Here is a 115,343-nt window from a genome sequence, read left to right on the forward strand (position 1 = left end):
GAAGGAGTAACGGTCGACTTTCGTTAAGTCAGCCACATAGCGGCTGCCGGGAGTACAAATGCGGGCCAGATCGTTACGCGCCAGGTCAACCAGCATCAGGTGCTCGGAGAGCTCTTTGTGGTCGGTGCGCATTTCCAGTTCGATACGGCTGTCGAGATCGCGATCCAGAGAGCCATCGGCGCGACGCCCGCGCGGACGTGTACCGGCAATCGGGTAGATCTCGATCTGGCGGCTGGTGGCGTCGTATTTCAGGGAGCTTTCCGGTGACGCACCAAACAGGGTGAACTCGTTATCCTGCATAAAGAACATATACGGGCTTGGGTTGCTCTTTTTCAGCACGTCATAGGCCGCCAGCGGCGACGGGCAGGGCAGTGAGAAACGACGGGACGGGACGACCTGGAAAATTTCCCCGGCGCGAATCGCCTTTTGCATCTGACGCACCACGGCACCGTACTGATCGTCGGTCTGGTTAACCTCACAGGTCATCTTCTCTACATGCTGAACCGGCAGAGCGGGTGGCGCTTCGTTCATTTGCTGTTGCAGCTGAGCAATGCGCTGCTCAAGACGTGTTTTCTCGGTCACGGATGGCGTGAACAGGCTCGCCTGAATACGGGTGTATTTTTTCTGATGGTCGATCACCAGCAGGGTCTCGGCCAGGTAGAAGCAGTAGTCAGGGCAGCGGTTGCCCTGTTCGGTTTCCGGCAGATCTTCGAAACCGGCGACCAGATCGTAAGCAAACAGCCCGCCAAAGAACATTGCTTCGCGTTCATCTTCTGGTACCGAGACCAGGTTTTGCAGCAGGCGGAAGGCATCGAAGACTGACAAAGAACAGAGGCGTGCATCTTCGTCAAGCAGTTGGCTGACCGGCGGGAAATGCAGTACCCGCACTTCCGGGTGACGTTCATTCTCGATGCCCGCTGGCAGGGAAGCGTCCAGCAGTGGCAGCAGCGCGGCACCGTTCTCAGAGAGCGCCTTAATCGTGACAGTGTCACCCAGCGCGGTAATGCGCAATGCGCTGTCGACCAGCAGCAGGCTTTTAAGATCGTCTTTACTGTCAATATCTGCGGATTCCAGCAGCAACGTTGCCGGACGCGCACCGCAGACCTGATGAAACAGCGCGGTTGGGTTGTGGCGATAGACCGCCTCGCAGGTCAGCAATTCGAGGTGTGGTTTGGCTGTTTGCATTATGTTGTTCTCATTTATTCTGTTCAAAAAAAAGCCCGCTTAGTCGCGGGCTGGGTATCTGTTTGCATTTTGCAGACGTGTGACACTGCCCGATAATCAGGATGTGCGCCACCAACCGTGCAGAGTGAAATGTGCTGTCATTTTCAGATACCTTTCTCGTGTGAACTTGCGTACTAGTTAACTAGTTCGATGGCAAGTTGTCAACCCTTGATTTCAGAATTTCGCGCCAAGCCGTTATCATAGGGGTTTCGGATGTCTTTAACCTGCTATGGGAAGTGCTTTGAGCGATACCACCTACGCCGTAATTTATGATTTACACAGCCATACTCAGGCCTCTGATGGCCTGCTGACACCCGAAGCCCTGGTTCATCGCGCCGTTGAAATGCGTGTCGGCACGCTGGCGATAACCGATCACGATACGACAGATGCTATTCCCGCGGCGCGCGCCGAAATTGCCCGCAGCGGACTGGCGCTGAATCTGGTGCCCGGCGTCGAAATTTCGACCGTCTGGGAAAATCACGAAATTCACATTGTTGGCCTCAATATTGATATTGAACATCCGGCAATGCGTGCGTTTTTGCAAGAACAAAAATCGCGCCGCAACGAACGCGCCGAAATGATTGGTGAGCGACTGGAAAAAGCGCATATTCCCGGAGCGCTGGAAGGTGCACAGAAACTGGCAAAGGGTGGGGCGGTGACGCGCGGCCATTTTGCCCGTTTTCTGGTTGAGGCGGGCAAAGCCACGACGATGGCGGACGTGTTTAAAAAATATCTGGCACGCGGGAAAACCGGTTACGTTCCGCCACAGTGGTGTACAATAAAACAAGCTATTGATGTCATTCATCATTCTGGCGGTAAGGCCGTGCTCGCCCATCCGGGGCGGTATAATCTTTCTGCTAAGTGGCTGAAAAGACTGCTGGCACACTTTGCCGAATGTGGCGGTGAGGCGATGGAAGTCGCCCAGTGTCAGCAGGCGCCCAATGAGCGTGCACAGCTCGCAACCTACGCGCGTCAGTTCGGTCTGCTGGGTTCGCAAGGGTCGGATTTCCATCAGCCCTGTGCGTGGATCGAGCTGGGACGCAAGCTCTGGTTGCCCGCAGGCGTTGAGCCCGTCTGGCAGCTCTGGGAACAGCCGCAGAAAATTGAAGAGAGGGAAGTATGAGTCAGTTTTTCTATATTCATCCGGATAACCCGCAGCCACGCTTAATTAATCAGGCCGTGGAGATCGTTCGCAAAGGCGGCGTGATTGTCTACCCGACCGATTCTGGCTATGCGCTGGGCTGTAAAATTGAAGACAAAGGGGCGATGGAGCGCATTTGCCGCATTCGTCAGCTGCCGGACGGCCATAACTTTACCCTGATGTGCCGCGATCTTTCTGAACTGTCGACCTACGCGTATGTCGATAACGTGGCGTTTCGTCTGATCAAAAATAACACGCCGGGCAACTACACCTTTATTCTTAAAGGAACCAAGGAAGTGCCGCGCCGACTGTTACAGGAAAAGCGTAAAACCATCGGGATGCGCGTACCGTCCAACCCGATTGCGCAGGCGCTGCTGGAAACCCTCGGCGAGCCGATGCTTTCGACTTCTTTAATGTTGCCTGGCAGCGAGTTCACCGAATCCGATCCCGAAGAGATTAAAGACCGTCTGGAAAAGGTGGTCGAGTTAATTATTCATGGTGGCTACCTTGGTCAGCAGCCAACCACCGTTGTTGACTTAACCGAAGATGCGCCAGAAGTGATTCGTGAAGGCGTGGGTGATGTTAAGCCTTTCTTGTAAGGGTGTAAGCAGATATACTACGCGGCCATCAAAGCAGGGCTGAGCCCTCTTTTGACCTGATTCGACGCCTGTGAAGGCGACACCTGAGGAAGCTCAATGAGCGAGAAGTTACAGAAAGTGCTGGCGCGTGCCGGCCACGGTTCACGCCGTGAAATCGAAGCCATTATTGAAGCGGGTCGCGTGAGTGTGGACGGTAAAATCGCCACGCTGGGTGACCGCGTAGAAATCGTACCGGGATTGAAGATCCGCATCGACGGTCATCTTATCTCCGTGAAAGAGTCCGCTGAGCAGATTTGCCGCGTGCTGGCGTATTACAAGCCAGAAGGCGAGCTGTGTACGCGCAACGACCCTGAAGGTCGCCCGACGGTGTTTGACCGTCTGCCTAAACTGCGCGGCGCTCGCTGGATTGCCGTGGGTCGTCTGGACGTGAATACCTGCGGCCTGCTGCTGTTTACCACTGATGGTGAACTGGCAAACCGTCTGATGCACCCTAGCCGTGAAGTGGAACGCGAATACGCCGTGCGTGTCTTCGGCCAGGTTGATGAGAATAAACTGCGCGATCTGTCACGCGGCGTTCAGCTGGAAGACGGTCCTGCGGCATTTAAAACCATCAAATTTACCGGTGGCGAAGGCATTAACCAGTGGTACAACGTTACCCTGACTGAAGGCCGTAACCGCGAAGTACGTCGTCTTTGGGAAGCGGTAGGTGTGCAGGTGAGCCGTCTGATCCGTGTCCGTTATGGCGACATCCTGCTGCCAAAAGGTCTGCCACGGGGTGGTTATACCGAGCTGGATCTGACACAGACTAACTACCTACGTGAACTGGTCGGCCTGACGCCAGAAACCACCTCTAAAGTGGCGGTGGAAAAAGATCGTCGTCGTATGAAGGCGAATCAGATCCGTCGTGCGGTGAAACGCCATAGCCAGGTGAGCAGCAACCGCCGCTCTGGCAGCCGTAACAACAACGGTTAACATAAAAGCCCGGTGATGATCACCGGGCTTTTTTCTTAGTAATCAATACCGATTTGCGCTTTGATTCCCGCGTCAAACGCGTGTTTGACCGGACGCAGTTCGCTGACGGTATCAGCAAGCTCCAGTATTTCCCGATGACAGCCACGCCCCGTGACGATAACCGTCTGGTGCGCCGGGCGTTGTTGTAACGCCTCCAGTACCGCATCCAGCGGGAGATAGTCGTAGGCCACCATATAGGTTATCTCATCCAGCAGAACCATATTCAGGGCGGGGTCTGCCAGCATTCTTTTGGCGTGCTCCCAGACTGCAAGACAAGCTGCAGTATCGGTTTCCCGGTTCTGCGTATCCCATGTAAAACCTGTCGCCATCACCTGAAATTCAACGCCATGCGGTTCAAGCAGATTACGTTCGCCGTTCGGCCATTCGCCTTTGATGAACTGAATGACGCCCACTTTCTGCCCGTGACCGACAGCACGCGTGGCGGTGCCAAATGCCGCGGTAGTTTTACCTTTGCCGTTACCGGTAAAGACGATAATTATCCCGCGCTCGTCCTGTGCGGCCGCAACGCGCGCATCGACCTGTTCCTTCAGACGCTGCTGGCGTTGTTGATGGCGTTCTTCACTCATTGCGAAATCCCTGGTTTACGGCCCGGCTGGGCATCGAAGGTCATCCCCGTTTTACGACGGCTGTCGTCGCCCATCAGCCAGAGATAGAGCGGCATAATGTCTGCGGGTGTTTTCAGTTTCTGCGGGTCTTCCGACGGGAAGGCGCTGGCGCGCATTTTGGTGCGCGTTCCTCCTGGGTTAATGCAATTTACGCGCAGATGGCGGCTTTGATACTCTTCCGCCAGCACCTGCATCATCCCTTCAGTCGCGAATTTCGAGACGGCATATGCCCCCCAGTTGGCTCGACCTTCGCGGCCTACGCTTGAGGAGGTAAAGACCAGCGAGCCGGACTCGGATTTAAGTAATAAAGGAAGCAATGCCTGCGTCAGGAAAAACGTGCCGTTGACGTTGACCTGCATCACCTGCTGCCAGATATCGGGATCCTGTTCATCCATAGGACGGACTTCTCCCAGCAACCCCGCATTGTGCAGGACACCGTCCAGCCGCGGATAGTGGGCGCTAATACGGTGAGCAAGCTCCTGGCACACCGCTGGCGTGCAGGTGAGTAAATCGAGGGTATACCACGGGGCCGGAATGCCGCCTGCCGCCTCTATTTCCTGCGCGACGCTTTTCAGTTTCTCTTCGTTACGACCAATAAGAATAACGCTCGCGCCATAGTCAGCGTAGGTCAGGGCCGCCTCGCGACCAATTCCGTCGCTGGCACCGGTGACCAGAATGATGCGATTTTGCAGCAGATTTTTTTGCGGTTGATAATGCACGGGGACTCCTCTGGCGCGCAGTGACGCAATGACGCCTTCTTTATGACTTTTCGGCTTTATGCCCGAATTAGCATGAGAATTCAATCAGTCTACAGGAGGCATTACTGTAAAATTAACAATTTGCAAATATTTAAACCCCCATGAGGGGATTCCTGAAGCAGGCTCGCAGAGGTAATGTCACGAGCGAGACGCATGGGCAGGGCTGTTGTACACTGCCGTGAAAGAATCGTGGTTAAACAAGGTGGAACGCGTGGAATTACTTTCTCAGTATGGGTTGTTTTTGGCCAAAATCGCAACGGTGGTGATTGCCATTGCGGTGATTGCCGTTCTGATTGTAAACCTGACGCAGCGTAAGCGTCAGCGTGGGGAGTTACGCATTACCCGCCTGAGTGAGCAGTATAAAGAGATGCAGGAAGATATGTCTCTGTCGCTGCTCGATAGCCATCAACAGAAGCAGTGGCTTAAAGCGCAGAAGAAAAAGCATAAACAGGAAGCCAAAGCGGCAAAAGCGAAAGCAAAGCTCAATGCACCGCAGGATGAGGCAAAGCCTCGTGTCTATGTGCTCGACTTTAAAGGCAGTATGGATGCGCATGAAGTTTCTTCTTTGCGCGAAGAGGTCACTGCCGTTCTTGCCGTGGCAAAACCGCAGGATCAGGTGGTGGTGCGTCTTGAAAGCCCGGGCGGTGTGGTACACGGTTACGGACTGGCTGCGTCACAGCTGCAGCGCCTGCGTGAAAAACAGATCCCGCTGACCGTCGCGGTGGATAAAGTCGCGGCGAGCGGTGGCTACATGATGGCCTGCGTCGCGGATAAAATTGTGGCGGCACCGTTTTCTATTATTGGTTCAATCGGTGTGGTTGCGCAAATCCCTAACTTTAACCGCTTCCTCAAAAACAAAGAGATCGACATTGAACTGCACACGGCCGGGCAGTACAAACGCACTCTGACGCTGCTGGGGGAAAACACGGAAGAAGGGCGTCAGAAATTCCGTGAAGATCTCAATGAAACGCATCACCTCTTTAAAGACTTTGTGCACCGTATGCGCCCATCGCTCGATATTGAGCAGGTCGCGACGGGGGAGCACTGGTACGGGATCCAGGCCCAGGAGAAAGGACTGGTAGATGAAGTGGGCACCAGCGATGACCTGCTGCTGAACCTGATGGACGGCCGTGAGCTGGTGGGCGTGCGCTTTACGCAGCGCAAGCGTCTGCTCGATCGCTTTACCAACAGTGCGGCAGAAAGTGCCGATCGGCTGTTGCTCCGCTGGCTACAGCGCGGACAAAAACCGTTGCTGTAAACAAAAACGCGAGGCTCAGGCCTCGCGTTTTGCATTAATCAACCAGGTGATATTTCTCTGAAAGCGTATGCGCCAGGTATTTAAACATGTTAAACACGGCGGTGCTTTTCGGGGTAGGTAGCCCCTGTTCGTCAAGGAAGTATTCGCCGCTGAAAACCAGCACGCCATTACGCTGTTCTACGCCGGTGGCTTCAATGCCCGCCAGAGTATCTTCATGATCACGGATAAGCTTGTTTGCTTCGATAAGCAGAGAGACTCGGTCAATTGGTTGGGTCGTATTGTGCATAATCCACTCCTTAAACAGTGACAATAGTCTACGCCGAGGGCGCTTTGGGGGCAAATTTTCCCTGTAATCTGAGGGGATAAGGCGCAGGAGCCTGGCTGGCGTGATTTGCTTTTGCATGCTAATAAAGTTGCGTAACGGATTTTATCAGGTAGAGTGTGCGCTTTCGTCATTCTGGCAACAGAATTGCTTGACATTCGACCGGTAATTCGTCACGAATCATACGAGGCGTGAGAAAAATACCCGAAAACTCAATCACCTGGGCGTCATTTCTCTGACGTTCGGTAAGACAAAGGGGTTGATATCCCCTGACGCAGTCGCAATATCAATGACGCGTCGTCAGTGGAAGGGAAATCAACGTGCGGCGTATTCCTGGAAGAATTAAATTAGGTAAAGGTGAATATGGGTAAAGCTCTCGTCATCGTTGAGTCCCCGGCAAAAGCCAAAACGATCAATAAGTATCTGGGTAATGACTACGTGGTTAAGTCCAGCGTGGGTCATATCCGCGATTTGCCGACCAGTGGCTCAGCCAGCAAAAAGAGCGCAGACTCTACCTCCACCAAAGGGGCTAAAAAGCCTAAAAAGGATGAACGTAGCGCGCTTGTCAACCGCATGGGTGTTAACCCATGGCACAACTGGGATGCACAATACGAAGTGCTGCCCGGGAAAGAAAAAGTCGTTAATGAGCTGAAACAGCTTGCTGAAAAAGCAGACCACATCTATCTCGCAACCGACCTTGACCGCGAAGGGGAAGCCATTGCGTGGCACCTGCGGGAAGTGATCGGTGGTGATGACAAACGCTACAGCCGTGTAGTGTTTAACGAAATTACGAAGAATGCGATTCGTCAGGCGTTTGAAAAGCCGGGCGAACTGAACATTGACCGTGTAAACGCGCAGCAGGCACGTCGCTTTATGGACCGTGTTGTGGGCTACATGGTGTCTCCACTGCTGTGGAAAAAGATTGCCCGTGGTCTGTCCGCAGGCCGTGTGCAATCCGTTGCCGTGCGTCTCGTTGTTGAGCGTGAACGCGAAATTAAAGCGTTTGTGCCAGAAGAGTTCTGGGAAGTCGACGCGAATGTCACCACGCCGGGCGGGGATGCTCTGCCGCTGCAGGTGAGCCATCAGAACGACAAGCCTTTCCGTCCTGAAAACCGTGACCAGACCATGGCCGCGGTGGCGCTGCTGGAAAAAGCACGCTATCAGGTTCTGGAGCGTGAAGACAAACCGACCAGCAGTAAGCCTGGCGCACCGTTTATTACCTCTACGCTGCAACAGGCCGCAAGCACGCGTCTGGGTTATGGCGTGAAGAAAACCATGATGATGGCCCAGCGTTTGTATGAAGCGGGTTACATCACCTACATGCGTACTGACTCGACTAACCTCAGTCAGGATGCGGTTAACATGGTGCGCGGCTATATCGGTGACAATTTCGGTAAGAAATACCTGCCGGAAAGCGCTAACCAGTACGCCAGCAAAGAGAACTCACAGGAAGCGCACGAAGCCATTCGTCCTTCTGACGTCTCTGTGTTAGCGGAATCGCTGAAGGATATGGAAGCCGACGCCCAGAAGCTGTACCAGCTTATCTGGCGCCAGTTCGTCGCGTGTCAAATGACACCCGCGCAGTACGATTCCACTACGCTTACCGTTGGTGCGGGTGATTTCCGTCTGAAAGCGCGTGGCCGTATCCTGCGTTTCGACGGCTGGACGAAAGTCATGCCTGCACTGCGTAAAGGCGACGAAGACCGAACGCTGCCGGCGGTGAACAAAGGGGATGAACTCTCTCTGGTTGACCTCGTGCCAGCTCAGCACTTTACCAAGCCGCCTGCGCGCTTTAGCGAAGCATCGCTGGTAAAAGAGCTGGAAAAACGCGGTATTGGTCGTCCGTCAACCTATGCGTCAATCATTTCGACCATTCAGGATCGTGGTTATGTGCGTGTTGAAAACCGCCGTTTCTACGCTGAAAAAATGGGTGAGATCGTAACCGACCGTCTGGAAGCCAACTTCCGCGAGTTGATGAACTACGACTTTACCGCACAGATGGAAGACAGCCTTGACCAGGTTGCCAGTCATCAGGCGGAATGGAAGAAAGTGCTCGACAGCTTCTTCAGCGACTTTACCAACCAGCTTGAAAAAGCGGAGAAAGATCCTGAAGAGGGCGGCATGCTGCCTAACCAGATGGTACTGACCAGCATCGATTGCCCAACCTGTGGCCGTAAGATGGGGATCCGTACTGCGACAACAGGCGTCTTCCTCGGTTGCTCTGGCTATGCGTTATCGCCGAAAGAGCGCTGCAAAACCACCATCAACCTGGTACCTGAGAACGAAGTTCTTAACGTGCTGGAAGGTGACGATGCAGAAACCAATGCCCTGCGTGCCAAACGTCGTTGTAAGAAATGTGGCACGGCGATGGACAGCTACCTGATCGATCCGAAACGTAAATTGCACGTCTGCGGGAATAACCCAACGTGTGATGGTTATGAGATCGAAGAGGGTGAGTTCCGCATCAAAGGCTATGACGGCCCTATCGTTGAGTGCGAGAAGTGTGGCTCGGAAATGCACCTGAAAATGGGGCGTTTCGGGAAATACATGGCGTGCACCAACGACGAGTGTAAGAACACCCGTAAGATTCTGCGTAACGGTGAAGTCGCGCCGCCGAAGGAAGATCCGGTTCCGCTGCCAGAATTGCCGTGTGAGAAGTCTGACGCCTATTTCGTGCTGCGTGACGGTGCTGCCGGGGTCTTCCTCGCGGCCAACACCTTCCCGAAATCGCGTGAAACCCGCGCGCCGCTGGTGGAAGAGCTGCATCGCTTCCGCGACCGTCTGCCTGAGAAACTGCGTTATCTGGCCGATGCGCCACAGCAGGATCCTGAAGGGAATAAAACGGTGGTACGTTTTAGCCGTAAAACAAAACAGCAGTACGTTGCGGCTGAGAAAGAGGGTAAAGCGACCGGCTGGTCCGCCTTCTTTGTCGACGGAAAATGGGTTGAAGGCAAGAAATAATCTTCCCTTACCGTAACTTACCTGTAAAAGGGCCGGACTTCCGGCCCTTTTTTATTACCTTGTTATTATTTTTTGTTCCGTACTATACAGTCAGGCTATAAATGATATAGTGGTTATAGTTAACCCTTTTCTTATTATCAAATCGTCTTAAGCGATTGACCGCGTGCGCTAAATCGGATGGTCTGGCATGAAATTACAGCAGCTTCGTTATATCGTTGAGGTGGTGAATCACAACCTCAACGTCTCTTCTACCGCTGAGGGGTTATATACCTCGCAACCGGGCATCAGCAAACAGGTTCGTATGCTGGAGGACGAATTAGGTATCCAGATTTTCGCTCGCAGCGGTAAGCACCTCACACAGGTGACACCCGCCGGGCAGGAAATCATTCGTATTGCCCGGGAAGTCCTCTCCAAAGTTGACGCTATTAAGTCCGTGGCGGGTGAACATACCTGGCCGGATAAAGGCTCGCTTTATATTGCCACAACGCATACTCAGGCGCGTTATGCGCTGCCAGGCGTTATTAAGGGCTTTATAGAACGTTATCCGCGCGTCTCTTTGCATATGCATCAGGGCTCGCCCACGCAAATCGCTGAAGCGGTTTCAAAGGGCAACGCGGACTTTGCCATCGCGACAGAAGCGCTTCACCTGTATGACGATCTGGTTATGCTACCGTGCTACCACTGGAACCGTTCTATCGTAGTGACCCCGGATCATCCGCTGGCGGGGAAAGGGGCGGTGACTATTGAAGAGCTGGCGCAATATCCTTTAGTGACATACACCTTCGGCTTCACCGGACGTTCTGAGCTTGATACGGCCTTTAACCGGGCGGGATTAACGCCGCGCATTGTCTTTACCGCCACGGATGCTGATGTCATTAAAACCTATGTGCGGCTTGGCCTGGGCGTTGGGGTGATTGCCAGCATGGCCGTCGACCCGGTTTCAGACCCGGATTTGGTTCGTCTTGATGCGCACGATATTTTCAGCCACAGCACGACCAAAATTGGTTTCCGTCGCAGCACCTTCCTGCGCAGCTATATGTATGATTTTATTCAACGCTTTGCCCCGCATTTAACGCGTGACGTGGTCGATACGGCGGTTGCATTACGCTCAAATGAAGATATTGAAGAGATGTTTAAAGACATCAAACTTCCGGCAAAATAATCACTCCCGGTATCTTTCCCTCACGGAAAGATACCGAATTAACTCCTCAAAGCTAAATCATAATTATCATCATCTACATTTTCCCTGCCATATAATGTCATTACCCATTTAATCTGTATGGTTTTAATGTCGTGAATTGGCGACAAAAGTAGAAAGTAATTTACGGCTACGCAAATATTTCTTTTCAATTATTTATTTCTGGTCAAAAGATTGAATATTTCCCACCAATTGATGCGTAAATTCACTGGCTTTTCGGCTAAAGTTTCTTTAGGATTTATCTCAACAGATGATTAATTGTACCAATTGTTTGGTCCTAAATGATAAGCGATATCGATTGTATGAGGTTAGCAATGCCTTCAGGAAGTGAAGAACCGCAAAGGGATCCTGCGCTCAAGCGTAAAGCCTGGCTGGCGGTCTTTCTCGTCTCCGCCCTGTTTTGGGTAGTGGTTGCTCTCCTTGCCTGGAAATATTGGGGTTGAATATGGCAGTGACGGTACGTACAGAAACGGTAAAACAGATGTGTCAGCATCGTGACAGTGGTCACAAAGGACGCAAAGCACCTGCGACCGTTGTCCCCGCGTCCTGGAAACTGACGCCACAGCAGCAAGCCTTTATTGATGTGTTCGCAGAAGACGAACCCAAAAAACAATAATTTAGTTAATTGCGTAATGATGCAAATAGTCTGAATAAAGACTCTGCACCTTTGTACTCTTTAATAAATACACATCAGCAATATAGAACTGAGGGCAAACCTCGGAGCCTTTTTAAAAATAATGCCTGGTGTACCCTATGATGAATAACATGATGTCTCACAAATACTGGTCATGGCTCGGCGTTTTTTCTGTGTCGATCCTGTTCTGGTCTCAGCTCATCTGGCTGGCCTTCCTGTAAATCCAAAACCTCGCTGCGGCGGGGTTTTTTGTTTTCGCACTTCACTGGACCATTCCTAAATTTATCAATTCGGGTTGTTATCAAAACGTTACGACATCTTTGTGTTATCTTTAATTACAGCCCTGATGATTGTCAGGACATCTCTGTAATTAAGGAGGAGCTTATGTCGTTAACCCTACGCGAAGCCAGTAAGGACACATTACAGGCAGAAAACAAAACCTGGCATTACTATAGCCTGCCACTGGCTGCCAGAACGCTTGGGGACATTTCGCGTTTACCCAAGTCCTTGAAAGTTTTGCTGGAAAACCTCTTACGCTGGCAGGATGGCGATTCCGTCACCCTCGAGGATATCCAGGCGCTGGCGGGGTGGCTGAAGAGTGCCCATGCCGACAGAGAAATAGCCTATCGCCCGGCGAGGGTCCTGATGCAGGACTTTACCGGTGTTCCCGCCGTGGTTGATTTAGCCGCCATGCGCGAAGCCGTTAAGCGCCTCGGTGGCGATACGGCAAAAGTGAATCCGCTTTCTCCCGTTGACCTCGTGATTGACCACTCCGTGACCGTTGACCACTTCGGTGATGATGATGCTTTTGGCGAAAACGTACGTCTGGAGATGGAACGTAACCACGAGCGCTATGTCTTCCTGAAATGGGGGCAACAGGCGTTCAGCCGCTTTAGCGTGGTTCCGCCTGGAACCGGTATTTGCCATCAGGTTAACCTCGAATATCTGGGCAAAGCCGTCTGGAGTGAATTGCAGGATAAAGAGTGGGTGGCTTATCCGGATACGCTGGTCGGGACGGATTCACATACCACCATGATTAACGGCCTCGGTGTGCTGGGGTGGGGCGTCGGGGGTATTGAAGCGGAAGCGGCTATGCTTGGTCAGCCGGTGTCGATGCTCATTCCTGATGTGGTGGGCTTCAAACTCACCGGTAAGCTGTCGGAAGGCATTACCGCCACCGACCTGGTGTTGACCGTCACCCAGATGCTGCGTAAGCATGGCGTGGTGGGTAAATTTGTTGAATTCTACGGTGACGGGCTGGATTCGCTGCCGCTGGCCGATCGCGCCACGATCGCCAATATGGCGCCGGAATATGGCGCGACCTGTGGCTTCTTCCCCATCGATGACGTCACGCTGGAATATATGCGCCTGAGTGGTCGCAGTGAAGAGCAGGTCGCGCTGGTCGAGGCCTACACTAAAGCGCAGGGGATGTGGCGAAACCCGGGTGATGAGCCGGTATTTACCAGCACGCTTGAGCTGGATATGGGAAGCGTCGAGGCGAGCCTTGCCGGGCCAAAACGCCCGCAGGATCGGGTCGCGTTACCGGACGTGCCGAAAGCTTTTGCCGCCAGCAATGAACTGGAAGTCAATGTCGCGAAAAAAGATCACCGTCCAATAGACTATGTCCTGAACGGACATCAGTATCAACTTCCGGATGGCGCGGTGGTTATTGCCGCTATCACCTCCTGTACCAACACCTCGAACCCAAGCGTTTTGATGGCCGCGGGACTGTTGGCCAAAAAAGCCGTTGAGCTTGGCCTGAAACCGCAGCCGTGGGTTAAGGCTTCGTTGGCCCCGGGCTCTAAAGTGGTTTCAGATTACCTGGCGCAGGCAAAACTCACCCCGTACCTTGACGAGCTGGGCTTTAACCTCGTGGGTTACGGATGTACTACCTGTATCGGTAACTCCGGTCCGCTGCCTGAGCCGATTGAAACGGCGATCAAGCAGGGCGATCTTACCGTGGGTGCGGTTCTTTCCGGTAACCGCAACTTTGAAGGGCGTATTCATCCGCTGGTGAAAACCAACTGGCTGGCCTCGCCGCCGCTGGTTGTGGCTTACGCGCTGGCGGGAAACATGAATATCAATCTCACGACAGACCCGATTGGTCACGATCGCAAGAACGAGCCTGTTTACCTGAAAGATATCTGGCCGTCTTCACGCGACATCGCGCGAGCCGTTGAAAAGGTCTCAACCGAAATGTTCCGCAAAGAATATGCGGAAGTGTTTGAAGGCACGCCGGAATGGAAAACAATTAACGTCGTGGGCTCGGATACCTATGGCTGGCAGGATGATTCGACCTATATTCGTCTGTCACCGTTCTTTGATGACATGCTGGCTGAACCTTCTCCGCTTAAAGATATCCACGGGGCGCGTATTCTGGCGATGCTGGGCGATTCCGTTACCACGGACCACATCTCGCCGGCGGGCAGTATCAAAGCCGACAGCCCGGCAGGCCGCTATCTGCAAAGCCGTGGGGTGGAACGCCGGGACTTCAACTCCTACGGATCGCGTCGTGGTAACCACGAAGTGATGATGCGCGGGACGTTTGCCAACATCCGCATCCGCAACGAAATGGTTCCGGGCGTGGAAGGGGGCATGACGCGTCATTTACCTGGCACGGAAGTGGTTTCGATTTATGATGCCGCCGTTAAATACCAGCAGGAAGGCACGCCGCTGGCGGTGATTGCCGGTAAAGAGTACGGCTCCGGCTCCAGTCGAGACTGGGCAGCGAAAGGTCCGCGCCTGCTTGGGGTTCGCGTGGTCATTGCCGAATCTTTCGAGCGTATTCACCGTTCGAATCTTATCGGGATGGGGATCCTGCCGCTAGAGTTCCCGCAGGGCGTCACCCGTAAAACGCTGGGGCTGACCGGGGAAGAGCAGATTGATATTAGTGGTCTGCAAAACCTGCAGCCGGGTAAAACGGTTCCGGTGACGTTAACGCGAGCAGACGGTAAAACGGAAGTGCTTGAATGCCGGTGTCGCATTGATACGGCAACCGAGCTGACCTACTACCAGAACGACGGCATATTACATTACGTGATTCGTAAAATGCTGGATTGACGCAGCCAGCCCGGCTCGCGATGGCGATGCCGGGCATCTCGCGATCACTCGCTCAGGAGGTGACCCATTTTGGCGGCTTTGGTATCAAGATAGTGGGCATTTTTCGGGTTACGGCCGACAATCAGCGGAACACGTTCGACGATATTGATCCCCGCTTCGGTCAGGATTTCCACCTTTTTCGGGTTATTGGTCAGCAGACGGACTTCATCTACCCCAAGAAGCTTGAACATATCGGCGCACAGGGTAAAGTCGCGCTCATCGGCGGCGAACCCGAGCTGGTGGTTCGCTTCAACCGTATCGTATCCCTGATCCTGCAGCGCGTAGGCGCGGATTTTATTCAGCAGGCCAATATTACGACCTTCCTGACGGTGATAAAGCAGCACCCCACGACCTTCTTCAGCGATGTGAGAAAGGGCTGCTTCAAGCTGGAAACCGCAATCACAGCGCAGGCTGAACAAGGCATCGCCAGTCAGACACTCCGAATGTACGCGAGAGAGTACCGGCGTCTGTCCTGAAATGTCACCGAACACCAGCGCGACATGATCCTGTCCGGTTGCCAGTTCTTCAAATCCCACCATCAGGAAATCGCCCCATGGGGTTGGCAGTTTGGCTTCTGCCACACGTTTAAGCTGCATGTGATTCTCCAGAGTAGGCTGACACGTTTCGTGCCTTTCGCCTGTTTGGCTTTCTGTATCTGTTCATTTTGCCACAAGCTCAGCACGTTCACCTAATGGGCGCCATGCTATATGGACGTTAAACGCACGATCCGACATATCCACCCAACAGATGAATTTCAGTTATGATTGTGGTGCTTAGCGAAAAAGGAGAAGACATGCTTTCAATCGCCAGACGTACGGCAGCAGGTGCGGCCATTCTACTTATTATGCCGCTGGCCGTATGGGTTTCAGGCTGGATGTGGCAGCCGGGTCAGAACGCCACATGGCTGAAAACATTATACTGGATAACGGAGACGGTCACCCAGCCGTGGGGAATTATCACGCATGTGATCCTTTGCGCCTGGTTTCTGTGGTGTTTGCGCTTTCGTCTGCGTGCGGCGCTGATGCTCTTTGCGATACTGGGTGGGGCGATCCTCATCGGTCAGGGCGTGAAGTCCTGGGTTAAAGATCATGTCCAGGAGCCGCGTCCTTTTGTCGTCTGGCTGGAAAAAGCGCACCATGTTCCGGTGGATGAGTTCTACAATTTAAAACGTAAAGATCGTGGTGCGCTGGTCAAAGAACAGCTTGCGGAACAGCAGGATATCCCGAAGTTCTTACGTAAACACTGGCAAAAAGAGACCGGGTTTGCTTTTCCTTCCGGCCATACCATGTTTGCCGCCAGCTGGGCGTTACTGGGAGTAGGGCTGCTTTGGCCACGGCGACGTACGGTCACGATCGCGATTTTACTGGTCTGGGCCACAGGGGTGATGGGCAGTCGTTTGCTGCTGGGGATGCACTGGCCGCGGGATTTGGTGGTGGCTACGCTGATCTCATGGCTGCTTGTGACGCTGGCAACATGGCTTGCTGAACGCATCTGCGGTCCGTTAACGCCACCGCCTGTCGAGGAAGAAGAGATCGCCGAAAGGGACCAAAGCGACGCCTGACGGTTGATATTCCGTGTTTTGCCCATAAATCCATGACTGGCGCGTCACTTTTTCCGTTTCGCGCCCGTCACTAAAATGGTAGTTTATAAGGCTGATTGCGGTGAGTTGAACACACTTTATTCGCTTGAACCACATAACGGGAAGTAATGTGAAATATTTACTCATTTTCTTACTGGTATTGGCGATTTTTGTCATTTCAGTCACATTGGGTGCACAAAACGATCAACAGGTGACGTTTAACTATCTGCTGGCGCAGGGCGAGTATCGTGTATCGAGCCTTCTGGCGGTTTTATTCGCCGCGGGCTTTGCGATTGGCTGGCTGGTATGCGGTCTTTTCTGGTTGAAAGTTCGTGTTTCACTTGCGCGCGCTGAACGTAAAATTAAACGACTCGAACATCAAATTGCGCCTGCGTCCGACATTCCGGAAAGCTCTGGTGTGCCGGTCGTCAAGGAATAATCGACTATGCTGGAGTTGTTGTTTCTGCTTTTGCCTGTAGCCGCAGCCTATGGCTGGTATATGGGCCGCAGAAGTGCGCAACAAACAAAACAGGATGAGGCTAACCGACTCTCCCGCGACTACGTTGCTGGGGTGAACTTCCTCCTGAGCAATCAACAGGACAAAGCAGTAGACCTGTTCCTCGATATGCTCAAAGAGGATACGGGCACCGTTGAAGCGCATCTCACCCTGGGAAACCTGTTCCGCTCGCGCGGCGAGGTTGACCGCGCCATTCGTATTCACCAGACCCTTATGGAAAGCGCCTCGTTGACCTACGATCAACGCCTGCTGGCGGTACAACAGCTGGGCCGTGATTACATGGCGGCGGGGCTGTACGACCGTGCAGAAGACATGTTCTCGCAGCTGGTGGATGAAACGGATTTCCGCGTCAGTGCCTTGCAGCAGCTGCTGCAGATTTATCAGGCCACCAGTGACTGGCAGAAAGCCATTGATACGGCCGAGCGTCTGGTGAAGCTGGGCAAAGATAAGCAGCGAGTTGAGATAGCCCACTTCTACTGTGAACTGGCCCTTCAGCAAATGGGCAACGACGACATGGACAAAGCCATGGCGTTGCTTAAAAAGGGTGCAGCCGCTGACCGTAACAGCGCGCGTATCTCCATCATGATGGGGCGCGTCTTTATGGCGAACGGCGACTATGCCAAAGCTGTAGAGAGCCTGTTGCGGGTTATTGACCAGGATAAAGAGCTGGTCAGTGAAACCCTCGACATGCTGCAAACCTGCTATCAACAACTGGATAAGCAGGATGAATGGGTGGCGTTCCTGCGTCGTTGCGTGGAAGAGAACACCGGCGCGACTGCCGAACTGATGCTCTCGGACGTGGTTGAGCAGTATGAGGGCAGTGATACCGCGCAGGTCTATATTACGCGTCAGCTGCAGCGTCATCCGACCATGCGGGTTTTCCATAAGCTGATGGACTACCACCTCAACGATGCAGAGGAAGGGCGCGCCAAAGAGAGCCTGATGGTACTGCGCGACATGGTAGGCGAGCAGGTACGAAGCAAACCGCGCTATCGTTGCCAGAAGTGTGGGTTTACGGCGTATACGCTGTACTGGCACTGTCCTTCATGCCGGGCATGGTCGACCATCAAGCCAATCCGAGGCCTTGATGGGCAGTAATTTTTAAAAACGATCTATTTTAGTTACAACATACTGATGGTTTTTCAGAACCCATCGAGTCCGTGCGGTTTGCCGGCCAGGCAGGAGAGTAAATCGATCCTGTCAATTTGCAGCGCTGGCAGGTAGAATGCTCGCCGTTTATCTGTTCCGCGCCGCTGCGCGCCCATAGACGAAAAGGGCTGGTCATGACGTCTGTTACTTCCTCCGCTTCCCGCGTAATTACTGATTCTCCTGTTGTTGTTGCGCTTGATTACAATAAACGTGACGCGGCACTGGCCTTTGTCGACGGTATAGACCCTCGCGACTGCCGTCTGAAAGTTGGCAAAGAGATGTTCACGCTGTTTGGACCGCAAATCGTACGCGACCTGCAACAGCGCGGTTTTGACGTTTTCCTCGACCTTAAATTCCACGATATTCCGAATACCACCGCGCACGCCGTGGCTGCTGCTGCAGAACTGGGGGTGTGGATGGTCAATGTGCATGCATCGGGTGGGGCAAGAATGATGACCGCAGCCCGTGAAGCGCTCCTGCCGTTCGGCAGCGACGCACCGTTGCTGATTGCGGTTACCGTGCTGACCAGTATGGATGAGAGTGATTTACGCGATCTCGGCGTGACGTTGTCACCTGCCGAGCATGCAGAGCGTCTCGCGCGCCTGACGCAAAATTGCGGGCTTGATGGTGTCGTCTGTTCCGCGCAGGAAGCCGTGCGTTTCAAATCAGAACTGGGCCAGGCTTTCAAACTTGTTACCCCAGGTATTCGCCCGGCCGGCAGCGAGGCCGGCGATCAGCGTCGCATTATGACGCCTGAACAGGCGCTGGCGGCAGGGGTAGACTATATGGTCATTGGGCGTCCTGTGACGCAGTCTGCTAACCCGTCAGAGACGCTCAAAGCGATTAATGCATCACTGAAAAAGGGGGCATAATGACTGATTCAAACAGTCGTCTGGTCTATTCAACAGAAAGTGGGCGCATAGACGAACCAAAAGCAAAAGCCGAGCGCCCGAAGGGGGACGGTATTGTTCGTATCCAGCGTCAAACCAGTGGACGCAAAGGTAAGGGCGTATGCCTTATCTCCGGCATTGATCTTGACGACGCGGAACTGGTTAAGCTGGCCGCCGATCTGAAAAAGAAATGTGGTTGCGGTGGTGCCGTGAAAGACGGCATTATCGAAATCCAGGGCGATAAACGTGATTTAATTAAATCCCTGCTCGAAGCCAAAGGCATGAAAGTGAAACTGGCGGGCGGCTAAAATAGATGAGCCACGGCATTTGCTGTGGCTCTTTTTTTTACGTGCGTAAGTCAGACCTGAAATGCGTTCTAATATCGCAGTACCGGTGGAGGCTTATTTAATAATTATTTGCCGACCTGGTGACCGATAATACCACCGACAGCAGCGCCACCTAATGTACCCAGCGTACTACCATCTGTTAATACCGCACCGCCCAGAGCACCAGCACCGGCACCAATTGCGGTGTTGCGGTCACGTTTAGACCAGTTAGAGCAAGCGCTCAGGGACATTGCTACAGTGATTGCCAGAACAGCGGCGGCTAATTTTTTGCTGGTTAAGGTCATAATACTTTCTCCTGAATTATCGATTCACGGAAAGAGCTACGCTTTAAGTATAGACGAATTGAATACTTAAAAACTGTTTTCCGTGAAAGCTGGTCGCGCAGGCGTTACGTAATCACGCAGGTGATAGTCACTTCCTGTTATATCGCTAACATTAATTTTACGACTTTAAGGCGGGTTAAACAGGTAAAAACTCTTAAAGGAGGGTTAGGAATCATCTCAGACAGTAGGGACATAGGCGCCCGACATTCGGGCGCTTAAAGGACTCAGGACGACTTTTTAATAATATTGACGATAAGACCGTCATCTTCCAGTTTAATACGATGCTCATCGCTCAAACGTTCGTCGGTAATTACGCGGCTAAAGCGAGAGACTGGCCCCATGGTATAAGGGTGAACGGCGCCAAATTTTGAGCTATCAGTCAGCACAATGGCCTCACACTCTTTTTCCAGCACCGCATTCACCACGTCCGAACGCATCATATCGCGGCCGGTGAAGCCCGTTTCTGGCTGCCAGCCATCAATACCAATAAAGGCCTTACTGAAATGGACCTGCTGAACATACTGGCGGGTCAGGGGGCCAACCATGCTTTCGCTTTTTTTCTGGTAAATGCCGCCCAGCAGGATCACCTCGCAGCGGGTCTCTTTGAGCAGGTGCGCGATATAGCTACTGACCGTGATGATAGTAACGTCTTTCTGTTCGGCAAGCGTGCGCGCCAGTAAGGCATTGCTACTGCCGTTTTCGATAAACACCGTCTCGCCATTGTTGACTAAAGACGCGGCAAACTCCGCCAGTTCACGCTTCAGGGCGTAGTTGTTCATCATGCGCGTCTCAACATCCTCGCTATCGAGCGGGACCGCATACCCATGCGCACGACGCAGGTAGCTCTGTTTCTCCAGCAGGTTAAGATCCTGGCGGATGGTGACTTCTGAAACGCCGGTGGTTTTAGCGAGATCGACTACGCTGACGCGTCCCTGGTCAATGACCATCTGCAAAATGATTTGTTGTCGGGAATTCATAGCATCCAATTAATAAAGCGAAACAGGTTCGGAAACAGCAGGATCAAACTTCCCACGGCGCTTTTGGCTGTCCGTTCTCAGGCGCGTTTTCAGCACCCTTCTGAGCAAGAAGTTCAGACTTCAGGATCTCCAGATTACGGATCGCCGAGTGATAATCGCCTGCCACCAGGATATCCAGCACGGTATCAATACGTTGTGCTACAGCTTGTGCATCAATAGTAGACATAATCTCACCCCAGGTGCGAAAAGGTAATATTTTCAATGATGCAGAAAATGGGATCAAAAGAGAAGGGAAAAAATGCAATAACTAAATCACATAAATGAAAGTGATAAATTTATTCCCCCACATGCTGCGGGCTTAATGAGTGGATTAGTCTAAAACTGCGCGCAAGGCGCTTTTTCTGTGAGGAATTAGACTATGACAGTTATCAACCAGCCTACCTGCACCCTGTTTACCGATACTGAACGTTTCACACAGTTGTCAGCCTACTACGAGGAAGAGCGGCACACCATCTGGATGATGCTGCGGGCGCAACCTCGTCCTTGTTTTAATCATGCGTTAATTGAGGAGATCATGAACCTCTCCTGGCTGGTTCGCCAGTCCGGGTATCTGGTCGATTTTTGGGTAACCGGGTCACTGGTTCCTGAAATGTATAATGCGGGAGGCGATTTACAGTTCTTCGTAGAGTGCATTCAAAATGGACGGCGTGAAGCGTTACGCGCGTATGCACGTGCCTGCGTCGACTGTGTCCACGCAGCGTCGCGGGGGTTTGATACGGGCGCGGTCTCTCTGGCGATGGTTGAAGGCAGTGCGCTAGGCGGTGGGTTTGAGGCTGCGCTGGCACACCATTTTGTTCTCTCTCAGCGCGATGCCCGTCTGGGCTTCCCGGAAATTGCCTTCAACCTGTTCCCGGGCATGGGGGCATATTCGCTGGTCGCACGTCGGGCAGGGATGAAACTGGCGGAAGAACTCATCTACAAGGGGGAGTCGCATACGGCAGAATGGTACGAACAACATGGATTGGTCGATGTGCTGTTTGAGCCCGGGCAGAGCTACGTCTCCGTCAGAACCTTCATCGACACGCTGCGGCCGAAGCTGAACGGGGTAAGGGCGATGTTGCGCGCCCGAACCCGGGTACTGCAACTGCCGCGCAGTGAACTGATGGATATCACGGAAGACTGGGTTGATGCGGCGTTTTGCCTCGAGCCAAAAGATATCGCTTATATGGAGCGTCTGGTGATGCTGCAAAACCGCCATCATGGGGCGTTACGCAAAGCCAGTTAACGTTGTTTTCGCGACTGATATCGCTTTAGCCATCGCTCGAATGCGGCAGCGGGCATCGGCTTAGCGAAGAGAAAGCCCTGCCGTTCGTTGACGCCGTTCTTGGTCAGAAAGGCGTCTTCTTTCGCGCTCTCGACCCCTTCAGCAATGACCTGCAGGTTTAATGCCTGTGCCACCGCGACGATGGCCCGCACCAGAGACTGGGAGATCGATTGTTTATGAATATCCCTGACGAAGGATTGATCGAGTTTAATGGCGTCGATAGGGAACCGCGCCAGCTGCGACAGAGACGAGTAGCCGGTGCCGAAATCATCAAGATGAATTTGCGCGCCAAGTTTGCTGAACTGCTGGATCACAGAGAGCGCCAGCTCTTCGTTTTCGATAAGGCAGCTTTCCGTGAGTTCAACGTCGATAGGGCAGTATTCAAAATCCAGATCCTTCAGCGCCTGCTTTAAATCGCTGAAAATGGTCTGGTCGGCCAGCTGACGTGCAGAGACGTTGACCGCCACGCGCAGGTTAATCCCCTTGTCGCGCCATTTAGCCACCTGGCGCACCACATCAAGCATCACCCAGCGGCCCAGCGGGACAATCAATCCCGACTCCTCGGCATAAGAGATAAACTCCAGTGGCGGGATCAAGCCGCGCTCCGGCGACTGCCAGCGCACCAGCGCTTCCAGACTTCGGATTTCACCCCGCCAGGTAATTTTAGGCTGGTAGTGAATCAGAAGCTGATCGTTATCCAGCGCTTTACGCAGGTTGGTATCCAGCCAGAGATATTCAAATACGCGCTGGTTCATCTCGGGTGAGAAGACGCAGAACTTGCCCCGGCCATTCTCTTTCGCCGTGTACATGGCGGTATCGGCATTACGGATGACGCTTTCCCTGTCGTTACCGTGCTGCGGGGCGAGGGCGATACCGAGCGAGCAACCGGTGTAAATTTCTATCAGGCCGATTCTGAACGGCTGGCGCAGACGGGTTAAGATCCGCGACGCCATGGCTTCCAGAGCGCCCTGAGAGGTATCTGTGGCCATGACAATAAACTCATCACCGCCGAGTCGCGCCAGCACCTGACCGTCATCCAGACAGCTCAGAATGGCCAGAGCGACAGCCTGCAACAGCTGGTCGCCAAACATATGCCCGTAGGCATCGTTGACCTTTTTAAAGTTATCCAGGTCGAGATACACCACGCCTACCTGCGTTTCACCGCGGCTGGAGATGGCATCTGAAATCAGTTCGTGGATCGCGTTACGGTTTGGCAAACCGGTAATGGTGTCGGTATTGGCCAGCACGCGCAGACGCTCCTGGGCGCGGCGCTCCTCGGTAATGTCGGTGCCGGAACAGATAAGGAAAATTTCATTTTTGCCGCTGCCGCTATGAACAAACTTGTTTCTGAACAAAAACAGCCGTTGCCCTTTACGCGTTTTGATCCAGCGTTCGACCTCGTAGGAGCTGCCGTTGCGAAAAAAACCGGTGATATTGCGCTTTGAAGCTGCCGCTTCGCTGCGGCTCATAAACAGCTTGAACACGTTCTGACCAATAACTTCTTGTTCTTTCAGACCGGTATATTCTTCACTCAGCCGGTTAAAACGCTGAATATTGCCGTTATGATCGAGAATAACGATGACGGAGTTGGCTTCAGAGACAACCTGTTCAGCAAAAGAGAGGCCCTGAGCCAGGTCACGAGCCACGGAGGGCGTATCGTTCCACGCTGACGCGGTGCCGGCCCATTCATTTCGGGTTATTTTGCGCCCCACAAGATGAACCGGGACATCTTCGCCGTACAACGAGAGCGTCATGGAGATGCTGGAGGTAATGACGGTTAACTGGCGGATAAGTTCGGCTTGTTCATCATCCAGCGCCACCACCTCAGTCACATCGGCATTTTCGCTGGCGGCAAGGTGCAGAGCATTGCTGTCAGCTGTCATTCGCCACCAGGGGCTATGCGTACCCATGTAACGAAACAGCAAATTCTGCTCCAGATCGTCCATCATGTTTTCTCCCGCAGCTGCTCATTAGCGCACGAATTATTCATTTGCCGTCGACTTTTCCGTTGTGAAACAGCGGCAATCCCAAAATGAACGTCGTGTTTTTTCCCGGTTTTCTTATAAAAAACGCGTCTGGCGAAAAAGGCTATTTATTGTATAAAAATTCACGTAACCGAATATAACGGCACTCTTTTACTGTAGATAATTATGGCGATTTTGGGCGGGAAGACGCTGAAAATAGTACGAAAAAATAATGATTTTGCGGCGGGGGTTCAAAAGAAAAATTGTCGGCGCTTTCCGAAGGGAAACGGCCGACAATTTAAGCGGTTATCAGGCGACCGGGCGCGCGATAACGCTGCGGGTTTCCATGCGAACTTCAGCGATGTTTACGTCAATCACGTCTGTGACTTTGTAAACTGTTTCACCTTTGATTTGCACAGTACCATTCTCCTGACTGCAGACCAGTTCGTCACGGACGGCATGCAGGAACGGGGCAGGGATAAAGGCGACGGCGCCGTTATCCACCAGGCGAACGCGCATACCGCCCCGGCTGATATCAATGATTTCTGCGGCGAAGCGAGTATCTGTACCCGCTTTATCCTGCAGGTAGCGTGCGTACAGCCAGTCTCCCACGTCACGTTCCGCCATACGGTTCAGGCGACGTCGTTCGGCCATCTGCAGGGTGGTGTCATTTTGCGGACGCGCAATGGACTCACCCTTAATGATCGCCTTCAGCAGACGGTGGTTGACCATGTCGCCATACTTACGAATAGGTGACGTCCAAGTCGCGTAGGCTTCCAGGCCGAGGCCAAAGTGTGGACCCGGCTCGGTGCTGATTTCAGCAAAGGACTGGAAACGACGGATGCGGCTGTCGAGGAAACCGGATGGCTGTGCATCCAGCTCGCGGCGCAGCTTACAGAAGCCCTGCAGCGTCAGCACTTCTTCAGGGTCAACGTGCACATCGTGGTTCTTCAGCAGGGCCGCCAGCGCTTCGGTATTGGCCGGATCAAAACCGGTGTGGACGTTGTAAATACCAAAGCCCAGCTTGTCACGCAGGACGCGAGCGGCACAAATGTTGGCAGAAATCATCGCTTCTTCAACAATGCGGTTCGCAATGCGACGCGGTTCGGCCACGATATTCAGCACTTCACCTTTTTCACCCAAGACAAAGCGATAGTCCGGACGATCCTTAAAGACCAGCGCATGGGTTTTACGCCACTCGCCGCGGTTCAGACAAATGCGGTGCAGCAGGCGGATCTGTGCGGCAATCGCGTCTGATTCCGGTTTCCAGGTGCCGGTATTCTCAAGCCAGTCGGAAACATTGTCGTAGGCCAGCTTGGCTTTCGATTCGATGGTTGCGGCAAAAAATTCAATATCGTCTTCGATCGCGCCATCGGCGGCGATGGTCATGCGGCAGGCAAGGACCGGACGCACTTCATTTGGACGCAGTGAGCAGAGGTCATCTGACAGTTCGCGCGGCAACATGGGGATGTTGAAGCCCGGCAGGTAGTTAGTGAACGATCGGACTTTTGCCATATCGTCCAGCTTGCTGCCTTCAACGATCCAGGCGGTGGGATCGGCAATGGCGACGGTCAAATGCAATTTGCCATCAGCGCTCTCTTCCGCATACAGCGCATCATCCATATCTTCTGTGCTGGCGCTGTCGATAGTGACAAACTCCAGGGCAGTGAGGTCGCGACGCGTCAGGCCTTCGTCCTGCATTTCAGTCGCTACGCCGTCTGGCGCTTCTTTCTCAAGATTATGGCGTGCAAGCGTCACCCACCATGGCACGAAATGGTCGTCGCCAAAGGTGATGAACTGGGTCAGTTCTGCATAAAAGCCACGATCGCCTTTCAGAGGATGACGGCGCATTTCTGCTACGGCCCAGTCACCTTCTTTGAAATCATGCTCAACACCACGGGCGGCGCGGCAAGGAATGGCATCTTTCAGCAGGGGATGATCCGGCACGATAGAAAGACGATCGTCTTTTCGCTGGACCTTGCCCACGAAGCGGGTTAGGAACGGTTCGATCAGTTCTTCCGGCTCGGCGGACTCACGTTCCTTTTCGGTATGAATGACGGCCGTAATGCGGTCGCCATGCATCACTTTCTTCATCTGCGGTGGCGGAATGAAGTAGCTTTTCTGCGCATCAACTTCAAGGAAGCCAAAGCCCTTTTCCGTGGCTTTTACGACCCCTTCTGCACGCGGCGTCTGGGAATGCAGTTGCTGTTTAAGCTGCGCTAGCAGCGGGTTGTCCTGAAACATAATGTTCTATTTTCGTAGCCATTGAGCGGCTGACAGTTTTACGCGATTCTCACTGTCACAGCAAGCGGTCTTTGGGTAATTAGTATGGTTATTCCCCTTTGCCAAACGCGACTTTCAGGCGTTCAAGCCAGCCATCCATCGCGCTCCGGGTGAGCAGTTTTATCGCCCGTACCGCAGGCAGTCCTTGTTCAGTGAGCGGGGTGAACTGTGCGGCACTGAAGCGGTCCGGAGAACGCGTCAACAAGTCGATTGCCGCCGAAAGCGCCGGCGAATCAAGAGAAATATCATCATGGCTGTTTACCAGGATCTCACCCGTCAGGTCGAGCAGGATGGGCTCATGGCTGAGTACCGGCGTCAGCGCTTCAAGGGCGGGTTCGGCCTGCCAGCGGGAAAGCGATTCAAGCTGATGCGCGCTGGCATAACGCAGTTCAACGACAGGTAAAAGCGCCACCCAGGACTCAGGAGCAGCTGGCAGCGTGTGCGGCTGAATATGATGGCCGGGCAGCCAGCGTACAGGATGCCCCAGCAGGGCCTGAAAGACGGCCACCACGCGTGCCTGAAAACCGATAAAGCCGATAATCTGATTAATAAGCACCATGTCGTAGGTTGTCAGGCCCACCTCATCAAGCTGCTGCTGTGCTTTATCATCGATGACATCAGGTGAGCTGGCGAGCTGACGGGCGTACTGGGTGATTTGTGCCAGGCGGCGGTTACTTTCGCGTGAGGAGTCAGGGCCGGGAAGCGGGGCGAGGAGGGCGGCATAGTGGTTACACAACCGTTGGACGCCACAGGCCTGCGCGACCGTTAATGCAGTACTCAATCTGTCGTAGGCGCTGAGCGTATGCAGCCGGTTAACGGAGATTGAGAGCGGAAACAACAGGTGGCATAAGGTTCTGGCAGGGGTGAGCCAGCCAGTACAGGCGGCGACAATCTCGTCAGGCAGGGCTAAATCGAGCAAAAAACGATCGTCGACGTTAGCGGCTTCGGGCACCAGAGGCAGAACATCCGTCTGCGCGTGGTTTGACTGGGTTTCGTGGTACCAGTGGCCTTTGCCGGAAAAACGGCGTTGTTCCATGGGCGTTCCTTGATCTCAAAATGGCGATCAATATCCTGGCGTAAGGCAGATGTGGGGAAAAATATTGTTAGGTGATAACAAATAGCTGAACGGAATAACGAAGGGGTCGGGCGGAGGAAGGAAAACTCTCTTCCCGTGAGGGAAGAGAGTCACAGCTTATTTAATTTCCAGCTCGTTCATTGCAGCGATGTTGAAGCCGCCGTCAACGTGAACCACTTCGCCGGAGATACCCGCGGAAAGGTCAGAGCACAGGAACGCTGCAGAGTTACCCACATCTTCAATGGTAACGGTACGACGAATCGGCGTAACCGCTTCGCAGTGCGCCAGCATTTTACGGAAATCTTTGATACCGGAAGCTGCCAGGGTACGGATTGGACCCGCAGAGATAGCGTTCACACGCACACCTTCTGGACCCATCGCGTTCGCCATGTAGCGGACGTTTGCTTCCAGAGACGCTTTAGCCAGACCCATAACGTTGTAGTTAGGGATAGCACGTTCTGCGCCCAGATAGGACAGGGTCAGCAGAGCTGCGCCTGGGTTCAGCATCGCACGGCAAGATTTAGCCATTGCCACGAAGCTGTAGGAGCTGATGTCGTGAGCGATTTTGAAGCCATCACGGGTTACCGCGTTCACGTAGTCGCCGTCCAGCTGATCGCCAGGAGCGAAGCCGATGGAGTGAACGAAACCGTCGAATTTCGGCCATGCTTTTGCCAGTTCAGCAAACATGCCATCGATGCTTTCGTCTTGTGCAACGTCGCATTCCAGAACAAGGCTGGAACCCAGCTGCGCGGCAAACTCTTCTACACGGCCTTTCAGCTTGTCGTTCTGGTAGGTGAACGCCAGCTCAGCGCCTTCGCGATGCATAGCCTGTGCGATGCCGTATGCGATGGACAGTTTGCTGGCAACGCCAGTTACCAGAATGCGCTTACCGGAAAGAAAACCCATAGATTTAATCCTTATATTCATTGCTTATTTTTTGCCTTGTAAATCATAGCATTACAGGCAACATTTCAAAGTCATTCGAAATTAGCTCGAAATTATATCCCACTCAGTGCCCCTTGTGTCACGCTATTTCTCGCTCAAAGCCCGTGACGTATGTCATGGAAGGGGGTGAGCGAACGCGTTATCACGCTGTTTCACAGGCATCCGTCCATTATATCACTGAGCGACCGGTTCGCCTCATCCAACCAGAGGCGGGCGTTTTTGCGCAAAATGATCCGTTCAGTGGATTTTACGTATTACAATCCAGTTAGAGTCAAAACATGAAAGAAATCATTAACAAACACGTTATAGACTGGGTTGAAGATAATATTTTATCTCTGGAGCATATCGATCGGCTGGTCGTAAAAACGGGTTACAGCAGAAGGACGCTCGAAATCTGGTTTAAACACCAATTCCACCAGTCGCTGGCTGAGTATATGCTCAGGAGACGAATGAGCTATGCCGCGTCTTTATTAAGGATGACGTCGCTGCCGATCACCGAAATCGCTCACATTTTTCAGTATCATAGTGGACAGGGTTTTGCCCGCGCGTTTAAGAAATTGACCGGGAAAACACCGTCTCAATATCGAAGCGATGAAATATGGGACTTCCAGCGTTACCATCCTTCACTGTTATTAGAAGGGCTCCGTAAACCTGACGTGAAGATTTGTCGGCTGGCGCGGACGTTTTCCTATAACGATACCCTGACGGAATATGATCATATTTTTAATCCTGCGATACAGGATGTGACCAAAAGACTGAGAAAACTTTTGCTTGATCATCGTGGGGAGGTAAAAGAAATCGCCATCAGGGGACGGCGTCCAGAAGGCCTGGATAAAAGCCGGGAAAACATGGCTGAAATCATAATTGATTATCTGTCACCGGATAATACGTCGCACCAAAAACAGGAATATCATTTTTCCGGTAAATATGCCGTTATGCGGTATGACGGTAGCTGGTGCGCCTACGGTAAGCTCAGCAAAAAGAACTATTTTTATAACCGCTATAGACACCAGAATCTCGCCGTTCCTGCCTCTCATGTGGCAGGCCAGACGGAGCTGGCAACGAGCCTTGCGCTTTCGGAATCGGTTTATCAGACGTTTCAGAACAATAAGCGGCTGTATGTAGACTTCAATAGCCACGGCGATGTGGTGAATGTCAGCACATGGCGCTAGCGTTGCCTCTGGCCTTGCCGGTAAGGGTGATCTCACTGGTGAGTAAAGCGCAGTAGGGAATATCCCGGTTCGGTACGACATCGACCGGGATAATCCACTTCAACAGACTGAGGTCGGTTAACTGAAGCATCTGAAAAGAGGGTGGCAAGCCTGCCCGGTTTGCCCCTCGATGTTAAGCAGAGAATGGTGTAAATCGCTCTGCCGTTTCACGTCTTTTATTTATGCGGTATTAATGAACATGAATAACATTACGTTGGCTGAGAAAATGATCGTGCTGTCCGGTGCGCTGCTGTTTGCACTGATGATCGCGGTGAACTCCTTTTTTGTTAATGATATTCCAGGTTTCAGGGTACCCATGACAACCTATTTGATCGTCATGATTGCGCTATTTTTTCTGGATACCATTATCTCTATTTTTATCCAGATGCAGTATGCGTCTGACCGATCTCATTTATCCCTGTTAATCCTGAGCATGGCGTTTCTGAGCGGTCTCATCTATTTCATAGAAACGATTATCGTCATTCAGCTTCCTGAAGACGCAGGGTTAACCCATACGCTAAAAACTAACGATACGGCGGTATTTTATTTTTTCCGCCAGTTAAGTTTTATTTTTTTGCTGGGGCTTGCTGTATGGGTGGAGAAACACACGGCACGGCGACGGTTCACATTACGGAATAAGGTCTGGCTGGCGCTAATATCGTTAATCCCCCTGGTTATGTTCCCGGTGCTGGCCCATGCGTTGAGCAGCTACAATCCAACCTGGACATTAACGATAGCCGCGTATCGCCCCGATCAGTATCATCCTGTCTGGGATGTCCGCTACGTTAACGCTCTGATAGTGCTCTGGTCGGCCCTGGCCTGCTACATGACTTACGTGACACGCTTTTCATCTGGCGTCTGGAACAGCATCATCGTGGTGTGCCTTTCTGCGATCACCTATAACTTTTTCTTGCTTTTACTCGATACGTATAACCTGTCGCTCTGGTATATCAGCCGGGCGGTAGAAGTGTTCAGTAAACTATTTGTTATCTGTACCTTACTGTTACATGTCTTCAGCTTGCTGAGATTTTTTGGCGATCGGGTTAACCGCGATCCCCTGACACAGATCTTCAACCGCAAGTACTTTTTTGAGGCACTTCAGCGGCTCCGCATGCTCAGAACAGAAAAGGGCACCAGCATTATGATGCTGGATATCGATAACTTTAAGACCATTAATGACACCTGGGGACATCCTGTGGGGGACCGCGTCATTCTGGCGGTCGTGGATATTATTAAAGACAGTATTCGTGATAATGACGTTTTTGCCAGACTGGGAGGTGAAGAGTTTGGCCTGCTGTTGCCCGACACGGACAGGAGTATGGCCGTAGCCGTCGCAGAACGTATTCGCAAGAATGTTGAGCAACGCACCGGACAGGGTAACCTGTACGCGGTGCCCCTGACGGTAACGTTAAGTATTGGCGTGTGCTCAGCCATTCAGGAAAACGTCAACAGTAGCGATATCATTCGTGATGTGGATGAAGCACTGTATGAGGCCAAGCACGGTGGTAAAAACAGAACCGTGTGCAGACAGGCCGCAGGGTCGGTATGATCCGGCGTTGCGCGCCTCCCGCGGTGTGATTTACGCGCAAGAAAAAACGGGGTTATAACACAGGGATGTAAATATCAAAGTTAACGCGCTCATCGCTGCAGGCGTTAAAACGCATTAAATGAATGCCATCGCGCAACGTCAGGCGGTTCGTCACCATTGCCTTAACAAACGCAATTTTGTTATAGGCGCTATAACACTCCCAGCTGCCTTCAAAGGACATTTTTGCATATTTTCCGGTAAGTAAAAGTGTGTCTTTCTTTGTTGTTTTAGTGCTGTCTAAACAATATGAAATTAAGACTTCTACCAGATAGGAACGGCTTTTACCCAGACGTTCTGGTCGGCGCGGCACTATGGCAAGCTGTTGGATCCGATCGCGATTCTCAAGCAGGAGTTTTTTGATTTTTTTAGTGACATCGTGCACCGCAGTATCAAAAAGATGATCGTGCTCTATAATCTCATGGGTATACGGAAAAATCTCATTGAGTTCACAGAGTGTTATTTCGGGTGTTTTAAGATCGTCTAATAAAAATGAGGGCTGAAGGATATCAAAATCCCACTCTTTTGCATTTCTGTATTCAGAAGGGGTGAGTCCCGACATCTTTTTAAAGGCTCTTGAAAACCCCTGGCTGCTTTGGTAGTGAAATAAATAAGCAATGTCCGTAACGGGAAGCGACGTCATTCTGAGCATGATGGCCGCAAGGCTCAGCCTTCTCCTTAGGATGTACTCACCTAAAGAGAGGTGATATTTCTCTTTAAACCATGTTTCAATGGTTCTTCTGCTATACCCGGTATCTTTAACCAGTTGATCAATATGTAAAATAGAAAAGTTATTTTCCTCTACCCAGGTGAGAATATATTTACTAATACTTTCTTTCATTCGATATCTACAGCGTGTGGCGTCATGACGTAATTAATAAATTGCCGGTGGGACCTATGCCGAATACTTGCTTTATTGCGGTGGGATTCTGGCAATGACCTTAATTTCAAAATCAAAGCCCGCAAGCCAGTTTACCCCCACGGCCGTCCAGTTCGGATAAGGGGGGCGGGGGAACGCTAATTTTTTGGCTTCCATGATGGTTGAAAATTGATTTTCAGGATCGGTATGAAACGTCGTCACGTCGATCACATCATCAAACGTACATCCCGCGGCAGAAAGCGTAGCCTGGAGATTATCAAAAGCTAATTGTACCTGAGCGCCGAAATCCGTTTCAGGTGTGCCGTCGCTGCGGCTTCCAACCTGGCCTGAGACAAATAACAGATCGCCAGAGCGAATGGCAGCAGAATAGCCATGTTCTTCATAGAGGGCATGACGATTAGCGGGAAATACAGGTTCACGTGGGTGCATGGCATTTCCTTTTCGATTGGGGGTATTGTTGAGATCACGCGGTCGTATTAACATACGCTGCGTATGTTAAAATCTAAACCACATACGCCACGTATGTCAAACGGAAAAACACAACGTAACCAAGGACGTCTTATGGCTGCAAAAAGCCGTGCCGAAACGGCCCAGGAAAATCGCGAAAAAATGATTCAGGCAGGGCGCAAAGCTTTTGCCGAGAAAGGCTATGCCGCAGCCTCCATGGATGAGTTGACCGCAAGCGTGGGGTTAACACGTGGAGCGCTATACCATAATTTCACTGACAAGAAAGGCTTGCTGGCTGCGGTGGTCGCCCAGATAGACAGCGAAATGGCACGAAAGGCGAAGGCAATTGCCGCCAGCGCCGAGAATGACTGGGAGCGACTGCTGGCCGAAGGCGTCGCTTACATCAAAATGGCGCTCGATCCGGAAGTGCAGCGTATTGTACTGCGTGATGGTCCGGCTGTTCTGGGGGACCCGGCCCACTGGCCCAGCCAGAATAGCTGCCTGGAATCTACCCGTCAGACCATAGAAAAAATGATTGAACGCAAGGTCCTGAAAGACATGGATGCAAACGTCGCTGCACAGCTGTTAAATGGCGCTGCACTCAATGCTGCACTGTTGATAGCCGCCAGTGAGGATCCGCAGAAGACGTTGCCACATGCGATTGAGGTGTTTGTCCTGCTTGCAAGCGGGTTACGCCATCAGTGAAAGGAAAGGGTTAACGCGCGCGAGCTGCTATTTAACCCTTAAAGGAACGGGTGTGCCGGGGGCATTTTTTGTCGGATAAGGGGCGCTAGAACGCCGCGAGGATTTCGCGCGTGGTGAGCGTTGTTAATCCGCCCCTTGCACCAACGCGCTAGCGGTCTTTTCTCCACGCGTCCGCGGTTAATGCTTCACCGAAATGGCCGGCAATCAATCGCTTAGTCAGTTCATGAAGCGGAGAGGCCATAACATCCGCGGTACTGCCTCGTTCAACAACCTCACCCTGATGCATGACCATCACCTGGTCGCTGATGTGTTTCATCATCCCCAGATGTTGGGTCACGTAGATATACGAGATACCCTGTTTTTCCTGTAATTCGAGCATCAGGTTAATTAACTGCGACCGCATCGACATATCCAGCGAGGCGAGCGCTTCGTCGGCGATAATCACTTTCGGGCGCAATATCAGCGCGCGCGCGAGCCCAAGACGCTGTTTCTGGCCGGGGGCGAGCATGTGCGGGTAATAGCTCTCGTGATCGGGCAGCAGCCCAACCATCCGCAGGGTTTCAAAAACGCGTTTGCGTCGCGCTTCTGGCTCGAGATCGGTATTCAGACGCAGCGGAAAATCGAGGATTTGCGAAATACGCTGACGCGGGTTGAGCGATGTCGACGGATCCTGGAAGATCATGCGGATACGCTGGCTGCGGAAAGAGTAATCGCCGAATTCCAGCGGATGGTCATCTATCAGCACTTCGCCGCCGGAGGGTTCAACCATGCCTGCCAGCATCTTCGCCAGCGTGGATTTACCGGAACCGTTCTCACCGATGATCGCCAGCGTCTGTTTTTCGCGCAGGGTAAAGCTGAGCGGCTTCACGGCTTCAACGGTCTGACGATGGAACAGTCCGGTACGGTAGCGAAAGGTCTTACTCAGGTTACGGACTTCCAGTAAGGTTTCGACCATTTCACTCTCTCTCCATGTTCAGCGGGAAATGACAGGCATATAGATGATTTTTAGCCCCTGTCAGGCGTGGCGTCTCAATACATTTACGCTGCGCATACGGGCACCGCGGCCCCAGACGACAGCCAATCGGCAAGGACTCCAGCAGCGGGATAGCCCCGGGCAGGGTATTCAGGCGACTCTTGTGCGGCATGGCGCTGCCAAAATCTGGAATGGCGCGGATCAGCGCCTGCGTATACGGATGATGCGGCGCGGTGATGAGGTCTTCACTCGGGGCGGTTTCGACCGTCTGCCCGCAGTACATCACATCAATCTTATCAGCCCATTTGCTGAGCATTTGCAGGTCGTGACTGATCAACAAAATGGTGGTGTTGTTGTTCTGATTCAGACGCGTCAGCAGGCGGAAAATCTGCGCCTGCGTGGTCGGTTCCATCGCGTTGGTCGGTTCATCCGCAATCAGCAGACGCGGCTGATTGGCCAGCGCGATGGCAATCATCACTTTCTGACACTCACCGTCGGTCAGTTCGTACGGAAAACTGCGCATGGCATCTTTATGATCTTTGATCCCGACGCGGTGCAACAGCTCAATAGCACGACGCTTACGCCAGCCAAACCGTTGCCACCAGCGGCCTTTATAGGTCCACCCGGGAATGTTCTGCATCAGCTGTTTGCCCACGCGCTCGGACGGGTCAAGACAGGATTGCGGCTCCTGGAAAATCATTGATACGTTATGGCCGACCAGCTTGCGACGCTCGCGAGGAGAAAGGCGTTGCAGGTCGATATCATCAAAACGCATACGGTCAGCGGTGACGCGCCAGTTATCCTTCGCCACACCACAGATGGCTTTGGCGATCAGACTTTTCCCTGAACCGGATTCCCCCACCAGCCCGCGAATTTCCCCCTCAGCAAGGGTGATACTGATGCGATCGACGGCTTTCACCCAGCCTTCACCGGTTTTGAACTCGATGGTCAGGTTGCGAATATCAAGAAGCGGCATTATTGCACCCCCGCATTAATTGCACGGCGTATACCATCGCCCAGCAGGTTGACAAGCAGCACACTCACCATAATGGCTGCACCCGGTAACATGACCGTCCACGGCGCAACGTAGATAAGCTCGAGCGCGTCACCAAGCATCGCGCCCCATTCAGGCGACGGCAGCTGCGCACCGAGATCGAGAAAACCAAGTGCCGCGATGTCCAGAATCGCCATCGACAGGGCGCGGGTGATCTCCGTGACCAGCCCGGCAGCGATGTTCGGCAGTACGGCAAACCAAAGGATGTTTAAGGTTGTTGCACCGTCCAGGCGAGCTGCGACGACATATTCTTTTTCCAGCTCGTCATGCACCATGCTGTATACCGAACGCACGATGCGGGGCAGGATCGCCAGCCAGACCGCGAACATGGCATGCGACAGGTGTGGCCCGACAAACGCCACCACAATGATGGCCAGCAGCAGGGACGGAATAGAGAGCAGGGTGTCGAGAATGTGGTTCAGTGCCGCCGAGCGCAGGCCATGCGTCGACCCGGCAAAGATGCCGAGCGCCAGACCGCAGATGGTGGCAGCAAACGTCACCACAAATGCACCGCCGACCGTCGGCGCCGCGCCGCTCAACAGGCGGCTCAATACGTCACGCCCGAGGTCGTCCGTACCGAGGAAGAAAGAGACCTCACCGTAGCGCGACCAGGATGGGGGCAGCAGCTGATAGCCAAGGAACTGCTGATCAATACCATAGGGCGCAAACCAGGAGCCAAAAACGCAGAGCAACACCAGCCCGGCGAAGCCATAAAGGCCAATCATTGCCGTGGTGTCACCATAGAATTTACGCCACACGGTACGCAGCGCACCGGGCGTGCGCTTTTCACTGTATACGTTATCGTAGGGCATACCATTCCTTATGCTTCAACGGGTTGGCCATAGCACCCAAAATATCGGAAATCACGTTAACAATAATCACCAGAGAGCCAATCACCATGACGCCCGCCGAAATGGCGGCGTAGTCCTGCTGGCGGATAGCGTTGATCAACCATCGTCCCAGCCCCGGCCAGCTGAAGACCATTTCGGTAATCATCGCCAGGGTGAGCATGGTGGAAAACTGGAGCCCCAGTCGCGGGATAACAGGCGGCAGGGCGTTATGCAGCACATTACGGCGCAAGATAGTCAGGCGCGATAAGCCGCGCGTGGCGGCCGCTTTGACATAGTTCTGATCGAACACCTCGATGGTACTCAGGCGCATCAGGCGGATCACTTCGGTTGTCGGTGCCACCGCCAGCGTCAGTACCGGCAGGACCATATGGCGTACGGCGCTGACGATCATCTCATGTCGCCAGGCTGAATCAGACAGCCAGGCGTCAATGATAGCAAACCCGGTCACCGTTTTTACCGTATACAACAGGTCAAAACGGCCAGAAACCGGCAGCCAGCCCAGGTTGAGGGAGAAGAAAAGCGTCAGCAGCAGCGCCAGCCAGAAGATCGGGATCGAGAAGCCGAGCAGGGCGAGGGCGCTGATAAATTTATCCTGCCATTTGTTGCGATAAATCCCTGCCAGCATCCCTACCGGAATACCAACCATTAAGGCAAAACCGAACGCCAGAATGCACAGCTCCATTGTCGCCGGGAAAACTTCTTTCAGCTGCTCAGAGATGAGCTGTCCGTTGATGCTTGAAACACCGAAATCCCAGTGCAGCAGACCGTTAAACCAGAAGAGCCACGCATCCCACAGTGACGACCCCTGAAGCGGGGCGTGCGGGGTGAAATAGCTCAGACTGAAACCAACAAAGGTCAGGAAAAAGAGCGTCACCAGCAACAGCAGAAGGCGGCGCAAGGTAAAAATGATCATGGTTTTTTCACCTCTTGTTCTTTTTCGCGAGACACGCCGGCGAAGGAGGCGTTGCCGAACGGACTCAACACCAGGCCTTTAATATCATAGCGATAGGCCTGCAGGCGCAGGGACGAGGCCAGCGGCAGCACGGGCAGCTCTTCGGCAAGGATCTTCTGCGCTTCATCATAGGCGTCTATGCGTGACGCCAGCTGTTGGGACGCCAGCGCTTTTTGCAGCACGCCGTCAAATTCCCGGTTGCACCAGTGGGCGTAGTTGGTCTGGGAGTTAATCGCCGCACAGCTCAGCAACGGACGGAAGAAGCTGTCCGGGTCATTACTGTCGGTCGCCCAGCCTGTCAGGGTTAAATCATGGTTCATATCCATCAGGCGCGCCTCCTGGAAACGACCCTCAACCGGCACGATGATCACTTTCACCCCCACCTGCGCCATATCTGCCTGCAACAGCTCGGCGGTCTTCAGCGGGCTTGGGTTCCAGGCCTGAGAGCTGGTCGGTACCCAGAGTTGCAGCGTCAGGTTTTCCGCCCCCAGCGCTTTCAGCTGTTCACGCGCTTTTGCCGGGTTGTATTCCGTAATTTTAGCTTCACTGTCATAGGCCCACGAGGCTCGCGGCAAAATAGAGGCGGCGGTTTCTGCCGTACCGTAATAGATCGACTGCATCAGACGCTGGTTGTTGATGGCCAGCGCCAGCGCGTGGCGTACGGCAGGGTTGTTCAGCGGCGGCTTATCGGTATTAAACGCCAGATAGGCGATGTTCATGCCCGGGCGTAACGTCAGGCGCAAACGCGGATCGTCGCGCAAAATGGTGAGCTGGCTGGCAGCAGGCCACGCCAGCACGTCGCACTCCCCGGTCAGCAGTTTTGATAAACGCCCCGTCCCGCCAGAGCCAAGATCGACCACTACCTGTGGCATCAGCGGCGTGCCGCGCCAGAAATGCGCATGGCGCTGCAGGCGGATATATTGTCCGGAGCGATATTCGGCCAGCTGGAACGGACCGGTGCCGACTGGCTGACGGTCGATTAACTCCTGACGATCGATTTTGCTCAGGTTCGCAGCGTATTCAGCAGACATAACGGACGCATAGTGGGTGGCCAGGTGCCAGAGGAAAGAGGCATCCGGGCGCTTCAGCGAAAACTCCACCGTGCGGTTATCCAGCTTGCGAACGCTTTTAACGGTATCGGCAAACTGCAGGCTGTCGAAGTAGGGGAAGTTACTGCCGTTAACGTTATGCCACGGGTGATTACGGTTAAAGATACGCTGGAACGTAAAGACCACATCATCTGCGTTCAGTTTGCGCGTTGGGGTAAACCATGGCGTGTGCTGAAATGCGACATCATCGCGCAGGTGGAAACGGTAGGTCGCGCCGTTATCCAGGACTTCCCAGCTTTCGGCAAGCTCTGGCACCAGACGGTAGGTGTAGGGATCCACATCAAGCAGACGGTCATAGAGTTGCGCGGCAAGGGTATCCACAATCAGGCCGCTGCCCGCTTTTTGCGGGTTAAATGTATCAACCTGACCGCTTACGCAATAGACGAAGCCGCTGTCGCGAATATCAGGTTGCGTAGCGGGTTCGGGCGCAGCAAACGCCAGGCTGCTGAACAGACCAAGTGCAAAGAAGGACGATAAAACCAGACGCATAATTTTTAAGGTTTTTAGGTTCGATCTGCAAAGTGTATCGCACTTACGCCTGCTTCGTAAAAATGTCTGCGGGTAAGTGCTGATATTGTCAGCGCATTTGATGCTTTTTGAGCAATGCCCTTAATTGATGGTAGGTCAGACCCAGGAGTTCAGCCGCCCGTTTCTGGTTATATTTCGCCACCCTCAGGCTCTGCTCAAGCAGCTGTTGTTCCTGTTCATGCTGGAACTGCCGCAAATCCAGGGGAAGTGCAGGGGCAGCCCCGGACATGGGCGGGGCAGAAGCTGGCTGCGGGCTACGCTGAAAAGGATCAAGAATAATGTTATCCAGCTCGGTCTCACTGCTGCCGTGGCGATAGACAGAACGCTCCACGACGTTTTTTAACTCACGGATATTTCCCGGCCAGTGGTAAGCGAGGAGTGTCTCCTTTGCATACTCGCTGAACCCCGGAAAAAGCGGCAGGCCGAGCTCGCGACACATCTGAATCGCAAACTGCTCTGCCAGCAGCATGATGTCGCTTCTTCGCTCGCGCAGCGGCGGGAGCTGAACGACGTCAAAGGCCAGCCGGTCGAGCAGGTCGGCACGGAATTTATCCTCTGCCACCATTTGCGGGAGGTTGGCATTGGTCGCGCACACCAGACGCACGTTGACCTGCAACGGCTGGCTACCGCCGACACGCTCCAGCTCGCCATATTCAATCACGCGCAGCAGCTTTTCCTGTACCAGCATGGGCGCGGTGGCCAGTTCATCAAGAAACAGCGTGCCGCCGTCGGCGCGTTCAAAACGACCCGGATGGCGTTTTTGGGCACCGGTAAAAGCACCGGCTTCATGACCGAAAAGCTCCGTGTCGAGCAGATTTTCATTCAACGCCGCGCAGTTAAGCGAAATGAAGGGGCCATCCCAGCGTCCGGATAAATAATGTAGACGGTTAGCAATCAGTTCCTTACCCGTGCCGCGCTCACCGATAATAAGCACTGGCTTGTTGAGCGGCGCGAGACGGGAGACCTGTTCGAGGACTTCCAGAAAACTGTTGGCTTCGCCGAGTAAATTGTCTTTGTATCCAGCCATGATGAAATTAACCACTCCTTAGTGATATTCACCAGGTGAGCATAGTGTGCCGATGCCTGGAAATCAACCACATCAAGTAAAATCAACAAGATAAAAACTTGGCACGGTATTTGTATTGGCTATGTAGCAGGGCATCGCCCGATAACAGAACTATGAGGATCACATTATGGGTATTTTTTCTCGTTTCGCCGACATCGTGAACGCCAATATCAACTCACTGCTTGAGAAAGCGGAAGATCCGCAGAAGCTGGTGCGCCTGATGATTCAGGAAATGGAAGATACGCTGGTTGAAGTGCGTTCTACCTCCGCCCGTGCGCTGGCTGAGAAAAAACAGTTAACGCGCCGCATTGAGCAGGCGACCGCTCAGCTTAACGAATGGCAGGAAAAAGCAGAACTTGCGTTGCGTAAAGATAAAGAAGACCTGGCCCGCGCCGCGCTGATTGAAAAACAGAAGCTGGCAGACATGGTCGCGACGCTCGAGCATGAAGTCACACTGGTCGATGATACGCTTTCGCGTATGAAGAAAGAGATTGGTGAGCTTGAGAATAAACTGAACGAAACGCGTGCGCGTCAGCAGGCGCTGGCATTGCGCCACCAGGCGGCAAGCTCATCCCGCGATGTACGTCGCCAACTGGATAGCGGTAAGCTGGATGAAGCAATGGCACGTTTTGAGTCGTTTGAACGCCGTATCGACCATATGGAAGCGGAAGCGGAAAGTCACAGCATTGGTAAACAAAAGTCACTGGATCAGCAGTTCGCTGACCTGAAAGCGGACGATGAAATCAGCGAGCAACTTGCTGCGCTGAAAGCCAAAATGAAGCAAGACAACCAATAATAATTTGTGCGGCACCTGAGCGTGCCGCCACGCATCGTAAGACAAGGAGTACACATGAGCGCGCTTTTTCTGGCTATTCCCCTGACCATTTTCGTGCTGTTTGTTCTGCCGATTTGGTTATGGCTGCACTACAGCAACCGTTCTTCACGTGGTGAACTTTCCCAGAGTGAACAACAGCGTCTCGTACAGCTGACCGAACAGGCGAATAATATGCGCGAACGCATTCAGGCGCTGGAAGATATCCTCGATGCAGAACATCCAAACTGGAGGGACCGTTAATGGCTGGACTGAACCTGAACAAAAAATTGTGGCGTATTCCGCAGCAGGGAATGGTACGCGGCGTCTGTGCCGGACTGGCCCATTATCTTGATGTCCCGGTCAAACTGGTTCGCGTGGTAACGGTGCTGTCGATCTTCTTCGGTCTGGCGTTTATCACCCTGGTGGCGTACATCGTGCTGTCGTTTGTACTCGACCCGATGCCGGAAGGTGAACTGGCCGCAGAAGGCGCACCGACCAGCAACGATCTTCTCAACGCGGTTGACGATCAACTCGCCGCTGGGGAGAAGCGGTTACGTGAGATGGAGCGCTATGTCACATCTGACACCTTCACGCTGAGAAGCCGTTTTCGTCAGCTTTAAGAGAGAATATACATGAAGCAAAACTGGCAACAGGCCGGTCAGAAGGTAAAACCCGGCCTGAAAATCGCAGGTAAACTGGTCCTGCTGACGGCATTACGTTTCGGCCCGGCAGGTGTGGCGGGTTGGGCGATAAAATCTGTTGCCCGCAAGCCGGTAAGAATGTTGCTGGCTGTGGCGCTCGAACCTCTGCTGCAGAAAGTGGCAAAACGGCTTTCACGCCGCTACTTTCCCCAATAATTCCTGCGTGCGTTAGCCTCTCTCGTTTTCGGGGCAGGCTAGCGATACTTCTTCGCATTCCCTTTCTTTCTTTGCGGCAGCTCACAATACTGCGTTGAGCTGCTTTGCAATCGCCTTTTTCTGCGTCCCGGTCCGTTGACAGATATTTTTCATGGGAGTAGATTGCGTTCCGTGGGACCGCTACCATGGAAAATAAAATGCAGGCTAAAATTAAAGAAATCATTAATCTTGTTTACGGGGAATCATTTTCCGATACCCATTTTTCGGTGTTGCTGGAAAAGATTGATAACGCGATTTCTGTTATTACAGATAAGCGTAAGATGGGGTGGGATGAAAAAGATGTTGTCCTGATTACGTATGCCGATCAGTTTTCGGCAGAAGGGGAGAAAGCCCTGCCGGTTTTCACACGGTTTTATAATAAGTGGCTCTCTCACTCCTTTTCACATGTTCATCTTTTACCTTTTTACCCGTGGTCTTCTGACGACGGTTTTTCTGTTATTGATTACCACGACGTCGCACCAGAAACAGGAACGTGGCAGGACATCGCCGAATTAAAACAATCAGCCAGTTTGATGTTTGATTTCGTCTGCAATCACATGTCGGCGCAAAGTCAATGGTTCGCGAATTACCTTAAGCAAATGCCGGGGTATAACGATTTCTTCATTTCTGTTGACCCTGAAACGGATCTGTCGGCCGTCACGCGACCGCGTGCTTTGCCCCTCCTCACGCCGTTTACGCTTCACGATGGCAGCGTACGCCACCTGTGGACCACCTTCAGCAGCGACCAGGTCGATCTCAATTTTGCCTCTCCTCAGGTTCTGATTGCGATGGTAGACGTGCTGCTGCACTACCTGACTGAAGGGGCGCGCTACATTCGTCTGGATGCCGTTGGGTTTATGTGGAAGATACCCGGAACGAGCTGTATCCATCTGGAACAAACCCATCAGCTTATCCAGCTTTTCCGTGCCATTACCGAGGCTGTCGCGCCGGGTACGGTGATAATCACTGAGACCAATGTCCCGCATAAAGACAACGTTGCCTACTTTGGTGACGGCAACAATGAAGCGCAGATGGTGTATCAGTTCTCCTTGCCGCCGCTTGTGCTGCATGCGGTACACCGTCAGGATGTCCGGGCGCTGTGTCAGTGGGCGTCGTCGTTGACGCTTCCTTCCACGAAAACCACCTGGTTTAACTTTTTGGCCTCGCATGACGGGATTGGCCTCAATCCGTTACGCGGAATTTTACCCGAGTCTGAGATCCTCTCGCTGGTAGAGAAACTTCAGGCCGAGGGGGCGCTGGTCAACTGGAAAAACAATCCGGATGGAACGCGAAGCCCGTATGAAATCAATGTCACTTATCTTGATGCGTTAAGCACAAGGGACTGCGATGACAATCACCGTATTGCCCGGTTTATTCTGGCTCATGCTGTACTCCTGAGTTTCCCCGGTGTGCCTGCCGTCTATATCCAAAGTATTCTTGGCTCGCGTAATGATTATGAGGGCGTGGAGCGCCTGGGATATAACCGTGCGATTAACCGCAAAAAATACCTCGCCGGTGCAATCGACAGTGAACTTGAGAACGAAAATAGCCTGCGGCAGAAAGTCTATTATAGAGTGCGTGAATTAATCGCCCTGAGGCGTGCAGAAAAAGCATTCCACCCTGACAGTCAGGCTTGTTTTAGTACGGCAGGCGAGCATGTATTAAAAATAATGCGTATTGCGCAAAGTGGCGGAAAAGTTACCGCGTTATTTAATTTCAGCGATCGCGTTCAAACGCTTGAGTCGAATATTCCATCCGGCAGGGAATTGATCGCCGGGAAAGATATTACTGGTACGACTCTGACCCTTAATCCATGGCAGGTGTTGTGGATTAAAGAAAACTAAAAAAGGACCTTAAACATGAATATGCCCAAAATTGTGCTGATATCAGCACTGGTTTCGTGCGCCTTGTTGTCAGGCTGTAAGGATGACAAACCCTCTGCTGTCACCATTGAGTTTATGCACTCCTCAGTTGAACAGGAGCGTCAGGCGGTAATTACAAAACTGATTGAAAAATTCGAGAAAGAGAACCCGACGATTACGGTGAAACAGGTACCGGTAGAAGAGGATGCTTATAACACCAAAGTGATTACGTTGGCCCGCACCGGTGCGCTGCCCGAGGTCATTGAGGTCAGCCATGACTATGCAAAAGTCATGGATAAAGAGCAGCTGCTGGACCGGGATGCGATCAACGCCGCCATCAAAGCGGTGGGCGAAAACACCTTCTATGACGGAATCTTACGTGTCGTTCGCACGGAAGACGGCTCAGCCTGGACGGGGGTGCCAATCAGCGCCTGGCTGTCTGGTGTCTGGTATCACAAAGATGTGCTTGCTGCGGCGGGTATTGAGGAGCCGCATAACTGGGAACAGTTGCTGAAAGCCAGCCAACGCCTCAACGATCCGGCTAAAAAACGCTATGGCATTGCGCTACCCACGGCGGAAAGCGTGATGACCGAGCAGGCGTTTTCTCAGTTTGCGCTTTCCGGTGGCGCGAACGTTTTTGACGCCAACGGGAAAATCAACATTGATACCCCGGAAATGGTGAACGCGCTGGCGTTCTATAAAGCACTGGCCGCGACCACCATGCCGGGCTCGAACGATGTCATGGAGATTAAAGATGCCTTTATGAATGGTTCGGCGCCGATGGCGGTTTATTCCACCTATATCCTGCCGGCGGTCTATAAAGACGGCAACCCAGCCAACCTGGGCTTTGTCGTTCCGACTGAAACGTCTTCAGCGGTCTACGGCATGGTCACATCGCTGACGATCACCTCCGGTCAAACAGAAGATGAAACCCAGGCTGCACAGAAGTTTGTCACCTGGATGGAGCAGGCACAGAACGCGTCTGACTGGGTGATGATGTCCCCGGGTGCCGCGCTGCCGGTGAACAAACTGGTCGTCGGCACGGACTCCTGGAAAGACAACGAGGTCATTAAAGCGTTTGGTCAACTTCCCTATGAGCTTATCGCCCAGTTCCCGAATGTGCAGGTATTTGGCGCCGTGGGCGACAAAAACTTTACCCGCATGGGTGATGTAACGGGGTCCGGCATCATCAGTTCCATGGTGCATAACGTCACAGTAGGTCAACAGGATCTCACTGCAACGTTAAGCAACAGCCAAAAGCGACTGACTGACCTGATTTCACAACGATAGGAGCGCTCTGCGGAAGGAAATTATGAAGACGTTGTTTTCTGGTCGTTCAGATATGCCTTTCGCCATGCTGCTGTTGGCCCCCAGCCTGATTTTGCTGGGGGGCCTGGTGGCCTGGCCGATGATTTCCAATATTGAAATCAGCTTTTTACGTTTGCCGCTTAACCCGCGCATTAGCGCCGTGTTTGTCGGGCTGGATAACTATGTTCGTATCCTCAGCGATGGCGCATTCTGGCACTCCCTGTGGATGACGTTCTGGTACACCGCCCTGGTGGTGATGGGCAGCACGGCGCTGGGGCTGGCCGTTGCCCTCTTTTTTAACCGGGAATTTCGCCTGCGGAAAACGGCGCGTTCACTGGTGATTTTGTCCTACGTCACACCATCCATCTCGCTGGTGTTTGCATGGAAATACATGTTCAACAACGGCTACGGCATTGTGAACTATCTGGGTGTCGATCTGTTGCACCTTTATGACCAGGCGCCGCTGTGGTTCGACAACCCGGGCAGCAGTTTTGTGCTGGTGGTGCTGTTCGCCATCTGGCGTTACTTCCCCTACGCGTTTATCTCGTTCCTCGCGATATTGCAGACCATTGATAAGTCGCTGTACGAAGCCGCGGAAATGGATGGGGCAAATGCCTGGCAGCGTTTTCGTATCGTCACACTGCCCGCCATTATGCCGGTGCTGGCCACGGCGATTACACTGCGAACCATCTGGATGTTCTATATGTTCGCTGATGTTTATCTCCTGACCACCAAGGTCGATATTTTGGGCGTCTATCTCTACAAGACCGCATTTGCCTTCAATGACCTCGGGAAAGCCGCTGCCATCTCCGTGGTGCTGTTCGTGATCATCTTCGCCGTCATTCTGCTGACCAGAAAAAGGGTAAACCTCAATGGCAACAAATAAACGCGTACTGAGCCGTCTCGGTTTTTATCTGGGGCTGGCGGTGTTTCTGATCATCACGCTGTTCCCGTTCTTTGTGATGTTAATGACCTCGCTTAAGAGCGCGAAAGAGGCGATATCGCTCCATCCGACCATCCTGCCGCAGGCATGGACGCTGCAGCATTACATCGACATCTTTAATCCGCTGATCTTCCCGTTTGTGGACTACTTCAGAAACAGCATGGTGGTCTCGCTGACCTCGTCGGTAATTGCCGTTTTTCTCGGCACGCTGGGGGCTTACGCGTTATCCAAACTGCGTTTTAAAGGACGCACGACGATCAATGCGAGTTTTTACACCGTCTATATGTTCTCGGGGATTTTGCTGGTGGTGCCGCTGTTCAAAATCATCACCGCGCTGGGGATCTATGACACAGAGCTGGCGCTGATTATCACCATGGTGACCCAGACGCTGCCGACAGCCGTCTTTATGCTGCGCAGCTATTTCGACACCATTCCGGATGAAATAGAAGAAGCTGCGATGATGGACGGGCTTAACCGCCTGCAAATTATATTCCGCATTACCGTTCCGCTGGCGATTTCCGGCCTCGTGTCGGTGTTCGTCTACTGCTTCATGGTGGCATGGAACGACTACCTGTTTGCATCCATTTTCCTGTCCAGCGCCAGCAATTTCACCTTGCCGGTTGGGCTAAACACCCTCTTTAGCACGCCAGATTATATCTGGGGTCGCATGATGGCGGCATCGCTGGTGACAGCGCTTCCGGTGGTCATCATGTACGCACTGTCTGAACGTTTTATCAAAAGTGGTTTGACCGCCGGTGGCGTTAAGGGCTGAGGCGGCCAGTTTTAACTAGGAGTCAGTCATGAAAAAGTTAGTTGCGACAGCGCCTCGTGTAGCGGCGCTGGTGGAATATGAAGATCGTCCTGTTGCCGTCCATGAAGTGAAAATTCGTGCGCGCTTCGGTGCGCCAAAACACGGCACCGAAGTGGTAGATTTCCGGGCGGCAAGTCCCTTCATTGATGAGGAGTTTAACGCGGAGTGGCAGATGTTTACCCCGCGTGAAGAGGGCGCGGCGCGGGGCATTGAGTTTGGTAAGTTCCAGCTGGGCAACATGATCGTTGGCGACATTATCGAATGCGGCGATGACGTGACGGAATACCAGACGGGCGACCGTGTCTGCTGCTATGGGCCGCTGCAGGAGACGGTCATCGTGAATGCCGTTAATAACTACAAGCTGCGCAAAATGCCGCAAGGGTCTTCCTGGAAAAATGCCGTCTGTTACGACCCTGCGCAGTTCGCCATGAGCGGCGTGCGTGATGCTAACGTGCGGGTAGGGGATTTTGTCGTTGTGGTCGGACTGGGTGCCATTGGGCAGATTGCGATTCAGCTGGCGAAAAAAGCCGGTGCATCCATCGTCATCGGTGTCGATCCTATCGAACATCGCTGCGAAATTGCCCGCCGTCACGGGGCCGATTACTGCCTCAATCCGTTTGGCACCGATGTCGGTCTGGAGATTAAAAAACTGACCGGAAAGCAGGGCGCTGACGTGATTATCGAAACCAGCGGTTTTGCCGATGCATTGCAGTCTGCGCTGCGCGGGCTCGCCTACGGTGGAACGATCTCCTACGTGGCTTTCGCGAAACCGTTCGCAGAAGGGTTCAATCTGGGGCGTGAAGCCCACTTCAATAACGCGAAAATCGTTTTCTCGCGCGCCTGCAGCGAACCCAACCCGGATTACCCGCGCTGGAGCCGCAAGCGTATTGAAGAGACCTGCTGGGAACTGCTGATGAACGGTTATCTGAACTGCGAAGATCTGATTGACCCGGTTGTCACCTTTACCACCAGCGCTGAGAGCTACATGAAGTATGTCGATCAGCATCCGGAACTGAGCATCAAGATGGGCGTCACTTTTTAAGCTAAGGAGAGCATCAATGAAAATCGCAACGCAAAATCAGGCTTTTTTCCCGACTTCTATTCTGGAGAAATTCCAGTACATCAAAGCGATGGGTTTTGATGGCTATGAAATTGACGGCAAACTGCTGGTGGACAATCTCGATGAAGTGAAAGCCGCAATCACCGCCACGGGCCTGCCGGTGACCACCGCCTGCGGGGGATATGACGGCTGGATTGGTGACTTCATTGAAGAACGTCGTCTGAACGGATTAAAACAGATCGAACGCATCCTGGAAGCGCTGGCTGAAGTGGGTGGAAAGGGAATTATTGTGCCTGCCGCCTGGGGAATGTTTACCTTCCGTTTGCCGCCGATGACCTCTCCACGCAGCCTGGCGGGTGACCGCGAAGCGGTGAGTGCTTCGCTGCGTTATCTGGATGAGGTGGCGGCGCGTACCGGGACCACCGTTTACCTTGAGCCGCTCAACCGCTACCAGGATCACATGATCAACACGCTCGCGGATGCGCGTCGCTATATCGAAGAGAACGCGCTCAGGCATGTACAGATCATCGGCGACTTTTACCACATGAATATCGAAGAAGATTCGCTAACAGAGGCGCTGCATCGCAACCGGGATCTGCTGGGTCATGTGCATATCGCCGATAACCATCGCTATCAGCCTGGCAGCGGGACCCTGGATTTTGCCACGTTGTTCGGGCAGCTTCGTGCGGACAACTATCAGGGCTACGTGGTGTATGAGTGCCGTGTCCGCGCCGACGATCCGGCCCAGGCTTACCAGGATTCACTCACGTATCTGCGTGAATGCTAAGGATGACGAGCGTGATGAGTGCTTCAACACCTTCGCTTCTGCGCGTCGCCATTATTGGCGCCGGGCAGGTCGCGGACAAAGTGCATGCCTCGTATTACGCCACACGCAGTGATGTTCAAATGGTCGCTGTCATGGACAGCGGCCTTGAACAGGCACAGGCGTTTGCGGAACGTCATGCAATTCCTTCGGTCTGGCAGAATGCATCTGAAATGCTGCAGGCGATAAAACCTGATGTGGTCAGCGTCTGCTCGCCAAACCGGTTCCATTTTGAACATGTCATAGCGGCACTGGAGGCCGGATGTCATGTGATGTGCGAAAAACCGCCTGCCATGACGCCGCAACAGGCTGACCAGATGCGCATGGCGGCCCGTAAAGCGGGAAAAGTGCTGGCGTATGATTTTCACCATCGGTTTGCGCTCGACACGCAGCTGCTACGTGACGCTGTCACAAACGGGGCGTTAGGTGAGATCTACTTTACGTCGGCGCAGGCGCTGCGTCGTTGCGGCGTGCCGGGCTGGGGTGTCTTTACGAACAAATCGCTACAGGGTGGCGGACCGCTGATCGATATCGGTATTCATATGCTGGATGCCGCGATGTATGTGCTGGGTTTTCCGGCGGTAAAAAGGGTGACCGCCCACAGCTTCCAGAAGCTGGGGAACCGTAAAAACAGTGGACAGTTTGGCGAGTGGGATCCCGCCCGGTTTACCGTTGAAGATGCTCTGTTTGGCACAATTGAATTCTGCAATGGCGGCGTTCTGCGCCTGGATACGTCGTTTGCGCTGAATATCCGTGAGCAGTCGATCATGAATGTTTCATTCTGTGGCGAAAAGGCGGGGGCCACGCTCTTCCCGGCTCACATTTACCACGATGAGGCGGGCGTTTTACAGACCCTCATGCAGCGTGATGAGGCAGACGACCAGCGTCACCTGCGCAGCATGGAGGCGTTTGTACGCCATGTGCTGGGAGAGCCGGTTATGATCGCAGATGCGGAACAGGGGCTGGTTATCCAGCAACTTGTTGCCGCGCTTTATGAATCGGCGGATACAGGGGAAAGCGTGACGTTATGCTGAATGTGTCTGTTTTAACCGAACCGGGCTTCTCTCCCCACAGTCTGAATAAATACGCCTCCATCATGGCTTGCGGCAATGGCTACCTGGGCATTCGCGCGGCACACGAAGAGGATTACACCCAGCAAACCAGAGGCATGTATCTCGCCGGGCTTTATCATCGCGCAGGTCGCAATGAGACCACGGAGTTAATCAACCTGCCGGATATTACCGGTATTGAGGTTGAACTGGATGGTGTGAATTTTACCCTGCTTTCCGGGGCGCTTCTTGAGTGGCAGCGCGAGCTGGCGTTTGCCAATGGTGAACTGCGTCGCAGCGTGCTCTGGCGCTCGCCCGACGGGAAACGCTATCGCCTGGAGAGCCGTCGTTTCGTTTCTCTCGCTCAGCTGCCGTTAGTGGCAATGCAACTCGCCATCACTCCCCTTGATGGGCCCTCGCAGGTGGTGTTGAAAACCGGAATTGATGCGACGCAAACCAACAGCGGCAGGCAGCATCTGGATGAGATTTCAGTCCGGGTATTCGACCAGAACTGTATGCAGGGCGTGTATGAAACGCAGGACCGGGTTTCTGATGTCGTTATATCCGCGTTCTGCCGGCTTTCAGCGGGTAGCGAAAGCTGCTTTACCGCTAAAAATCGTCGCATCAGTGCGCATTACGCCCTGAACGTTTCGCAGGGTGACACTGTCACGCTTGAAAAGATCGTCTGGGTCGCCCACCGCAGTGACAAAGCCCTTTCGCAGGCGTCGTTTGCGCGTAACGCACTGGCCGAACTCAAGGTGTGCGCAGCGCGAAGCTACGCATCGTTGCTGGAGAGCTCTGCCTGCGCCTGGGAAGACGTCTGGCGAGATGCGCGGGTGGCGGTAACGTCTGCGGAACCGCAGGATCAGCTCGCGCTGGATTATACCGTCTGGCATCTGACCGCCATGACGCCTGCCGACAATGAGCGCTGCAGTATCGCCGCGAAAGGATTGACCGGCGAAGGGTATAAAGGCCACGTCTTCTGGGATACCGAAATTTTCCTGCTGCCTTTCCATCTCTTTACGCGTCCGCATGTCGCCCGCAGTCTGCTGCGTTATCGCTGGCTCAACCTGGCCGGGGCTCGTGAAAAAGCGCGTCGCAACGGCTGGCCTGGCGCACTTTTCCCCTGGGAGAGTGCCGCGAGCGGTCAGGAGGAAACGCCGGAATATGCGGCAATCAACATCCGCACGGGCACGCGCCAGAAAGTGGCCTCTGCGCTGGCAGAACATCACATTGTGGCGGACATTGCCTGGGCTGTCGTGGCCTACTGGCAGGCGACACATGATGACGCTTTTATGCGTAACGAAGGGCTGACGCTACTGATAGAGACGGCAACGTTCTGGATGGGGCGGGCGACGGAAGTCAATGATCGCCTGGAAATCCACGATGTGATCGGGCCGGATGAGTACACGGAGCACGTCAATAACAATGCCTACACCAACTATCTGGCCTGGCACAATGTCGCCTGTGCGCGCCAGTTTATGGCGATGTTCAATCGTGAAGATGATGGCTTCATGGAGAATGCCAGCCGGTTTATGTCCCGTTTGTGGTTACCGCAAGCCAACGCAGAAGGGGTCCTTCCTCAGGATGATACCTTCATGGCGAAACCGGCTATCGATCTGAGCCGCTATAAGGCGAAAGCGGGTAAACAGACCATTCTGCTCGATTACTCCCGCGCGGAAGTGAACGAGATGCAGATCCTTAAACAGGCCGACGTGGTGATGCTCAACTACCTGCTGCCGGAACGGTTTACCCCACAGCAGTGTGCTGCCAACCTGGCGTACTACGAGCCGCGTACCATACACGACTCTTCGCTGAGCAAAGCGATTCATGGAATTGTTGCTGCCCGGTGTGGCGATACGGAAAGGGCCTACGCCTTCTGGCGCGAGGGTGTCGCCATCGATCTGGGCGACGATCCGCACAGCTGCGATGACGGGATTCATGCTGCCGCCACCGGGGCTATCTGGTCCGGCGTTATTCAGGGATTTGCCGGCATGCAGATCGTCCAGGGGGAATTGCATCTTGCCCCGAAGCTGCCTGCCCACTGGCGAAAACTGGCTTTCCCGCTGCGATGGAGAAACGCGCGCATGCACTTCACGTTTGAAAATGATGTTTTAACGATTGAAACCACTGCACCGGTGAGCTTAACGCTGTGGGGTAAAACCCTGTGCATAATGGATCGGCAGGTCTGTTCTTTCAGGGATTTTTTTACATCTCTTGGTGGGACCGCTACCACAGGAGCAAATCATGAAGCCTGAGGCCGTTGTCTTCGATCTTGATGGTGTGATCACCGATACCGCGCATCTGCATTTTCTGGCCTGGCGTGCCGTGGCGCAGGAAATTGGCATCTCGCTCGACGTGGCGTTCAACGACGAGCTGAAAGGGATAAGCCGTATGGAATCGCTGCAGCGGATCCTGCGCCATGGCGGAAAAGAGGGGGAGTTTAACGACCAGCAGCGGCAGGCGCTCGCGGATAAAAAGAACGCGCGCTACGTCGGGTCTCTGGCGTCGTTGACGCAGGATTCTCTGCTTCCGGGCATCCGCGAGGTGCTGGCGGAAATTCGTGCGGCGAACGTCAAAATCGGGCTGGCCTCAGTGTCCCTTAACGCCCCCGGTATTTTGCAGGCGCTGGGCATTGAGAGGGCTTTTGATTTCTGCGCCGATGCCTCGCGCATTGCCCGCTCAAAACCGGACCCGGAGATCTTTCTTGCGGCCTGCGCCGGGCTGAACGTGCGCCCCGAGCAGGCTATCGGAATCGAAGATGCTGCAGCCGGCGTTGAGGCAATCAACGCGGCGGGAATGCTCTCGGTCGGGATTGGGCCTGGCCTGAACCATGCGGGATTACAACTTCATTCAACGCAGGAACTGACCTGGAAATGCCTGACGGATTTCTGGGCATCCCGAACGGTAATGATAAGGAATTAAAAATGGCTCAACTGTCTCTGAAACATATTCAGAAAATCTACGATAACCAGGTCCATGTGGTTAAGGATTTTAACCTCGAAATTGAGGACAAGGAGTTTATCGTCTTTGTGGGTCCCTCGGGGTGCGGTAAATCGACGACGCTTCGTATGATTGCCGGGCTGGAGGAGCTCTCCGCCGGTGAGCTGGTGATTGACGGCGTCTGTATGAACGATGTGCCCGCCAAGTCCCGCGACATTGCGATGGTTTTCCAGAACTATGCGCTTTATCCGCATATGACGGTTTACGACAACATGGCGTTTGGCCTGAAGATGCAGAAAATTGCCCCTGCGGTCATTGAAGAGCGCGTGAACTGGGCGGCACAAATCCTGGGGTTGCGTGATTACCTCACGCGTAAACCTGGCGCATTGTCGGGTGGCCAACGTCAGCGCGTGGCGTTAGGACGGGCGATTGTGCGCGAAGCCGGCGTCTTCCTGATGGATGAACCGCTTTCTAACCTCGACGCCAAGCTGCGTGTGCAAATGCGCGCTGAAATCAGCAAGCTGCACCAGAAGCTCAACACCACAATGATTTACGTGACCCACGATCAGACGGAAGCGATGACGATGGCGACCCGCATTGTGATCCTCAAGGATGGCGTTATTCAGCAGGTGGGGGCACCTAAGCAGGTCTACAACGAACCGGCGAATATGTTTGTGGCGGGCTTCATCGGCTCACCGGCAATGAATTTTATCCGGGGCGCGATAGACGATCGCTATTTCGTGACGGAAACGCTGCGTCTGGAGATACCTGAAGACACGCTGGCGGCGGTGAATGCCGCCGGATATCAGCGTAAAGCCGTGGTCTTTGGGATCCGGCCGGAAGATATTCTGACGCTGCAAAGCCGTGGGGATGATATTGCGGCAAAAGTCAGCGTGGCCGAACTGACCGGGGCTGAGTTCATGCTCTATGCCACCGTGGGCGGGCATGAGCTGGTCGTTCGTGCAGGAGCGGTAAATGATTATGCGGCGGGGGATAATATCGGCATCCAGTTCGATATGAATAAATGTCATTTCTTCGACGCTGATACTGAAGTGGCTATTAGATAAGAAAGGCGTTCGCCGGAAATGCAAATTTCCGGTTTTTTTTGAGTTAATTATAAAGGGAACATTTAAATGAGTACTCTACTAAGACGTGCTGCGCTCGTTCTGTGCGCAGGGGTTAGCTGCGCGCACGCAACGGAATCAGCAAAACACTGGGAATTTAATATCGGTGCCATGTATGAAATTGAAAACGTCGAAGGTCAGGGCGACGATAAAGATGGATTATATGAACCCTCTGTGTGGTTTAATGCCACATGGGATGCCTGGACCCTTTCGCTGGCAATGTATCAGGAAGGACCGGTTGATTACAGCAGCATGACCCGTGGGACCTATTTTGACCGTCCGGAATTTGAATTACGCTATCGCTTTATTGGCACCGATGATTTTACACTCGGGTTGACCGGCGGTTTCCGTAATTACGGTTATCACTTTAAAGATGAACACGGTGCCAAAGACGGTAGCGCAAATATGCAGCGCTACAAAATTCAGCCGGACTGGGATATTAAATTGTCCGACGACTGGCGTTTTGGTGGCTGGTTTGCCATGTATCAGTTTGCTAATGACCTGGAAAAAACCGGTTATGCCGACAGCCGTGTAGAAACGGAAACGGGTTTTACCTGGACCATTAATGAAACCTTCTCTGCAAAAGTGAACTATTATCTTGAGCGCGGTTTCAATATGGACAGTTCACGTAATAACGGCGAATTTTCAACGCAGGAAATTCGCGCGTATCTGCCTGTTTCATTAGGCCAGACTACGCTCACGCCATATACCCGTCTGGGGCTGGATCGCTGGTCGAACTGGGACTGGCAGGACGATCCCGATCGTGAAGGACACGATTTCAACCGACTGGGTCTTCTGTACGCGTATGACTTCAACAATGGATTATCCATGACGCTGGAATACGCCTACGAATGGGAAAACCATGACGAAGGCGACAGCGACCGTTTCCACTACGCGGGTGTTGGCGTTAATTACGCGTTCTGACAGACCGGATGCCAGGGGCTTTCAGCCCCTGGTTTTAACGAAGAGAGGGCGCTAACGTAAAATGGGTATCGACAAGCACTTTTTGTGGCGCAGGCTGACCGGCGATACGCCTGAAAAGAAGATTGCAGCTCTCTTCACCCAGCTTGCGGGTTGGGATATCAAAGCCCCCGGGTGCTGGCGTTAAAATGAGAGAGAGCATCGGGTCACTGTATCCTGCAATCACAACCTGCTCAGGGATCCTCAGATCCAGAGTATCCGCCGCGCGATAAAGGCTGAGTAACTTCATGCTGTCGGTGGCAAATACCGCATCAGGTGGCGTGGCCGAGGAGAGCAATTCTGTGGCCGCGGCAAGCGCGCTTTCATGGGTATATCCGCCGTCGATGATCCACGCCGGGTTAATGGTGATGCCGTGTTTTTCCAGGCTGGATTTATAACCGGCAAGACGATCAATCGAAACATGATAATTGAGCGGCGCATGCAGACAGGCAATGTTACGTCGGCCATTTTTAATAAAGGTTTCTGTTAGCGTGGCGCTGTCGTGAAAATTATCCGTGTCGACCGAGTAAATATTCTGAAAATCACCTTCGACTTTCCCGATGACGACCACCGGTACGCCATAAGCATCCAGCGTTGTGAAAAAGGATTCATTTGCCGGTGAGCTCAGCATGATGATCCCTTTAATCATTTTTTGTTTTATTTTACTTTCGCATTTCAGCAGATCGTCTTCACTGCTTTTCGAGGTTTGCAAAATAACGTCAAAACCTTCCTCTTCAGCTTTGGCTGTAATGGCATGCAGAACATCAGAGAAAAAAGGGTTGCCGGCGGTGGTTTTCGTCGAGCGTGTCGAAATAACCATAATGGCGTCGAAGCCAGAAGAGGTCAGGGCGCGGGCGAGTTTATTGGGTTGATAATTTAATTCGTCAATCGCCTTCAACACTTTTTCACGCGCTTCAGGAGAAATATTCGTTTGTTTATTCAGAACGCGGGAGACGGTTGATTTCGAAACGCCGGCAACCCGTGCGATATCATAGATGGTGGGTGACATACACCTTACTCACTCCTGACTAACAGCAATGTCGTTCATCTTACTGGAGAGAAAACGGCAATAGCAATAAATAAGAATTGATAATCAACGATCTGCCCCCATTTATTGTATTCTGAAGCAATGTATTTGAGGCTTCCGGGCAATGAAGGACGGCGATGAAGCGACTTAAGAACGAACTCAATTCACTGGTGAACCGTGGCGTTGACCGTCATCTGCGTCTGGCGGTGACGGGGCTGAGCCGCAGCGGCAAGACGGCGTTTATCACCGCGATGGTGAACCAGCTGCTTAACCTGCACAGTGGGGCGCGGCTGCCGCTGCTGAGCGCCGTGCGGGAAGAGCGCCTGCTGGGGGTTAAACGTGTGCCTCAGCGCGATTTTGGCATTCCCCGCTTTACCTATGATGAAGGGCTGGCTCAGCTTTATGGTGAACCGCCCACCTGGCCGACGCCGACGCGCGGGGTGAGTGAAATTCGCCTTGCGCTGCGTTTTCGCTCTAATGAATCCCTGATGCGCCACTTCAAAGATACCTCCACCCTGTATCTGGAAATTGTGGATTATCCCGGTGAGTGGTTGCTCGATTTACCTATGCTGGCACAGGATTATCTCAGCTGGTCACGGCAGATGACGGGGCTGTTGCAGGGCAACCGCGCCGAGTGGTCGACGAAATGGCGAAAACTGTGCGAAGGCCTGGATCCGCTGGCGCCTGCCGATGAAAACCGGCTGGCGGCGATTGCCGAGGCCTGGACGGAGTATCTGCATCAGTGTAAGCAGGAAGGGCTGCATTTCATCCAGCCGGGCCGTTTTGTTCTGCCGGGAGATTTGGCGGGCGCACCTGCGCTGCAGTTTTTCCCGTGGCCGGACGTGGGTGGCATCGGGGAGTCAAAACTGGCCCAGTCGGACAAACACACTAACGCCGGAATGCTGCGCGAGCGTTACAATTACTACTGTGAAAAAGTGGTGAAAGGTTTTTATAAAAACCACTTTTTACGTTTTGATCGCCAGATTGTGCTGGTGGATTGCCTGCAACCGCTGAACAGCGGGCCGCAGGCCTTCAACGATATGCGCCTGGCGCTGACACAGTTAATGCAAAGTTTTCACTACGGGCAGCGCACGCTGTTTCGCCGTCTGTTCTCACCCGTTATCGACAAGCTGCTGTTTGCGGCCACAAAAGCCGATCACGTGACGGTCGATCAGCATGCCAATATGGTGTCGCTGCTGCAGCAACTGGTGCAGGACGCCTGGCAGAATGCCGCGTTCGAAGGGATCAGCATGGATTGCCTCGGACTGGCTTCCGTACAGGCGACACAGAGTGGGTTGATTGACCTTAATGGCGAGAAAATACCGGCATTGCGCGGGAATCGTCTCAGCGACGGCGAACCGCTTACTGTCTATCCGGGCGAAGTGCCCGCACGCCTTCCGGGGCCGGCCTTCTGGCAGAACCAGGGCTTCCAGTTTGAAGCCTTCCGCCCGCAGGCCATGACGGTCGATCAGCCGTTACCGCATATCCGTCTGGATGCGGCGCTGGAGTTTTTGATTGGAGATAAATTGCGATGACGGAACCGTTAAAACCGCGCATTGATTTTACCGGAACGCTTGAGCAAGAGCACCCGGAGGCGTTTAAAACCGCGCAGACGTTTAATGGCCCGCAGGCAGATAATTTTGCCCCGGCGCTGACCGAAGAGCTGCTTGTTGAAGAGGGGCCGGCTGAAGCGGTGGTGGAAGCCGCGCTACGCCCAAAACGCAGCCTGTGGCGAAAGATGGTGACTGCCGGGCTGGCGTTGTTTGGCGTCAGCGTGGTTGGGCAAGGCGTCCAGTGGGCGGTCAACGCCTGGCAAACCCAGGACTGGGTCGCGTTGGGCGGCTGCGCTGCCGGTGCTCTGATTGTGGGGGCGGGTGTCGGGTCTGTTGCGACCGAGTGGCGTCGCCTGTGGCGCCTGCGACAGCGCGCCCATGAGCGTGATGAAGCGCGAGATCTGCTCCACAGTCACGGAACCGGCAAAGGCCGCGCGTTTTGTGAAAAGCTGGCCAGTCAGGCGGGTATTGATCAGTCGCACCCGGCGCTTCAGCGCTGGTATGCCGCTATCCATGAAACCCAGAACGATCGTGAAGTGGTGACGCTGTATTCCCACATGGTGCAGCCGGTGCTGGATGCCCAGGCGCGGCGCGAAATCAGCCGCTCTGCTGCGGAATCAACCCTGATGATTGCCGTCAGCCCGCTGGCGCTGGTGGATATGGCGTTTATCGCCTGGCGTAACCTGCGTCTGATTAACCGGATTGCTGCTTTATACGGCATTGAGTTGGGGTACTACAGCCGCCTTCGCTTGTTCCGTCTGGTATTGCTCAACATCGCCTTTGCCGGAGCAAGTGAGCTCGTGCGGGAAGTGGGGATGGACTGGATGTCGCAGGATCTGGCGGCGCGTCTCTCTGCCCGTGCCGCGCAGGGTATTGGCGCCGGTTTGTTGACCGCCCGTCTGGGCATCAAAGCGATGGAAGTGTGCCGTCCACTGCCGTGGATTGATGGCGATAAGCCGCGATTGGGGGATTTCCGACGTGAGTTAATCGGTCAGCTCAAAGAGACGCTCAATAAAAAACCGGTTCAGTAGCCGGTTTGGTCATTAATCGTGCTGGCTGTCAATATTTGTTGACAGCCATCTTCCCGATCACCGTGTTCTGACATATCATTTTAATGTTATTGGCTTAAAACGGTGAATTTCCCATGCGTCTTGAAGTCTTCTGTGAAGACCGTCTCGGTCTGACCCGCGAATTACTCGATCTTCTTGTTTTACGTAGCATTGATTTACGTGGCATTGAGATCGATCCTGTCGGGCGAATTTACCTCAATTTTGCCGAAATTGAATTTAATACGTTCAGCAGCCTGATGGCAGAAATACGCCGTATCGCTGGCGTTACGGATGTACGCACCATCCCCTGGATGCCGTCGGAGCGTGAGCATCTGGCATTGAGCGCATTGCTTGAAGCTATGCCAGAGCCTTTCCTCTCCCTGGATTTAAAAAGTAAGGTTGAGCGTGTTAACCATGCCAGCTGCCAGCTGTTCGCGCAGAGTCAGGAAAAACTCAGCAACCACAACGCAGCACAGTTGATTCCCGGCTTTAACTTCCAGCGCTGGCTGGACAGCAACCCGCAGAACACCCACAGCGAGCATGTGGTTATCCACGGACAGAATTTCTTAATGGAGATAACGCCGGTCTATCTGAAAGGCGAGGCCGACACGCGCGTTCTGACCGGTGCCGTGATCATGCTGCGTTCCACCGTGCGCATGGGCCGTCAGCTGCAAAATATCTCCAGCCAGGATGTGGGGGCATTCAGCCAGATTATTGCCGTCAGCCCGAAAATGCGGCATGTGGTGGACCAGGCGCGCAAACTCGCGAGTCTGACCGCGCCACTGCTGATTACCGGCGATACCGGTACCGGGAAGGACCTGCTGGCGCATGCTGTGCATCTGGCCAGCCCGCGAGCGGCAAAACCGTATCTGGCCCTGAACTGCGCCTCGATTCCGGAAGATGCCGTCGAAAGCGAATTATTTGGTCACGCGCCGGAAGGTAAAAAAGGGTTCTTCGAGCAGGCTAACGGCGGTTCCGTGCTGCTGGACGAGATTGGTGAAATGTCGCCACGCATGCAGGCCAAGCTGCTGCGCTTCCTCAATGATGGCACGTTCCGCCGCGTAGGCGAGGATCACGAAGTTCATGTGGATGTGCGTGTGATTTGTGCGACGCAGAAAAACCTGGTCGAACTGGTGCAAAAAGGGGTATTCCGCGAGGATCTCTACTACCGCCTGAATGTCCTGACCCTGAATATCCCACCGCTGCGCGATTGCCCGCAGGATATCATGCCGCTGACCGAACTCTTTGTGGCGCGCTTTGCCGACGAGCAGGGGGTACCGCGTCCGAAGCTTTCAGCCGATCTCGGCACGGTGCTCATGCGCTACGGCTGGCCGGGCAACATTCGCCAGCTCAAGAACGCCGTTTACCGCGCACTGACGCAGCTGGAAGGTTATGAACTGCGTCCGCAGGATATTCTGTTACCGGATTACGATGCCGGGACGGTGTCAGTAGGTGAAGAGGCGATGGAAGGTTCGCTGGATGACATTACCAGCCGTTTTGAGCGCTCCGTGCTGACGCAACTATACCGTAGCTATCCAAGCACCCGTAAGCTGGCGAAACGCCTTGGCGTTTCACACACGGCGATTGCCAATAAGTTGCGAGAATATGGTTTGAATCAGAAGAAGGGTGACGAATAACGGTAAAAAGCCTCTGTAAAGAGGCTTTTTTTTACTCATTCTTTTGCGATAGGGGTGCTATTAATGTCGACCTTTGTCTCTCCCTGAATCGATGCAATTCGGTTCTCCACGTCTTTCACCTGTTGCGGGTTATGGAGCAGGGTATAGGTCAGATCAAACTGTGTGCTGGCTCCCGGTTGCAATTGCTTAACGCGTTTTTGTTCGCGCTCAATGGTGACCGGGTAGGCGTAGCTGGTACCCGGCTCAATACCGGTCACATAACCTTGCTTCAGGGTGTCGGTATTTTTCCATAAGGTCAGCACCGGCAACTGGCGGGTATCAAACTGAATGGACGCCCCTTTATCACCGGCTTTATTCACCACGGCCGCGAGGGTTTCGTGGTTGTTATCCGCAAGCGGTTTGAGGTTAAACACCATCTCATCAAAGCCTTTCGTTGGCCCGGCATAGGTCTGCCAGTCGTTGACACCGGCTTTCGCGTAGTCATTGAATGGACTGACGCTCGCGACCGGGGCAAGGAAGCGCGCACCTTCTTCGAGGATCGGGGTACCAAAGTTGCTGTGGTAGATGATTTGATAATCATGCGGGTAATCGGCATGGTTTGTCAGGACATCGTGCAAACTGAACTGGTTGGTTCCTGGGACGTAACGCAGTTCGGCCATGGTCTGCAAATCTGCTTTTTTGAACGTGCTCTCTTTGATCAAACCGCGAATTCGAATTTCATGGGGGGAGGCGTCAGCCACCTCCACTTCAACCTGCGAGACAGGCGTATTGCCCGCCTTGCCGTGAAGCGTATAGATTTGGCCGTCAGCCGTGACCGGGTGGCCCGTCCACTCATAGCCACAGCGCACCATCATCTCGTTGAAACCTTCCAGCCAGCCAAGCCCGTTGCGACTTTCCAGATTAATATATGCCGGGTTCACGACCTCTTTTACCGGGGAATCCCAGCCCATTCTGGTGCCGAAGCCTTCCACACGGAGCAGGTTCATGCCGCGAGAGGGGCTTAAGGTAATGGTCAGGCCACTTTTACTGCTGATAACAAGGATTTTGCTGCCTTCCTGTTTGCCACCGTGCAACACTTTTTGTTCAATGCTGAACACCTGATCTTTTACCTTCAGCTCATCGCTCATTATCTTCCAGTTTCCTTTCTCCACGCCGCTTTCAGCGCTTGTCAGCACCCAGGTTTTCGCCGCAGCATGACCCGAAATCAAAGCCGCAAGGAGCGTAATAGCCAGTTTAATTTTCATATCCTTTCCTTTTTGCTGAAACGATTATTTGCTTTCGTCAGCAAATCTAATGTTTTGACCTGAAGGGAAATGTGATGTGCTTCACTGGGGAAGAAAATATGAATATTTAAGGTCTAATATGAGAATAAGATCGCAATTAAGTTAACTTCAATACAATTAATTGCACAGTAAATGTGAACGGTGAAAGTTTTAGCTTTAACGATTCAGCTTAAAGGGAATAAAAAACCCCGCCAGTGCGAGGTTTGTCATGTGTCGTCTTCCAGAGCCTGCAAAGAGAAATAAACCCTGTTATTTCATTAGATTGCTAAGCTATATAGAATGCTAAGCATTCATTATGCTTTCAACACGTCCAGCGCGGCAGTGTAATCCGGCTCGGTGGTGATTTCGTTAACCAGTTCGCTGAACACGACGTTGTCATTTTCATCGATAACCAGTACAGCGCGCGCTGCCAGGCCTTTCAGTGGGCCTTCCGCGATGCTCACGCCGTAGTTTTCCAGGAAATCCGGGCTGCGCAGGGTGGAGAGGGTAATGACGTTGCTCAGGCCTTCAGCACCGCAGAAACGGGACTGGGCGAACGGCAGGTCGGCAGAAATACACAGCACAACGGTGTTGTCCATTTCCGTCGCCAGCTGGTTGAATTTGCGCACGGATGCAGCACAGACGCCGGTGTCGATGCTTGGGAAAATGTTCAGGACTTTGCGTTTGCCAGCAAACTGAGACAGTGTGACGTCAGACAGATCTTTAGCCACCAGAGTAAAAGCCTGTGCTTTGCTGCCAGCGTGTGGAATGGAACCTGCAACAGTAACCGGGTTGCCCTGGAAATGAACGAGTTGTGACATAGATATCTTCCTGTTTACATATAGTTAACGTCGTGGCTAGTGTATGCCATCAGCGGATAACACGGCAAACCAATTTTTTCGCCTTTCCGGGCCGCAAGGAGTCAGTGATGAGAAGCGTTAAGGTCTATGAAGAAGCCTGGCCATTGCATACCCCGTTTGTGATCTCCCGCGGCAGTCGAAGCGAAGCCAGTGTGGTGGTGGTGGAGATAGAAGAGGACGGCATTAAGGGCGTCGGCGAATGCACGCCGTACCCGCGCTATGGCGAAAGTCTGGCGTCGGTAATGGCACTTATCATGACGCTCGTTCCCGATCTGGAAAAAGGGCTCACCCGCGAGGCGTTACAGCAGCGTATACCCGCCGGCGCGGCACGTAATGCGATTGACTGCGCACTCTGGAGCCTGGAGGCTGCCAAACAGCAAACCTCGCTGACGACGCTGCTAGGCGTCACGTTGCCGACATCGGTTGTCACGGCGCAAACGGTAGTGATTGGCGAGCCTGAACACATGGCCGCCAGCGCAAAAGCACTCCTTGATGCGGGGGCGACGCTGTTAAAGGTGAAGCTTGACGATCGTCTGATCAGCGAGCGTATGGTCGCTATCCGCTCGGCAGTCCCGACAGCCACGTTAATTGTGGATGCGAATGAGTCATGGCATCCCGAAGGCCTTGCCGCACGATGTCAGCTGCTGGCCGACCTGGGCGTAGCCATGCTGGAGCAGCCTCTGCCGGCACAGGATGATGCGGCGCTGAAGAATTTTATCCACCCGCTGCCCATCTGCGCAGATGAAAGCTGCCATACGCGCGATAGCCTGGTTGAACTGCAGGGCCGTTACGAGATGGTCAATATCAAGCTCGACAAGACCGGCGGGCTGACAGAGGCGCTGGCGCTGGCAGAACAGGCGCAGGCGCAGGGGTTTTCAATCATGCTGGGATGTATGCTGTGTACATCCCGGGCGATCAACGCGGCGCTGCCGCTGGTAAATCATGTCAGTTTTGCCGATCTTGATGGCCCGACATGGCTGGCGGTTGACGTTTCACCGGCACTCACGTTTACCAGCGGCGTCCTTCATTTTTGAGGCTGCCAGCGCAAAAGCTCCACCATGGCCTTTAAATATTTTTCGCTGGCTTCGTCTGACGATATCGGCGGGAATTCCGCGGTGATGCAAGGTAATCCCAGGTCGGCACACCAACTGCCGAATGAGCCAGGGGTTTCATAGCCCACGCTGGAGACAAGCGGCAGGGCGAAAGCATTCGCCAGCCATTCACCCAGCTCGGTGTGCCGCGGATCTTCGATGCAGGCCAGCGGATCGTGAAAGGTGACAACCCAGGCCGGGTGGATCTTATGGATTAACTGGCACAGCGCCTGTGTTTCCGGCTCCGAGCCCGGCGTATCGCCGGTCAGTAAGACAACGTCACGCTCTTCAGCGGAGCTGTTCCAGCGATAAACCGTTTCACCGGCGCGCCAGTTTGCTGCCGGGAAATTACGGTTTAAATCGATGCCCCGCGCATTGGCGCGTAACCCAAGCTGACACCCATCCGGGTTGACGGCCAGAATCACGTGATGACGTCGTAAGCTGGGCGTCAACGTGCGCAGCGCGCACGAGAGCGTGACGACAGACGAGTTCTCGTCACCGTGCGTGCCGGCAATGATCAAACCGCTGTTGCGATCGGCATCGGGGGCCGGAAACCAAATCAGCGATGCGCCTAAAAATGAACGGCCATACTGCTCTGCACCTGGCGGGAAGGCGCCGCGTTCCGCTCTGGGTCGGGTGATTGCCATAGGAAATCCTGATAAAGAAGTCTCTACTGGCAGTGTTGTGCAAAACTCGCGGTTAATCAAATAGTTTCCGTATGGCGGGAAAATTGCCGGATATCAACTTTCCGGAGGAAGGTATTTGCAATTCTCATTGTCGAAACAAATAATTACGCATCTGCTTATTACCTGAATTCATAAAAGGGGATCTTATGAAGCATCCTGTTTCGCGTCTCTGTGCTGCACTGTTGCTGTGCGGACTCTCTTCACTTTCGTACGCCGCTGATGTGCCACAGGGCAAGGTACTGGCGCAAAAACAGGAGCTGGTCAGACACATTAAAGATGAGCCGGCTTCCCTTGATCCGGCAAAAGCCGTGGGATTACCCGAGATACAGGTCATTCGCGACCTTTTTGAAGGGCTGGTTAATCAGAATGAGAAAGGTGAACTGACCCCAGGCGTGGCGACGCGCTGGCAGAGTAACGATAACCGTATCTGGACCTTCTCCTTACGTGATAACGCGAAATGGTCTGACGGTTCTCCAGTTACCGCTCAGGATTTTGTCTACAGCTGGCAGCGTCTGGTTGATCCGAAAACCACGTCTCCGTTTGCCTGGTTTGCGGCGCTGGCGGGTATCCATAACGCACAGGCGATAATTGATGGTAAAGCCGCGCCAGATACGCTGGGCGTGACGGCCGTAGATGCAAAAACCTTACGTGTGCAGCTGGATAAACCGCTGCCGTGGTTTAGCAATCTGACGGCAAACTTTGCCTTCTATCCGGTGCAAAAGGCCAATGTGGAGAGCGGCAAAGAGTGGACGCGTCCGGGGGCTCTGGTCGGAAATGGCGCCTACGTTCTGAAAGATCGCGTGGTGAATGAAAAACTGGTTGTGGTGCCGAATACACACTACTGGGATAACGCCAAAACCGTCCTGCAAAAAGTGACGTTCATACCGATTAACCAGGAATCCTCGGCCACTAAACGCTATCTGGCGGATGATATTGATATCACCGAATCGTTCCCGAAAAACATGTATCAGAAGCTGCTCAAGGACATTCCGGGACAGGTGTATACACCGCCTCAGCTGGGCACCTATTACTATGCGTTTAATACGCAAAAAGGACCCACGGCCGATGCCCGTGTACGCCTCGCCCTGAGCATGACCATCGATCGCCGCATCATGGCGGACAAAGTGTTAGGAACCGGTGAGAAGCCCGCCTGGCATTTCACGCCAGACGTGACGGCAGGGTTTACGCCAGAAACCTCGCCGTTTGAGCAGATGTCACAGCAGGAACTTAATGCCCAGGCGAAAACGCTGCTTCAGGCCGCGGGCTATGGCCCTCAGCGCCCGCTGAAGCTGAACCTGTTGTACAACACGTCAGAAAACCATGAGAAAATCGCGATTGCGGTGGCCTCGATGTGGAAGAAAAACCTCGGCGTTGACGTCAAACTGCAAAACCAGGAGTGGAAAACCTACATCGATAGCCGTAATACCGGTAATTTCGATGTGATCCGCGCGTCATGGGTCGGGGATTACAATGAGCCATCGACCTTCCTGTCGTTATTGACCTCAACCCACAGCGGCAATATCTCGCGTTTCAACGATCCGGCGTACGATAAAATTATCCATCAGGCGACGCTTGAAAACACGGCGAAAGCCCGCAACGCAGACTACAACATGGCGGAGAAAATCCTCACGGAAAAAGCGCCGATCGCACCTATTTACCAGTACACCAACGGCCGCCTGATCAAACCATGGGTGAAAGGTTACCCCATTAATAACCCGGAAGACGTGGCTTATAGCCGGACGATGTATATTGAGAAACACTGACAAGCCGGGAACCGCCGGTCTTCGTTGTGAACGTTAAATTAAGAGCTGGCGCATTTGCGCCAGTTTTTCTTTATTGAACGAGGGATGTTTGTTCCGTGAGTCAAAGGGGAGGTAAATGATGACGGATGAAAAGAAAGAGAAAGCGTCTTTCCCGGCAGGGTTAGGGATTATGGATAAAATCTGGGAATGGCAATGGATTATCCGCTTCATCTATATTGTCCTTTTCGCCGATCTGGCGCTGCTGGTATACAGCGGGCAAGGAATATTGACCTGGCCTGTTCAGACACTTAACTGGACCGAACATCTGGGTTTTTTCTGCGTGGCACTCGCCGCCTTAGGTTTGATTGCCACTACCCTGATGCCTTTTATAGCCAATATCGTCAGGCTATTACTCAATGAGCTCATCTACAGCAGTATCTTCCCGGATTTCTTGCGCGCGCAGAGTGATTATCAGAAGAGGTCGGGTGAAGTTCCTTCAGGCGAAGTACTTGATTTAGCGTTGAAGGAAAACAACCAGTTCCTGCTGAATTATTATGAAAAACATAATGCAAACTGGCGCACGAAATTTCATGAACGATTTAAAGTCGGGGATTTACTCTTTGGGATCCTGTTTTTCATGATGCTTGATGACCATCCGCAGTGGTTTAGCGATGAGCAGCATTCGCTGGTCATCGATCTGTTCAGTCACGGTGGTGAAAGCGGAACCGTTCTGTTTTATACCGTGCTTATACTCATCTTTAGTACGCTGATGAGTCTCTGGTTCGGTAAATGGGACTGGGGGAACATCTACTATCCGCCACTGTATCGTGAAAAAGAGGAAGCCCGCAGAAAAGCGCGTGAGCGGGAAGCGCAGTGGGAGCAGCAGGATCGCTAAATCGCCGGGCGACACATTATTCCCAGCAGATTGCTCCCGCCAGGCGCTGCTGGCGGGAGCAGGGCAACGTTATTCTAGCAATGCACTGAATTTCGCCAGCCATTGCGGATGCGCAGGCCAGGCGGGGGCAGTGACCAGATTACCGTCTACGTGCGCCTGATCGATACCGATATTGGCATAGTGCCCGCCGCCGAGGCGGACTTCAGGCGCACAGGCGGGATAGGCGCTACAGGTTCGTCCTTTTAATATGCCGGCAGCAGCGAGCAGTTGCGGTCCGTGGCAAACCGCAGCAATCGGTTTGCGCGCGGCGTCGAAGGCCTGCACCAGTTTCAGCACGTCATCATTTAGCCGGAGATATTCAGGGGCTCGTCCGCCCGGGATTAGCAGCGCGTCATAATCCTGCTCTTTTACGGCGGAAAAATCGGCATTGAGGATAAAACGGTGGCCCGGCTTTTCACTGTAGGTCTGGGCGCCGTCGAAATCATGGATCGCCGTCATGATGTAGTCGCCACGGGATTTGTCCGGGCAGACGGCGTCCACCTGATGGCCAATCATCTGTAAAGCCTGAAAGGGCACCATTGTTTCATAATCTTCGGCGTAATCGCCGACCAACATCAGGATTTTCTTGCTCATCATTTCTCACCTTTAGGTTTAACGATGTTTAAGATATAGCCTGGCACAGCTGAATTGCCGGAAATAAAAAAAGCCCGTCAGAGAACGGGCGAAATAAGCAAATGATTTAATGATTCGTTATCAACTTGTTGGAGGATAACGTTGCGTATTTTACGCACCTCTTACCGGTGCTGATACCTGACAAATTCGGTAGGTGAAACAAGGAATTAAACATGCGTCATAGCGCATCGAAGGTGGGGTAGATACTGTTCTCAAGGTATTCCACCAGAAACCAGATCTCACCGCTGAAAATAAACCAGAAGCCAAATATAATAACGAATAAAATAATTATGGTGAGTATTATTTCTGTTTTTCCCATTGCACATCTACCCACCTGTGGTCCATTTATTCGAGAGGGGCATTGTAACGGGGCTTACGAAGATACACCAGTTTCATGCCGCCAGGACTTTATTGCGCCCATCACTTTTGGCGCGATAAAGCGCATCGTCCACACGTTTAAACAGCTCATCCATACTCTCGCCCGGATTATGTCGCGCCACGCCAATGCTGACGGTGAAGCGAGGTAAACCCGGGATCGTGATGCGGGCGACCGCATCGCGCACAGTTTCGGCGATTTGCAGGGCGGTGTCGAGCGGGGTGCGCGGCAGCAGGATGACGAACTCCTCACCGCCCCAGCGGAAGACCAGGTCCTCTTTGCGGCTACAGGCTTCCAGCGTGCGCGAGAGCGAGATCAGTACCTCATCACCTTTCAGGTGGCCGAAGAGGTCGTTGATATTTTTGAAGTGATCGGTATCCACCAGCAACAGGCTAAATTGCTGCTGCGCGGGAAGATGATGGGTATTGGCCTGGTCGGTGATGATATAGAACTGACGCCGGTTGAGCAGGCCCGTCATGGAATCACGCAGTGCCGCGTGTTCCAGCTCCTGCTCCAGCCTTTTTTGCTCGGTGATATCGTGGATAATGCACAACATCAATTTGTCACCGTAAATTTCAATCGGCCCGGCATAGGTCTGAACATGGCGGGTGGAGCCATCGGCCAGACGGTGGATAAAGTTGAGGGGCTTATGGCCGCCCGGCAACGCGGCAATCTCCGTCATCACGGGGATCACATCCCGCCCCAGAGTATTGATTTCCCAGGTATGTTTTCTGCACATTTCATCATGCGCATAACCGTAAAAAGTCAGCGCCGCCAGATTGGCATCCACAATCTGGCCATCCCGGGACGGATCGATAAGCAGCATTGGCGCGCTGTTGGTCAGGAAAAAGCGTGCGTAAAATCCCTGTTTTTTGCGCTGGTAGGTCGCGGAGCGGCTGGCCTTAAGCCCGGAGAGAACCTGCTGCGTCAGCCCTTCAAAAACAATAACATTCCCCTGGGGCACGAAATGGGCAAGCGAGAGACGGCAGCTCAGCGCGGTTTCATGTCCATCGCGGGAGATGGTCCAGATTTCGACGATCTCCTGCTCACTCTTCAGTTCAGGCACATACATCGACAGCACGTGATGCGCATTGGCGGAATAGGTACCTTTGCGTAGGTCATCCAGGGTTTTATCGCCCATGATCTGAGCGGCGGCCACATTTGCAAAAATGATCTGTTCTGAAGCAGGTGAAATGAGCCACACGGGGGTTTTAATTAAATTCAGCGCATCAAAACAATTTTGCGACATAGCGTATTCCTGTACATCGGCACCATGTGCCTGAGGATCATGACAGAATTAACGGGAGTGGACTCCTTTGAAACATACTCTACTTAACCCGGTCAGGCATGATTTTTTTGTGAAATATATGCGGGTTCCGCGTGAATTTTACCAATGGGTATAATTTGTTTGTCTGAGTTTTTTTGCAGCAACAGCCAGGGAACCTGTTCGGCAGGTAAAGGACGGGAGAAAAGGAACCCCTGCAGGTAATCACAGCCGAGGTCCGTCAGTACCACCTGTTGTTCTTCCGTCTCGATCCCTTCCGCAACCACATTCATTTCCATGGTCCGGGCGATATTGATAATGGTTTCCACCAGCTTGCGGCTTTTTTCATTTACCAGCATCGAGTGCACAAAGCTCTTGTCGATTTTTAGCTCTTTAGCGGGCAGAACGCTCAACATCAACAGGTTGGAATAGCCGGTGCCAAAATCATCAATCGAGACGGTAATCCCGGCTTGATTGAACGCATTGAGTAATTCAATACTGCGGTCGAGATTTTTCAGTGCAGTACTTTCCGTCACCTCAAGGATAAGCCGGGAGGGCGACAGATTATATTTATGCAACATCGACGAAATGATGTGGAAGATATCCGGCTGTTCGAACTGGACGGGGGAGAGGTTAAAGGACAATGTCCACTGGCTGAAACCTTGTTCTGTCCAGAAATGAAGCTGACGGCATGCCGCTTCAATTGCCCAGTTCCCCACCGGGATGATCAGCCCCGTTTGTTCCAGCGACGGTAAAAACAGATTAGGCAGCAACACCCCTTGCTCAGGGTGCCGCCAGCGCAGAAGGGCTTCAAAACCATGAATAGTGGTGTCTTTTGCATGCCAGGTCGGCTGATACCACAGTTCAAACTGATCGCGTTCCAGCGCCTGAGTTAACTCCTGCAGGAAGCCGGGGTTAGCCGGAATAGCCGTTGACATCTCGTTCCGGTAGACGGCCCAGCCGTTTCGTCCATCCTCTTTGACGCGATTCAGGGCCGCATCGGCTTTTAGCTTCAGCTCATGCAGCGTCTCGCCATCCTGCGGGTACAGGCTGACCCCCGCGCTGATTGTTGTGCTCAGCGTGTGCCCACAAAGTGAAAACGGGCGGCGCATATCCTCCAGCAATGTCGTGAGCAGCGCGTTGACTTTATCGTCGTCACACTCGGGAACCAGCAGGATAAAGGCGTCGCCGCCAAGCCTGGCGAGGGTCATCTCGCGGGTAAGGCGGGCGGTAATGCGCTGCGCGAGAGAGATTAACAACTCATCCCCGGTGTTGTGGCCCCAGGTATCATTGATGCGTTTGAAATGATCGACGTTGAGGAAAATCACGGCGAATGGCTTCTTGCTGAGCAATGCGCTGCGCAGGCAATCCTGCATCCGAATGTCCATCTGGTGGCGATTAGCGAGACCGGTGAGCGCATCAAACCGCGCCTGCAGTTCAAGCTGACGATTAAGCTGGCGTAGGTTGTCGGTCAGTCGGTTCGTCCGCCGGTGCGAGTCGATGAGCGAAATCATTAACATACCGCCGAGCAGGCACAGTGTGGTGACAGAAACCCAGACCGATAACCCCAACTCGCTGATACCGCCGGGCAGGGTATGCGTCATTTCCTGAAAATGGGCGGCATGCATGCCGGTGTAGTGCATCGCGCAGATGGCGACACCCAGCACGCAGGCCGCGAGAATACGATTGATAAACACCCCTTTGCGCATATCCCGCAGGCGGAATGCCAGCCACAGCGCCGCGCCGGAGGCCATAACGGCAATCAACACGGACACGGCAACAATGCGTCGTTCCCAGAGAATATGGCTGTCCAGCATCAGTGCGGCCATACCGATAAAGTGCATACAGACCACGCCAGCACTCAGGAGCACCGTGGCAACGATCAATCGAAAAGGGGAAAGGGTTTTACCCGTTACGGCAATATTGATGGCGACCGTGGATGCAACCATCGCCACGCCCAGTGAGGCGAGGGTTAACCAGAGGTTATAGCTCATTATCATCGGCATTTGCATCGACAGCATGCCGATGAAGTGCATTGACCAGATCCCGATCCCAAGCGTGACGCCTCCGGCGATACGCCAGAACATCGCCGTTTTACGGCTGGAAAGCGGGATTTTTCCGGCGCTGTCCAGGGCCACAAATGAGGCGATAAAGGCCACCAGATACGAGAGGGCTATTAACACAGGGTCCCACGATATATTGAGCATTATGCAATCCCACGCCAAAGAGGGTTACCGATTTCGCCTGCCGGGCACGTCTTTAACTGGCAACGTACATGCGCATTCAAATAATATGAGTTAGGTATCGTGCAAAACGACCGGTCATATTAAAACGTTAAGGCTGGCGGTGCATATAAAATATATTCTTCCCGGCACCTATTAAGCATTGCTAAACAAAGGCGAATAATTGCAGCAAAGCTCCTTAAATATGAGCGCGGCCATATTGTCTCATCGCAGGCGATGGTATCGCTTAAAGTGGCAGGAAACCAGTATCACAGGATGCTGCATATAACATTTTCACTAATACCCTGTTTTTATCTGACTTAAGTTAAATCTCAGGTGGCTAACGGCGAAAGGTGAAACCAGCGTTGTTCATCAGGACAAACAACAACACGAATGCTATAAATCTTAATGCCGACCTAAATATAAAATCGTGGATATAATCATGCTAAGAAATATTAGTGTCAGAACCTTCATTGCCGGGTTCCTTTTATGTCTTTTCCTGGTTGATGCAGGTGTCATTGTTCTATTTTCCAGCAAATCCTCTCTCTTTATTTCACTCAATATCATTAATTTCGTTGCGCTATTTTTGCTCTGGGGCTACATGACAAAGTATCTTGTGACGCCGATCAATACTGTGAAAAAAAGTATTGAAGAAGTGACTGCAGGCAATCTTGGCGTGACTATCCCTGAATTTGGCAATAACTGTGCAGGGCGTTTAATCCCCGGGATTAACAGCCTCTCCAGCAACATCGCGACTCTGGTACGCGAGATCAGGGCCTCGTCGCAAACCGCCATGACCTTGTCCGATCAACTCTCCGCGCGTAGCGCGCAGCTGTCGGTGAAAACAGAGCAGCAGTCTGCATCGCTGGTGCAAACGGCTGCCAGCATGGAGCAGATGGCAGCAAGTACCCGAAATAATGCCGATAACACCCGACTGGCCAGCGAGCAGGCAAACAGGGCGACACTGCAGGCGCGCAAAGGTGGCGAGTTGATGGGGCAGGTGTCCACCAATATGCAATCCATTACCGAATGTGCACAGCAAATGACGGAGATTATCTCAATGATCGACGGCATTGCCTTCCAGACGAATATCCTGGCGCTAAACGCGGCCGTTGAGGCGGCCAGAGCCGGTGACCACGGAAAAGGGTTTTCGGTGGTGGCAGAAGAGGTGCGAAACCTGGCCCACCGCAGTGCGGATGCCGCCAAAAACATCAAAACGCTGATTGAAGTGACCAGCAATAACGTCACTCAGGGCGTGACCGTTGTGTCCGAGGCTGAAAAGAATATGCAAGAAATTGTGACCGGCTCCGGCAATGTCAGCCAGTTGATGGATGACATTTTCACCTCGACGTCAGAGCAGGAGAAAGGCATTTCCCAGATTACGCTGGCCTTATCTGAGCTGGAACGGGTCACGCAAAGTAACGTTACGATGGCAGAAGAACTCAACGGATCCTCTGATGTACTGCGTAATCAGGTAAGTGAACTGCAGGCGCGGACGCGTAACTTCCGGCTCGAAAAGGGGGATCAGGCTGAATCCACGCCTTCTCATGCTGGCCCGCTGTCATTCCACTCGCGTCCCGGTCACTCCCTCTGATGCACGAAAAGAGCCTGGTCAACCGGGCTCTTTTATCCGGACTTCTCGCCACTGAATTACCCTCCCGTGCGGTCTGAAAAGGCGCCTGGCGGAATACGGTTATTTCCTGAGCGAATTCAGCGCGATGCGAAACATAGTTGTTGCTTAACCCCTGATGAAAGCTAGACTGACAACGAAAGAGCTGAAAAGGGGGAGGCGCGGTGGAGAGTATAAAAGGATCAGAACTAAACGTTCCTGATGCAGTTTTTGCCTGGGTGCTGGATGGTCGTGGCGGTGCCCGACCGCTGGAAGACAACGATGTTATTGATAATGAGCATCCCTGCTGGCTACACCTTAACTATACCCATCCGGACAGTGCCGACTGGCTGGCCACGACGCCGCTCCTGCCGAACAACGTGCGTGATGCGCTGGCGGGTGAAAGCCTGCGGCCACGCGTGAGCAGAATGGGGGACGGCACGCTCATCACTTTGCGTTGCATTAACGGCAGCACCGATGAACGTCCTGACCAGCTGGTCGCGATGCGTGTTTATATGGACGATGGTCTGATTGTCTCCACCCGTCAGCGTAAAGTTCTGGCGCTGGATGATATTGTGAACGATCTGAAAGAGGGCACCGGGCCGACCGATTGCGGAAGCTGGCTGGTGGACGTCTGCGACGCGCTGACTGACCATGCGAGTGAGTTTATCGAAGAGCTGCACGATAAAATCATCGACCTCGAAGATAACCTGCTCGATCAGCAGATCCCGCCGCGCGGTTTTCTGGCGCTCCTGCGTAAGCAGTTAATTGTCATGCGCCGTTATATGACGCCACAGCGGGACGTATACGCGCGTCTGTCCAGCGAAAGGCTCAACTGGATGAATGACGATCAGCGACGCCGAATGCAGGATATTGCCGACAGGCTGGGCCGAGGACTTGATGAAATCGATTCCTGTATTGCCCGCACGGGCGTCATGGCGGATGAAATCGCGCAGGTGATGCAGGAGTCGCTGGCAAGAAGAACCTATACGATGTCGCTGATGGCAATGGTCTTTCTGCCGAGCACATTCCTGACGGGATTGTTTGGCGTGAACCTGGGCGGAATTCCCGGCGGCGCGGCCCATTATGGCTTTACCGCATTTTGCGTCATGTTAGTTGTTTTGATCGGTGGTGTTGCATGGTGGTTGCATCGTAGTAAATGGCTGTAAATTTACGCTTTTTTCAGCTTTTACGGAGATCAAAACGCTCTTTTAATTGAGCGAAGTCAATAAACAATGACCCCGTAAGGTGCAATATTACTCCCGCAGGTGAATGCAACGTCAAGCGATGGGCGTTGCGCTCCATATTGTCTTACTTCCTTTTTTGAATTACTGCATAGCACAATTGATTCTTACGACGCCGACTTAATTAGTCGGCTTTTTTTTGCCTCCTGCTCCCCAGCGTCTACCCTAAAAGGGACGTCAGTAAAACCTGGAGGGAATGATGAGCATCTTACTCGCTCTGCAACTGCAGTATTCACGTCAGTCCGATCCGATCCCCACCGATCCGACACCGATGCCCGATCCTGTTCCGCGTCCGCAACCCATGCCTGACCCGCCGCCCGATGAAGAACCGATTAAATTGTCGCATCGAACCCCGAGATCTGCGAGGATACGCGCCATCTGACCGCAAAGATGACCACGAGAGACTATTGTGACCGCTTTTTCAACCCTGAATGTACTGCCCGCCGCCCAACTCGATAACCTCAACGAGTTGGGATACCTCACCATGACGCCTGTTCAGGCGGCCGCATTGCCCGCCATTCTTGAGGGGCGTGATGTACGCGTTCAGGCTAAAACAGGGAGCGGAAAAACGGCGGCTTTCGGTCTGGGTCTGCTACAGCATATTGATGCTGCGCTGTTTCAGACGCAGTCTCTGGTGCTGTGCCCAACCCGCGAACTGGCGGACCAGGTCGCGGGCGAGCTGCGTCGTCTGGCGCGATTCCTGCCTAACACCAAGATTTTAACCCTCTGTGGCGGACAACCGTTTGGCGCACAGCGTGATTCGCTTCAGCATCCACCACACATCATTGTGGCGACGCCTGGCCGACTGCTCGACCACCTGCAAAAAGGTACGGTCTCGCTGGATGCATTACACACGCTGGTCATGGATGAGGCAGACCGGATGCTGGATATGGGCTTCAGCGATGCTATCGATGAAGTGATCCGTTTCGCGCCTGCAGACCGTCAGACGCTGTTATTTTCGGCGACCTGGCCTGAAGCGATCGCCGCAATCAGTGGCCGCGTGCAGAAAAATCCGCTCACCATCGAAATTGACAGTGTTGATGCGCTGCCTGCTATCGAGCAGCAGTTTTATGAAACGTCCCAGCATGGAAAAATCGCGCTCCTGCAGAAGGTGCTCAGTCAGCATCAGCCCGCTTCCTGCGTGGTGTTCTGTAACACCAAAAAAGATTGTCAGGCGGTCTGTGACGCCCTGAACGCCGCAGGGCAGAGCGCGTTATCGTTGCATGGCGATCTGGAACAGCGCGATCGCGATCAGACGCTGGTCCGTTTCGCCAACGGCAGCGCCCGCGTGCTGGTTGCCACCGACGTGGCGGCGCGCGGTCTGGATATTAAATCGCTTGAGCTGGTCGTGAACTACGAGCTGGCATGGGATCCTGAAGTACACGTTCACCGTATCGGCCGTACTGCGCGTGCCGGAAACAGCGGTCTGGCCATCAGCTTCTGCGCACCGGAAGAGGCGCAGCGCGCCAATATTCTGTCTGAAATGCTGCAGATTAAGCTTAACTGGGTGAATGCACCGGGCAATGTCAGTCTCGTTCCGCTGGAAGCAGAAATGGCAACGCTGTGTATTGATGGCGGTAAAAAAGCCAAGATGCGTCCGGGTGATGTGCTCGGTGCGCTGACCGGAGACGTGGGGCTGGATGGGGCGGATATCGGCAAGATTGCGGTACATCCTGCACATGTTTATGTTGCTGTTCGCCAGTCGGTTGCCCATAAGGCCTGGAAACAGCTGCAGAACGGGAAAATCAAGGGTAAAACCTGTCGTGTTCGTCTGCTGAAATAAGGTTTAAACGCGTCTCAGACGGTGGTCTGAGACGCGTTTGCATTATTCCACTATTTCACTTCCACGACATTCAGGCGCAGTTCTTCAAACTGATTGTCATCTTCTTCTGGCTGCCAGCCAGCAGGTTTCACGGGGATCTCTTCCCGGTCAAACGCCAGATCGCCGCCATTTACCACTTCCGACTCATGGTTGATACCTTTGAAATCGAAAAGCTCAACGTCCGCGAGGTGAGAAGGCACCACGTTCTGCATCGCGCTGAACATGGTTTCGATACGGCCCGGGTAGCGTTTGTCCCAGTCACGCAGCATGTCACCAATCACCTGACGCTGCAGGTTCGGCTGAGAGCCGCACAGGTTACATGGAATGATCGGGAACCCTTTGGCCTGAGAGAACCGCTCGATATCTTTCTCGCGGCAGTAGGCAAGCGGGCGGATCACAATGTGTTTGCCGTCATCGCTCATCAGTTTTGGCGGCATGCCTTTCATCTTACCGCCGTAGAACATATTCAGGAACAGCGTCTGCAGGATATCGTCGCGGTGATGGCCGAGTGCGATTTTGGTTGCACCCAGTTCTGTCGCGGTACGGTACAGGATGCCGCGGCGAAGACGAGAGCAGAGCGAGCAGGTGGTTTTGCCTTCCGGGATCTTCTCTTTCACAATCCCGTAGGTATTTTCTTCTACGATTTTGTACTCAACGCCCAGTTTTTCCAGGTATTCCGGCAGAATGTGTTCCGGGAAACCAGGCTGCTTTTGATCGAGGTTAACTGCCACCAGGGAAAACTTCACCGGCGCGCTTTGCTGAAGATTACGCAGGATCTCCAGCATGGTGTAACTGTCTTTACCACCTGACAGGCAGACCATAATGCGGTCGCCTTCTTCAATCATATTGAAGTCTGCAATGGCTTCACCAACGTTACGGCGCAGACGCTTTTGCAGTTTGTTCAGGTTGTATTGCTCTTTCTTATTAATATCTTGATTTTGTTGCATTTAATCTGTACTCAAATTTCAAATGGGGCACCAGTGGGGCAAACGGTTTAGAGGGGCAGCTTCTTTCCGCATTGCCCTCTCTTTGCTGTTCATCTCTTCACTCTATGAAGCTTAGATTTCAAACACCCTCTGCGCATTTTAGTGCCCCATCTGACTGGCAATAAAAGACGGGTCAGCGCCTGCGGTTAACCACCAGCATGCGAAAGTGTGCCGTGTATGGTACGGATTGTTGCGCCGAATGCCAGCACGTTTTACAGGATTTTGAATTGTGGACGGCAGCAACCTTGCTTTGTGATATCGCATATAATGCGGCTTCGACATACTCTGAACATTCCAGTGGCTTGTGCTATGACCCTCAATCGCTTTTGTTATTTGCTTCTGTTGATCGCCGCAATCGGAAGTCTATTCACCTCGCATCCGTTTATCCTGTGGCTCCTGCTTATCAACGTACTGACGTTAGCGATGTATGGCGCCGACAAAATGGCGGCGCGAAGGGCCATGCGCAGAGTGCCGGAAGCCACACTGCTGGTATTTGGCCTTATCGGCGGATGGCCCGGGGCGATTATAGGTCAGCAACTGTTTCGCCATAAAACGCAAAAGCAGCCCTTCAAAACCTACTTCATTGTCAGTGTCATCGTCAGTATTTCAGCGATGGTGGCGGTGTACCAACTCTTTCCTGTTTTAACGTACTGAGCGTGTACAAACGGAATGCAATAACGCGCTGACCACGGTAGATAACTAAAAACGACTGCCAATAGTAGTAGGAATATTCTTAAGGTGTTGCTGTTTTTTGCACGATCTGAATAATGTGTGCAACGACACGGATGACAACATCTCATGAAAATTCAAACTATTACACTGGCAATGCTGGTGGTCGTTTCTGCGCCTTCGAGGTCAGCTTTTCAGGAGCGGGAATATAATACCTGGTATATAAAAAATGCTGTTCTTTACGATATGACCCAGACTTCAGACGGTTTCCCGGTCATGTTGAGCATCTCCCAGCCTGAGCGGAAATCAGCAAATTTGCTGGTCTCCTATATCACCGAAGGGCGCTGTGGCGGGACCCGACAAGAACTTAACGTGAATGGCAAAGTGCTTCCGGCCACGTATTATTGTGTTCAGGTCGGGCAGAACCGGATAGAGCATTTTTCGGTGAAAGATGCACAGAGCGTTAACGGCATGGTTAACCATCTGAAATCGGATTTTACCTTACTTCTTCAAAACGACATCAAGGTCTGGGCCGCGAACATTAATGCGCCCAAATACGGCCTCGCGCCGCGATTCTGACATGTATACCTCGACCTCATCGCCTGTTAGCGTAGGGGTTACGCCCTGTATCACAGAATAAATAGCATCCGTGACAACGCCACGTTTTACCACAATCCTGCTACGCTTTTTGTGTTGTACAAGGGAGCACAAACATGAAGAACAAAGATGAACAAACGGGATTAGTGGGACTGGCAATTGGTGCCGCCGTTATCGGTCTTGTTTCAGCACAGCAACCCATCCATCGCGACAGTATTGTGAGTGAACTGGTCAGACTCGGCAGACAGAAAGGCGATGGCGTTGAAGATGAGGTTTTCGTTAAGGCTGCCGAGCTCGTGAGAAAGGGGGTGTAACCGATGGCTGATATTCGTCATGCACAGTGCCATTGTGGCGCGGTGGCGTTTACCGTTGAACTCTCAGACGGATTAAATACCGCCCGGCGCTGCAGCTGCTCTTTTTGCCGGATGCGGGGCGCCGTGGTGGTCTCGGCACCGCTGTCGGGCATTACCGTAACGAAAGGGGCGGATAAGCTCACGGAATATCGTTTTAACACAGGAACAGCCCGCCATTTCTTCTGCTCGGTCTGCGGGATTTATACCTTCCATCAGCGGCGTTCAAATCCCAACGAATACGGCGTGAATGTGGCCTGTTTTGAAAATGTGACCCCCTTTGATTTTGCCGAAGTGGCGGTGATGGACGGCGTTAATCATCCCGCGGATGGCGACAGCGGGGTTTTCGGCTACCTCTCTTTTCGTCAAAAAGAAGCGTAACTGCCGCCTGGCCAGATTTTAACAATGCGGCCTATAGTGGGGAGTGGGTATCCGAAACAGGAGAGAAATATGCTGTATGTTGAGAAAGACGATCCGCGTGAGGCGCCTGAGTCAGGTGATAAAAAGCCTCAGCCGGTCAAAAAATAGTCCGTTGATACGTTTCCCGCCACCGGCCCTGCTGGTGGCGTATTGTTTGGGGGAAACCTTAGCTGCCATCCAGATGATTCAACAGTGCGCCGAGATGCCCAACGACACCACCAAAATCAAAAATTAACGCCATCCATATAATCGCCAGAAGGGTAAGTACGGCAACTGATACACGACCAAACAATGCAGTTATCCTTAATGAAGCAAAGTCTATAAGGCTAGTCTACATGGGTTTGTTTAAACTTACCCTTAACGACACCGTCATAAATTTTCCTTTTGAGATGATTCACACATTCACTGAGCCGAGAGGCGCGAAGAGAGGGAAATATGATGGGAGAGAAGAGGAGGGCTGGCGTCAGGCGTCGCAACGAAAATAACGAGCCCGCATCACGATGCGGGCTCCTGGGATCAGAACTGGTAAACCAGACCTAATGCAACGACATCATCCGTGCTAATGCCGTTATTTTTGTAGAAACTGTCATCTTCATCCAACAGGTTGATTTTATAATCAACGTAGGTGGACATGTTTTTGTTAAAGTAGTAGGTTGCGCCTACGTCAGCATATTTAACCAGATCCTGATCGCCCTGACCGTTGGCCAGGTCTTTACCTTTAGACTGCAGATAAGAAATTGCCGGGCGCAGGCCGAAGTCGAACTGATATTGCGCGGTCACTTCAATGTTTTGTGTTTTATTGGCCACGGCATCCGTATTATCGCCATAAGGGGTCATATTGCGGGTTTCAGAATACATTGCCGCCAGATAAATATTGTTGGCGTCATATTTCAGGCCTGCAGTCCAGGCATCCGCTTTATCGCCACCGGCAGTGGTATTCATCACCTGTTCGTTGGTACGGTCAGAAGAGGTATAGGCAGCACCCGCGCTGATACCCATGCCAAAGTCATAGGTGGTGGAGATACCGAAGCCGTCACCGTTCTCATGGCGCGTGTCGCGACCATTGTTGGTGCCTTCCTGGTTGTTGCTGGCATCTTCGTTCTTACCCTGATACTGCAGGGCAAAGTTCAGACCCTGTACCAGACCATAGAAGTCAGTGTTACGGTAGGTTGCAACCCCGTTGGCACGGCCAGTCATAAAGTTGTCTGCATTGGTGTAAGAGTCACCACCGAATTCAGGCAACATATCGGTCCAGCCTTCCACGTCGTACAGAACGCCGTAGTTACGACCGTAATCGAAGGAGCCATAGTCACCGACTTTAACACCGGCGAAGGCCAGACGCGTCCATGACTGGTTATTAGACCCTTCAGTGTTATTGGCCTGGATGTTGTATTCCCACTGGGCGTAACCGGTCATCATGTTGTTGATCTGGGTTTCACCCTTGAAGCCCAGACGCATATAAGTTTGATCGCCATCTTTAGAGGCATCGTCGGAGAAGTAATGCAGACCATCTACTTTTCCGTACAGATCTAATTTATTGCCGTCTTTATTATAAATTTCTGCAGCATGCGCAGCGCCAGCCATTAACAGCGCTGGAATCATCAGGGCCAGTACTTTTCTTTGCATTTTGGAATTCCTTTGCAGTTGTTTTTATTTAATTACGTATTGAACTTTCCACACGAGAAAGCTGTCTCATGCTAAATCACTCCTCACCAAGAACAATAAAATATAATTGTTACGAGTTAAGTTAATTCTTAACCGGATTATGCGGCGGAAATAGTCATTGGCTTTATGAATGATTTAAAGCTAATCATATTAAATAAAAATTATTAATTGCCCCTTAAATCAGATAATCTCAGCGGCGTTATATGCCTTTAAGATTTTTCATCCATAATTTATGTGAATGTCATTTAGTGAATTAACGTGATATTCATTAATTATCTGGACTCGCCCGGTGTGAATACAGCGGGCTTTTTTTATGGCAAAAAAATGCCCGGACAAGCCGGGCAGAGGGAGAGTCAGTCGCGGGTGGGTTTTTCCGCTTTTCCGGCCATTTGCGCCAGGAAATCATACCGTTTTTGCAGATCGGCGGCGGCATCTTTCCACAACTGCTCGGCCACCTCTGGTTGTTGCGCGTTGAGGCGACGGAAGCGCTGTTCCTGCATTAACGTTTCGGCCAACGCATCGGAAGGCGGGCGTGAATCCAGCGCCAGAGGCAATTTACCTTCATCGGCGCGGCGCGGGTCGAACCGGTAGAGCGGCCAGAAACCGGTTGCGGTCAGCTGGCGCATCTGATCGTGGCTGAGTGCCAGGTCGTAGCCATGCTCTTCACACGGGCTGTAGGCAATGATCAGCGACGGACCCGGGTAGGCTTCCGCTTCCTGAATGGCTTTCACCGTCTGGTTCAGCTGCGCGCCCAGCGAGATTTGCGCGACATACACGTGGCCGTACATCATCATGCTGACGCCGAGATCTTTACGCGCCTTGCGCTTGCCGTGTTCACCAAATTTAGTTACTGCGCCAAGCGGAGTAGCTTTTGACGCCTGGCCACCGGTGTTGGAATAGCACTGCGTATCCAGAACCAGAATGTTGACGTTTTCGGTAAGGCTTAACACGTGATCCAGCCCGCCAAAGCCGATGTCATACGCCCAGCCGTCACCGCCAATCAGCCAGATTGATTTTTCCACCAGCGCGTCAGCGTCGGCCAACAGCTGCCCGGCACCTTCCACGCCCTGCAGAGCGTTGCGCAGTTCCGCAACCTGCTCACGACGACGTTCTGGCGTTGCATCGGCGTGCAACGCCTCATTCAGCTCCGCCGGGATGTGGCCAGCAAACTGTTCCAGTAACCGCATCACGCGTGCGCGGTGCTGGTCAACGGTCAGACGGAAGCCCAGACCAAACTCGGCGTTATCCTCAAACAACGAGTTCGCCCATGCCGGACCGCGGCCATGGGCGTCGGTGGTGTACGGCGTGGAAGGCAGATTACCGCCATAGATTGATGAACAGCCCGTGGCGTTAGCGATCAACATTCTGTCGCCGTACAGTTGCGTGAGCAGCTTGATATACGGCGTTTCACCGCAGCCGGAGCAGGCGCCTGAATACTCGAACAGCGGAGTAATGAGCTGCGAGGTACGAATATCAATACGCTCCAGCGTGCTGCGGTCGATCTCCGGCAGGTTCAGGAAGAAGTCATAATTTACCTTCTCTTCTTCGACATGCTCGAGGCGCGACATCATATTGATGGCTTTGATGTCCGGATCCTGACGATCTTTCGCCGGACAGACCTCAACGCACAGATTACATCCGGTGCAGTCTTCCGGAGCGACCTGCAGAACATACTTCTGTCCGCGCATATCACGGGATTTCACATCAAGTGAATGCAGGCTGGCCGGGGCGTCTTCCATCGCTTCCGGGGAGACCACTTTGGCACGAATGGCCGAGTGCGGGCAGGCTGCTACGCAGTGGTTGCACTGGGTACACAGCTCCTCTTTCCAGATGGGGATTTCTTCGGCGATGTTGCGTTTTTCCCAGCGCGTGGTGCCCATCGGCCAGGTGCCATCCGGTGGCAGCGCGGAGACGGGAAGGGCATCACCCAGCCCGGCCAGCATGGCTGCCGTCACGGTTTTCACGAAATCCGGTGCCGCGTCAGAAACCACCGGTGGACGGTTCGGGCTGGACGCATCAACCGCTTGCAGCGGTACTTCAAATAAAGACTCGCGTGCCAGCGCCAGCGCCTGCCAGTTACGCTCGACCAGCTCCTGACCTTTACTACTGTAGCTTTTGGCAATCGCCCCCTGCAGTTCCATTAGCGCGCTGTCTCCCGGCAGGATCTGCGTCAGGTGGAAGAAGGCCATTTGCATCACGGTGTTGATTCGCGCGGCAAGGCCACACTCGCGGGCAATTTTTGCAGCGTTAATGACGTAGAAGCGGGCTTTTTTCTGGTTCAGCACCGCCTGCACTTCCTGCGGCAGCCGCGACCAGACTTCATCCACGCTGTATGGCGTATTGAGCAGGAAAATACCGCCCGGTTTCAGGCGCTCTGCCATCTGGTACTTATCGATGAACTGCAGCTGGTGACAGCCCACAAAATCAGCCTGCGAGATAAGGTATGCCGAGCGGATAGGGTGCTCGCTGACGCGCAGGTGGGAAACGGTCAGCCCGCCTGCTTTTTTGGAGTCGTAGACAAAATACCCCTGGGCATACCACGACGTGGAGTTCCCGATGATCTTAATGTTGTTCTTGGTCGCGGAGACGCTACCGTCGCTGCCCAGCCCATAAAACAGCGCCTCAAGTTTTGCGGTGGAAGGCAGCGTGTTTTCCGGCAGGGGCAGAGAGAGGTTGGTCACGTCATCATAAATACCGACGGTAAAGCGCGGTTTTGGTTTAGCCTCGCTCAGCTCATTAAACACCGCCAGCACACAGTCCGGGCCAAACTCTTTGGAGGACAACCCATAGCGACCCCCGATCACGCGCGGCAGTGTTTCGCGCTCACCGCAATTAAACGCTTCAGCCAGCGCGGACATGACGTCCAGATACAGAGGTTCTGCGTGGGCGCCAGGCTCTTTAGTGCGATCGAGCACCGCCACGGTGCGCGCACTTTCCGGCAGTGCCGAGAGCAAATGTCGCGCGGAAAACGGCCGGTAGAGCCGCACTTTGAGCACGCCGATTTTTTCACCACGGGTCAGCAGTTCATCCACTACCTCTTCACAGGTGCCAATGGCTGACCCCATGAGCACAATGACCCGTTCCGCCTGCGGATGACCGTAGTATTCAAACGGTTTGTATTGCCGTCCGGTGGCCGCGGCAAAATCATCCATCGCCTGCTCAACGTGATCATAAACGGCGTTGTACCACGGGTTCGTTGCTTCCCGGGACTGGAAATAGGTATCCGGGTTGGCCGATGTCCCGCGGATCACCGGGTGTTCCGGGTTCAGCGCACGGGCGCGATGTGCGTCGATTTCCGCCTGCGGCAGAAGATTGAGGAGGGTGTCGTCAGCCAGCGGAACGATTTTATTGATTTCGTGAGAGGTACGAAAACCATCAAAGAAATGAATAAAGGGCACGCGACTCTTCAGCGTCGCCATATGCGAAATTAACGCGAAGTCCTGTGCTTCCTGAACGCTGCTGGCGCACAGCATGGCGCAACCGGTCTGGCGGACGGCCATCACGTCTGAGTGATCGCCAAAGATGGAGAGGGCGTGTGTCGCAACGGTTCGTGCGGCAACGTGAAGCACAAACGGGGTGAGTTGTCCTGCCAGTTTATAGAGCGTCGGGATCATCAACAATAATCCCTGCGACGACGTGAATGACGTCGACAGAGCACCGGTCTGCAGCGCCCCGTGGACGGTCGCGATAGCGCCAGCCTCAGACTGCATTTCCACGACTCTTGGGACGTCGCCCCAGACGTTTTTCAGTCCGTTGCCCGCCCAGGCATCGGCCTGTTCGGCCATCGTAGAACTTGGCGTAATTGGGTAGATGGCGATAACTTCACTGGTGCGAAACGCGACGGACGCGACTGCACCATTACCGTCAATAGTTTGCATAGGACAACACCCTTACATTGCGCAAAAAAAGGAGCCCGAAAAAAACACAACGGGTTTTGAATATTATTCCCTTAGTTTAGCAAAGGTCGGATTTTACGATTTTCGCTTTTGTGTCCTCGGTATTCTCGACATCAATGAGTAGATCAATCTTTTGGCGAAAAAATTGCGAGAAATTGTTTCAGGAGCGCATAAATACGCACTTTCGCTCTCGACGACACGGCATGTGATGCCTATTATGCATAGGTTTCGCATTATTAATGGGGGAGAGAGAGCATGCGTTCAGCATTTTGGGTCGGGTGTGCCGCGTTATTATTATCGGCATGCAGCAGTGAACCTGTTCAGCAGGCAACGGCGGCACACGTAACGCCGGGAATGAAAGCGGCGATGTCCAGCTCCGGACAAGCCAACTGCGCGATGATTGGCGGCTCGCTGTCTGTTGCCCGCCAGCTTGACGGCTCAGCTATCGGGATGTGCGCATTGCCAAACGGCAAACGCTGCAGTGAACAGTCGCTTGCCGTAGGATCCTGCGGAAACTACTGATTACTCCGCACGCTTAAACATTAGCGTTTTATCGGCTGTCGCCAGCGTTAACTGGTCTTCAGTCAGGTCGACCTGCGCCCCTTTGCGCAGCATGTCGCCAATGGCCTGATCCAGTTCGTTTAACTGTGGTTCGGTACAGAGCTTGCGCGTCATGGCGAGCGTTTTGACCTTGAGCTCACCTTCGGACAATTTCCCCTGTCCGTTAAACGTGTTACACATCACGCCGGAAACGCTAATGTTATTAACCAGACTGATATCAGACAGGGCTTTGAAGCTGATCTCTGGTTGCGTTGTCGTGGCCTTAACGGCTTTCCCGTCCACATTCTCCAGCACAAAACGGTGGCTCTTAAGTTGGTCCGGCTGAACGGAGGCTTTACCAGGATTAACGCACCCGGTGAGGACAAGACTGATAACACTTAACGCAATGAGCTTTTTCATTTTTCTTCTCAGACGATAGATACTGTGAATCTTTTTTCAGTGTAACGATACTCTGCCGTGCGTTAATGGGGTTTATCTGAAAGTGCGGGCGGGTACCGGGCAACGTTGGCGTTGCCCGCAATACGATCAGTGCGACTTAAACCCTGCGGCCGTCATTAACATGCGAAAGAGCATACTGACCGCCGCCAGTGCCAGTACGCTGCCGCCCCAGATAATGGCCAGCCACATGACTCTTTTCCAGAAAGGTTGTTGCATCAGTGATAACCCTCTCCATGCTGTACTTTTCCGCGAAACACGTAGTAACTCCAGAAGGTGTAGACCAGAATCACGGGAATGATCAACAACGCGCCCACCAGCATAAAGCCCTGGCTTTGTGTCGGAGCCGCCGCCTGCCAGAGCGTGATTGACGGGGGAATAATGTGCGGCCAGATGCTGATCCCAAGTCCGCTAAAGCCGAGAAAAATCAGCCCTAACGTCAGGATAAACGGCAGATGATGGCTGTCGGGATTATTCAGGCAACGCCACTGACACAGGCTCAGGATCACCACCAGCACCGGCACGGGCAGCAGGAAGAAGAGATTCGGCAGGGTAAACCAGCGCGCGGCGATGGCCGGCTGCGCCAGTGGGGTCCAGAGGCTGATTGCTGCAATGAATACCAGAAGCAGGATCAGGAGCGTTCTGGATACCCGTCGCATTCGCTGTTGCAGCGCGTTTTCACTTTTCATCACCAGCCATGTCGAGCCTAACAGCGCGTAGGCCACCACCAGACCTGCGCCGCAGAACAGGTTAAAAACGGTCAGCCAGTCGAACGGTCCGCCACTGTAGGCACGCCCGGTGACGCTAAAGCCGTTAATCACCGCGCCCACCGTCATGCCCTGGGTAAAGGTCGCCAGGATCGAGCCGCCAATAAACGCTTTATCCCAGAAAGGGCGGTGTGCCGGCGTGGCTTTAAAACGAAACTCAAATGCCACGCCCCGGAAAATAAGTCCGATCAGCATTAACGTCAGCGGAATAGTGAGGGCATCAATAATGACCGCATAGGCCAGCGGAAACGCGCCAAACAGCGCTGCACCGCCGAGCACCAGCCAGGTTTCATTGCCGTCCCAGACCGGCGCAACGCTGTTCACCATCACATCGCGATCGTCGGCATCAGGCGTAGCCGGGAACAGGATACCTATCCCCAGATCAAAACCATCCATCACGATATACATCAGCGTGGCAAAGACGATGATAACAAACCAGATAATGGAAAGATCGATACCCATTATGGTTGCTCCTTATGTTCAGTAGTAACGGCAGAAAGCGGGCGTGCGGGACGTCCATCGGACTCGGTGGCAAACGATTCATGAGGCTGAGGTCCTTTTTTAATCAGGCGGACCATATAGCTGTAACCCACGCCAAATACGGAGGTGTAGACGACGAAGAAGGCCAGCAGACTCACGCTCATATGCAAGTCACCATGCGCAGAAACCGCATCCTTTGTTCGCTGAAGCCCGTAGACGACCCACGGCTGGCGGCCCACTTCGGTAGTGACCCATCCGGCCAGGATGGCAATCAGCCCGGTGGGTCCCATCAGGAGGGCAAACCATAGGAAGGGACGCGAAGCGTACACGCGCTTTTTATAACGTAACCAGAGCGCCGTTACCCCAAGCAGCAGCATCAGCATGCCTAAGCCCGCCATAATGCGGAATGACCAGAAGACGATGGTGGAATTTGGCCGGTCTTCCTTTGGAAATTCTTTCAGTGCCGGAACCTGTTTGTCGAGGCTGTGCGTCAGAATAAGGCTGCCAAGCGCCGGGATCTCCAGCCCAAAGCGGGTGCGCTCCTGTTCCATATCCGGCCAGCCAAACAGCAGCAGCGGGGTGGGTTCACCCGGTGGGTTCTCCCAGTGGCCTTCAATGGCTGCTATTTTAGCGGGCTGATGCTTCAGGGTGTTCAACCCGTGCATATCACCCACCATCGCCTGAAGGGGAGCGACAATCAGGGTCATCCACAGCGCCATGGAAAACATCGCGCGGATGGCGGGGGTGTTGTTTCCGCGCAGCAAATGCCAGGCTGCGGATGCGCCGACAAACAGGGCGCTACTCAGGAAGGCCGCTATCGACATATGCAGCAGGCGATACGGGAAGGAGGGGTTAAACACCACGGCAAACCAGTCTACCGGCACCACCTGTCCGTTGACGATTTCAAAGCCCTGTGGCGTCTGCATCCAGCTGTTTGATGAGAGGATCCAGAAGGTTGAGATAATGGTCCCCAGTGCCACCATACAGGTTGCAAAGAAATGCAGACCCGGCCCGACTTTATTCCAGCCGAACAGCATAACGCCGAGGAATCCTGCCTCGAGGAAGAAGGCAGTAAGCACTTCGTAGGTCAGGAGCGGGCCGGTAATACTGCCGGCAAATTGTGAAAACCCACTCCAGTTGGTCCCAAACTGGTAGGCCATGACCAGCCCGGAGACCACGCCCATACCGAAGTTAACGGCAAAAATCTTCGACCAGAAATGGTACAGCGAACGCCAGACCGGGTTTTTGGTTTTCAGCCACAGGCCTTCTAGCACAGCGAGATAACTCGCCAGACCGATGGTGATTGCCGGGAAAATAATGTGGAAGGATACGGTAAAGGCAAACTGTATCCGTGCAAGATGAAAAGCATCTAAACCAAACATGCACAACCTCAATGTCAAACGGTGTGCTGTTATGGTATAGGGGCGAAATAACGAGTATCAGACGCAGAAAAGCGAAATTTACCTATAACAGTTCATAAAAACATCACGCTTTGCACATCTGATATAGCTTGCGTGAGAGAATAAAAAAATTATTTTTATGAAATTTATGCATTAAACAGCTTGCCTTGTTATCAACAACATGCGTTAATGGCCCTCTGGGTTTGAGTCCAAATAAACATCTGACGTAGTTTTATAAAGCAGTTCTCATCACGTTGTGCCTCTCCGCAGCCTCTCTTGGGTCTTTTTCTACACTCCGATTAGTTTTTGTTTCAAACCACTATCGCCTGAAGGGCCCATTAAGCAATTAACGTTTTTACGTTTACAGGAGAATCCTATGACTTCTTATATCCATTTCCGCTGCCCATGCTGCCATGGTTCGCAGTACCGTACCTCAGCTTTTGATGTGTCTGAGAAAAACCCGTTCGGTGCAAAATGCATTTTTTGCAAATCGTCGATGATTACCCTCGATCATCTGGCCGCTGCCCGCCACGCTCAGCGTAACGTCACCGAACTGCGTAAGTAATGCATCTGGCTAACTATAACAGTTAGCAAAATCTTCTCTTTTTCTCCTGCTGATATACACTGTCGGTCATAAGGAGAATCTGATGAAAAAATACCAGCGTCTGGCGCAACAAATTATCTCACAGATCGAGCTTGGCGTATGGTTGCCGGGCGATAAGCTGCCTTCTCTGCGAGAGCAGGTCGCGAGCAGCGGCATGAGTTTTATGACCGTTGGCCACGCGTATCAGATGCTGGAAAGCCAGGGGCGTATCGTCGCCAGGCCGCAGTCGGGCTATTACGTTGCCTCGCGCCCGACCGCACACCAACCTGCGCCGCCTGCCCAGGTGATGCGGGACGAAGTGGTAGATATCAACACCTATATCTTCGACGTATTACAGGCCAGCCGCGACCCGTCGGTTGTTCCTTTCGCTTCTGCCTTCCCCGACCCCCGGCTTTTCCCGCTGCAGCAACTTAACCGTTCGCTGGCTAATGTCAGTAAAACCGCCACAGCAATGAGCGTAATTGAGAACCTGCCTCCGGGTAACGTTGACCTTCGCCACGCCATTGCCCGCCGCTATGCGCAGCAGGGAATGAATATCTCGCCGGATGAGATTGTCATTACTGCAGGCGCACTCGAAGCCCTGAATCTTAGCCTGCAGGCCGTTACCGAGCCTGGTGACTGGGTGATTGTCGAAAACCCCTGTTTCTATGGTGCACTGCAGGCGCTTGAACGCCTGAAACTCAAAGCGCTGTCGGTGGCGACGGACGTCCGCGAAGGGATCGATCTGAATGCGCTTGAGCAGGCGCTCAATGAGTATCCAGTCAAAGCCTGCTGGCTCATGACCAACAGTCAAAATCCCCTCGGCTTCACGCTCAGCGCAGAGAAAAAAGCGCACCTGGTCGCGCTTCTCGCCAGGCACAACGTCACCCTGATCGAAGATGATGTCTACAGCGAACTCTATTTTGGCCGGGAGAAACCCCTGCCAGCGAAAGCCTGGGATCGTGACGATATGACGCTGCACTGCTCGTCCTTCTCGAAATGTCTGGTGGCGGGGTTTCGCATCGGCTGGGTGGCGGCAGGTAAACATGCGCGACGCATTCAGCAGCTACAGCTGATGAGCACCTTATCGACCAGTTCACCCATGCAGCTGGCGCTGGTGGATTACCTGGCGACAAAACGCTATGACGCCCATCTTCGCCGCCTGCGCCGCACGCTGGCCGAACGCAAACAGCAGGCGTGGCAGTCGCTTTTGCGCCATATGCCGGCAGGCGTCAAAATTCATCACAACGACAGCGGCTATTTTTTGTGGCTGGAACTCCCGGCGCAGCTGGATGCCGGGCTGCTGAGCGAGAAAGCGCTAATGCACCACATCAGTATTGCCCCCGGTAAGATGTTTTCGACCTCTGACGCCTGGACACCGTTCTTCCGGTTTAATACCTCCTGGGCGTGGGGGGAGCGGGAAGAACAGGCTGTGATTCAGTTAGGGAAATTAATTAGCAGCATGCTCGAATAATAATCTCCGCACCTTTCTAAAATAATCATTCCTTATCCTGATGGCGGTAGGGCGAATATTCCGCAGTACCGCATCATAGGAAATCTGCATACCGCCTCTCAACGCTAACTCCTTGTCTATAATCCAGTTAACGGGGAATGCGCCCTCGGTCACACCTTGATGAAATTTCTTTAAGCCGCACGGTGCGGCGCATTTGCGCGGTCTACGTTTAATAAGGGAGATATTTTTACGGCACGGCTGCCGCTAAATTTCATTGCGACAGGAGTAATTCTTATGAGCAAAAAATTTGCCCGCAGCAGCCTGTGCGCGCTCGGCATGACCCTCATGACAGCGCACGCCGCAGAGCCACCGAAGGCAATCGGCGACGGGGAAGGACGACTGGATATTATTGCCTGGCCCGGGTACATCGAACGGGGACAAACCGATAAAAATTATGACTGGGTCACGCAGTTCGAAAAAGAGACCGGCTGCGCGGTGAACGTTAAAACCGCGGCCACCTCGGATGAAATGGTTAGCCTGATGGCGAAAGGCGGATACGATCTGGTCACTGCCTCGGGCGATGCCTCACTGCGCCTGATCATGGGGAAACGCGTTCAGCCGATTAACCCCGACCTTATCCCAAACTGGAAAACTCTCGACCCGCGGATCGTCAAAGGTGAATGGTTTAACGTCGGCGGCAACGTCTACGGCACGCCGTATCAGTGGGGGCCAAACCTGCTGATGTACAACAGCAAAACGTTCCCGACGCCGCCGGACAGCTGGAGCGTCGTCTTTACGAAACAGAATTTACCTGACGGTAAAACCAATCAGGGCCGCGTGCAGGCCTATGATGGCCCGATTTACATCGCCGATGCGGCGCTGTTTGTCAAAGCCACGCAGCCGCAGCTGGGTATCACCGACCCGTACCAGCTAACAGAAAAACAGTATGCCGCCGTACTGAAGGTATTGCGTGACCAGCATGCGCTGATCCACCGCTACTGGCATGACACCACCGTTCAGATGAGCGACTTTAAAAATGAAGGCGTAGTGGCCTCCAGCGCCTGGCCCTATCAGGCCAATGCCCTGAAAGCGGAGAACCAGCCTGTCGCCACTGTTTTCCCGAAAGAAGGGGTAACCGGCTGGGCGGACACCACCATGCTGCACGCGCAGGCCAAGCACCCGATGTGCGCCTACAAATGGATGAACTGGTCGCTGACGCCTAAAGTGCAGGGCGATCTGGCGGCCTGGTTTGGCTCGTTGCCCGTGGTACCGGAAGGATGTAAAGCCAGCACATTGCTCGGCGATAAAGGCTGCGAAACGAACGGCTACAACTATTTCGACAAAATCATGTTCTGGAAAACCCCGATTGCAGAAGGCGGCAAATTCGTTCCTTACAGCCGCTGGACACAGGATTACATCGCCATCATGGGCGGCCGTTAATCGCAGGAGCAGAACATGACGTACGCAGTAGAGTTTAATGACGTTTCCCGTCTGTACGGTGACGTGCGGGCGGTAGATGGGGTCACCATTGCTATTCATGACGGAGAGTTTTTCTCCATGCTGGGGCCTTCGGGCTCCGGCAAAACTACCTGCCTGCGTCTGATAGCCGGTTTTGAGCAGCTGTCAGGCGGCGCAATCAAAATCTTCGGTAAAGAGGCGAGCGCACTTCCCCCATGGGAACGCGATGTGAATACCGTGTTCCAGGATTATGCGTTGTTCCCGCATATGTCGATCCTCGATAACGTCGCGTACGGACTCATGGTCAAAGGTATCGACAAGAAAACGCGCCATGCGCAGGCGCGTCAAGCGCTGGAAAAAGTGGGGCTAAGCTTTGCTGTCACGCGTAAGCCTTCGCAGCTTTCCGGCGGGCAACGTCAACGTGTCGCCATCGCGCGGGCGCTGGTCAATGAACCCCGGGTATTGCTGCTGGATGAACCGCTCGGCGCGCTCGATCTTAAATTGCGTGAGCAGATGCAGTTCGAGCTGAAAAAGCTGCAGCAGGAGCTCGGCATCACCTTTATTTTCGTCACTCACGATCAGGGGGAAGCCCTGTCGATGTCTGACCGGGTCGCGGTTTTCAATAATGGCCGCATTGAGCAAGTCGACACCCCGCGCGATCTCTATATGCGCCCAGGAACGCCATTCGTGGCGAGCTTTGTCGGGACCTCAAACGTGTTTGACGCCGGTATGGCACATAACGTGTGCGGGATGGAAGGCATCTATTCTTTACGGCCGGAACATATTCGCCTCAATGAGAGCGGTGAGGTTCAGGTTGAGGGCGTGGTGCAGGCAGTACAGTATCAGGGGGCGGCAACGCGACTTGAACTAAAACTCGCTGACGGTGCAAAACTGCTGGTCAGCCAGGCCAATTTTAGCGATGCCGCAACGCTGAGCGGTGTGACGCCGGGGCAGGCGGTGATGGCGTCGTGGTCACGTGATGCCATGGTTCGCCTGCAAGAGGAGAGGTGACATGAACACGCATGTCGCGCCGCCTCCCGCCCACCGTAGCCGCATGAGCCGCCTTACCGCACTGTTCTGGCGTAAGCCATCGCTTGGTCTGTTCCTGCTGCTGCTCGCGCCGCTAATGTGGTTTGGCATCGTTTATCTGGGATCGCTTCTCACGCTTTTATGGCAAGGGTTTTATACCTTTGACGATTTCACCATGGCGGTCACGCCGGAACTGACGTTTGCCAATATCCTGGCGCTTTTTAATCCGGCAAACTATGACATCATTCTGCGTACGCTGATGATGGCCATTGCGGTGACCATCGCCAGCGCTATCCTCGCGTTTCCGATGGCCTGGTACATGGCACGTTACACCCGCGGCAAGTGGAAGGCGTTCTTCTATATCGCCGTGATGCTGCCAATGTGGGCCAGCTATATTGTTAAAGCCTATGCCTGGACGCTGCTGCTGGCGAAAGACGGGGTAGCGCAGTGGTTTCTGAGCCACCTGGGGCTGGAGCCGATCCTGACCGCGATCCTTACGCTTCCGGCCATTGGCGGAAACACGCTTTCCACCTCCGGGCTGGGGCGTTTTCTGGTGTTCGTCTATATCTGGCTGCCGTTTATGATCCTGCCGGTACAGGCGGCGCTGGAGCGACTGCCCGCGTCGTTACTGCAGGCTTCAGCCGATCTCGGCGCGCGACCACGCCAGACTTTTCGTTACGTCGTTTTGCCGCTGGCAATCCCGGGCATTGCCGCAGGGTCAATCTTCACTTTTTCCCTGACGCTGGGCGATTTCATTGTTCCACAGCTGGTGGGGCCGCCGGGGTACTTTATTGGCAATATGGTCTATTCCCAGCAGGGCGCTATCGGCAATATGCCCATGGCCGCGGCCTTCACCCTGGTGCCAATTGTCCTCATCTCTCTTTATCTGGCGTTCGTGAAACGTCTGGGAGCATTCGATGCACTCTGAACGCGCACCGTTGTTCCTGAAAGTGGCAGCCTGGGGAGGCGTTATCTTCCTTCATTTCCCGCTGCTGATTATTGCGACCTACGCCTTTAACACCGAAGACGCCGCGTTCAGTTTTCCGCCGCAGGGGTTGACCTTGAAGTGGTTCACCGTGGCAGCAGGGCGTGGCGACATCATTGAATCAGTGACGTTGTCACTTCAAATCGCTGCGCTGTCGACGGCTATCGCGCTTGTGCTTGGCACGCTTGCTGCAGCGGCGCTGTGGCGAAGCGCGTTTTTTGGCAAAAATGTGATCTCGCTGTTGCTGCTGTTGCCGATTGCGTTACCGGGGATTATCACCGGTCTGGCGCTGTTGACGGCGTTTAAAACCATTGACCTTGAGCCGGGTTTTTTCACCATCGTGGTCGGTCACGCCACGTTCTGCGTGGTGGTGGTGTTTAACAACGTGATTGCCCGTTTCAGACGCACCTCCTGGAGTCTGGTCGAGGCGTCAATGGATCTGGGGGCCGACGGCTGGCAAACCTTCCGTTACGTGGTCCTGCCGAATCTCGGTTCGGCGTTGCTGGCCGGGGGGATGCTGGCGTTTGCACTCTCGTTTGACGAAATCATCGTCACAACATTTACCGCGGGACACGAGCGCACGTTACCGCTGTGGTTGCTTAATCAGCTCGGGCGTCCGCGCGACGTGCCGGTCACCAACGTCGTCGCATTGCTGGTGATGCTGGTCACAACCCTACCCATTCTGGGAGCCTGGTGGCTAACCCGCGACGGCGAAAACAGTGCCGGAAGCGGGAAATAACATTGATTTCAACAGGACAATGCTATGCAAACACAACTGCTGATAAATGGTGAACTGGTCGCCGGGGACGGGGAAAAACAGCCGGTCTATAACCCTGCCACCGGAGAGGTACTTCTGGAGATTGCTGAAGCGTCAGCAGCGCAGGTCGACGCGGCGGTCCGGGCCGCCGATCGCGCATTCATTGAATGGGGACAAACCACGCCTAAAACGCGTGCCGAGTGTCTGCTGAAGCTGGCTGACGTGATTGAAGCCCACGGCGAAGAATTTGCCCGTCTCGAATCGCTCAATTGCGGTAAGCCGCTGCACTGTGCGCTGGGAGATGAAATTCCGGCTGTGGTCGACGTTTTCCGCTTCTTTGCCGGCGCCGCCCGCTGCCTGAACGGGCTGGCCGCCGGCGAATATCTTGACGGTCACACATCGATGATACGCCGCGATCCGGTGGGCGTGGTCGCCTCCATTGCGCCATGGAACTATCCGCTGATGATGGCGGCATGGAAGCTGGCACCCGCGCTGGCCGCGGGTAACTGTGTGGTGATCAAACCTTCGGAGATTACCCCACTGACGGCCCTCAAGCTGGCGGAACTGGCGAAAGACATCTTCCCGGCAGGCGTTCTGAACGTTCTGTTTGGCCGCGGAAAAACGGTCGGCGATCCGCTGACCGGCCACGAAAAGGTGCGTATGGTGTCGCTCACCGGTTCTATTGCCACCGGCGAACATATTATTGGACACACGGCGTCCTCGATTAAACGTACCCATATGGAGCTGGGCGGCAAAGCCCCGGTTATCGTTTTCGACGACGCCGATCTTGATGCGGTTGTTGAAGGGGTACGTACTTTCGGTTTCTACAATGCGGGGCAGGATTGTACGGCAGCCTGTCGTATTTATGCGCAGAAAGGCGTTTATGCCGCGCTGGTGGAAAAACTGGGTGCCGCGGTGGCGAGCCTGAAAATGGGGGCGCCGGAGGAGGAAACCACCGAGCTGGGCCCGCTCAGTTCCGAAGCCCATCTTTCACGCGTCTGTAAGGCGGTTGATGAGGCTAAAGCCCTGAGCCATATTCGCGTGGTGACCGGCGGCAGCAAAAAAGAGGGGGCTGGCTACTATTTCCAGCCAACCCTTCTGGCAGGGGCCAAACAGGACGATGCTATCGTTCAGCGTGAAGTGTTTGGCCCGGGTTGTAAGTGTCACCGAGTTTGATGACGAAGCGCAGGTGCTGGCATGGGCGAACGATTCGCAGTACGGCCTGGCGTCATCGGTCTGGACCCGCGATGTAGGGCGTGCCCACCGGATGAGCGCGCGTCTGCAGTACGGCTGCACCTGGGTTAATACCCATTTTATGCTGGTGAGCGAAATGCCGCACGGCGGGATGAAGTTATCCGGCTACGGCAAAGATATGTCGGTGTACGGCCTTGAGGATTATACCGTTGTCCGCCACGTGATGATAAAGCACTAAGCCCCCATGCCCGGTCGCATTCAGCGCCGGGCATCCTCTCCTTTCAGTATATTATCCATAGTATTCAAATGGTTATTCTGTAACGAAAAAACTTGATCTGTATCAACATATGACGCATATTGCGTGCGGTTATTTTTTCGGCTCTGGTAAACAGAATGACGTTGTATCAAAAGATGTTGGTTTTTTACGCAATCATGGCTTCTGTCTGTGCATTAATTACCTGGTTCCTCTCTAAAGACCGCAAACGTATCCGACTGCTCAGTGCTTTTCTGGTGGGGTCAACCTGGCCAATGAGCTTTCCCGTTGCGCTGTTGATCTCGCTTTTCTGAAGCACGCTTCCCGTTTTAAAAGATGAACATAGCATTCCAGACACGAAGACTGTATAAATACACAGTGAATCGTTAAAGGAGTGCTTATGAACAGTTTTTACTCGCAGCAGGCCGGCTGCGTTGTGCGCTGGCACGATCTTCCCGGCTCTGGCGATCCTGTGGTGTTTATTCACGGGTTAGGCTGCGCCTCTTCTTATGAATATCCTCGTATCGTCTCTGACGCCCGGTTTGGTGCGCGCAGAGCCATTCTTATCGATCTCCCGGGCAGCGGTTACAGCGACAAACCCGTGCAGTATCGTTATCGCACCAGCGAGCAGGCGCGAGTGGTGGCTGAACTGTTGGACCATCTCAAACTCAATAGCTTCTGGCTATATGGTCATAGTATGGGTGGCAGCATTGCTATCGAGGCAGCAGGACTGATGGCGCCACGCGTAAAAGGGTTGATGGTGTCGGAACCCAATTTTCACGCCGGAGGTGGCATGTTCAGCCGCTCTATTGCTGCACAGACGGAACAACAGTTCCTGGCGCAGGGGTATGATGCGCTGCTCAGTGCAGAAACCTCACCCTGGGCGGGCAGTCTGCAAAGCAATGCGCCGTATGCCGTGTGGCGTGGCGCGTCCAGCCTGGTGGAAGGGGTAGAGCCGGAATGGGAGGTTCAGTTTTTGTCTCTGCGCTGTCCGGTGACGTTGATTTTCGGCGAGTGGTCTCTACCTGATGATGATGTGGACTCTCTGCAAAAGCGGGGCGTTGAGGTGAAAATCATCCCAGCGGCCGGACACTCCATGTCATGGGAAAATCCGTCGGCACTGGCGCAGACGTTAGCAGAGTGTATGACCACGACCTGAAAGGATAGCCCGCATCTCTGCGGGCCAGGAGCGCTAACGTAACAGGGCTTGTAAGGCCTGGCGTGCGGCAGGCTGTACATCGTGCGGGTGGTGGAAATCGATGTTCTCTATTGCCCGGCTATAGAGGGCGACCAGCCAGTCATAGACATACACCGTTGCCGCATGTACGGGTTGTTCTCCCAGACGCGTCAGGCGCGGCGCGGTACTGTTGACCACCGGCGTAACAAAGATTGCCTGGCCTTTACGGATGCGGCTCGCCGGGCGTGCCTCGGCGGGTGTCCGATCGTAGCCCAGCCAGCCAATGAAGTTGCCCATTACGGCATGCAGTTGGGCTGCGCTGCACTTGTCGGTTTCAACGATGTTCTGCAGCTGCTGCGGCAGGTTCAGTCGGTAGCTGGCCACCACCAGAACGTCGGCAATTTGCTGCAAAACAGCGGATTCCAGCCCAAGGCGCGCGGCAGTGGCATCGTTGCGGCTCCACTGGCGCAGATGGTTTATCCAGACTTTATGCGCCAGGCGAGCTTTGTCTTTGGTCTGGAATGGGCTGGCGTTCTCCTGGGCATGCTCGGCAAACAGGTCAATGGTATCCGTAAACAGTCCGTTCACCTGCTCCTCGCGGGGCTGCTGAACGGCCAGCAGGGTTTCAAAGGCTTTAAGCGGCGGCAGAAGACCTTCAAGCAGTTCACCGTGGCGGGCGGCGGAGCTTTGCAGAACGCGCACCATGTTTTCGGCCTGAGTTCGTCTGGCGCCGGGTTCCTCAACCAGCGGTGCCAGATACCCCTTCATCAGGGCCGAGAGTTCCTGGCGCAGCATTGCTTTCAGCGTGCTAAGACGCTTCTGTCGCTGAGCGGATAACGTGGCCTGAGACAACCACTCGATCACGCGCTGCATGCTGTGGCTGTCCAGCGCCTGCAGTGTCCCCCAGCGCACACCCGGTTTGCCCAACAGGTGCTGTACCGTTTCATCAAGGTTCTGACGGGTGGTAAAACGTGCGTCGTGAGGCGTAATCGCCCACACCAGCCCCGGCAGGGCGGATTCTTCAACAGGCTGAGTCTCTTTGACCCAGTTCATCAGCACCCGGGCTTTTTTAGCCGTTTGCTCGTGCTGGGCTGTCGCATTGCAGATAACAAGCACGTCCGGCTGCAGCTGCTGGCGATAATGCTCCAGCAACCACTGGCATTTAGCCTGATTCAGTGCATCGGCGCTGTTATCTGAAAAGACCGGAATATCAATAATATCGACATTATCCAGGGCGCTGCTTTCGACCGGCAAGACCAGCTCACGCGTCAGGAAGGCGAGCGTATCGACAGGGATACTGATGGCGTTAAGCATCTCGCCGTTGTTCAGCGGATGAAGCAGCGTCTCCTGGGCCTCCGGAAGGGAAAAGGTGCCGTGAGTCAGGAACCCTTCGCCCGGCAGCCCGAAGTTATCGACCAGCAGGCTGAGCGGGGCGGCGAGTGCTCCGGCATGGCTGGTCTGATGCAGGACATGAGCGAGCTTTAACCACTGCTGGGTCAACTCCTGTTGCTCACCCCACAGCAGCGACCAGACGCTGGCACGCGTGCTGAGATCGAGCGAAGGGACCAGCTGTGCAAACTGATGCCACAGGGCATCATCAATTTGTTGTTTCGCGGCAGGTACTGAGCTTTGCCAGAAGCGGGCGATGGCACCCACGTCCTGAGCCGTAATACCAGGAACACCCTGCGGCTGGCGCAGGCCACGCCACTTCTCCAGGCGCGTCTCAATGACCGCTTTATCCACGGCGCGGATGTCCGGCTGCAGCGTGGTGCGGGCGATAAACAGCTGAACCAGCTCTGCCTCTGTCACCAGGCTCAGGCGCAGCGGGAACGCCTCATCCATCACCTCTGTATTTCCGCGGGTGAACCGCACGGCCATGTTGGTCAGGGCATGTCCCGGATTAATGTGCGAAAAATAGTCAAATGTACGCTGGCCTGGCGTAACGTTCAGGCGGCCATTACCGCTGCCGCACAGCGATAAAAGCAGATGCGCTTTAGCACTCTGAGAATGACCGTAAAGTCCAATACTGCCCGGGCGTGACAGGGCGCGGTCAATGGCCTGCTCCCGTGCCTGCGTCGCGTTGATGCGCGCAAGAAGGGCATCGGCCTCGTTATCCAGCATAGGGGCGTTCAGGCGCGTCTCATTTATCCACCCGATTAAGGCCTGAGTGGTGGTCATCGTCGCAGTCATTTCAGGTATACGCTCCCGCTGTCGATCCAGTAGTGGCTGCCGCTATGACGGCGATCGGCCAGAGTATTCAGTTTGAAGGTTAAAGCATCAGGCGGAACCGGCGTCCCGTCCTGCAACCAGGCATCGCTCAGCGCGAAGGATTCAGGCCCTTCATGCTTATTGCCGCCACAAAGTTTGAGCCGCACGTTCAGCACGCCGTCACCCGCAATCGCTTTGGCCAGTTCGGCCGAGTTGATGCTAAGCGTATAGAGCGGCGTTGCCGGCCAGCGCGCGTTCGCCAGCTGGCGGAAACCGAGCGTCACATTTCCGCGCAGCGGGAAGTGCAGACGAGCGTCGAGTTTCGCACCCGGTTTATCCAGGTCGATATCCTGATACCAGACGTTTTCTTCACGCAGGGTGTTTACGGTGTTATCCAGTACGCCCAGATAGCGAACCGTTGAATATGCACCGATATCCGCGGCTTTAAAGTTAAAGCGCGGCAGTCGCAGGTCAAGCGCCAGGCTGCAAAGCATCGCGCCGACGGCGGCGGTCGATTTTGGATTACCAATGCGTCCTTGCTGGCTGAACGGGTACCATTCATGAACCTGGTATTTATCCAGCCAGACGATGCGATTAACCGGCACCGGCTGCAGGTGGCGAATAAGCGCCTGAACGCCAGGCAGGCAGCCCGGACGCCCCGTGATCAGCAGAATATCGCAGCTGTAATGTGAAATGGCCTCGCACACCGCATGCAGGGGTGACGCCAGCGTGAACTGGCCTGCCAGCATCGCATCCTGCATTTCACGGAAATTCACGTGCAGCGGAACGGCAAACAGATCGAAGGCTTCTGAACCTGCCGGCAAGGCATGATCGACGGCCTGTTGCAGATAATTCATCACGTTGCGGGTCGGTTTCTGCGACAGCAGATCGCCAAAGGTGGCATGCAAGCCTGCCAGCGGATCGTCGATGTCGCTGGATTCCCACGCGGCAAGGATGGCGTGACCAATCGGCATAAAGAGCTGAAGCGCCGTTTGCTGGCGCAATACCGCCTGAGTATCGATGCGTCCTGAGTCACCAAACAGCGAGGCCATCAGCAGAGAGGCATCGGCGATGCCGGACTTCTGCAGCTGGGTTTGCAGGGCGGGTAACACATAGCGCTGGATGACGTCCAGCAGGGTGTCGTCACCGGCCACTTTAAACCCTTCGCGGAACAGCAGCTGCGGCGTGATTTTGACGTTGTTACCGGAGCCGTCATCCAGCTGATAATGGGTGATCGCCATGTCGGTTGTGCCACCGCCAATGTCGATAGAGGCGACACGCAGCGAGCGCCCCGGCTGAACGCCTGGTTCAGGTTCACGATCCGGGCGGGCGAGGGAGGCGAAGAACGCTTCCGTCTGACCACCAAAATGTGAGATCGCTTCGTTGTACAGCCACACCAGTTGACCACAGCTGGCCTCGTCCCACTCCATCTGGATTGCAGGTACCGGCACCACGCTTTTTTCCTGGTGCTTACGGGTGGCAAAATCGTCGTCCTGCGGGTGCCAGCCCATCGCTTTCCAGACGATAGCGATCGCTTCGAACATGCGGCGACGGAAGATCTCGCGTTCCTGCTTCGGCATCGCCGAGGGCAGGGTCAGGATCAGCGTACGCAACTGGCGTGGTGAGGCCGGAAAGCCCAGACGCAGGCGCGTGGCAACGCTGTTGATCTGCCCCAGCGCCTGTGCCAGCAGTTCGCACAGCATATGCGTCATCAGCGTGCTGCGGCTGTACTGCGGGGAGAAAACCGGCAGTCGCTCGTCCTGCGGCAGCGTAAAGAGCGGTTCACCGTCATCGTTCATCAGGTTCATCAGCGGGAACGCGGTCGCCAGCGGTTCGCGCTGGGTCTTGCTGTTCATCTGGCTAAAGCGCCAGTCCTGGACCACCGGGGTTTCATCCCACAGGTAGCGACGCGGGCTGGAGATACCGCTGTTACCTTCCGTGCCCAGACGGCGCGTAGCCAGTTTGCGGGCTTCATCGCCCACGCGGACAATAGACGGCCAGACAAAGGCATCTTCACGCCCACTTTCCACCGAGAAGTGCTGCTTGCCAAAACGCGCTTCCGAAAACTCCAGACGACTGGTAAACAGCGGCTCATTGAGGAACTGTGGTTCGCTTAACGAGCGCACCTGCAGTTCGGCCGTCTGGCGCAGACCGTCGTTCGCATCACCGTGATCTTCAATAATAACGCCGCAGGTATGGGTATTCCCGACGTCGAGGATCAGGTCGACCGGAATAGCCGGCGTACTGAGGGTATGGGTGACAAATTTCACTTCCGGCACGGTAAGCTGTTCACCGAGCATGGACAGCAGGTTGAGCCAGTGTGCCTGGTACTCAAAGCTGCGCATTGCCTGCTGCAGGTCGCGTTCCGCGCGGTTTTCAACGTCGGTCGCATAGTGGGTAAACGCCTCGCGCAGCCAGCCGTCAATCCAGGTCTGGTCGAGGAAGCTTTCCACCTCATCGTCACGCCATGCCAGTCCGAAACGGGTGCCGTTGAGAATGTCATTTTCAACCGGGGACAGCGCGGCAGTAGCATGCTCTGCAATCTGGCTGTCGAGAGCGAGCGTGACGCGGTGCGTATTGCCTGCTGCATCAGGCGTTTCAAGTTTACGCACCTGGACACGCGCCCAGTTATCCGGCCCGTCAACAAAGGTACGTGGCGGATTGAAGCGCAGGAAGGGAATGGGGAGCCAGACGCCATCCAGCACCGTCAGGGACTGATGCAGTGGGATCGTGGTTTCCGGTTTCACCACTTCAGGCTGTCCGCCGTTCAATCCCGGCAGCGTGTAACGCCCGTTGACGAGATCGAAATCGAGACGCAGAAGCGGACCGTTGGCGGTTTTACGTACGAAGCGCCCGTTGCTGGCGGTGTCCTGCGGAGTCAGGCCAAAATCGAGGAATTGCACGCCGCTGTTGGCAATAAGCGTGACGCTCTGTTTATAGTCGCAAAGATTTACCAGCATAGGGTCAGGCACCTGCTTTCTTGAACGTCAGTGGAACGACGGTTTTGGCATCATAACGGGCATTACATTCAGCGACATCGCTGGTACCTGCTTTGCAGGCAACTTCCGGCATCGGGTAGCGTGAACCGTCTGTGCAGCGGGCATTACCGCGACTCTTAATCATCAGTTCGCCATTGCTGTGCAGCCCGGAGAAAACCTCCACGCGGCAGACAACATTGTCACCGTGAACAACACGAGCGAAGCCTTTATTGTTCTGGATCTGATAGCGCAGCGACGGTGGTTTTCCGGTAATCGGATCTTTCACGTCGAGGATCGCACGCCATGTTCCGTTCAGAAAACGCGTCGACCCCGCTTTCACCTGGTTTGCTTCCATGACCATGGCGTCTTTCGGGATCGCCGCAATCACAACCGGTGCAGGTGCTGGGGCGGCAACGGGAGCCGGTTCTTTTTCTTTGCTCGCGACCACCTCTGCCTGATGCAGCGGTAATTTCATCGGCAGCGGCTCAACGGCTTTAATCGGCTTTGGCGCAATGGCGACAGGTTCAGGGGCAACGACAGCCACTGGCTCGGCAGAAGGGGCCTGTTTTGGCCACAGCAACGGGGTGGCAATCGCGGCAACGATCACGGCGGCAACCGGAAGCGTCCACAGGGGAACGCGGCGTTTTTTGGCTACGATCGCAGGCTCTGGCTCGGGTTCTTCCACAGGCGGCACAATGACCGGCGCAGGCTCAGGCGTATACAGTTCGTCCGGCGTGATGCGCACCACCGTGGCCGGGGCGATCAGCGGCTCATCGGCCTGTTCAAAGGTCAGGACTGGGGTCGGTTCCGGCTCGGGTTCAGGGTCTTCAATGACAATCGGGGCTGGCTCAGGGATCAGCGATTCACGTAAACAGTCGAGTACGTCGTCACGTGCATTCTCATTAAGGTTTACAAACCCCCAGAAGCTTATGACCGGCTTTCCATCAACCAGGAAAAGGAAATTTTCGCCGGGAAACTGAAATGCTTTCGACAGCAGGGAGCCGAAAAGCTGTTGCGCTGTTTTTGGCGACTGCAGGCACTTCTTACTCAGCGATTCAACGCTGGCCAGCGTATTTTCCAGATAGCGCAGGGCGCGATAACGATCGTCTTCGTTGGCCGCTTTCCAGCTGGTTACACTACCGTCGACCGGCGAATACCAGTCGACACGGTCGCCACCATCATTGACCTGCGGAATAGCCAGACAGTCGACAATTGCCTGCTGTTTGCGTAACCGGAGCGCTTCCCGGATTTGTAACGCTGATTCAAAAACGGCTTGTCCGCCGCCGCCAACGGCCTGAAAGTCATCCAGATTACCGCTGCGTAAAAGAGTTTTTGCCACGATTTGATCCCATATACTTCTTCACACCGTTACTTTAACGAAATCGGGAAGCAACCAAACGGAGGAAGAGACGCCAAAAGGGACGATTTCTTGTGGCATAGAAAGGTGCGGTTGTGCTTGACGAATAATAGCACTTAAGGCAAATCAACCTCTGGCGCACTGGCTGTAAAACCAGCGGAAAACGTTGCTTTAGAATAACCTGATAGTGATTCGTTATTTGCCAGGTTATAGCGGCTGTGCTGTTATTACGGTCCAATATAATAAAACTGCCAGGGTTATAACCATGTCTACAGGGAAAACGCTGCTCGCCCTCGCGCTGAGCACTCTCTTACCAGCAGGTGCCGCATGGGCGGCGAATAATGACACCATCATTTATTGCTCTGAAGCATCACCGGAGTCTTTCAACCCGCAGATCGCCAGCTCGGGCCCGTCATTCGTGGCCAGCTCTCAGGTCCTGTATAACCGCCTGATCAATTTCGACCCGGTGAAAAACACCCCGGTACCGTCGCTGGCAGAGTCCTGGACAATTTCCCCGGACGGTAAGACTTATACCTTTACGCTGCGTAAAGGGGTCAAGTTCAACAGCAATAAATACTTCAAGCCGACCCGTGATTTTAATGCGGATGACGTTATTTTTTCCGTCATGCGTCAGAAAGACCCTAAGCATCCTTATCACAATGTCTCGCAGGGTAATTATGAATACTTTAATGACGTAGGCCTGGACAAGCTGATTCAGGACGTCAAAAAGGTTGATGATTATCACGTGCAGTTCACGCTGAGTGAACCAAACGCCGCATTCCTTGCTGACTGGGGGATGGATTTCGCCTCTATTCTTTCCGCTGAATACGCTGACGCGATGCTGAAAAAAGGGACGCCTGAGAATGTCGATACCTGGCCGATTGGTACCGGGCCGTACGTTCTGCAGCAGTACAAAGTGGATTCGCTGATCCGCTACGTCGCTAACCCGAACTACTGGGAAGGTGCGGTTCCGACGAAACACCTTATTTTCTCCATCACGCCAAACGTAGAAACGCGTCTGGCGAAGCTGCAGACCAACGAATGCCAGATCATTCCGGCACCGTCACCGGTTCAGTTTGATGTTATTAACAAAAATAAAGATCTGAAGCTGCACGCCGTGGAGGCGTTGAACGTGGGGTATCTGGCGTTCAATACCGAGAAAAAACCGTTTGATAACGTGCTGGTGCGTCAGGCCCTGAACTATGCGACGGACAAAAAAGCCATCGTGAATGCGGTCTTTATGGGTTCCGGTACGGTGGCGAAATCACCCATTCCGCCGAATATGCTGGGCTTTAATAACGATCTGAAGGACTACAGCTACGATCCTGAAAAAGCGAAAGCTTTGTTGAAACAGGCCGGTCTGGAGAAGGGCGCGGACGTGACGCTGTGGTCAATGCCTGTGCAGCGTCCGTATAACCCTAACTCGAAGCGTATTGCGGAGATGATCCAGAGCGACTGGGCAAAAGTCGGCGTGAAGGCCAAAATTGTCTCTTACGAGTGGGGCGAGTATCTCTCCGGTATGCGTAAAGGGGAGCATGATTCCGCGCTGTTTGGCTGGATGTCCGATAACGGCGACCCGGATAACTTTGCTGATGTACTGCTGGGATGCGACAGCATCAAAACCGGATCGAACGCCGCGCGCTGGTGCGATAAGGGGTATGATGATCTGGTCAAGAAAGCCAAGCTGACCAGCAACCCGGGTGAGCGTACAAAACTCTACAGCCAGGCGCAGGAGATCTTCTATGCCCAGGCACCGTGGATTGCGCTGGCGAACGGCAAAACGTTCTACGCCACCCGCAGCAACGTAACGGGGTACAGCGTGAGCCTGATGGGCAGCGATTTCTCCAAAGCGAAACTGAACTGACATTTTTCCCGGCAGGCACCGCGCCTGCCGGGCATCTGACAAGGAGTGACAATGTCACATTTAAATGAAGTTATCGCCCGTGTCGATACCGCCATCGAAGAGGGAGTGATTAGCCGAATGAATGAACTGCTGATCGAACTGAGCGACGACGCAGCGTTAAGCCGTGAAGATCGCTACAGTCAGCAGCAGCGTCTGCGTACCGCGATTGCACATCACGGTAAGCAACATAAAGAAGAGATGGACGCCCGTCAGGAATTGCTGACCAAAGGCGGTACGATACTGTAGCGGTGAGCCGGGGGTCAGAACTGGCGTCTCGCGACCAGCCACGCCCCGACCACCAGCATTACGGCACCGCACACCGGGCCAATCAGCGCGCGCAAGGGGATGCCATTGCTTCTGAGTACATCCATTACCAGCCCGCCAATCAACTGGCTTGCCACCAGCACGGCGATGGTTGTCGCTGCGCCAACATTTTGATAGCCGCTGATACTGGCAAAAACAAAAAACGACCCTAACAGCCCCGGGATCAACGTCCACCAGCGGATCGTTGAGGCCAGCTCGCTAAATCCGGCGAAGCCCTGTTTTAGCAGCAGAATGCTGACAAACAGCACAATGCCAACCAGCGAATTCAGCAGCATCGCGATAAGAATGGTCGAGGAGGACTGAGAGATGCGCACCATTAAGGTGTTTTGCACCACCAGGCCAATTCCCGCCGCCACCAGAAAAGCCAGCGTCAGAGACTGATTCATGAGATAGCGTCCGGATCGCTGCGCTCATCAAGCTGCAACTGCATAAAGGTCAGATCCAGCCAGCGGCCAAACTTGGTGCCCACCTGCGGCATCTGGCCGGTGGTCACAAAACCGAGCGTCTCATGAAGATGAATAGAGGCCTGGTTTTGCGCCTCAATGCCCGCCACCATGACGTGTTTGCCGAGGGTCCGCGCTTCAATAATCAGCGCGTTCATCAGCGTGCGGCCAATACCTTTCCCCTGATGATCCGGATGAACGTAGACAGAATGCTCTACCGTATGCCGGAAACCGTCAAAGGCGCGCCAGTCGCCAAACGAGGCGTAGCCGGTGATAACGCCATTCTCTTCACTCACCAGCACCGGGTAGCCTGCGAGGGCACGCGCCTCAAACCAGGCAATGCGGTTATCCGTATCGACGGTTTTATCATTCCAGATCGCGGCAGTATGCAGCACCGCGTGGTTGTAAATCTCCCCAATAGCGGCGCAGTCTTCTTTGCAGGCATGACGAACGATCATGTTTGAACCTCTGAGTGTGTTGTTCACTATAGTATTACGTTATGAGTACGATATTACACAACTGTACAGACGGATGGCTATGACATAAGCCAGATTTTTTTGTTATCAAAACCGCGTTGAAATGCCGTTCATACACTATAGTATGACGTCATGAATACTATGACAGACACAATGAATCAAAGGATTAGCGCGCGAATTCGCCTTGAACGCGAGTCGCGAGGATGGTCATTAAGCGAGCTTGCTGACCGGGCCGGTGTCTCGCGCGCCATGATCCACAAGATAGAGCGCGGGGACAGCAGCCCGACGGCGACATTGCTTGCGCGGTTATCCGGCGCGTTTGGCATCAGCATGTCAACGCTGATCGCCAGAGCCGAAATGCAGGAAGGAAAGCTGCTGCGTCTGGAAAACCAGCCCGTCTGGCGTGACCCTCAGACACACTACCTCCGCCGCCACGTTTCACCCCGCACCGATCTGCCCATCGATCTTGTTCAGGTTGAGCTGCCTGCGGGAAGCGATGTCCCTATGCCCGCGTCGTCGTATGCGCTGGCGCGCCAGCTTATCTGGCTGCAGTCTGGCGAACTGGTTTTCCAGGAGGGCGATACCCGTCATGAAATGCACGCCGGTGATTGCCTGGAACTGGGGCCGCCCAACGACTGCCGGTTCATTAATGAGACGAATGAAACCTGTATCTATCTGGTTGTGCGGCTTAACCAGTCTGGCTCGTAAAGTTAAAGCGTTTACGCCGATCATGAGCCAGGCTCTAATGACATTTGTACCAGAAGGAGTTCCTGATGAATCAATCTGTTTCGCAAAATCGCCGCTGGGTTCTGGCTTCTCGTCCGCACGGTGCGCCGGTCGCGGAGAATTTTCGTCTGGAAGAGCAGCCTGTTCCTGAACCTCAGGCAGGACAGCTTTTGCTGCGCACGGTCTGGCTGTCGCTTGATCCTTACATGCGTGGGCGCATGAGTGATGCACCTTCCTATTCACCGCCAGTGGAAATTGGGGCGGTCATGGTGGGGGGAACGGTCAGTCGCGTTGAGCAGTCAAACCATCCGGACTATACGCCGGGTGAGTGGGTGCTGGGCTACAGCGGCTGGCAGGAGTATGAAATTTCAGACGGCAGCGGCCTGGTGAAACTGGGCGATAATATTTTTCATCCCTCGTGGGCGCTGGGCATTCTGGGTATGCCAGGGTTTACCGCCTATATGGGGCTACTGGACATCGGCCAGCCTAAAGCCGGTGAAACGCTGGTGGTTGCGGCGGCGACGGGGCCGGTTGGTGCGACGGTCGGGCAGATCGGTAAAATCAAAGGTTGCCGGGTGATCGGCGTTGCCGGTGGTGCAGAAAAATGCCGCCATGCCGTCGAGGTGCTCGGGTTTGACCAGTGCCTGGATCATCATGCCGATGACTTCGCGGCCCAGCTGGAAAAGGCCTGCCCGAAAGGGATTGATGTCTATTATGAAAACGTCGGCGGGAAAGTCTTTGACGCCGTGTTGCCCTTACTGAACACCTCGGCGCGCGTACCGGTATGTGGTCTGGTGAGCGGTTACAATGCGACGGGTCTGCCGGAAGGGCCGGATCGTTTGCCGTTATTGATGGCGACGATTCTGAAGAAACGTATTCGTATGCAGGGGTTTATCATCGCTCAGGACTACGGCCATCGCATCAAGGAGTTCCAGGATGAGATGGGGCGCTGGGTGCAGGAAGGCAAAATTCACTACCGTGAGCAGGTTACAGAGGGCCTGGAGAATGCGCCTGAGGCGCTGATTGGCCTTCTTGAAGGAAAAAACTTCGGCAAAGTCGTGATTCGCGTCGCGGGTGACAATAAATAATCTAAAATATGGCGGGGTTTCCCGCCATATTTATTTGTGAAGATACGATATATTGTCTTTAATTAACTGGACATGGCTTTTCGCGCCTTCCGTTCAGATGAGCACGAAAACGAAAAAAATAAATTTTGCATTTCTTGACATTTTTACAGATTTCCCATCACCAGGCATGACGATACAGGATATATCGGAACAGCGTCGTTTATAAAAAACGGCGTTTAAAAATAGCATTAAGTATTAGCTACAGGAATTGAACATGCTTGATTTGGACCATTTAGAAAAAGCGCAAAGGATCAGTCTTACCATGCAAGTCGAACTCAGTTTGAAAGGCGCGTTAATTACAGGCTCACTGAAACCTGGCGCTCGACTGATTACCAAAGAAATTGCTGATAAATTAGGAACCAGTATTACCCCGGTTCGCGAGGCGCTTTTGCGTCTGGTGTCGTCTGGGGCATTGCACGCCACGCCGGCCCAGGCGTTTCTGGTTCCTGAGGTCACGCTTGAGCGTTATAACGAGATTAACGCCATCAGAAAACAGCTTGAGCCTATGGCGGTAGCTGCCGCCTGTCAGCATATGACGGAAAATAAGCTGGAGGTGTTGCGCAAGCTATCAGAGACATTCCATGAAGCCATGCGCAACGGGCACGTTCAGCAGGCGCTGCATGCTAACCGCATCTTTCGGTTTACGCTTTATCAGTACGCGGAAATGCCGACACTCAGCGCCTTAATTGAGCAGCTATGGGTGCGTATTGGACCTTGCATGAACTATCTGCATCAGGAGCTTAACGACATCAAGGTGTCGACTTATCACTACGCCGAGCTCCTGTCCGCGCTTGAGCGAAGAGATGTTGATGGCAGTCAGAAGGCGATAGAGACGTTGATTGACGAAGCGAACACGCTTTTACAGCGACAATATTTTAACTGAGAGATTATTTAGCAGAGCGACTATATCCTGCCGCGAATTATATTCCTGGTTAAATACTCCTGATGGCTTATTGCCATCAGGAGCGTTATTCCATTTATAAAAATAATATTCAGCAAAAAAGAATGCTTTTTGCTTACTCGAAGCGATAAGAGACTGACAGACCTACGCCGTAGTTACGGCCCGGTGCAGGTTCGTAATAACGCCCGTTGGATTCATTCACGATAACCGATCCGACATACTCTTTATCGAACAGGTTATCGACGCGACCAAAGACGTCCATTCCCCAGTTACCGTAGTTGAATTTATACCCGGTATTCAGCCCAACCACCGTGTAGGACGGGGCTTTCGCCGTGTTCTCGTCATCCGCCATGATATCGCTCATGTAGCGCACATCCGATCCCGCATACCAGCCTTCTTCCGGCTGCCAGCCAAACGAGGCATAACCCATGTTGCGGGCAATGCCCGGCATACGGTTGCCGTTACAGTCGCCGGTGCTGCACACGTTGGTACGATAGGTGGCGTCCAGATAGGTCCACGCCATTTTCAGCTTCCAGTTCTCAGCAAACTGCTGATCCAGGGAAACTTCAACCCCCTGACGACGGGTTTTACCGGCGTTTTTATAGCTGGTACGACCGCCAGCGCTGGCATCGACGACAATCTCATCATCCGTATCGGTGCGGAACAGCGCTGCCGTCAGCAGACCATTACCGATACGGGTTTTGCTGCCCACTTCATAGGTATTGTTCGTGGAAGGTTTCAGGCCAATGTTGAGGCCGCCCTGGTTATCCGCACGATAAGAGAGCTCATTGATGGTTGGCGTTTCAAACCCACGACCTGCCGCAGCATAGAGATTCCACGCATCGGTCACGGCATATTTCACCGATCCGGCCGGGAGCCACTTGTGATAGCTTGCGTCACCGCTGTCGTCTCCGTTGCCCGGGGTCACGTAATGGTCGTTGGAGTCAAACCAGACCGAGCTGTAACGGACGCCGGCATCCACGGAGAGTTTCTGCGTTAACTGCCAGCTTGTTTGCAGGTACGGGTCGACGTTCCACATCAGGTTACGTTCGTTACGACGTTTGTCACCCTTGACGCCGTACTCCGGCACGCCGTTGTTCATCACGAAGTTTTCGTATCCGCGACGATCTTCGCTCATGTTTTCGTAGTTCAGACCGGTGGTAAAGGTGACCGGAACCAGCAGTTCGCCACGGTGCGTCCAGCGGGTATCAATCCCCTGGTAATGGCGCTGCATATCAATCACGCCGCCGGAGTGGGAAGGTCTCAGCTGAGGCTGATAAGGAATTGACTGGTACTGCGTCATTTCACGTTCGCCGGCGTACATCATGACACTGAGATCGTCCTGGGTGCTGAGCTGACGATCGTAGCGCAGGCCAGCCTGGGTCTGCTTGATGGTCTTGCGCGTATTGTATTGGTCGCCACGCGGAGACTGGCGAGGGTTGTCATGCCACTCCTGGGCACTCAGTCCACCCGGATCGTTGGCTTTCATGTCCACGCTGTTGAAAATCAGCGTCAGCTTGCTCACGTCATCAATACGAACACCCAGTTTAGCGTTGGCGAGATTCTTCCGCGCGCCGCTGTGGTCGCGATAACCTTTGGTCGTGAAACGGGTAGTGGACACGGTGTAGTCCACATCCCCGGCATGCGTCCCGTCACCCATCGCGCCGGTGGCTTTCATTCCATAGCGCCAGGTACCGTAACTGCCGTAATAGCTGCTGGCCTCAATGGTCGGCGGCTGCTGCCCGGTCTGGGTCGTCATGTTGATCACGCCGCCGGAGGCGTTGCCATAAAGGGCAGAGAAGGGGCCGCGCAGCACTTCTACGCTGTCCACGCTGGAGAGATCGATATTGGAGGTTTGTCCCTGTCCATCCGGCATGGTTGCCGGAATACCGTCGACATACATACGGATACCGCGCACGCCGAAGGTTGAGCGGGCACCAAACCCACGCATCGAAAGCTGGAGATCCTGAGCATAGTTCTGGCGGTTCTGGATCTGCAGTCCCGGCACGCTGCCAAGAGATTCAGACAGGTTAATGCGTGGCGCAGCATGACGCATATCATCGCCATTCACGACGCTGACCGCCGCCGGGGTATCGAGCTCCGAGACGGTTTGCGGCGTGGCGCTGACGATCATGGTTTGTTCATCGGCACTCATCGCAGTGAGAGGCGCAGAGATAACAGGAACCAGCAGCAGTGGAAGCGTTGCCTTACGGGCAGAAATGATTTTCATGAAATAGACCGGTTATGGAAAAAACGTACCAAATGGAACATGTCCATATATGTTAAATCTTTTGTAAATCTTTTGAAAACTATAACCGCACATTGCGTTAATGAAAGGCCGGGAAGGAAAGAAAAACTCCACATTTAACTCATAAATGATTACTATTCTCATTATCAAAACGGCAATGCCATGACGTTGCCTGCCGGAAGTGATGTCAGCAGTAAACCCTGTGTTCAAAAAAGGAATTGTTATGTCTTTACGTCATCTGTGCTCGCCGCGCCTGAGTATGTCTCTGCTGTCCGGGGCGTTACTGTTTGCCGGAACCTTCCAGGTTCATGCTGCCGAAGAGATGTTGCGCAAAGCGGTAGGGAAAGGCGCATATGAAATGGCCGTGAGCCAGCAGGAGAATGCGCTGTGGGTCGCGACATCGCAGAGCCGCAAAACGGACAAAGGCGGGATTGTCTATCGCCTTGACCCGGTCACGCTGGACGTGACGCAGGTCATTCATAACGATCTCAAACCCTTCGGTGCCACCCTTGATAATGCCACCCAGACGCTGTGGTTTGGTAACACCATCAACGGCGCGGTAACCGCGATTGATGCCAAAACGGGTGAGGTGAAAGGGCGACTGGTGCTGGATAACCGTCAGCGCAGTGAAACCGTCAAACCGCTGCAGCCGCGCCAGCTGGTGGCCGATGACAGCACAAACACGGTTTACATCACCGGCGTAGGCCAGGAGAGCGCGATTTGGGTGGTGGATGGTGCAACGCTGAAGCTGAAAGAGACCATCGGCAGTACCGGTAAATTCAGCACCGGCCTGGCGCTGGATGCGAAGGCAAAACGTCTTTACACCACCAATGCTGATGGCGAACTGGTGACGATTGATACGGCAACCCACAAAATCCTCAGCCGTAAAAAAGTGCAGGACGACGGTAAGGAGCACTTCTACCTGAATCTGAGCCTAGATACCGCCGGACAGCGTGCGTTCTTAACCGACTCAAAGCAGCCGGAAGTGCTGGTGGTGAATCTGAAGGACGGCAGCGTCATCAAGAAAATTGCCGTGCCTGAATCGCTGGCCGTTCTGTTTAACCCGGCGCGCAACGAAGCGTATGTGACGCACCGTGAAGCGGGTAAGGTGAGCGTAATCGACGCGAAAACCTACAACGTTACCAAAACCTTCGACACCCCGGTCTATCCGAACAGTCTGGCGCTCTCTGCGGATGGGAAAACCCTGTATGTGACGGTAAAACAAAAATCGACCCGTCAGCAGGAAGCCACCCAGCCTGATGACGTGATTCGTATCACGCTCTAAGTTTCGCTCCTCAACACAAAGAAAAAGGGAAGGCGCAATGCCTTCCCTTTGTATTAACCAGCAGGTCGATATTAACGCGACGTCTCTTCAACCAGCGGGGCGTCGTGTTTGGCATCATCAGGATGAACCGGCGCCGTGCTGTGAATTTCTTGTACGCGTTTACGCACGCCAAACCAGCCGGCAATCAGCAATACGGCCAGCAGAGGAATGGTGGCAATCGTGTAGGTACCGTTCGGGTAATCAAACGCCATCAGCACCAGCACGCTGAACAGGAACAGCAGGGTGAGCCAGGAGGTCACCGGTGCGCCCGGCAGCTTAAAGCTGACTTCAGCGGCTTTGCCTTCTTTGATCGCTTTGCGCAGACGCATCTGGCAGACCACGATAAAGGCCCAGGAGGCGATGATGCCGAGCGCGGCAACGTTCAGCACGATTTCGAATACCTGAGACGGTACCAGGTAGTTCAGGAACACGCCGAAGACATACACCACCAGCGTCGCCAGAATGCCCGCGTAAGGCACATGCTGACGGCTCATCTTCGACATGAATTTCGGCGCCGAACCGCCCATCGACATGGAGCGCAGGATACGACCGGTAGAGTAAAGACCCGAGTTCAGACTGGAGAGCGCAGCCGTCAGCACCACGATATTCATGATGCTGCCAACATAAGGCACGCCCAGTTTAGAGAAGAAGGTCACAAACGGGCTTTGACCCGCCTGATAGGCGTTCCACGGCAGCAGCAGAACCAGCAGCACCACGGAACCAACATAAAAGAGACCGATACGCCAGATAACGCTGTTAATGGCTTTAGGTACCATGGTCTGTGGGTCTTTACATTCACCCGCCGCGGTGCCGACCAGCTCAATGGACGCGAAGGCGAACACCACACCCTGAACCAGTACCAGCGCAGGCAGCAGGCCATGCGGGAAGAAACCGCCGTTATCAGTGATCAGGTGGAAACCGGTGGCATTGCCATCAAGCGGTTTACCGCTACCGAGGAACACCGTACCCACGACCAGGAACACCACGATGGCCAGCACTTTTACCAGCGCGAACCAGAACTCCATCTCCGCGAACCACTTCACGCCGATCATGTTCATGGTGCCGACAATGGCCAGTGCGCCCAGCGCAAACACCCATTGTGGCACATCACCAAACGCGCCCCAGTAGTGCATGTAAAGCGCGACGGCGGTGATATCGACAATACCGGTCATTGCCCAGTTGACGAAGTACATCCATCCAGCAACGTAGGCCGCTTTTTCACCGAGGAATTCACGGGCATAAGAGACAAAACTGCCGCTGGAAGGGCGATGCAGTACCAGTTCGCCCAATGCACGAAGAATGAAGAAAGAGAAGATCCCGCACACCAGATAGACCAGGGCGAGAGCCGGGCCAGCCATCTGCAGACGAGCGCCAGCACCTAAAAACAGACCCGTTCCGATAGCGCCGCCGATGGCGATCATTTGAACCTGACGGTTGCCCATCGCTTTGTGGTAGCCCTCTTCATGGGAGTTTAACCAGCGACGTTTAGCAGCGTGATGATCGGCTGCGCTTTTATTGCTTGTTTTCATTGAGTTACCTGTTTGCCTGTCTGAACCATTATCGTGATAGTCCTGCCTGGCAGAGTGCAATACAAACGATTGCTTCTGCGCAAACACATGTTGCCTTCCCAGTCATTCTGCGTATGGATAAGGCGAAACATGGCGAGGCATCCTACCTGCAATTCATAAGCGACGCAAAATATAACCGTGCCGAAAGTGATGCACGTCGAAGGAAATCGTGTGGTCAGAGCAGACGGGGATCACAACACGCTGAATAGCGGTGAGTTTTTAGACAAATCCATTAATGAAGTGGTGCTTTAATCATCAGTTTCGCTTAATGATTGCGCAAAGCAACCAGCGCATAACGGCGCCTTTGCTCAACCGCCAAAAACGGCAATCGCCTGTTGCAGGCGGGTCGTGCGCTGCGTCAGATGGTGTGCGGCGTCCGTCACGTTATCCACCATACCGGTATTGTTTTGGGTCATTGTACCGATGCGGGAGATGGACGCGTTAATCAGGGTCAGCGCCTGCGTTTGCTCCTGCGTGGCGTGGCCTATCTCCTTAATCAGAGAAGACATCTCCATGACATTGCCAATCATCACCGTGAGCTGCGATTCAGTTTGCTCGACCTTCTCCACGCCGGCGTTCACGCTGGAAACGTTTTTCTCTATAAGCGTTTTGATCTCTTTGGCCGCCGTGGCAGAGTGCTGGGCAAGGTTGCGCACTTCGGCCGCCACGACTGCAAAACCGCGCCCGGCATCACCCGCACGCGCCGCTTCAACGGCCGCGTTCAGCGCCAGAATATTGGTCTGGAAGGCGATACGATCGATGACGCTGATGATGTCGACGATCTGGCTGTTATCCTGCGACACGGACTGCATCATGCCGATAGTCTCTTTCATCATTGCTTCACCGCGGTGAGCGCTGGTGCGGGTGCGATCTGCCATCAGGATCGCGTCTTTCGCCGTTTCAGCCGTCTGCTGAACTGCGCTGGCAATTTCTTCCACGGCTGAGGCCGTTTGCTGCAGAAAGTCTGCGGTTTCTTCGGTACGCGTTTGTAATGCCATACCTTCTTTCGCCACCTGCTGGCTGATTGTACTTATACCGCTGATTTGCGCACCGACATCGTCCACCAGCGAATGGAGGTTCAGACCCGACTGATTCACCATGCGCATCATCAGGCCGATTTCATCGACGCGGTCAAAATGGTAATAGTCCGCTTTACGTCCTGAAACCACCCGCTGCATTTGCTGGACAATGGATTTAACCGGCTTCGCAATTTGCGCATGAAGATAAACGGCCAGGGCAATAAATAGCAGAGCCAGACCGACAGTCTCAACAATACGATCGGCAAATATAAACAGCTGCAGACAGGCGAGCAGGGCGGTTATCGCAATACCAAGATGGATCCTTTTACTGGTGCTGAGGCGTTTAAACAGCGACGTAAAAGAGAACAGACCGTGGCGAACAAACAGGCCTTTATAAAAGCGGTGATGTTTTAATTCATTATTGCGCACTTTCTCATACCGTTTTTCACTGACAGTA

General features: G+C 53.7%; 108 protein-coding genes, 2 pseudogenes and 1 other annotated feature (2 of these 111 cut by a window edge). Of the genes and pseudogenes, 64 read left to right on the plus strand and 46 right to left on the minus strand.

Annotated features, from left to right (window positions below; translation table 11 throughout):
* On the minus strand, nt 1-1,185 hold the 5' portion of the coding sequence (locus QE396_RS04655; RefSeq protein WP_309950148.1) for an anthranilate synthase component 1. Its footprint begins 378 nt before the window's first position; 1,185 of the gene's 1,563 nt are visible here — the first part of the coding sequence; it begins with the start codon at nt 1,183-1,185; its stop codon lies beyond the left edge, outside the window.
* Between the two features lie 25 nt (nt 1,186-1,210).
* Nucleotides 1,211-1,305: a sequence feature (Trp leader region), on the minus strand.
* Entirely contained in the window at nt 1,282-1,326 is a 45-nt protein-coding gene (gene trpL, locus QE396_RS23490; RefSeq protein WP_106993556.1) for a trp operon leader peptide, read from the minus strand. (Overlaps the previous feature by 24 nt.)
* 127 nt (nt 1,327-1,453) lie before the next feature.
* Here trpL and rnm point away from each other — a divergent pair, with 127 nt between their 5' ends.
* The 3 genes from rnm to rluB all read left to right on the plus strand — a co-directional run bounded on the left by rnm (nt 1,454) and on the right by rluB (nt 3,936).
* On the plus strand, nt 1,454-2,347 hold the full coding sequence (gene rnm / locus QE396_RS04660; protein WP_251884569.1) for an RNase RNM: 894 nt from the start codon (nt 1,454-1,456) through the stop codon (nt 2,345-2,347).
* Nucleotides 2,344-2,964, plus strand: a complete 621-nt coding sequence (locus tag QE396_RS04665) for an L-threonylcarbamoyladenylate synthase (protein WP_003856793.1) — start codon at nt 2,344-2,346, stop codon at nt 2,962-2,964. Before rnm ends, QE396_RS04665 begins: the two co-directional genes overlap by 4 nt.
* 96 nt (nt 2,965-3,060) lie before the next feature.
* Complete coding sequence (rluB, locus tag QE396_RS04670; protein WP_008502809.1) at nt 3,061-3,936, plus strand: 23S rRNA pseudouridine(2605) synthase RluB; 876 nt, start codon at nt 3,061-3,063, stop codon at nt 3,934-3,936.
* A 35-nt stretch (nt 3,937-3,971) separates the two neighbouring features.
* On the opposite strand, the gene cobO is transcribed toward rluB, so the two are convergent.
* Both cobO and QE396_RS04680 read right to left on the minus strand, forming a co-directional pair.
* On the minus strand, nt 3,972-4,562 hold the full coding sequence (gene cobO, locus QE396_RS04675) for a cob(I)yrinic acid a,c-diamide adenosyltransferase (RefSeq protein ID WP_020882435.1): 591 nt from the start codon (nt 4,560-4,562) through the stop codon (nt 3,972-3,974).
* Nucleotides 4,559-5,320 carry a YciK family oxidoreductase gene (locus QE396_RS04680; protein WP_020882436.1) on the minus strand — a complete coding sequence of 254 codons (762 nt, stop codon included), beginning with the start codon at nt 5,318-5,320 and terminating at the stop codon, nt 4,559-4,561. The genes cobO and QE396_RS04680 overlap by 4 nt, the downstream gene beginning before the upstream one ends.
* 250 nt (nt 5,321-5,570) lie before the next feature.
* Here QE396_RS04680 and sohB point away from each other — a divergent pair, with 250 nt between their 5' ends.
* Nucleotides 5,571-6,617: a protease SohB gene (sohB, locus tag QE396_RS04685; protein ID WP_020882437.1), complete on the plus strand. Its 1,047-nt coding sequence runs from the start codon at nt 5,571-5,573 to the stop codon at nt 6,615-6,617.
* Between the two features lie 34 nt (nt 6,618-6,651).
* On the opposite strand, the gene QE396_RS04690 is transcribed toward sohB, so the two are convergent.
* Nucleotides 6,652-6,903 carry a YciN family protein gene (locus tag QE396_RS04690; protein WP_020882438.1) on the minus strand — a complete coding sequence of 84 codons (252 nt, stop codon included), beginning with the start codon at nt 6,901-6,903 and terminating at the stop codon, nt 6,652-6,654.
* A gap of 399 nt (nt 6,904-7,302) precedes the next feature.
* Here QE396_RS04690 and topA point away from each other — a divergent pair, with 399 nt between their 5' ends.
* From topA to acnA, 6 genes are all read left to right on the plus strand, one after another.
* Nucleotides 7,303-9,900: a type I DNA topoisomerase gene (topA, locus tag QE396_RS04695; protein ID WP_020882439.1), complete on the plus strand. Its 2,598-nt coding sequence runs from the start codon at nt 7,303-7,305 to the stop codon at nt 9,898-9,900.
* Between the two features lie 187 nt (nt 9,901-10,087).
* Nucleotides 10,088-11,062 carry an HTH-type transcriptional regulator CysB gene (gene cysB, locus QE396_RS04700; protein WP_014170373.1) on the plus strand — a complete coding sequence of 325 codons (975 nt, stop codon included), beginning with the start codon at nt 10,088-10,090 and terminating at the stop codon, nt 11,060-11,062.
* Nucleotides 11,063-11,400: 338 nt separating this feature from the next.
* A complete protein-coding gene (locus QE396_RS04705; RefSeq protein WP_214579162.1) occupies nt 11,401-11,541 on the plus strand; it encodes a YmiA family putative membrane protein in 141 nt (46 codons plus the stop codon).
* Between the two features lie 2 nt (nt 11,542-11,543).
* Nucleotides 11,544-11,714 (plus strand): hypothetical protein, encoded by a 171-nt coding sequence (locus QE396_RS04710; protein WP_032669764.1) that lies wholly within the window; start codon nt 11,544-11,546, stop codon nt 11,712-11,714.
* A 140-nt stretch (nt 11,715-11,854) separates the two neighbouring features.
* On the plus strand, nt 11,855-11,953 hold the full coding sequence (gene ymiC / locus QE396_RS04715; protein ID WP_032669830.1) for a small membrane protein YmiC: 99 nt from the start codon (nt 11,855-11,857) through the stop codon (nt 11,951-11,953).
* A 163-nt stretch (nt 11,954-12,116) separates the two neighbouring features.
* Nucleotides 12,117-14,792: an aconitate hydratase AcnA gene (acnA, locus tag QE396_RS04720; RefSeq protein WP_020882441.1), complete on the plus strand. Its 2,676-nt coding sequence runs from the start codon at nt 12,117-12,119 to the stop codon at nt 14,790-14,792.
* 44 nt (nt 14,793-14,836) lie between these two features.
* On the opposite strand, the gene ribA is transcribed toward acnA, so the two are convergent.
* Nucleotides 14,837-15,427, minus strand: coding sequence for a GTP cyclohydrolase II (gene ribA, locus QE396_RS04725; protein WP_003856813.1), 591 nt, complete (start codon nt 15,425-15,427; stop codon nt 14,837-14,839).
* A 197-nt stretch (nt 15,428-15,624) separates the two neighbouring features.
* Here ribA and pgpB point away from each other — a divergent pair, with 197 nt between their 5' ends.
* The 5 genes from pgpB to yciH all read left to right on the plus strand — a co-directional run bounded on the left by pgpB (nt 15,625) and on the right by yciH (nt 19,274).
* On the plus strand, nt 15,625-16,392 hold the full coding sequence (gene pgpB / locus QE396_RS04730) for a phosphatidylglycerophosphatase B (protein WP_020882442.1): 768 nt from the start codon (nt 15,625-15,627) through the stop codon (nt 16,390-16,392).
* Nucleotides 16,393-16,540: 148 nt separating this feature from the next.
* Entirely contained in the window at nt 16,541-16,849 is a 309-nt protein-coding gene (locus tag QE396_RS04735) for a LapA family protein (protein ID WP_013096374.1), read from the plus strand.
* Between the two features lie 6 nt (nt 16,850-16,855).
* Entirely contained in the window at nt 16,856-18,025 is a 1,170-nt protein-coding gene (gene lapB / locus QE396_RS04740; protein ID WP_014170367.1) for a lipopolysaccharide assembly protein LapB, read from the plus strand.
* A gap of 185 nt (nt 18,026-18,210) precedes the next feature.
* Nucleotides 18,211-18,948: an orotidine-5'-phosphate decarboxylase gene (pyrF, locus tag QE396_RS04745; protein ID WP_020882443.1), complete on the plus strand. Its 738-nt coding sequence runs from the start codon at nt 18,211-18,213 to the stop codon at nt 18,946-18,948.
* Entirely contained in the window at nt 18,948-19,274 is a 327-nt protein-coding gene (yciH, locus tag QE396_RS04750; RefSeq protein WP_014170365.1) for a stress response translation initiation inhibitor YciH, read from the plus strand. The genes pyrF and yciH overlap by 1 nt, the downstream gene beginning before the upstream one ends.
* 104 nt (nt 19,275-19,378) lie before the next feature.
* Here the strand turns inward: yciH and osmB are convergent, their stop codons facing one another.
* The 3 genes from osmB to QE396_RS04765 all read right to left on the minus strand — a co-directional run bounded on the left by osmB (nt 19,379) and on the right by QE396_RS04765 (nt 20,839).
* Nucleotides 19,379-19,597 carry an osmotically-inducible lipoprotein OsmB gene (gene osmB, locus QE396_RS04755; protein WP_008501216.1) on the minus strand — a complete coding sequence of 73 codons (219 nt, stop codon included), beginning with the start codon at nt 19,595-19,597 and terminating at the stop codon, nt 19,379-19,381.
* A 263-nt stretch (nt 19,598-19,860) separates the two neighbouring features.
* Nucleotides 19,861-20,613 (minus strand): DNA-binding transcriptional regulator YciT, encoded by a 753-nt coding sequence (locus tag QE396_RS04760; RefSeq protein ID WP_020882444.1) that lies wholly within the window; start codon nt 20,611-20,613, stop codon nt 19,861-19,863.
* A 43-nt stretch (nt 20,614-20,656) separates the two neighbouring features.
* Nucleotides 20,657-20,839, minus strand: coding sequence for a hypothetical protein (locus QE396_RS04765; RefSeq protein WP_025204000.1), 183 nt, complete (start codon nt 20,837-20,839; stop codon nt 20,657-20,659).
* Between the two features lie 192 nt (nt 20,840-21,031).
* Here QE396_RS04765 and QE396_RS04770 point away from each other — a divergent pair, with 192 nt between their 5' ends.
* Nucleotides 21,032-21,898 carry a crotonase/enoyl-CoA hydratase family protein gene (locus QE396_RS04770; RefSeq protein ID WP_014170362.1) on the plus strand — a complete coding sequence of 289 codons (867 nt, stop codon included), beginning with the start codon at nt 21,032-21,034 and terminating at the stop codon, nt 21,896-21,898.
* Here QE396_RS04770 and pdeR read toward each other — a convergent pair.
* From pdeR to fabI, 4 genes are all read right to left on the minus strand, one after another.
* A complete protein-coding gene (gene pdeR, locus QE396_RS04775) occupies nt 21,895-23,886 on the minus strand; it encodes a cyclic di-GMP phosphodiesterase (RefSeq protein WP_020882445.1) in 1,992 nt (663 codons plus the stop codon). The two genes, QE396_RS04770 and pdeR, sit on opposite strands and share 4 nt — an antisense overlap.
* 324 nt (nt 23,887-24,210) lie before the next feature.
* Entirely contained in the window at nt 24,211-26,145 is a 1,935-nt protein-coding gene (locus QE396_RS04780) for an exoribonuclease II (RefSeq protein WP_020882446.1), read from the minus strand.
* 88 nt (nt 26,146-26,233) lie between these two features.
* Nucleotides 26,234-27,220 carry a CMD domain-containing protein gene (locus QE396_RS04785; protein WP_014170359.1) on the minus strand — a complete coding sequence of 329 codons (987 nt, stop codon included), beginning with the start codon at nt 27,218-27,220 and terminating at the stop codon, nt 26,234-26,236.
* A gap of 156 nt (nt 27,221-27,376) precedes the next feature.
* The gene (gene fabI / locus QE396_RS04790) at nt 27,377-28,165 is read right to left on the minus strand and encodes an enoyl-ACP reductase FabI (protein WP_020882447.1); all 789 of its coding nucleotides are present in this window, start codon (nt 28,163-28,165) and stop codon (nt 27,377-27,379) included.
* Nucleotides 28,166-28,482: 317 nt separating this feature from the next.
* On the opposite strand from fabI, the gene QE396_RS04795 reads away from it, so the two are divergent.
* Both QE396_RS04795 and QE396_RS04800 read left to right on the plus strand, forming a co-directional pair.
* Nucleotides 28,483-29,376: a helix-turn-helix domain-containing protein gene (locus QE396_RS04795; protein ID WP_020882448.1), complete on the plus strand. Its 894-nt coding sequence runs from the start codon at nt 28,483-28,485 to the stop codon at nt 29,374-29,376.
* Between the two features lie 238 nt (nt 29,377-29,614).
* Nucleotides 29,615-30,964, plus strand: a complete 1,350-nt coding sequence (locus QE396_RS04800; RefSeq protein ID WP_032669832.1) for a GGDEF domain-containing protein — start codon at nt 29,615-29,617, stop codon at nt 30,962-30,964.
* Nucleotides 30,965-31,016: 52 nt separating this feature from the next.
* On the opposite strand, the gene QE396_RS04805 is transcribed toward QE396_RS04800, so the two are convergent.
* A complete protein-coding gene (locus QE396_RS04805) occupies nt 31,017-31,841 on the minus strand; it encodes a helix-turn-helix domain-containing protein (protein ID WP_020882450.1) in 825 nt (274 codons plus the stop codon).
* A gap of 72 nt (nt 31,842-31,913) precedes the next feature.
* A complete protein-coding gene (locus QE396_RS04810; protein WP_020882451.1) occupies nt 31,914-32,309 on the minus strand; it encodes a RidA family protein in 396 nt (131 codons plus the stop codon).
* Nucleotides 32,310-32,441: 132 nt separating this feature from the next.
* Here QE396_RS04810 and QE396_RS04815 point away from each other — a divergent pair, with 132 nt between their 5' ends.
* A complete protein-coding gene (locus QE396_RS04815) occupies nt 32,442-33,032 on the plus strand; it encodes a TetR/AcrR family transcriptional regulator (RefSeq protein WP_020882452.1) in 591 nt (196 codons plus the stop codon).
* Between the two features lie 148 nt (nt 33,033-33,180).
* On the opposite strand, the gene sapF is transcribed toward QE396_RS04815, so the two are convergent.
* From sapF to pspF, 6 genes are all read right to left on the minus strand, one after another.
* Entirely contained in the window at nt 33,181-33,987 is an 807-nt protein-coding gene (gene sapF, locus QE396_RS04820; protein WP_014170351.1) for a putrescine export ABC transporter ATP-binding protein SapF, read from the minus strand.
* Between the two features lies 1 nt (nt 33,988).
* Nucleotides 33,989-34,981 carry a putrescine export ABC transporter ATP-binding protein SapD gene (sapD, locus tag QE396_RS04825; RefSeq protein ID WP_014170350.1) on the minus strand — a complete coding sequence of 331 codons (993 nt, stop codon included), beginning with the start codon at nt 34,979-34,981 and terminating at the stop codon, nt 33,989-33,991.
* Entirely contained in the window at nt 34,981-35,871 is an 891-nt protein-coding gene (sapC, locus tag QE396_RS04830; RefSeq protein ID WP_014170349.1) for a putrescine export ABC transporter permease SapC, read from the minus strand. Before sapC ends, sapD begins: the two co-directional genes overlap by 1 nt.
* The gene (sapB, locus tag QE396_RS04835) at nt 35,858-36,823 is read right to left on the minus strand and encodes a putrescine export ABC transporter permease SapB (RefSeq protein WP_020882453.1); all 966 of its coding nucleotides are present in this window, start codon (nt 36,821-36,823) and stop codon (nt 35,858-35,860) included. The genes sapC and sapB overlap by 14 nt, the downstream gene beginning before the upstream one ends.
* A complete protein-coding gene (gene sapA / locus QE396_RS04840; RefSeq protein WP_020882454.1) occupies nt 36,820-38,460 on the minus strand; it encodes an ABC transporter substrate-binding protein SapA in 1,641 nt (546 codons plus the stop codon). Before sapA ends, sapB begins: the two co-directional genes overlap by 4 nt.
* 88 nt (nt 38,461-38,548) lie before the next feature.
* Nucleotides 38,549-39,526, minus strand: a complete 978-nt coding sequence (pspF, locus tag QE396_RS04845) for a phage shock protein operon transcriptional activator (RefSeq protein WP_020882455.1) — start codon at nt 39,524-39,526, stop codon at nt 38,549-38,551.
* A 166-nt stretch (nt 39,527-39,692) separates the two neighbouring features.
* Between pspF and pspA the strand changes: the two genes are divergently transcribed.
* The 15 genes from pspA to QE396_RS04920 all read left to right on the plus strand — a co-directional run bounded on the left by pspA (nt 39,693) and on the right by QE396_RS04920 (nt 54,122).
* Complete coding sequence (pspA, locus tag QE396_RS04850; protein WP_014170345.1) at nt 39,693-40,361, plus strand: phage shock protein PspA; 669 nt, start codon at nt 39,693-39,695, stop codon at nt 40,359-40,361.
* Nucleotides 40,362-40,415: 54 nt separating this feature from the next.
* Entirely contained in the window at nt 40,416-40,640 is a 225-nt protein-coding gene (gene pspB, locus QE396_RS04855; protein WP_020882456.1) for an envelope stress response membrane protein PspB, read from the plus strand.
* Nucleotides 40,640-40,999, plus strand: coding sequence for an envelope stress response membrane protein PspC (pspC, locus tag QE396_RS04860; protein WP_014170343.1), 360 nt, complete (start codon nt 40,640-40,642; stop codon nt 40,997-40,999). Before pspB ends, pspC begins: the two co-directional genes overlap by 1 nt.
* A gap of 12 nt (nt 41,000-41,011) precedes the next feature.
* Nucleotides 41,012-41,236 carry a phage shock protein PspD gene (gene pspD / locus QE396_RS04865; protein WP_014170342.1) on the plus strand — a complete coding sequence of 75 codons (225 nt, stop codon included), beginning with the start codon at nt 41,012-41,014 and terminating at the stop codon, nt 41,234-41,236.
* Nucleotides 41,237-41,421: 185 nt separating this feature from the next.
* Complete coding sequence (locus QE396_RS04870) at nt 41,422-43,119, plus strand: alpha-amylase family glycosyl hydrolase (RefSeq protein WP_020882457.1); 1,698 nt, start codon at nt 41,422-41,424, stop codon at nt 43,117-43,119.
* 15 nt (nt 43,120-43,134) lie between these two features.
* Complete coding sequence (locus QE396_RS04875) at nt 43,135-44,427, plus strand: ABC transporter substrate-binding protein (protein WP_020882458.1); 1,293 nt, start codon at nt 43,135-43,137, stop codon at nt 44,425-44,427.
* Between the two features lie 22 nt (nt 44,428-44,449).
* The gene (locus tag QE396_RS04880; protein WP_020882459.1) at nt 44,450-45,331 is read left to right on the plus strand and encodes a carbohydrate ABC transporter permease; all 882 of its coding nucleotides are present in this window, start codon (nt 44,450-44,452) and stop codon (nt 45,329-45,331) included.
* On the plus strand, nt 45,318-46,160 hold the full coding sequence (locus QE396_RS04885) for a carbohydrate ABC transporter permease (RefSeq protein ID WP_020882460.1): 843 nt from the start codon (nt 45,318-45,320) through the stop codon (nt 46,158-46,160). Before QE396_RS04880 ends, QE396_RS04885 begins: the two co-directional genes overlap by 14 nt.
* Before the next feature lie 28 nt (nt 46,161-46,188).
* Nucleotides 46,189-47,241 carry a zinc-binding alcohol dehydrogenase gene (locus tag QE396_RS04890; RefSeq protein ID WP_020882461.1) on the plus strand — a complete coding sequence of 351 codons (1,053 nt, stop codon included), beginning with the start codon at nt 46,189-46,191 and terminating at the stop codon, nt 47,239-47,241.
* Between the two features lie 16 nt (nt 47,242-47,257).
* Nucleotides 47,258-48,046: a sugar phosphate isomerase/epimerase gene (locus QE396_RS04895; protein WP_020882462.1), complete on the plus strand. Its 789-nt coding sequence runs from the start codon at nt 47,258-47,260 to the stop codon at nt 48,044-48,046.
* 11 nt (nt 48,047-48,057) lie between these two features.
* Entirely contained in the window at nt 48,058-49,116 is a 1,059-nt protein-coding gene (locus QE396_RS04900; protein ID WP_127353185.1) for a Gfo/Idh/MocA family protein, read from the plus strand.
* The gene (locus tag QE396_RS04905; protein ID WP_309950169.1) at nt 49,110-51,389 is read left to right on the plus strand and encodes a glycoside hydrolase family 65 protein; all 2,280 of its coding nucleotides are present in this window, start codon (nt 49,110-49,112) and stop codon (nt 51,387-51,389) included. The genes QE396_RS04900 and QE396_RS04905 overlap by 7 nt, the downstream gene beginning before the upstream one ends.
* Entirely contained in the window at nt 51,379-52,056 is a 678-nt protein-coding gene (gene pgmB, locus QE396_RS04910) for a beta-phosphoglucomutase (RefSeq protein WP_020882465.1), read from the plus strand. The genes QE396_RS04905 and pgmB overlap by 11 nt, the downstream gene beginning before the upstream one ends.
* 2 nt (nt 52,057-52,058) lie before the next feature.
* Nucleotides 52,059-53,141, plus strand: coding sequence for an ABC transporter ATP-binding protein (locus QE396_RS04915; RefSeq protein ID WP_309950174.1), 1,083 nt, complete (start codon nt 52,059-52,061; stop codon nt 53,139-53,141).
* A 66-nt stretch (nt 53,142-53,207) separates the two neighbouring features.
* Entirely contained in the window at nt 53,208-54,122 is a 915-nt protein-coding gene (locus tag QE396_RS04920; RefSeq protein WP_020882467.1) for an OmpG family monomeric porin, read from the plus strand.
* Between the two features lie 34 nt (nt 54,123-54,156).
* Here the strand turns inward: QE396_RS04920 and QE396_RS04925 are convergent, their stop codons facing one another.
* Nucleotides 54,157-55,167, minus strand: a complete 1,011-nt coding sequence (locus tag QE396_RS04925) for a LacI family DNA-binding transcriptional regulator (RefSeq protein WP_020882468.1) — start codon at nt 55,165-55,167, stop codon at nt 54,157-54,159.
* Nucleotides 55,168-55,322: 155 nt separating this feature from the next.
* On the opposite strand from QE396_RS04925, the gene QE396_RS04930 reads away from it, so the two are divergent.
* From QE396_RS04930 to tyrR, 3 genes are all read left to right on the plus strand, one after another.
* Nucleotides 55,323-56,720: a YcjX family protein gene (locus QE396_RS04930; protein ID WP_020882469.1), complete on the plus strand. Its 1,398-nt coding sequence runs from the start codon at nt 55,323-55,325 to the stop codon at nt 56,718-56,720.
* Complete coding sequence (locus QE396_RS04935; RefSeq protein WP_020882470.1) at nt 56,717-57,769, plus strand: YcjF family protein; 1,053 nt, start codon at nt 56,717-56,719, stop codon at nt 57,767-57,769. Before QE396_RS04930 ends, QE396_RS04935 begins: the two co-directional genes overlap by 4 nt.
* Nucleotides 57,770-57,882: 113 nt before the next feature.
* Nucleotides 57,883-59,424 (plus strand): transcriptional regulator TyrR, encoded by a 1,542-nt coding sequence (gene tyrR, locus QE396_RS04940; RefSeq protein WP_014170325.1) that lies wholly within the window; start codon nt 57,883-57,885, stop codon nt 59,422-59,424.
* A 35-nt stretch (nt 59,425-59,459) separates the two neighbouring features.
* Here tyrR and QE396_RS04945 read toward each other — a convergent pair whose 3' ends face one another.
* Nucleotides 59,460-60,668 carry an aldose 1-epimerase family protein gene (locus QE396_RS04945; RefSeq protein WP_309950182.1) on the minus strand — a complete coding sequence of 403 codons (1,209 nt, stop codon included), beginning with the start codon at nt 60,666-60,668 and terminating at the stop codon, nt 59,460-59,462.
* 332 nt (nt 60,669-61,000) lie between these two features.
* Nucleotides 61,001-61,507 (minus strand): thiol peroxidase, encoded by a 507-nt coding sequence (tpx, locus tag QE396_RS04950; RefSeq protein WP_047366404.1) that lies wholly within the window; start codon nt 61,505-61,507, stop codon nt 61,001-61,003.
* Nucleotides 61,508-61,614: 107 nt separating this feature from the next.
* Between tpx and ycjG the strand changes: the two genes are divergently transcribed.
* Nucleotides 61,615-62,580: an L-Ala-D/L-Glu epimerase gene (gene ycjG, locus QE396_RS04955; RefSeq protein ID WP_020882473.1), complete on the plus strand. Its 966-nt coding sequence runs from the start codon at nt 61,615-61,617 to the stop codon at nt 62,578-62,580.
* Here ycjG and mpaA read toward each other — a convergent pair.
* Nucleotides 62,571-63,284: a murein tripeptide amidase MpaA gene (gene mpaA / locus QE396_RS04960; RefSeq protein WP_020882474.1), complete on the minus strand. Its 714-nt coding sequence runs from the start codon at nt 63,282-63,284 to the stop codon at nt 62,571-62,573. The genes ycjG and mpaA overlap by 10 nt on opposite strands.
* Before the next feature lie 185 nt (nt 63,285-63,469).
* On the opposite strand from mpaA, the gene QE396_RS04965 reads away from it, so the two are divergent.
* Nucleotides 63,470-65,086: an ABC transporter substrate-binding protein gene (locus tag QE396_RS04965; protein ID WP_020882475.1), complete on the plus strand. Its 1,617-nt coding sequence runs from the start codon at nt 63,470-63,472 to the stop codon at nt 65,084-65,086.
* Between the two features lie 115 nt (nt 65,087-65,201).
* The gene (locus tag QE396_RS04970; RefSeq protein ID WP_032669776.1) at nt 65,202-65,960 is read left to right on the plus strand and encodes a hypothetical protein; all 759 of its coding nucleotides are present in this window, start codon (nt 65,202-65,204) and stop codon (nt 65,958-65,960) included.
* Between the two features lie 69 nt (nt 65,961-66,029).
* Here the strand turns inward: QE396_RS04970 and QE396_RS04975 are convergent, their stop codons facing one another.
* The 4 genes from QE396_RS04975 to QE396_RS04990 form a co-directional block, all read right to left on the minus strand.
* Complete coding sequence (locus QE396_RS04975) at nt 66,030-66,593, minus strand: DJ-1/PfpI family protein (protein WP_025204027.1); 564 nt, start codon at nt 66,591-66,593, stop codon at nt 66,030-66,032.
* A gap of 217 nt (nt 66,594-66,810) precedes the next feature.
* On the minus strand, nt 66,811-66,951 hold the full coding sequence (locus tag QE396_RS04980) for an Ecr family regulatory small membrane protein (protein WP_020882478.1): 141 nt from the start codon (nt 66,949-66,951) through the stop codon (nt 66,811-66,813).
* Between the two features lie 73 nt (nt 66,952-67,024).
* Complete coding sequence (locus QE396_RS04985; protein ID WP_014170316.1) at nt 67,025-68,257, minus strand: sensor domain-containing diguanylate cyclase; 1,233 nt, start codon at nt 68,255-68,257, stop codon at nt 67,025-67,027.
* A gap of 92 nt (nt 68,258-68,349) precedes the next feature.
* Nucleotides 68,350-70,479 carry a bifunctional diguanylate cyclase/phosphodiesterase gene (locus QE396_RS04990; protein WP_047366405.1) on the minus strand — a complete coding sequence of 710 codons (2,130 nt, stop codon included), beginning with the start codon at nt 70,477-70,479 and terminating at the stop codon, nt 68,350-68,352.
* A gap of 457 nt (nt 70,480-70,936) precedes the next feature.
* On the opposite strand from QE396_RS04990, the gene QE396_RS04995 reads away from it, so the two are divergent.
* The 3 genes from QE396_RS04995 (at nt 70,937) to dbpA (ending at nt 75,130) form a co-directional block, all read left to right on the plus strand.
* Nucleotides 70,937-72,088 carry a methyl-accepting chemotaxis protein gene (locus QE396_RS04995; RefSeq protein WP_065240341.1) on the plus strand — a complete coding sequence of 384 codons (1,152 nt, stop codon included), beginning with the start codon at nt 70,937-70,939 and terminating at the stop codon, nt 72,086-72,088.
* A gap of 200 nt (nt 72,089-72,288) precedes the next feature.
* Entirely contained in the window at nt 72,289-73,272 is a 984-nt protein-coding gene (gene zntB, locus QE396_RS05000; protein WP_014170313.1) for a zinc transporter ZntB, read from the plus strand.
* 484 nt (nt 73,273-73,756) lie between these two features.
* Nucleotides 73,757-75,130 carry an ATP-dependent RNA helicase DbpA gene (gene dbpA, locus QE396_RS05005; protein WP_014170312.1) on the plus strand — a complete coding sequence of 458 codons (1,374 nt, stop codon included), beginning with the start codon at nt 73,757-73,759 and terminating at the stop codon, nt 75,128-75,130.
* 50 nt (nt 75,131-75,180) lie between these two features.
* On the opposite strand, the gene ttcA is transcribed toward dbpA, so the two are convergent.
* Both ttcA and QE396_RS05015 read right to left on the minus strand, forming a co-directional pair.
* Nucleotides 75,181-76,116 carry a tRNA 2-thiocytidine(32) synthetase TtcA gene (gene ttcA, locus QE396_RS05010; protein ID WP_032678259.1) on the minus strand — a complete coding sequence of 312 codons (936 nt, stop codon included), beginning with the start codon at nt 76,114-76,116 and terminating at the stop codon, nt 75,181-75,183.
* Nucleotides 76,117-76,257: 141 nt separating this feature from the next.
* A pseudogene (locus QE396_RS05015) lies at nt 76,258-76,374 on the minus strand (site-specific integrase); the annotation flags it as partial.
* A 90-nt stretch (nt 76,375-76,464) separates the two neighbouring features.
* On the opposite strand from QE396_RS05015, the gene QE396_RS05020 reads away from it, so the two are divergent.
* From QE396_RS05020 to QE396_RS05040, 5 genes are all read left to right on the plus strand, one after another.
* Entirely contained in the window at nt 76,465-76,809 is a 345-nt protein-coding gene (locus tag QE396_RS05020; protein WP_020884005.1) for a DUF1294 domain-containing protein, read from the plus strand.
* Nucleotides 76,810-76,953: 144 nt separating this feature from the next.
* The gene (locus QE396_RS05025) at nt 76,954-77,403 is read left to right on the plus strand and encodes a hypothetical protein (RefSeq protein WP_020884006.1); all 450 of its coding nucleotides are present in this window, start codon (nt 76,954-76,956) and stop codon (nt 77,401-77,403) included.
* Nucleotides 77,404-77,537: 134 nt separating this feature from the next.
* Nucleotides 77,538-77,735: a hypothetical protein gene (locus tag QE396_RS05030; protein WP_014170281.1), complete on the plus strand. Its 198-nt coding sequence runs from the start codon at nt 77,538-77,540 to the stop codon at nt 77,733-77,735.
* Between the two features lie 3 nt (nt 77,736-77,738).
* Nucleotides 77,739-78,152, plus strand: a complete 414-nt coding sequence (locus tag QE396_RS05035) for a GFA family protein (protein ID WP_020884007.1) — start codon at nt 77,739-77,741, stop codon at nt 78,150-78,152.
* Between the two features lie 69 nt (nt 78,153-78,221).
* Nucleotides 78,222-78,299 (plus strand): hypothetical protein, encoded by a 78-nt coding sequence (locus tag QE396_RS05040; RefSeq protein ID WP_223263916.1) that lies wholly within the window; start codon nt 78,222-78,224, stop codon nt 78,297-78,299.
* A gap of 58 nt (nt 78,300-78,357) precedes the next feature.
* Here the strand turns inward: QE396_RS05040 and QE396_RS05045 are convergent, their stop codons facing one another.
* From QE396_RS05045 to nifJ, 3 genes are all read right to left on the minus strand, one after another.
* Nucleotides 78,358-78,483 carry a hypothetical protein gene (locus QE396_RS05045; protein ID WP_255320659.1) on the minus strand — a complete coding sequence of 42 codons (126 nt, stop codon included), beginning with the start codon at nt 78,481-78,483 and terminating at the stop codon, nt 78,358-78,360.
* A 224-nt stretch (nt 78,484-78,707) separates the two neighbouring features.
* A complete protein-coding gene (gene ompC / locus QE396_RS05050) occupies nt 78,708-79,817 on the minus strand; it encodes a porin OmpC (protein ID WP_020884010.1) in 1,110 nt (369 codons plus the stop codon).
* A 392-nt stretch (nt 79,818-80,209) separates the two neighbouring features.
* A complete protein-coding gene (gene nifJ / locus QE396_RS05055) occupies nt 80,210-83,734 on the minus strand; it encodes a pyruvate:ferredoxin (flavodoxin) oxidoreductase (protein ID WP_020884011.1) in 3,525 nt (1,174 codons plus the stop codon).
* Between the two features lie 273 nt (nt 83,735-84,007).
* Here nifJ and QE396_RS05060 point away from each other — a divergent pair, with 273 nt between their 5' ends.
* Nucleotides 84,008-84,274: a DUF333 domain-containing protein gene (locus QE396_RS05060; protein WP_014170276.1), complete on the plus strand. Its 267-nt coding sequence runs from the start codon at nt 84,008-84,010 to the stop codon at nt 84,272-84,274.
* Here the strand turns inward: QE396_RS05060 and hslJ are convergent, their stop codons facing one another.
* The 4 genes from hslJ to QE396_RS05080 form a co-directional block, all read right to left on the minus strand.
* Complete coding sequence (gene hslJ / locus QE396_RS05065) at nt 84,275-84,712, minus strand: heat shock protein HslJ (RefSeq protein ID WP_014170275.1); 438 nt, start codon at nt 84,710-84,712, stop codon at nt 84,275-84,277.
* A 126-nt stretch (nt 84,713-84,838) separates the two neighbouring features.
* A complete protein-coding gene (locus QE396_RS05070) occupies nt 84,839-84,967 on the minus strand; it encodes a DUF2474 domain-containing protein (protein ID WP_014170274.1) in 129 nt (42 codons plus the stop codon).
* Nucleotides 84,967-85,977: a cytochrome d ubiquinol oxidase subunit II gene (gene cydB, locus QE396_RS05075; RefSeq protein ID WP_309950195.1), complete on the minus strand. Its 1,011-nt coding sequence runs from the start codon at nt 85,975-85,977 to the stop codon at nt 84,967-84,969. The genes QE396_RS05070 and cydB overlap by 1 nt, the downstream gene beginning before the upstream one ends.
* A complete protein-coding gene (locus tag QE396_RS05080; protein ID WP_032680924.1) occupies nt 85,977-87,377 on the minus strand; it encodes a cytochrome ubiquinol oxidase subunit I in 1,401 nt (466 codons plus the stop codon). Before QE396_RS05080 ends, cydB begins: the two co-directional genes overlap by 1 nt.
* A gap of 394 nt (nt 87,378-87,771) precedes the next feature.
* Here QE396_RS05080 and QE396_RS05085 point away from each other — a divergent pair, with 394 nt between their 5' ends.
* The 9 genes and pseudogenes from QE396_RS05085 to QE396_RS05125 all read left to right on the plus strand — a co-directional run bounded on the left by QE396_RS05085 (nt 87,772) and on the right by QE396_RS05125 (nt 96,266).
* Nucleotides 87,772-87,960 (plus strand): hypothetical protein, encoded by a 189-nt coding sequence (locus QE396_RS05085; RefSeq protein ID WP_020884014.1) that lies wholly within the window; start codon nt 87,772-87,774, stop codon nt 87,958-87,960.
* Nucleotides 87,961-88,042: 82 nt separating this feature from the next.
* Nucleotides 88,043-89,452, plus strand: a complete 1,410-nt coding sequence (locus QE396_RS05090; protein WP_020884015.1) for a PLP-dependent aminotransferase family protein — start codon at nt 88,043-88,045, stop codon at nt 89,450-89,452.
* A gap of 273 nt (nt 89,453-89,725) precedes the next feature.
* On the plus strand, nt 89,726-90,871 hold the full coding sequence (gene ydcS / locus QE396_RS05095; protein WP_020884016.1) for a putative ABC transporter substrate-binding protein YdcS: 1,146 nt from the start codon (nt 89,726-89,728) through the stop codon (nt 90,869-90,871).
* Nucleotides 90,872-90,886: 15 nt separating this feature from the next.
* Nucleotides 90,887-91,900, plus strand: coding sequence for an ABC transporter ATP-binding protein (locus tag QE396_RS05100; protein WP_020884017.1), 1,014 nt, complete (start codon nt 90,887-90,889; stop codon nt 91,898-91,900).
* Between the two features lie 43 nt (nt 91,901-91,943).
* Nucleotides 91,944-92,846 carry an ABC transporter permease gene (locus QE396_RS05105; RefSeq protein WP_108648610.1) on the plus strand — a complete coding sequence of 301 codons (903 nt, stop codon included), beginning with the start codon at nt 91,944-91,946 and terminating at the stop codon, nt 92,844-92,846.
* Nucleotides 92,836-93,642 carry an ABC transporter permease gene (locus tag QE396_RS05110; protein ID WP_020884019.1) on the plus strand — a complete coding sequence of 269 codons (807 nt, stop codon included), beginning with the start codon at nt 92,836-92,838 and terminating at the stop codon, nt 93,640-93,642. Before QE396_RS05105 ends, QE396_RS05110 begins: the two co-directional genes overlap by 11 nt.
* A 24-nt stretch (nt 93,643-93,666) precedes the next feature.
* Nucleotides 93,667-95,092, plus strand: a pseudogene (gene patD / locus QE396_RS05115) (aminobutyraldehyde dehydrogenase).
* Between the two features lie 155 nt (nt 95,093-95,247).
* Complete coding sequence (locus QE396_RS05120; protein ID WP_032670341.1) at nt 95,248-95,421, plus strand: GhoT/OrtT family toxin; 174 nt, start codon at nt 95,248-95,250, stop codon at nt 95,419-95,421.
* A gap of 86 nt (nt 95,422-95,507) precedes the next feature.
* Nucleotides 95,508-96,266 carry an alpha/beta fold hydrolase gene (locus QE396_RS05125; RefSeq protein WP_020884021.1) on the plus strand — a complete coding sequence of 253 codons (759 nt, stop codon included), beginning with the start codon at nt 95,508-95,510 and terminating at the stop codon, nt 96,264-96,266.
* Nucleotides 96,267-96,299: 33 nt separating this feature from the next.
* Here the strand turns inward: QE396_RS05125 and QE396_RS05130 are convergent, their stop codons facing one another.
* From QE396_RS05130 to QE396_RS05140, 3 genes are read right to left on the minus strand one after another with little or no spacing between them, the layout of a single operon-like run.
* Nucleotides 96,300-98,474: a virulence factor SrfC family protein gene (locus QE396_RS05130; protein ID WP_020884022.1), complete on the minus strand. Its 2,175-nt coding sequence runs from the start codon at nt 98,472-98,474 to the stop codon at nt 96,300-96,302.
* The gene (locus tag QE396_RS05135) at nt 98,471-101,452 is read right to left on the minus strand and encodes a virulence factor SrfB (protein WP_020884023.1); all 2,982 of its coding nucleotides are present in this window, start codon (nt 101,450-101,452) and stop codon (nt 98,471-98,473) included. The genes QE396_RS05130 and QE396_RS05135 overlap by 4 nt, the downstream gene beginning before the upstream one ends.
* A 4-nt stretch (nt 101,453-101,456) precedes the next feature.
* Complete coding sequence (locus tag QE396_RS05140; protein ID WP_020884024.1) at nt 101,457-102,809, minus strand: SrfA family protein; 1,353 nt, start codon at nt 102,807-102,809, stop codon at nt 101,457-101,459.
* Between the two features lie 283 nt (nt 102,810-103,092).
* On the opposite strand from QE396_RS05140, the gene QE396_RS05145 reads away from it, so the two are divergent.
* Together QE396_RS05145 and QE396_RS05150 are read left to right on the plus strand one after the other, a co-directional pair.
* Nucleotides 103,093-104,691, plus strand: coding sequence for an ABC transporter substrate-binding protein (locus QE396_RS05145; RefSeq protein WP_020884025.1), 1,599 nt, complete (start codon nt 103,093-103,095; stop codon nt 104,689-104,691).
* 51 nt (nt 104,692-104,742) lie between these two features.
* On the plus strand, nt 104,743-104,976 hold the full coding sequence (locus QE396_RS05150; protein WP_020884026.1) for a YdcY family protein: 234 nt from the start codon (nt 104,743-104,745) through the stop codon (nt 104,974-104,976).
* A 14-nt stretch (nt 104,977-104,990) separates the two neighbouring features.
* Here QE396_RS05150 and QE396_RS05155 read toward each other — a convergent pair whose 3' ends face one another.
* Together QE396_RS05155 and QE396_RS05160 are read right to left on the minus strand one after the other, a co-directional pair.
* The gene (locus tag QE396_RS05155; protein ID WP_020884027.1) at nt 104,991-105,440 is read right to left on the minus strand and encodes a DMT family transporter; all 450 of its coding nucleotides are present in this window, start codon (nt 105,438-105,440) and stop codon (nt 104,991-104,993) included.
* Complete coding sequence (locus tag QE396_RS05160; protein ID WP_020884028.1) at nt 105,437-105,955, minus strand: GNAT family N-acetyltransferase; 519 nt, start codon at nt 105,953-105,955, stop codon at nt 105,437-105,439. The genes QE396_RS05155 and QE396_RS05160 overlap by 4 nt, the downstream gene beginning before the upstream one ends.
* 150 nt (nt 105,956-106,105) lie before the next feature.
* Here QE396_RS05160 and QE396_RS05165 point away from each other — a divergent pair, with 150 nt between their 5' ends.
* The 3 genes from QE396_RS05165 to QE396_RS05175 all read left to right on the plus strand — a co-directional run bounded on the left by QE396_RS05165 (nt 106,106) and on the right by QE396_RS05175 (nt 108,709).
* Nucleotides 106,106-106,681, plus strand: a complete 576-nt coding sequence (locus tag QE396_RS05165; RefSeq protein WP_032670344.1) for a helix-turn-helix domain-containing protein — start codon at nt 106,106-106,108, stop codon at nt 106,679-106,681.
* A 65-nt stretch (nt 106,682-106,746) separates the two neighbouring features.
* Complete coding sequence (locus tag QE396_RS05170) at nt 106,747-107,787, plus strand: NADP-dependent oxidoreductase (protein ID WP_020884030.1); 1,041 nt, start codon at nt 106,747-106,749, stop codon at nt 107,785-107,787.
* 253 nt (nt 107,788-108,040) lie between these two features.
* A complete protein-coding gene (locus tag QE396_RS05175; RefSeq protein ID WP_020884031.1) occupies nt 108,041-108,709 on the plus strand; it encodes a GntR family transcriptional regulator in 669 nt (222 codons plus the stop codon).
* Between the two features lie 133 nt (nt 108,710-108,842).
* Here the strand turns inward: QE396_RS05175 and pqqU are convergent, their stop codons facing one another.
* Nucleotides 108,843-110,957, minus strand: coding sequence for a TonB-dependent receptor PqqU (gene pqqU / locus QE396_RS05180; RefSeq protein WP_020884032.1), 2,115 nt, complete (start codon nt 110,955-110,957; stop codon nt 108,843-108,845).
* Nucleotides 110,958-111,198: 241 nt separating this feature from the next.
* Here pqqU and QE396_RS05185 point away from each other — a divergent pair, with 241 nt between their 5' ends.
* A complete protein-coding gene (locus tag QE396_RS05185) occupies nt 111,199-112,260 on the plus strand; it encodes a YncE family protein (protein WP_020884033.1) in 1,062 nt (353 codons plus the stop codon).
* A gap of 71 nt (nt 112,261-112,331) precedes the next feature.
* On the opposite strand, the gene ansP is transcribed toward QE396_RS05185, so the two are convergent.
* The gene (gene ansP / locus QE396_RS05190) at nt 112,332-113,828 is read right to left on the minus strand and encodes an L-asparagine permease (protein WP_020884034.1); all 1,497 of its coding nucleotides are present in this window, start codon (nt 113,826-113,828) and stop codon (nt 112,332-112,334) included.
* Between the two features lie 347 nt (nt 113,829-114,175).
* A protein-coding gene (locus QE396_RS05195) for a PAS domain-containing methyl-accepting chemotaxis protein (protein WP_032670346.1) crosses the window boundary here: on the minus strand, nt 114,176-115,343 show its 3' portion. The gene runs 368 nt beyond the window's last position; only the last 1,168 of its 1,536 coding nucleotides appear in the window; its start codon lies off the right edge, out of view; its stop codon occupies nt 114,176-114,178.

It is taken from the genome of Enterobacter sp. SORGH_AS_0287 (assembly GCF_031453695.1).
GTDB lineage: Bacteria > Pseudomonadota > Gammaproteobacteria > Enterobacterales > Enterobacteriaceae > Enterobacter > Enterobacter ludwigii.

Excerpts from the sequence above, each read along its gene's own strand:
- osmB (WP_008501216.1), bottom strand. The coding sequence starts at position 19,597 with ATGACCTTAACCAGCAAAAAATTAGCCGCCGCTGTTCTGGCAATCACT.
- QE396_RS04665 (WP_003856793.1), top strand. The coding sequence starts at position 2,344 with ATGAGTCAGTTTTTCTATATTCATCCGGATAACCCGCAGCCACGCTTA.
- QE396_RS05160 (WP_020884028.1), bottom strand. The coding sequence starts at position 105,955 with ATGATCGTTCGTCATGCCTGCAAAGAAGACTGCGCCGCTATTGGGGAG.
- ompC (WP_020884010.1), bottom strand. The coding sequence starts at position 79,817 with ATGCAAAGAAAAGTACTGGCCCTGATGATTCCAGCGCTGTTAATGGCT.
- sapF (WP_014170351.1), bottom strand. The coding sequence starts at position 33,987 with ATGGTCGAAACCTTACTGGAAGTCCGTAACCTGAGTAAGACCTTTCGC.
- lapB (WP_014170367.1), top strand. The coding sequence starts at position 16,856 with ATGCTGGAGTTGTTGTTTCTGCTTTTGCCTGTAGCCGCAGCCTATGGC.
- fabI (WP_020882447.1), bottom strand. The coding sequence starts at position 28,165 with ATGGGTTTTCTTTCCGGTAAGCGCATTCTGGTAACTGGCGTTGCCAGC.
- pdeR (WP_020882445.1), bottom strand. The coding sequence starts at position 23,886 with ATGATGGACGATCTGGAGCAGAATTTGCTGTTTCGTTACATGGGTACG.
- sapA (WP_020882454.1), bottom strand. The coding sequence starts at position 38,460 with ATGCGTCTGGTTTTATCGTCCTTCTTTGCACTTGGTCTGTTCAGCAGC.
- pgmB (WP_020882465.1), top strand. The coding sequence starts at position 51,379 with ATGAAGCCTGAGGCCGTTGTCTTCGATCTTGATGGTGTGATCACCGAT.
- QE396_RS04915 (WP_309950174.1), top strand. The coding sequence starts at position 52,059 with ATGGCTCAACTGTCTCTGAAACATATTCAGAAAATCTACGATAACCAG.
- QE396_RS04690 (WP_020882438.1), bottom strand. The coding sequence starts at position 6,903 with ATGCACAATACGACCCAACCAATTGACCGAGTCTCTCTGCTTATCGAA.
- QE396_RS04995 (WP_065240341.1), top strand. The coding sequence starts at position 70,937 with ATGCTAAGAAATATTAGTGTCAGAACCTTCATTGCCGGGTTCCTTTTA.
- QE396_RS05155 (WP_020884027.1), bottom strand. The coding sequence starts at position 105,440 with ATGAATCAGTCTCTGACGCTGGCTTTTCTGGTGGCGGCGGGAATTGGC.
- cysB (WP_014170373.1), top strand. The coding sequence starts at position 10,088 with ATGAAATTACAGCAGCTTCGTTATATCGTTGAGGTGGTGAATCACAAC.
- QE396_RS04710 (WP_032669764.1), top strand. The coding sequence starts at position 11,544 with ATGGCAGTGACGGTACGTACAGAAACGGTAAAACAGATGTGTCAGCAT.
- QE396_RS05125 (WP_020884021.1), top strand. The coding sequence starts at position 95,508 with ATGAACAGTTTTTACTCGCAGCAGGCCGGCTGCGTTGTGCGCTGGCAC.
- QE396_RS05120 (WP_032670341.1), top strand. The coding sequence starts at position 95,248 with ATGACGTTGTATCAAAAGATGTTGGTTTTTTACGCAATCATGGCTTCT.
- QE396_RS05040 (WP_223263916.1), top strand. The coding sequence starts at position 78,222 with ATGCTGTATGTTGAGAAAGACGATCCGCGTGAGGCGCCTGAGTCAGGT.
- ttcA (WP_032678259.1), bottom strand. The coding sequence starts at position 76,116 with ATGCAACAAAATCAAGATATTAATAAGAAAGAGCAATACAACCTGAAC.
- pspF (WP_020882455.1), bottom strand. The coding sequence starts at position 39,526 with ATGGCTGGATACAAAGACAATTTACTCGGCGAAGCCAACAGTTTTCTG.
- QE396_RS04965 (WP_020882475.1), top strand. The coding sequence starts at position 63,470 with ATGAAGCATCCTGTTTCGCGTCTCTGTGCTGCACTGTTGCTGTGCGGA.
- hslJ (WP_014170275.1), bottom strand. The coding sequence starts at position 84,712 with ATGAAAAAGCTCATTGCGTTAAGTGTTATCAGTCTTGTCCTCACCGGG.
- QE396_RS05060 (WP_014170276.1), top strand. The coding sequence starts at position 84,008 with ATGCGTTCAGCATTTTGGGTCGGGTGTGCCGCGTTATTATTATCGGCA.
- QE396_RS04880 (WP_020882459.1), top strand. The coding sequence starts at position 44,450 with ATGAAGACGTTGTTTTCTGGTCGTTCAGATATGCCTTTCGCCATGCTG.
- QE396_RS04885 (WP_020882460.1), top strand. The coding sequence starts at position 45,318 with ATGGCAACAAATAAACGCGTACTGAGCCGTCTCGGTTTTTATCTGGGG.
- QE396_RS04810 (WP_020882451.1), bottom strand. The coding sequence starts at position 32,309 with ATGCACCCACGTGAACCTGTATTTCCCGCTAATCGTCATGCCCTCTAT.
- QE396_RS04870 (WP_020882457.1), top strand. The coding sequence starts at position 41,422 with ATGGAAAATAAAATGCAGGCTAAAATTAAAGAAATCATTAATCTTGTT.
- QE396_RS04890 (WP_020882461.1), top strand. The coding sequence starts at position 46,189 with ATGAAAAAGTTAGTTGCGACAGCGCCTCGTGTAGCGGCGCTGGTGGAA.
- QE396_RS04780 (WP_020882446.1), bottom strand. The coding sequence starts at position 26,145 with ATGTTTCAGGACAACCCGCTGCTAGCGCAGCTTAAACAGCAACTGCAT.
- acnA (WP_020882441.1), top strand. The coding sequence starts at position 12,117 with ATGTCGTTAACCCTACGCGAAGCCAGTAAGGACACATTACAGGCAGAA.
- QE396_RS05175 (WP_020884031.1), top strand. The coding sequence starts at position 108,041 with ATGCTTGATTTGGACCATTTAGAAAAAGCGCAAAGGATCAGTCTTACC.
- QE396_RS04895 (WP_020882462.1), top strand. The coding sequence starts at position 47,258 with ATGAAAATCGCAACGCAAAATCAGGCTTTTTTCCCGACTTCTATTCTG.
- QE396_RS04985 (WP_014170316.1), bottom strand. The coding sequence starts at position 68,257 with ATGTCGCAAAATTGTTTTGATGCGCTGAATTTAATTAAAACCCCCGTG.
- QE396_RS05185 (WP_020884033.1), top strand. The coding sequence starts at position 111,199 with ATGTCTTTACGTCATCTGTGCTCGCCGCGCCTGAGTATGTCTCTGCTG.
- ymiC (WP_032669830.1), top strand. The coding sequence starts at position 11,855 with ATGAATAACATGATGTCTCACAAATACTGGTCATGGCTCGGCGTTTTT.
- topA (WP_020882439.1), top strand. The coding sequence starts at position 7,303 with ATGGGTAAAGCTCTCGTCATCGTTGAGTCCCCGGCAAAAGCCAAAACG.
- pspC (WP_014170343.1), top strand. The coding sequence starts at position 40,640 with ATGGCTGGACTGAACCTGAACAAAAAATTGTGGCGTATTCCGCAGCAG.
- nifJ (WP_020884011.1), bottom strand. The coding sequence starts at position 83,734 with ATGCAAACTATTGACGGTAATGGTGCAGTCGCGTCCGTCGCGTTTCGC.
- QE396_RS04945 (WP_309950182.1), bottom strand. The coding sequence starts at position 60,668 with ATGAAAATTAAACTGGCTATTACGCTCCTTGCGGCTTTGATTTCGGGT.
- pspB (WP_020882456.1), top strand. The coding sequence starts at position 40,416 with ATGAGCGCGCTTTTTCTGGCTATTCCCCTGACCATTTTCGTGCTGTTT.
- ribA (WP_003856813.1), bottom strand. The coding sequence starts at position 15,427 with ATGCAGCTTAAACGTGTGGCAGAAGCCAAACTGCCAACCCCATGGGGC.
- QE396_RS05105 (WP_108648610.1), top strand. The coding sequence starts at position 91,944 with ATGAGCCGCCTTACCGCACTGTTCTGGCGTAAGCCATCGCTTGGTCTG.
- QE396_RS04765 (WP_025204000.1), bottom strand. The coding sequence starts at position 20,839 with ATGTCTACTATTGATGCACAAGCTGTAGCACAACGTATTGATACCGTG.
- QE396_RS05080 (WP_032680924.1), bottom strand. The coding sequence starts at position 87,377 with ATGTTTGGTTTAGATGCTTTTCATCTTGCACGGATACAGTTTGCCTTT.
- QE396_RS04980 (WP_020882478.1), bottom strand. The coding sequence starts at position 66,951 with ATGGGAAAAACAGAAATAATACTCACCATAATTATTTTATTCGTTATT.
- QE396_RS05090 (WP_020884015.1), top strand. The coding sequence starts at position 88,043 with ATGAAAAAATACCAGCGTCTGGCGCAACAAATTATCTCACAGATCGAG.
- QE396_RS05170 (WP_020884030.1), top strand. The coding sequence starts at position 106,747 with ATGAATCAATCTGTTTCGCAAAATCGCCGCTGGGTTCTGGCTTCTCGT.
- QE396_RS04795 (WP_020882448.1), top strand. The coding sequence starts at position 28,483 with ATGAAAGAAATCATTAACAAACACGTTATAGACTGGGTTGAAGATAAT.
- QE396_RS04805 (WP_020882450.1), bottom strand. The coding sequence starts at position 31,841 with ATGAAAGAAAGTATTAGTAAATATATTCTCACCTGGGTAGAGGAAAAT.
- ydcS (WP_020884016.1), top strand. The coding sequence starts at position 89,726 with ATGAGCAAAAAATTTGCCCGCAGCAGCCTGTGCGCGCTCGGCATGACC.
- QE396_RS04975 (WP_025204027.1), bottom strand. The coding sequence starts at position 66,593 with ATGAGCAAGAAAATCCTGATGTTGGTCGGCGATTACGCCGAAGATTAT.
- QE396_RS04930 (WP_020882469.1), top strand. The coding sequence starts at position 55,323 with ATGAAGCGACTTAAGAACGAACTCAATTCACTGGTGAACCGTGGCGTT.
- QE396_RS05110 (WP_020884019.1), top strand. The coding sequence starts at position 92,836 with ATGCACTCTGAACGCGCACCGTTGTTCCTGAAAGTGGCAGCCTGGGGA.
- pspD (WP_014170342.1), top strand. The coding sequence starts at position 41,012 with ATGAAGCAAAACTGGCAACAGGCCGGTCAGAAGGTAAAACCCGGCCTG.
- sapD (WP_014170350.1), bottom strand. The coding sequence starts at position 34,981 with ATGCCGCTTCTTGATATTCGCAACCTGACCATCGAGTTCAAAACCGGT.
- QE396_RS04920 (WP_020882467.1), top strand. The coding sequence starts at position 53,208 with ATGAGTACTCTACTAAGACGTGCTGCGCTCGTTCTGTGCGCAGGGGTT.
- pgpB (WP_020882442.1), top strand. The coding sequence starts at position 15,625 with ATGCTTTCAATCGCCAGACGTACGGCAGCAGGTGCGGCCATTCTACTT.
- QE396_RS04800 (WP_032669832.1), top strand. The coding sequence starts at position 29,615 with ATGAATAACATTACGTTGGCTGAGAAAATGATCGTGCTGTCCGGTGCG.
- QE396_RS05020 (WP_020884005.1), top strand. The coding sequence starts at position 76,465 with ATGACCCTCAATCGCTTTTGTTATTTGCTTCTGTTGATCGCCGCAATC.
- rluB (WP_008502809.1), top strand. The coding sequence starts at position 3,061 with ATGAGCGAGAAGTTACAGAAAGTGCTGGCGCGTGCCGGCCACGGTTCA.
- QE396_RS04705 (WP_214579162.1), top strand. The coding sequence starts at position 11,401 with ATGAGGTTAGCAATGCCTTCAGGAAGTGAAGAACCGCAAAGGGATCCT.
- QE396_RS05070 (WP_014170274.1), bottom strand. The coding sequence starts at position 84,967 with ATGCAACAACCTTTCTGGAAAAGAGTCATGTGGCTGGCCATTATCTGG.
- QE396_RS05130 (WP_020884022.1), bottom strand. The coding sequence starts at position 98,474 with ATGACTGCGACGATGACCACCACTCAGGCCTTAATCGGGTGGATAAAT.
- mpaA (WP_020882474.1), bottom strand. The coding sequence starts at position 63,284 with ATGGCAATCACCCGACCCAGAGCGGAACGCGGCGCCTTCCCGCCAGGT.
- QE396_RS04970 (WP_032669776.1), top strand. The coding sequence starts at position 65,202 with ATGATGACGGATGAAAAGAAAGAGAAAGCGTCTTTCCCGGCAGGGTTA.
- QE396_RS05085 (WP_020884014.1), top strand. The coding sequence starts at position 87,772 with ATGACTTCTTATATCCATTTCCGCTGCCCATGCTGCCATGGTTCGCAG.
- QE396_RS04770 (WP_014170362.1), top strand. The coding sequence starts at position 21,032 with ATGACAGTTATCAACCAGCCTACCTGCACCCTGTTTACCGATACTGAA.
- pyrF (WP_020882443.1), top strand. The coding sequence starts at position 18,211 with ATGACGTCTGTTACTTCCTCCGCTTCCCGCGTAATTACTGATTCTCCT.
- rnm (WP_251884569.1), top strand. The coding sequence starts at position 1,454 with ATGGGAAGTGCTTTGAGCGATACCACCTACGCCGTAATTTATGATTTA.
- QE396_RS05100 (WP_020884017.1), top strand. The coding sequence starts at position 90,887 with ATGACGTACGCAGTAGAGTTTAATGACGTTTCCCGTCTGTACGGTGAC.
- QE396_RS04760 (WP_020882444.1), bottom strand. The coding sequence starts at position 20,613 with ATGAATTCCCGACAACAAATCATTTTGCAGATGGTCATTGACCAGGGA.
- sapC (WP_014170349.1), bottom strand. The coding sequence starts at position 35,871 with ATGCCCTACGATAACGTATACAGTGAAAAGCGCACGCCCGGTGCGCTG.
- QE396_RS04905 (WP_309950169.1), top strand. The coding sequence starts at position 49,110 with ATGCTGAATGTGTCTGTTTTAACCGAACCGGGCTTCTCTCCCCACAGT.
- QE396_RS04935 (WP_020882470.1), top strand. The coding sequence starts at position 56,717 with ATGACGGAACCGTTAAAACCGCGCATTGATTTTACCGGAACGCTTGAG.
- pqqU (WP_020884032.1), bottom strand. The coding sequence starts at position 110,957 with ATGAAAATCATTTCTGCCCGTAAGGCAACGCTTCCACTGCTGCTGGTT.
- tyrR (WP_014170325.1), top strand. The coding sequence starts at position 57,883 with ATGCGTCTTGAAGTCTTCTGTGAAGACCGTCTCGGTCTGACCCGCGAA.
- yciH (WP_014170365.1), top strand. The coding sequence starts at position 18,948 with ATGACTGATTCAAACAGTCGTCTGGTCTATTCAACAGAAAGTGGGCGC.
- ansP (WP_020884034.1), bottom strand. The coding sequence starts at position 113,828 with ATGAAAACAAGCAATAAAAGCGCAGCCGATCATCACGCTGCTAAACGT.
- cydB (WP_309950195.1), bottom strand. The coding sequence starts at position 85,977 with ATGGGTATCGATCTTTCCATTATCTGGTTTGTTATCATCGTCTTTGCC.
- QE396_RS05165 (WP_032670344.1), top strand. The coding sequence starts at position 106,106 with ATGAATACTATGACAGACACAATGAATCAAAGGATTAGCGCGCGAATT.
- QE396_RS04990 (WP_047366405.1), bottom strand. The coding sequence starts at position 70,479 with ATGCTCAATATATCGTGGGACCCTGTGTTAATAGCCCTCTCGTATCTG.
- tpx (WP_047366404.1), bottom strand. The coding sequence starts at position 61,507 with ATGTCACAACTCGTTCATTTCCAGGGCAACCCGGTTACTGTTGCAGGT.
- QE396_RS04815 (WP_020882452.1), top strand. The coding sequence starts at position 32,442 with ATGGCTGCAAAAAGCCGTGCCGAAACGGCCCAGGAAAATCGCGAAAAA.
- ycjG (WP_020882473.1), top strand. The coding sequence starts at position 61,615 with ATGAGAAGCGTTAAGGTCTATGAAGAAGCCTGGCCATTGCATACCCCG.
- pspA (WP_014170345.1), top strand. The coding sequence starts at position 39,693 with ATGGGTATTTTTTCTCGTTTCGCCGACATCGTGAACGCCAATATCAAC.
- QE396_RS05150 (WP_020884026.1), top strand. The coding sequence starts at position 104,743 with ATGTCACATTTAAATGAAGTTATCGCCCGTGTCGATACCGCCATCGAA.
- QE396_RS05035 (WP_020884007.1), top strand. The coding sequence starts at position 77,739 with ATGGCTGATATTCGTCATGCACAGTGCCATTGTGGCGCGGTGGCGTTT.
- cobO (WP_020882435.1), bottom strand. The coding sequence starts at position 4,562 with ATGAGTGAAGAACGCCATCAACAACGCCAGCAGCGTCTGAAGGAACAG.
- sapB (WP_020882453.1), bottom strand. The coding sequence starts at position 36,823 with ATGATCATTTTTACCTTGCGCCGCCTTCTGCTGTTGCTGGTGACGCTC.
- QE396_RS05145 (WP_020884025.1), top strand. The coding sequence starts at position 103,093 with ATGTCTACAGGGAAAACGCTGCTCGCCCTCGCGCTGAGCACTCTCTTA.
- QE396_RS05025 (WP_020884006.1), top strand. The coding sequence starts at position 76,954 with ATGAAAATTCAAACTATTACACTGGCAATGCTGGTGGTCGTTTCTGCG.
- QE396_RS04785 (WP_014170359.1), bottom strand. The coding sequence starts at position 27,220 with ATGGAACAACGCCGTTTTTCCGGCAAAGGCCACTGGTACCACGAAACC.
- QE396_RS04875 (WP_020882458.1), top strand. The coding sequence starts at position 43,135 with ATGAATATGCCCAAAATTGTGCTGATATCAGCACTGGTTTCGTGCGCC.
- QE396_RS05030 (WP_014170281.1), top strand. The coding sequence starts at position 77,538 with ATGAAGAACAAAGATGAACAAACGGGATTAGTGGGACTGGCAATTGGT.
- QE396_RS04925 (WP_020882468.1), bottom strand. The coding sequence starts at position 55,167 with ATGTCACCCACCATCTATGATATCGCACGGGTTGCCGGCGTTTCGAAA.
- QE396_RS05135 (WP_020884023.1), bottom strand. The coding sequence starts at position 101,452 with ATGCTGGTAAATCTTTGCGACTATAAACAGAGCGTCACGCTTATTGCC.